Origin of the sequence: Nonomuraea sp. NPDC049129, from assembly GCF_040648495.1 — a bacterium.
In the GTDB taxonomy this organism is placed as follows: Bacteria; Actinomycetota; Actinomycetes; order Streptosporangiales; family Streptosporangiaceae; genus Nonomuraea.
Genome location: NZ_JBEZDU010000002.1, coordinates 1 through 112,559, shown reverse-complemented (window position 1 = coordinate 112,559; position 112,559 = coordinate 1). Strand labels below are relative to the sequence as shown.

Sequence of the window (112,559 nt, the reverse complement as noted above, 5' to 3'; positions counted from 1 at the left end):
AAGTGTGTGGTGTTCGGACATGCGAGCCTCTGGATTCTGTTGCCCGTGGGACGGACGGTATGTGTCCGGGCGGGTCGGAGCGGCCGACTCAGCCGAACATGCCCGGTGTGTAGTCGCCGGCGGGCTGCCGGTTGATGACGTTGATGCGGTTGTAGGCGTTGATGACGGCGATCAGCGAGATGAGAGCGGCGAGCTGGTCATCGTCGTAGTGCTTCGCGGCGTTCGCCCATGCCTTGTCCGACACGCCGCCCGCGCCGTCCGCGATGCGCGTGCCCTGCTCGGTCAGCTCCAGCGCCGCGCGCTCCGCGTCAGTGAAGATCGTGGCCTCGCGCCACACGGCCACCAGGTTCAGACGCTGCTGTTCCTCACCCGCGGCGAGGGCGTCCTTGGTGTGCATGTCGGTGCAGAAACCGCAGCCGTTGATCTGGCTGGCACGGATCTTCACCAGCTCCTGAGTAGCGACCGGGAGGGCCGTCCGCACCGCCGCGCCGGTCGAGCTGAGGTGCTTCATGACCTTGCCGGCGAGGGCGTTGCCGAAGTAGTCGATACGCGCTTCCATGACGGATCTCCCTGGGTACGGAATAGTTACCACCTAATGACCGGGAGCCTCCCGAATCTGTGACAACCCGCGCGTACGCCGGCACGGAACACGTGTGAAGACAACCTGTGTTTGCGGCCCCGACCTCGAGAACCACCGACGTGTGCAGCTGCTGGCATCGAACGCGTGGGCGAAGGCCCTCGGCCCGGCGACCGCGGCCGTCCAGGTCGATAAGCAGCCGCCCTCAGCAGCGCCGATGCTTCATCGTGCTGGTCTTGCCCCACCGCGGCCAGCGCGGTTCTTCCCGTGTCGTGGGGCACGCGCGCTGGATCGTTCTGGACTTCCACTTACGATTGGTGATCATTTCAACACTTGGAGTGATGCTCTGGCCTCCTCGGCGGAGTGGCTGGCGTCACTCCGTCAGGGCTGGTGCGGGGTGGTTTCCTACTGGAAGTCGCACCCCGGGTTCGGCGCGTCCACCGAGAGCGGCGCGCCGTGCGGGATCACGTACAGCACTTCCATGACGACGGGCTTGTCGCCCCGGTTCTGGCCGATGTGGACGTGGTCGGAGCCGCTGGGCTCGACGATGGTCTGCCCGGCCTGGTACACGCCGTCGGACTCGCAGGTGGAGTCGAAGTGGCTGAGCGTTCCCTTGCGGATGACGCCGTAGAGGGTGCCGTCGTGGTAGTGCCAGCCGGTGCTGCCGCCCGGCTCGACCGTGATCTCGCGCAGGATGTAGTCCTGCTCACCCCCTGTCTTCTGGAAGAGGACCGTGGCGCTGACGCCGCTGCTCGGGGTGGCGTTCGCCGTACCGGGAAGCAGGGCGAGGCTCGTGGCGGCGGCGGTCGCCGCGAGTCCCATGCGATGGAGCTTGTTCATCTCGTCCCTTCTGGGGCGTGGCCGCCGTGCGCTTGGGGGGCGACCGCCGGTTCGTCCCTGTAGACAGGGCAGCTCCCGATCTTGTGACACGGCTCCGCGACGTTACCCGGGGGCGACCACGCGCGGGGAGGGACGGGTGCCGGTCAGCGCGGGATGGTGTCGCGGTGGGCGGCCAGCCACGTGTCGATCGACTGCAGCCTCGGGTTGAGCTTGCGCAGCAGCTCGAAGTCGATGAGCTCGGCGATGTCCGGGGCGGCCGCGATCAGGTACTGGAGCATGTTGCCGACCTCGCCCGCGCCCGGGAACCCCGCGGCCCGGATCATGTCGGGGCTGACCGCCTGGTAGGTGACGGGCTCGCCGAGCGCCAGGCTCAGCGCGGCGGCGTACTGCTCGCCGGTGAGCACGGACCCGGCGACGCTCACCCGCCTGCCGGCCATCCCGATCCCGTGGCGGAAGATCCCCAGCGCGGTCCTGCCGACGTCCTCCGCAGCTTGCGCGGCCACCCGCGCCTCGCCGAACCCGAGCGGCAGCACCAGCGCGCCCGTCTCGTCACGCCGGGGCGCGAACATGTCCCGGAACGCCTCGTAGTAGACGTTCGCCTGCAGGAAGGTGGTGGGCACGCCCGACTCCAGGAAGAACCGGTCGGCCTCGGCCTTGCCGTCGGCGTGTGGCACCTTGTACGAGCCCTCGAAGCTCGGCGTCCCGTCGCCCGGCCGGAAGTAGCCGCGGGTGTCGGACAGCGTGGACCAGACGAAATGCCGTACGCCGGTCTCCTGCCCCGCCCGCGCCGCGTTGCCGGCTTGCTCCCGCTCCTTGATGGTCGCGGGCCGCGCCCGCTCCTCCTCGGGCGTGCGAGGCTCCCAGAAGTTGGTCACCACGAAGGCGCCGTGGGCGCCGTCGAACGCCTTGCGCAGGCTGCCCGCGTCGTCGAGATCGGCCCCGACGACCTCGGCCCCGAGCGCGGCCAGCTCCCTGGCCCGCGCCGAACCCGGGTCCCGGGTCAGGGCTCGCGCGGCGAACCGCCCACTGCGGTCGTCGAGGATCGCGCGGACCAGCCCGCCCCCTTGCGCTCCGGTCGCGCCCACCACGGCGATGATCTGCTGCTCGCTCATAGAGACAAACCCTCACGTGTTCAGGTTGATGTATCAACCCGGCCACCATACAGCGCCAGGTTGATACGTCAAGCAACGGGTAGAGTGGGCGTCATGGGATGGGAGCAGGAACTCGGCGAGACCGACCGGATGTGGCGCACGTACATCGAAATGGCCAAGCACCTCGGCTCGCACCTGCAGCAGCACCTGCAGCGCGAGTGCGACCTGTCCGCGGCCGACTTCGAGGTCCTGGTCCGGCTCACGGAGTCGGAGCGGCGGGAGATGCCCGTCGCGGAGGTGGCCGCCGCGACCCAGTGGGAGAAGAGCCGTCTGTCCCACCAGCTCACCCGGATGGCGCAACGCGGGCTGGTCGAGCGAGTGGACTCCAACGACCGCCGCTACCCCGACGTGCGGCTCACCGACAAGGGCTACACAGCGATCAACAAGGCAGTCCCCGAGCACACCGAGATGGTTCACGCCCTGGTCGTCGACGTGCTGGGGCCCGAACGGCTGGCCGGCTTCGCGCAGGCCTGCGCCGACGTGCTCCGCGCACTCGACGAGCACCGGGAGCGGGACTGCTCGTTGTGATCACGAAGTAGCCGTCGGCGTTGGGCACGGGCCCGCCCGACGCGGAAGGGACCGGCGCGTAGTCCGGAAGGCCGGGCGAGTCGGTCGCGGCAGCGGTGCCCGAGAACCGCCGAGCAGCGAGGCGGCGGTGGGAACTGCGGCGGCGACCGACGTGCGCCTCAAGAACGTGCGGCGGTTGGTTGTGCTCGTCTCTTCAGGAGGGGTGAAGTTCGACAACGACGCGATAGCTGGCAGGTTCTGAGGTGATGTGAAGGCCCGGATCGTCGAACATGCGCTGCAGCGAGGCATGCCACTCGGGATTGCCGGTGGCTTTGTCGAGCGCGGTGCCCGAGGTCCACTCGGCGATGTGGACGAACCGCGCCTCAGGGGCGTCGGCGAGTGGCCTGTGCAGGCGGGAGCGGAGGAAGCCGGGCTGGGTCGACATGATTCGGGCGTTCTCCTGGTACACCTCAACGAAATAGTCGGCTTCGTCCGCCGGCACGGTGTAGCTCTTGATCACAGTTACTGGCCCGTCAACGCCGGTCTTCGATTCCAGGGATTGACTCATACCCATGGAGACCGGCGACGCCTCGAATTTGTGACACCAGCCGGCTGTTGACCTCGATGCCTCAGCCATCAAGCCGACTCGGGTGAGGGCCTCCGCTTGGCGGTGGTTTTCGCCTGACCATCCGTTTTGTGTTTCCGTACGGCGTGTCGTGGACGCCCGAGGCGCTTGGGTGGGCGTCGGCTTCCATGGGCCCAGGGCGGTGTGGTCACTCCTTCCGTGCTCGGCGGGGTGTCTTTGCGCTGGTCAGCCGGGTGCTGGGAGCGCACAAAGGCTTTTCGGGCAGGTGAGGAACGCGCTCTTCCAGGGCCAGATGGCGCTGATCTTCAAGATCCTGGGGCGGGCGTGGGTACGCGGCCAAGTCTCCACGGCTTGGTGGCATCCCGGTTGCGCCGCATGGCCTCTCCTTCTAATAGGGGGAGCGCGCACGTACGCCCTCACGTGCGTGATCGCTGGAGTGACCGCGTCACACCCGCCGCCTCGCGGGGGACGACGGGAGCGGCCATGGACCGTCCCTGCGTGCGCGGGGGGCACGGGCACGTAATGCGTGCCAATGAGCCGGTCGAGGGACCATCCCCGCGGCTGAGGTTGAAGCCATCCGCGCCTCCGCCGCCCAGCAGCGCATGCGTACAGCCCTGGCCGAGTGGGAGGAGGCGGACGCCGTCGCCTGGGAAGCACTCGCTCGCGCGGACGACGGCGACCGCCCGCGCTGAGCAATCCGAGCAGACCGCCGAGGGCCGGTGTCACTCCCCTATTGGATCTGGTCGGTCGGGCGGATGAGGATCTCGTTGACCGCGACGTGCTCCGGCTGGGTGACCGCGTACACGACGGCGTTGGCGATGTCCTCGGGCTGCAGGGTGCGCATGGAGGCGGCCATGTTCTGTGCGGCGGCCCGCATCGTGGGGTCCGTGTTGTGGCCGGTCAGCTCGGTGGCGACGAAGCCGGGCTCGATGGCCACGACACGCACACCCCGGGTGGTGACCTCCTGCCGCAGCGACTCGGAGAAGGCGGTGATGCCGAACTTCGTCGCGGCATACACACCGGCGTAGGCCGACGCGATCCGGCCCGAGGTCGAGGAGACCTGCACGATCGTGCCCCTGCGCTCCAACAGGTGGGGCAGACGCGCATGGACCATCTACATCGAGCCGAGCAGGTTGGTCTCGACCATGCGGGTCCATTGCGTGATGTCCGCACCCACGATCGGGCCGTTGAGCATCACCCCGGCGTTGTTCACCAGGACGTCCAGGGCGCCGAAGCGCTCGACGGTCGCCGCGACCGCGGCCCGCACCGACTCTTGGTCGGTCACGTCCAGTTCGAGGGCCAGCACCTCACCGGGCGCCTTGCGCGCCAGCGACTCCAACCGGTCGGCACGCCGGGCCCCGACCGCGACACGTGCCCCTTCCGCTGAGAGGGCCAGCGCAGTGGCCTCGCCGATGCCCGACGACGCTCCAGTGACGAGGACGACCAGTCCATTCAACGTGTTGCTCATGGCTTCCTTTCCGGAGGGGTTCACAGGTTTCGTCATGCCGCAATAGCTCGGCCGTGCTCAGGACGGGCGAGGAGCGCGGCGGTACTTGCATTGAGCGAGCTCTTCGTCGTCCACCAGGACGAGCACCGGCTTGCCGGGGCCACACAGCATGGTGGCCGTGAAACGGACCGGGAGTCCTCGCGGTTGTCGCCGTCTTGATAACGGCTCACGTCACTACCAGGAGTGCGGGTGCGGCGGCGCCGATCTTCATCGGGATCCCTTTCATCCGCCGGGCCACCTGATTGCGCCCGGTCGCCAGCTAAGACCGGACAGCCTCCAGGCCTGTGACAGCTGCCCTTCCGGCACCGCAGCGCGACGCCCTCGAGACGGTCTTTGGGATACGAGGGGGAACGCCGCCCGAACGCTTCCTGGTCGCGCTGGCCGTACTGAGCCTGCTGTCTGACGCCTCGGAGAAGGGTCCCCTGCTCTGCGTGGTCGACGACGCGCAGTGGATGGACCGGGCCTCGAGGCAGGTCCTCGGCTTCGTCGCCCGGCGGCTCCTCGCGGAGTCTGTCGCCCTCGTCTTCGGCTCTCGCGAGCGGTCCCAGGACCTGCTCGGACTGCCGGAGCTCGAGGTCACAGGCCTGACAGCGGAAGACGCGCACGCCCTGCTGACCTCGGTGACGCACGTCCAGATCGATCAGTACGTCCGCGACCGGTTCGTGGCCGAGACCAGGGGAACCCCGCTGGCCCTGCTGGAGCTGCCGCGTGATCTGGCGGGCGGGTTCGGCCTCCTGGATGCCGAGACGCTGCCTGGCCGGATCGAGCAGAGCTTCCTGGACAGGATCGACGGCCTGCCCGCGCAGACCCGGCTGCTCCTGCTGGTCGCGGCGGCCGAGCCGGTCGGCGACCCCTCGCCGGGAGAGCATCCCGCCGATTCCCGCCGAGATCGCGGCGCTCATGCGCGAGGTCTCGACCGTGGGAAAGCTCGTCCAGTAGCCGGATCTTGTCACAAATGCCGGGGCTGTCCTGTCTTAGCTGGCGATCGGGCCACATCACTGAACGGGGGAAGTTGTTGTGACCGCGTTGGCGATGGTCGCCGAGTTCGACGATGTCGCGGGCTGGACCGCCGACGCCGTCGAGCTGCTCGGGAAGCGGCATGCCGTACCGGCTGCCTGCCGTGGCAGCGCGAGCCCCGCGGCGCTGGCATGGCTGGCCGAGGCGTGCGAGCTGGCGCCCGGGATGCGGCTGCTCGATGTGGGCGCGGGAGTCGGCGGGCCGGCGGCCTGGGCGGCCGAGCGGTTCGGGGTCCGGCCAATCCTGATCGAGCCGATGCCGACCGCCCCGCAGGTTCTCCAGGCCCCCGACGGCAACCACTTTCCCACCTGCCGGGAGCTCGACGCGCTGCTCGAAGGCGCCGGGTTCGAGGTTCTCGAGCAACTCGACCAGCCCGGCCGGGCGCCTCTGTCGTGGTCGCGGCGCGCCGACCAGGTCGCCGCGGTAGTCGCCCGCCGCCACCAGGCTGATCCCGCCTACGCGCTCGCTGCCCGCCAGGGCGAGCGCTTCGCCCGCCTGTTCGCCACCGGCCAGATCGCCGTCCGGCTGATCCACGCGGTCAGCAGGCCGGCCGTACAACCCATGGAGGAGACATGTGCACCCCGAACGGTGAGAACGAGGTCCTGTACGAGCTCCACGTCGAGATCGAGGAGGAGCTGATCATCGCCGAGGCCAGCCACCCGGAGGAGGAGATGGAGCGGCCGGTCACCGAGTGGCTGTACGACCCGGCGGACGTCGAGCGCGAGGAGATCGCTCTGCGGGTGCTGCGCGACGCGGTCGTGGTGCTGGAGGACGGCTCGCGGCCGGGTGGCGACGTTGCCTGAGCCACGGATCGACACGCTCGACAGCCTCCGCGAGCACCTGCAGTGGGCGATCGAGCTGGAGCACGCGACGCTGCCGCCGTACCTGACGGCGCTGTACTCCCTCGACCCGGAGCGCAACCCGGCGGCCGTCGAGGTGCTGAGCAGCGTCTTCGTGGAGGAGATGCTGCACCTGGCGCTGGCGGCGAACCTGCTCAACGCCGTCGGCGGCGCCCCGCGGCTCGACACGCCCGAGATGCTGCCGCCTCACCCCCGCAAGCTGCCCCACGGCGACCTCGAGCTGTCGCTGGTGCCGTTCGGCCCGGAAGCGCTGGAGATGTTCCTGCGCCTGGAACAGCCCGCACCGCCCGGAGCCCCGCCGGAAGACGATAACTACGAGTCCATCGGGCAGTTCTACGCGGCGATCGAGCAGGGGTTGCGCTACTTGTGCGACACGCTCGGCGAGAAGGAGGTCTTCTCCGGCGACCCGGACCGGCAGGTGAGCGGCGGCCACTTCCGCCACACCGGCGGCAGGCTGGTCGCCGTCACCGACCTCGCCTCCGCGCTGGACGCGCTTGAGGAGATCGTCGAGCAGGGAGAGGGCACCGCCCGCAGCGAGGTCTGGGACGGTGACCAGGACGAGGTCGCCCACTACTACCGCTTCATGGAGCTGAAGCTCGGCCGCCGCTACCGGCGCGGGGACACCCCTGAGTCCGGGCCCACCGGTGAGATGCTCTCGGTGGATCTCACCGGGGTGTTCCCCATGACGCCCAACCCTGCGGACCGCGCCGCGCAGGAGGAGTTCAACCACACCTACTGCGCGATCCTCCATCTGCTGGAGCTCGCCTTCAACGGAAGCCCGAGGATGCTCGCCGTCGCCACCGGTGAGATGTACGCGCTCAAGGCCCAGGCGCAGGAGCTGATGCGGCGGGGCGGCCCGACCTTCGAGTACGTCCCGCCCGAGCTGCGCCGCTGGAGCGCGGGCGACCACCAGCGGATCGTCGTGCTCCGCAACGGGCCGTACGTCGTGTACGGCCGCATCCCCCTGCGGCGCAAGCGGAAGATCGTCTCCGCCGAGCAGAAGAACGCGCTCACCTGGAAGACCAGCGAGCCGCTGGAGACCGAGGAGACCTATGCGCTGTGCCGCTGCGGCCATTCGGGCGCCAAGCCGTTCTGCGACGGCACCCACGCCGCGATCGGCTTCGACGGCACCGAGGCCGCGCCGATGCGGCCCTACCAGGAGCTGCAGCACGTACACGACGGCGTCGGCATCTCCGCGCAGCGGGTCGGCGAGCTGTGCGTCCACGCCGCCTTCTGCATCGGCCGCGCCAGGCCCATCGCCAAGATGCTCGACGACACCGCCGACAGCGACGTGCGCTCCGACGTCATGGGCCGCATCGATCACTGTCCCTCCGGCTCCTACAGCTACGCACTCGAACGCGGCGGAGAAACGATCGAAGCCGACCTCCCGCGCGCCATCTCGGTGCTGAAGGAGGAGGACGGCCTGGCCAGCGCGCTGTGGGTGACCGGCGGCATACCCATTACCCGGTCAGACGGCCGGCCCGTGGAGACCAGGAACCGGATGACGCTGTGCCGTTGCGGCCACTCCGGCAACAAACCGCTGTGCGACGGCACCCACCGCGAGATCGGCTTCCACGAGTGAACAACCAGAAAGGCAATCCTATGAACCAACCCGTCGTCCTCCTCGTCCACGGCGCCTTCGCCGAGTCGGCCAGCTGGAACCGCGTCATCCAGCGCGTGCGCAGCAACCAGCTCACCACGGTCGCCGTGGCCAACCCGCTGCGCAGCGTGGAGGGCGACGCCGCCTACCTGCGCGACGTGATCAACGGCATCGGCGGCCCTGTCGTCCTGGCCGGTCATTCCTACGGCGGCATGGTGATCAGCCAGGCGGCGGCGGGCAACCCAGCCGTGCGCGCCCTGGTCTACGTCGCCGCCTTCGCTCCCGAGCCCGGCGAGAGCGCGCTGCTGCTGTCGAGCAAGTTCGAGGGCAGCACGCTCGGCCAGGCGCTGCAGGCCTACCCGGTGGCCTCCGGCGGCAACGAGCTCCGCATCGACCCCGCGAAGTTCCACCGCCAGTTCTGCGCCGACCTCGACACCGAGGAGGCCGCGCTGATGGCCGCGACCCAGCGGCCGGTGACCGAGCGCGCCCTGTCCGACGGGCTCGCCGTCGACGAGGCGCCCTGGCGCACCATCCCGTCCTGGTTCGTCCACGGCGACGAGGACCTCAACATCCCGGCCGCCGCACTGCGCTTCATGGCCGAGCGTGCGGACTCTCGCGGCACCCGCGAGGTCGCCGGCGCCTCCCACGCGCTCGCGGCCTCCCAGCCCGACGCCGTGACAGCGACCATCCTCGACGCTGCCGCCCACGCGCGAGGCTGACGAACCCCTGCCCAGGCCAACGGGCGAATCGATGTGGGGCACATGAACGCGGAATCCCCGGAACAGGCGAACGCTCTCGATCGAGCGGCGTCCGCCTTCGTCGAGCTGCGCCCGCGGCTGTTCGGCATCGCCTACCGGATGCTGGGCAGCGCGGCCGAGGCCGAGGACATCGTCCAGGAGGTGTGGCTGCGCTGGCAGGGCACCGACCGCGAGACAGTCGAGAACCCGCCGGCCTTCCTCGCGCTGGTCACCACCCGGCTGGCCATCAACCTGGCCCGGTCCGCGCGCGTGCGGCGCGAGTCCTACATCGGCCCCTGGCTGCCGGAACCCGTGGACACCAGTCTGGACCCCACCGTCGGCGCCGAACGCGGCGAAGCGCTGGAGCTGGCCTTCCTGCTGCTGATGGAGAGGCTCAATCCCACCGAGCGCGCCGCTTACGTCCTGCGCGAGGCCTTCGACTACCCCTATCCGCAGATAGCGGAGATCCTGCGGCTCACCCCGGTCAATGTCAGGCAGATCGTGAGCCGTGCCCGCAGGCGCATGACCGCCGTACGCCACAAGCCCATCGACAGGCTCCAGCACCGGCGCATTCTGGAGACGTTCCTCGACGCCGCCCAGACGGGAAATGTCGGCGCCTTGGAGGAGCTCTTCGCCGCCGACGTCGTCAGCTCCTCCGACGGCGACGGCATCAGGGGATCGGCCAAGTTCCCCGTGCTGGGCAATGAGCGGGTGGCCAGGTTCGTGGCCGCGTTCTCACCGCGGTTCTGGCCGGGCACCGCCATCACGTGGGTTGAGATGAACGGGCTGCCAGGCGTGCTCGTCACCCGGGGCGGCAGCGGCGTCGCCCTGCTCGCCATCGAGGCCTCCAGGGAGGGGATCCACCACCTGTTGTGGATCCTCAACCCGGCCAAGATCGAGGCCTTCGAGCGGTCTCGTAGCCGCTTTGTCACAACGTAAGGGGGCCATCCGGTCTTATCTGCCAACAACGAAGGAGGCGGCAGACCATGACCGAGGCGGGCCCGAGTCGCTGGCGGAGATGCTTGACGAACGGCAGCACCTGCTCGAGATCGCCCTGTGGATGTTCGGCTCGGACACCACGGCCGACCACGTCGTCCAGGAGACCTATCGCCGCTGGTACGCCCTTGACCAGGAGGAGCGCGCCGCCATCGCGGTGCCACGCGCCTGGCTGACGCGGACAGCGGGCAGCATCTGCCTGGAGCTCCTCGCCGACCCCGACCACGTGCCCGGCGGCCCGGTGACTCCGGCCCAGCCCGTGCCCGGTCCGACCTCGCACCAGGCCGGATACGGCCAGGCGATGCTCGCCAGGCACGAGCGGGTGGCCCGCAGGTTCGCCGCGGCCTGCCAGGCAGGCGATACCGAGGCGCTGCGGGAAGTCCTGGCCGCCGACGCGATCGTCGTCAGCGATGGCGGCGGCAAGGTGTGCGTCGCCGTACGGCCGACTTACGGCGCGGAGGCGGTCACGCGGGTCGTCACGGCGTTGCTGATCGACCAGCCAGAAACCGAGCCGGCCATCGGGTCGGTGAACGGCAGGACGGGGCTCGTCCTGCGGCGGGCGGGCAGGGCCGTGGCGGTGGTCAGCGTGAGCGTGGCCGGAGCCGAGGTCACGGCGGTATGGATCATCCTCAACCCCGACAAACTCCAGCGTTGGCGCTGAAGGGCATACCAGATCCTCTCCACTGACCACGACTACAACGGGGCGGAATTCAAGCCGCTCTACTCCACGCCCGTCGCCGTGACCGGCGGCGGTTCCTTACACGGATGGGCGAGCGGCCAGGCCAGATCCGCTGACGGCGGCTGGGCGAGCGCCGCTCGCGCGCGGTGTCCGGCAGGCCGACCACGGGCTGGGACAGCCTGACCGCCTCCGAGCTGCACATCGTCAGGCTCGTCGCGGGCTGCGCCACCAACAAGCAGGTCGCCGATCGGCTCTACCTGTCGCCGCACACGGTCAACACCCACCTGCGGCACGCCTTAACCAAGCTCGAGATCAGCTCGCGCGTCGCGCTCACCAGGCTCGTCCTCGAACAGGAGGCAGCCTGTCACAACTGAGAGGGGCTGCCTTGTCTTAGCTGACGACGGGGGGCGCACCACAGCGCCCCGAAAGCCAGAAGGGTGCCCACAATGAAAATCGTGGTGATCGGCGGGACCGGGCTCATCGGGTCGAAGCTGGTGAAGAAGCTGGGCGAGCACGGCCACGAGGCCGTGGCCGCGTCGCCGAACACCGGCGTCAACACGCTGACCGGCGAGGGCCTGGCCGAGGTGCTGAAGGGCGCCCAGGTCGTGATCGACGTGTCGAACTCGCCCTCGTTCGAGCGCGAGGCCGTCATGAAATTCTTCCAGACCTCCACCGGCAACCTGCTGGCGGCCGAGGCGGCCGCGGGCGTGGGCCACCACGTGGCGGTGTCGATCGTGGGGACCGAGCGGATGCCGGAAAACGGCTACTTCGCGGCGAAGATCGCCCAGGAGAAGCTGATCGAGAAGTCGGGCATCCCGTTCTCGCTGGTGCACTCCACCCAGTTCTTCGAGTTCGCCCGCGGCATCGCCGACGAGAGCACGGTCGACGGCAAGGTGCACATCGCGCCGGTGCTGTTCCAGCCGATCGCGGGCGACGACGTGGCCCAGGCGGTCGGCAGGACCGCGGTGGGGACGCCGCTGAACGGCCGGATCGAGATCGCCGGACCGACCCAGTACAAGATGGACGAGTTCTTCCGCAAGGCGCTGGCCGCCTGGGGCGACACCCGCGAGGTTCTCGCCGACCCGCAGGCGCGCTACTTCGGCAGTGTGCTCGGCGAGCGGTCGCTGGTGCCCGGTGAGGGCGCGCAGCTCGGCACCATCACCTACAAAGACTGGCTCGACCAGTCCACCGCGAAGTAGGGCCGGGCGATGGACAAGCCGCGATCGACCGCGTGGCAGACGGCGCTGACCGTGCTGCAGGAGGCACAGCCTCCGTTCATCCCCGAGGGCGCGCACGCGATGACCGTGGTCATCGAGTACCCGCCCGGAGACCCGGGCGCACCGCCGCATCGCCACCCGGGTCCCGCCTTCGGCGTCGTCCTCGAGGGCGAGAACACGGTCACCATGCTGTGCGAGCCGGGCAAGCCGATGTTCACGCTGGTGGAAGAGGCCGAGCCGGCCCAGCGCAAGGACCGCCGCGCGCCACGCCCGTCCTGAACCCCGGCGAAGTACCCGCAGCGTGACGGCACCGGCTGCCGTCATCGCTGCCTGATCCCTGGATCGAACCAGGCAGCCGGCCTATCGGCCGGCGGTCCGATCCGCCATGCCAACAACCCGAGGTATGACACGAATGAACCACGAACGACCGGTTCGGATCGACACGCTCGGCAGCCTCCGCGAGCACCTGCAGTGGGCGATCGAGCTGGAGCACGCGACGCTGCCGCCGTACCTGACGGCGCTGTACTCGCTGGATCCGGAGCGTAACCCGGCGGCCGTCGAGGTGGTGAGCGGCGTCTTCGTGGAGGAGATGCTGCACCTGGCGCTGGCGGCGAACCTGCTCAACGCCGTCGGCGGCACGCCGCGCCTGGACATGCCGGGGATGCTGCCGCCGCACCCGCGCAAGCTGCCGCACAGCGATCTGGAGGTGTCGCTGGTGCCGTTCGGCGCGGAGGCGCTGGAGATGTTCCTGCGCCTGGAGCAGCCGGCGGCACCTAGCGCGCCGCCGGAGGACGAGGGCTACGAGACGATCGGGCAGTTCTACGCGGCGATCGAGCAGGGGGTGCGCTACTTGTGCGACACGCTTGGCGAGAGGGTGGTCTTCTGCGGCGACCCGGCCCGGCAGGTGAGCGGCGCCCGCTTCCGTCACACTGCCGGATCGCTGTTCGCCGTCGAGGATCTGGAGTCCGCGCTCGGCGCGCTCAAGGAGATCGTCGAGCAGGGGGAAGGCAACGCCCGCAGCGAGGTCTGGGACGGTGACCAGGACGTCCTCCGCCCCGAGCGGGACGAGGTCGCCCACTACTACCGCTTCCAGGAGCTCAAGCTCGGCCGCCGTTACCAGCGGGGCGACACCCCGAACACCGGCCCGACCGGCGAGGAGGTCGGCGTCGATCCGGACGGCGTGCTCCCGATGACACCCAACCCGCGGCCCGCCGCGCAGGGCAGTGCCGTACGGGCGGCGCAGGATCTGTTCGACACCACCTACAGCACCCTGTTGTCCCTGCTGGAGCAGGCATTCAACGGCGACCCGAAGCGGCTCACGGACGCCACCCGCACCATGTTCACGCTCAAGGCCCAGGCGCAGGCGCTGATGGCGCTGCCCGGCGGCGCCGGTCCCACCTTCGCCTACGTGCCGCGCGAAGCACGTAGCTGATCCATACCGAAAGAAGGCACATCATGAACAAGCACATCCTCGAGCCCGCCGCCTGGGAGGTGGCGCAGGCCACCTCGAAGCCGCCGTTCCTGTACGAGCTCGGCCCCGAGGGCGCCCGCAAGATCCTCGACGACCTGCAGGCCGCCCCGATCGCCAAGCCGGACGTGGACGAAAAGTGGATCGTCGTCCCCGCCGGGGTCGGCAACGTGCGGGTGCGGATCGTCAAGCCGGCCGGCTCGACGGGCACGCTCCCCGTCGTCCTGTACGTGCACGGCGGCGGCTGGGTCATCGGCAACGCGAGCACCCACGACCGGCTCGTGCGCGAGCTCGCCGTCGGCGCGAGCGCGGCCGTCGTCTTCGTCGAGTACGACCGCTCGCCCGAGGCCCGCTACCCGGTGGCCATCGAGCAGGCTTACGCCACCGCCCAGTGGATCGTGAAGTTCGGCGCCGAGGAGGGGCTGGACCCCTCCCGGCTGGCCGTCGCGGGCGACTCGGTCGGAGGCAACATGACCGCGGCGCTGACCATCCTGGCCAAGCAGCGCGGTGACGTGCACTTCGTGCACCAGTCGTTGTACTACCCGGTCACCGACGCCGGCCAGGACACCAACAGCTACCGCGAGTTCGCCGACGGGCCGTACCTGACGGCCAAGGCGATGGCCTGGTTCTGGGACGCCTACACCAGCGACCCCGCCCAGCGCGCCGAGATCACCGCCTCGCCGCTGCGCGCCTCCCTAGCCGACCTCGAGGGCCTGCCGCCCGCGTTCGTCATCGTCGACGAGAACGACGTGCTGCGTGACGAGGGCGAGGCCTACGCCCGCAAGCTGATCGCGGCCGGGGTGCCCACCTCCAGCGTCCGCTACAACGGCACGCTGCACGACTTCATGATGCTCAACCCCCTCCGCGCCACCGAGGCCACCAGCGCCGCCATGGCCCAGGCCATCGACGTCCTCAAGACCGCCTTGAAAGCCGGAGAATCTCGGCGAGAATCGGCGCCGGTGTTGTCGACCACGCGCTGATCTTGGTCTACTTCGCGATGGTCCTGCTGGTCGGGGTGGCCGCGCGAAGGAGAGTCTCCAGCAGCCTCGACTTCCTGCTCTCCGGGAGGTCGTTGCCCCCCTGGATCACCGGGCTCGCCTTCATCTCGGCCAACGGCGCGCGCTCGCCCATGTGCTCCCGGGTGGTGGCCGCGAGCCTCATCGGGTCGGTGTTGTCTCTGCTGCCCGGCCCTGTCGGCCAGCCCTCCAGTGACGCGACCGCGGCCACCTACAGGCTGGCCACCGATCACAGCAATGACGGTGTCCGCGCGATGGTGGCTCACCTGGAAGGACTGGATCGTGCGGTGCTGGCCGATGTGCTGGAAGACGTGCTCGATTTCGTGCCAGTCCTCATCGACACCCTGCGAGAAATGCGCGCAGGCTCCGAGACCGAATCCGGTGATGCGCCGGCAGGAGAGCCGGGCCCAGAAACCGCCTCAACCGTGAGCGCGGAACTGGCGATCCACCATGTGGCCGCCGGCATAGACGTGCTGCTAAGCCAGGAGAACGTCAGCGAGTTGCTCGCACAGGCCGAAGGCATCGCGAGCGGCGAGTGGCCGCTGCGTTGTGCGCTGTGTGACAAGCCGATCGGCGTCGCCGTGACGGCCGAGGTCAACCTGGGACTGGTGATCTCGACAACCGGCGGGCCGCAGTCTCCCGATCTGGTGATCCCGGCTTGGACGCATCCGTCCTGTGGGCGGGCGCGCGTCTGGGCGCAGGCCGCGTTGAACGCGGCTCCCCGCGATGCCGGGCTGCCCATCTGGGGGGACGATCCGGCGCCGCAGGGACTGGACGCCGGGCGGGAGCCGGACTGGTTCACCTCCAGCCGTGTCCGCCACCACAACGTGATCTATCCGCTGCTGGTCGTCCAGCCCGGCCAGCCTCACCCCTACGGCGCCCCCGGGCACGTGGCCGACATGCTGACGATGGGCCTGCGCCCGGTCGAACTGACACGCGAGCGGATCGACGAGGTCGCGGGCTGGCAAGTGCGGGTGGCCGCCGGCCAGCTGCTGGGCGCGGTCTACGACCGTTACCTGCACGGCACCGCCTTCCATGACGAGCTCAGCCCCGGCCACCCCGCATGAGCGAGCCATTCGAGATCGTCCCGCACGCGGTCCTGCCAGCGGATAGCGCACCGCTCTTGTCCTCCTACAGGGGCGGCCGGAGGGAGGCGGAGGGGAGTGACCTCCCCCGCGAAGGCGGTCGTGACTGTTTGTGTTCTCAGAAATGACTCATTTCTGAGAACGCCAGGCGGCTCAGCCGCGCGGCGCGTACATGATCACCAGGACGCCGGCCAGGCAGACCAGCGCGCCCATGACATCCCAGCGATCGGGCCGGAAGCCGTCGACGACCATGCCCCAGGCCAGCGATCCGGCGACGAAGACGCCGCCGTAGGCGGCCAGGATGCGGCCGAAGTTCGCATCCGGCTGCAGCGTGGCGACGAACCCGTACAACCCCAGGGTGATGACGCCGGCGCCGACCCAAGCCAGGCCGCGCTGCTCGCGGACGCCTTGCCAGATCAGCCAGGCCCCGCCGATTTCGGCGAGTGCGGCCAGGGCGAACAACACCAGGGAACGGACGATCGTCATGACAGGCAGTACAACGCATCCCAGCGGCCAGCCCCTCACCGGTCTGCCGGGGCTGGTGCAGCGTGGCGGGTGTTCAGCATCCGCAGCCGTTCCCGCTGCATCCGCAGCTTCCGACCGCGGCGGACCCGCCGACCGGGTCTCGGCCAGGTGGATCCGGCTACGGGCTGAGGTGTGCGGTCAACGCCGGTTGCCGCTGTCCGTACCGTCACAGCGAGCGTTTCAGGAAGGCCACGGCCGGCGATGCGCCGTAACGGCGCCGAGCCCCGTACGGGTCAGAGGCCGTCTCCCTGGAGGCCACCGGCCCGGTACGGCGGGTGGCGCCGGCCCGGCGGTGCCGTAAAAGAAGGGACAAAAGCATCGGGACGGAGGTCACGTGGCCACGTGGACGAAGTGGCCGCGGCGGGTGGGGAGGACGGCGGGACACGCGTCGGGCTCGTCGAGCCCGGCCAGCAGGATTTCGGCGAGTTGGCGGCGCTGAGAGCTGGTCAAGGTCATGGGCAGCACGATGGGCATCAGCTCGATGGCGTCGCCGGGTAGCTCGCGGACATGGCAGGGCAGGAGGAGAGAGGAGTGAAGCACGACCCCACTATCGCAGCCGCCACCGACAGATCGCGGCGACTTGGTCTCACCGAGACCTGAGTGACGCCTGGCCGACGCCGAAGGCGCGTGATTACCCCTCCTGACCTTGGGTAACAGGACCAGAACAAAGGGGGAATCATGATCAAAATGCTCCACAAAATGGGCATCCGGTCCAGTTACATGTACGCGGCCGGGGTCGCGTCGATCGGTGCGTCCATCGCGTCCTGGATGATGTCGAGGAACCTGGAGAAGGCCAGCCTCGCCCGGGCGGATCGCTGGGGGATCTTCGTCGGCCAGTGGGCGCCCACGTTCCTCGCCCTGGGTGTCGCGCTCCGCATCGAGGAGACGCACATGGAGATCGACGAGGAAGCGAAGGTGGAGATGTTCGACCGCTCGTCCGGCGGTGTGCGCCCACGGACGCACGCGGGCACGTAACGCGGGCTGGACACACGGAGCGAACCGACCGCAGGCCGCCTCTCACCGAAGCGGCCTGCGGTCCGATGTCGAGAGAAAGGCCGGCGCACGTGAGAAGGCCGGCCCCCGAGAGAAGCGCAGCGACAGAGAGATCTAGCGCGGTTCGTCTGCGTACGCGGCCAGCTGCTTGAGCGGTTCGTCGGTCAGTCTGAACATCGTCCACTCGTCGAGCGGTACGGCGCCCAGCTTCCTGTAGAACCCGATGGCCGGTTCGTTCCAGTCGAGTACCGACCATTCGAGCCGGTGGTAGCCGCGTTCGGCGCAGATCCGGGCCAGCTCGGCCAGCAGTGCCTTGCCGTAGCCGGACCCGCGCATCCCGGGACGGACGTACAGATCCTCCAGATAGATCCCGTGCGTCCCCCGCCAGGTCGAGAAGCTGAGGAACCACACCGCGAACCCGGCCACCTCACCGTCGTGTTCGACGACATGCGCGAACACGGCGGGCTCAGCGCCGAAGAGCACCTCGCGCAGCTGCTCCTCTGTCGCCCGCACCTCATGCGCGGCCTTCTCGTACGTGGCCAGTTCGTGCACGAGCTGGAGCATCGCGGGGACGTCGTCAACAGTGGCGCGGCGAATCATGGGCCTCAGAGTAGTAGGGGGAGGCAAACGCCAGAACACCGGAACCGGTTGCAGTGATTTCGGCGCTTATAGACCCGATGTTTTATGTCCGATAACCCCTCGATCTGGATGTTTCCAAATCCTATCCCTTGTCACATCCGACCTTTGAGCCTAGCTTGAGCGTCAGGTCTGCAACCGACTGTCAGGCAGGAGCACACACCCCCATGAGCGAATCCGCCTTACCAAGAGCAGCCGCATGGGTTGCCGCCGTCGTTCTGGCGATGTTCCCGATCGTCATCCCCGCTCAGCCCGCGGGGGCGCTGGCGGTGTTCAACGTCAAGGACTACGGAGCCACCGGCAACGGCTCCACGAACGACACCTCCGCCATCAACTCGGCCATCACGGCGGCCAACAGCGCCGGCGGCGGGACCGTACAGTTCCCGTCGGGCACGTACAAGTCCGCCAACACCATCCACATGAAGAGCAACGTCACCCTCCAGCTCGACGCCGGCTCCACCATCATGGGCGCCTCCAACGACGACTATGACGCACCGGAGTCGAACCCGAACGACAACTACCAGGACTACGGGCACAGCCACTTCCACAACGCGATGATCTATGGCGACCGCCTCACCAACATCGGGTTCGTCGGGACGGGCACCATCGACGGCGGCGGCAACCTCATCACCGGCAACCCCAACTCCGGCGAGGCGGACAAGATCATCTCGCTCACCCGGTGCGACGGGCTGACGGTCAGCGGCATCCGCCTGCGGCGCGGCGGCCACTTCGCGATGCTCACCAACGCCTGCAACAACATCACCTCGGACGACCTGCGGATCGACACCGCCAGCGACCGTGACGGCTGGAACGTCATCAGCGCGCAGAACGTCACGATCCGCCGCCCGAACATCGCGGCCAACGACGACGCCCTCGTCTTCAAGAGCGACTGGGCACTCGGCCAGACCTACGCCAACGGGAACGTCACCGTCACCGACGCCCAGCTCTCGGCCGTGTGCTGCAACGCGCTGATGTTCGGCTCGGAGACCTGCGGCAACTTCACCGGCTACCACTTCGAGCGCATCTCCATCAACGGCTCGAACAAGTCAGGGCTCGGCATGGTGTCGATGGACGGCACGGTCATCTCCGACGTCCACTACAAGGACATCACGATGACCAACGTACGGGCGGCGATCACCGAGAAGATCGGCACCCGCAGACGATGCGGCGGCAGCCCCGGCGTCGGCCGCATCGAGAACATCACCTACGAGAACGTCACCTCCTCCGGCCAGAGTGGCAACAACTTCACCGCCACCCTGTGGGGCGAGTCGAACACCAGCAACCGGATCCGCAACGTCACGTTCACCAACGTCGACCTGACCGTCCCCGGCGGCAACGGCTGCATGGGCACCGGCGTGCCGAGCAACGACGCGACCAACTACAACCCGAACAGCATCGGCACCCGGCCGGCGTACGGGTGGTACATCCACAACGCGCACGACATCAAGTTCGTCGACAGCTCGGTCCAGTTCAACTCCAACGACTGCCGGCCCGCGGTGATCGCCAACACGGGCAGCACGGTGACCTTCGACCGGTTCACGGCCGAGCGGGGCAGCAACAGCCCGAATGACATGGTCTTCCAGACGATCACCGGCTATTGCGTCCAGAACAGCCAGAACACCGCCGGCGGGGCCCTGCGGGTCAGCGCCACCGGCTCTTCCGACAACTGTACGCCGGGCAACCCCGGCACCGAGTTCCTGGAGGCGGAGGACGCCACGATCTCCCAGGGCGTCGTGGAGTCCAACCACGCGGGCTTCAGCGGCACCGGCTTCGTCAACGGTGACAACCTGGTCGGCAGCTACGTGGAGTGGAGCGCGCCGGCGACGCAGGCGGGCAACACCACGCTGACGTTCCGCTACGCCAACGGCACCACGACCAACCGGCCGATGGACATCACGGTCAACGGTGTGCTGGTCGCCGACGAGTTCCCGTTCCCGCCGACCGGGGACTGGACCACCTGGCAGTCCGTGACGGTGACCGCGCCGTTCAACGCGGGGGCGAACGCCGTACGCGCCACCTCCACCACGGCCGGCGGCGGCCCGAACCTCGACTACCTCGACACCGAGGTGGCCGGGCCCGCGCCCACGGAGTACCAGGCGGAGAACGCGACGATCTCCCAGGGCGTGGTCGAGTCCAACCACGCGGGCTTCACCGGCACCGGGTTCGTGAACTATGACAACCTGGTCGGCAGCTACGTCGAGTTCGCGGTGACGGCCGCCCAGGCGGGCAACGCCACGGTGGTGCTGCGCTTCGCGAACGGCACCACGTCCAACCGGCCGATGGACATCACGGTCAACGGTGTCCTGACCTCCGACGAGCTGGCCTTCCCCGCCACCGGCGCCTGGACGACCTGGAGCACCGCCACGGTGACCGTCCCGCTCAACGCGGGTGCCAACGTGATCCGGGCGACCTCGACCACGGCCGGCGGCGGCCCGAACCTGGACAAGATCTCGGTCGCCTGAGCGAACCTTCCCCCTTCCGCCTTCCTGCGGGCGGAACGGACCGCCGCCCCGCCTCCACCGGCGGGGCGGCGGCTTCGTGAAGAGGTACCGGGAGCCCGGCGGCTCGGCGGCAACGGCGCGCGATATAAAGATCACCAAGCAAGGCGCGCCGCTTGGGAGCGCTCCCAAAAGACCAAAAGGACCTCTCTTTTGTTCCACAACCGCATCGCCGCGGTGTTCACCGGTATGGCACTCGTGCTCTGCACCGCCGCCACACCCAGCTCGGCGACCCCGCCCACCACGACCAACCCCGCAGAACCCACCAAGCCCAGCACCGTCACCCTGATCACCGGCGACGTCGTCGACTTCACGCCGGGCGAGAACGGCGAGCCGCCGAAATTAGCCACCCGGGCCGCGCCCCGGCCCGACGGCTCGACGGTGACGTTCGCCACGCTGCCCCACCGCGACGGAGGCACCCTGGTCATGCCGTCCGACGCCGCCGACCTGGTGGCCGCGGGCACGCTCGACGAGGAGCTGTTCGACGTCGAGACACTCGTACGGGAGAACCGCGCCAAGGCGATCCCCCTGATCATCACGTACAGCGGCAACCCCGGCGCGAAGGCCGCCGAAGCCCTGCCCGGCACCGAGCGCACCCGGACGCTCGACATCATCCACGGCGCGGCCGTGACGGTGCGGACCACCGAGTCCGGCAAGCTGTGGTCAGCGCTCCAACCAGGAGCCACGCTCAAGAGCGGCATCTCCAAGATCTGGCTGGACCGCCGCGTCAAGGCGTCCCTCGACCAGAGCGTCCCGCTCATCGGCGCCCCCACCGCGTGGCAGAAGGGCTTCGACGGCGCCGGCACCAAGGTGGCGGTCCTCGACACCGGCATCGACGCCGGGCACCCCGACTTCGCCGGCCGCATCCTCGCCACCGAGAACTTCTCCACCACCCCGGACACCACCGACGTGGTCGGCCACGGCACCCACGTCGCCTCCACCATCGCCGGCTCCGGCGCGGCCTCCAACGGCAAGTACCGGGGAGTCGCGCCCGCCGCGTCGCTGCTCGTCGGCAAGGTGCTCGACGACGACGGCTACGGCGAGCTGTCCTGGCTGATCGCGGGCATGGAATGGGCCTCGGCCCAGGGCGCCGACGTGGTGAACATGAGTCTCGGCGTGTGCTGCGGAGACGGCACGGACCCGACGAGCCAGGCGGTCAACGAGCTGACGAAGAAGTACGGCACGCTGTTCGTCGCCGCCGCGGGCAACGAGGGCGAGCCCCAGACGGTGAGCGTCCCCGCCGCCGCCGACAAGGCGCTCGCGGTCGGCGCGGTGGACAAGGTCACCGGTACGACCCTGGCCCCCTTCTCCAGCATCGGGCCCCGCCTCGATGACGCCGCGGTCAAGCCGAACATCGTGGCTCCCGGCGTCAACATCGTCGCCGCCCGCTCCGGCACCTCCGGCCAGCCGTCCATTCCGGGCAACGACCGCTACACCTCCTTCAGCGGCACCTCGATGGCCACCCCGCACGTCGCGGGCGCCGCGGCGGTGCTGGCCCAGCAGCATCCCGACTGGGACGCCGACGAGCTGAGCGCCGCCCTCGTCTCCACCTCGGCGCGCAACGCGGAGCACAACTGGTTCGAGGAGGGCGGCGGACGGCTGGACCTCGGGCGCGCGGTCACCCAGAGCGTCTTCGCCGACCCGGTCGTCGACTTCCTCCGCCTCGAACGGGACAAGGGCAGCGTCACCAAGAAGGTCACGTACCGCAACACCGGCGCCGCGCCCGTCACGCTCGCGCTGAAGGCCGACACCCGCGCCTGGAGCGGCGGCCCCACCCCGGCGGGCGCGATCCGCCTGGGCGCGGAGACCGTCACCGTCCCCACGAACGGCACCGCCACCGTCGACCTCACCGTGAACCCGGCCCTCGGCCCCGAGGGCGCCTACGGCGGCTGGGTCACCGCGACCGCGGGCGACGCCCGGCTGGCCACGCCCTTCAGCTACTACACCGGCCCGGACACGCACCTGCTGAAGATCTCCCTGACCAACTCGTACGGCGCCAAGGAGTTCTCCTCCCGTCCCGGCCAGGGCGGGCGGCTCGGGCCGCTGGTCTACATCGTCCCGCTGCGGCGGAGCAACAGCCCGGATGACCCCTTCCATCCGTACGCGTACTACTACGGCCGCCTCGACCTGACCGGGAACGGCGAGCAGTACCTCCCGGACGGCGACTACGAGGTGATCGCCGTCGCGAACGAGACCTACATGAGGACCCGCACCTCCCTGGTCATCCGCGACGTGACTCTGAAGGACGACCAGACCCTCGAGCTGGACGCCCGCGACACCGTCCCGCTCAAGCCGACCTCGCGCACCCCCATGGACGCCGAGGGTAAGGTCCAGTACGTCCGGACCTTCACCGACCGCCCCTCCCCCGTCACGATCACGGCGAGCACGGAGAACGGCAGGCACGTGGACCTGTACGCCACGCCGGTGTCGTCGGTCAAGGCGGGCACGATGAGCCTGTCGCACATGTGGCAGATGGAGCCCGGCGTGCTGGCCGGCGCCACGGCGGGCCGGCTCACCCTCGACCCGTCCTACGAGGTCGACACGGTCCGCTCGCTCATCACCAAGCCCACCGCCTATCCCCTGGTCTACGCCGGTCAGGGCAGGCCGGCGGACTTCGAGGGCCTGGACCTCACCGGCAAGCTGGCCCTGGTGGGGGTGCCACTGGGCACCGGCCCGACGCCGTACAGCGACGCGACCCCGCGGATGGACGAGGCGTCCGCGCTGGCCAAACAGGGCGGCGCCGCCGGTTTCATCGGCTTCTACGACGCCGACGGGGCCGGGACGCGGCTGCCGGGCTTCGCCGACACCAGGTTCCTGCGGTTCGGGCTGGACGCGGCGCAGGGTCGCGCGCTGCGGGCCGTCGTCCAGCGTGGGGCGACCTCGCTGCGGCTCACGCCGTACTCCGGGGAGCCCTCTTTCTACCGGCTGCGGTACGACTCGAAGGGGAAGATCCCCCGCAAGCCGGAGAAGCTGGACCGGGACCGCCTGGCCCGCGTCGAGACCCGCTACCACGCCGACCAGCCGAACGCCCAGGGACACCTGCTGGTGACGACGTCCGCCGGTGCCGCCGAGCTGTCGTTCGGCCAGTGGGTGACGATGCCCTTCGAACGTACCGAGTACTACGGCCCGGTCCGCGACGACGTGCGCTGGTCACGCGCGATCGGCAACCAGGGCCTGGAGCTCAGGTCGCAGGACACGTTCGGGAGGGCGGGCCGTACGGACGAGGACTGGTTCAAGGCCCCGCTGGTGCCCGGCGCCGCCGTCGGGCCGGCGCCCTGCGCGCTGTGCCGGGACGGAGACCGGTTCGTACCCGCCGAGCAGTGGCTGGACTCGGACCCGCGCCACTACAGCGACCTGAGCACGGTCTCCTCCGCTCCCCGTCTGGTGGCGGGCGGCACCGAGATCCCGGTGCAAGGCTGGGGCCCCCGCTCGTTCACCGTGCCCGCTGGACCGTCGGCGTACCGGCTGGACACGGTGGACACCACCTACCGGACCTTGTCCCCCAAGGTGACCTCCGGCTGGCGGTTCACCTCGACGGGAGCGCCGTCCGGCAAGCCGCGCGACCATACGTGCAGCTTCGGTCCCGCCTGCGCGTTCCAGCCTGCTCTGGTACTCAGGTACGACCTGCCGGTGGACCTGCTCAACCGGGCCTCTTCCGGGCGGCCTTTCACCTTCGAGCTGACCGCCCGCCCGGCGGCGCGTTCGGCTTCGGAGGCACGCTCGGCCCGGGTGGAGTACTCCGTCGACGACGGCACCACCTGGCGCCAGGCCGAGAACGTGCGCAAGCTCGGCGACGGCCGTTTCCGAGTGCGCATCCTCCACCCAGCACTGGCCGCCACCAGCGGCTTCGTATCACTGCGGGTGAACGCTGAAGACAAGACTGGCGGCACGGTCACCCAGACCGTCGACCGCGCGTACGGCCTGAAGTAACCTCTTCGGCTTCGGCGGCCACGGGATGCTCGCGTTCCGTGGCCGCCTACCCGCATGTCCAGTGCCAGCCGTTCCGGCACAATGGCAGCGAATTTGAGCCCGAGAACGGCGCGACGGTCGACGTTCGCGAGCATGACGACCTTGTCATGTCCCGCGCTGCACGTCGCGACACGCATGCTGGACTTCAGCAGCCCAAGGACACCCTGGCCTCGCCGGCTCCGGGACGTCAGCTCTTTCTTCACCCTGGAGGAGCTCCACTGGCCGGCACCTGGGTCGACCGCCGGGTGCTCTCCCAGTCGGCGGTCGACTGGCAACGGCATGCGGTCGAGCGTCTGTTCGGCGATGATCGAGCGCTCGGTTCAAAGGCTTTCCGTCGAGAGCTCCAGGACTGCCTACGCGCTACCCTGACCATCGCCAGTGACAGTCGCCGGAAGCTGCGCCACCTCATCGACCTGGGCCGGCCCGGATACCCCGAAAATTCCGCCGGGGGACCCGCCATACATACGCCGAAGTCGTGGTGTCACTGGTAGAGCCACGACTGAAGTACCCGCACTACATGCTCAAGAAGAAGGACCGTCGATCACGGTGAGCTTCGGGAGTACTCGACGGCGCTCAGCAGCCGCGATGACGGCCACGTCGAGCAGACGGAGCGAAAGGCCCTCAAGGGGTGCTTTCTATGGCCTATCACGCCGATGTGAAGCGGGGGTGGCGTCCTTGATCTACAGTGACAGTTCGGCAGAACGCCCAATTGGGTGGAACTACTCCGCCCTCGCAACCAGTTCTTCAGGAAGGCCCCGGCGGATGACCTGGAATGCATGGATGGGCGTACTTCACTGGGCAGCGTTCGTCATGGCCTGCGCGGTCGGGGCGTTCGGTTTGCTGGCGCTGAACACTAAGCTGCTGCATGCACGATGGCAGCGTCACCGGGGTGGAATCAGAGCGGGCCAACTGATTGCCAAGGCCGCCTGCTTGCTAGCGGTGTTTCTGATGGCCATGGCTAGCATTGCCTTCTTCGACTTTCCTCGCTGGCTGGTGCTGGCTCTGATCCCGCTTCAACTGGTATGCCTCGGCGGCTATATATGGTTGTGGTTGGTGGCACAGAGGATTAGATCGGAGAATGCGCCTCAATGAGGCACACCCCATCATGCTGGCGGAAACGGCCTGCACATTGGCCGCCGCCTCCGCCTCGGTCACCCAGACCACCGTCGCCTCGTCCTCATGAGCCACGGACAGACTCTAGAACCCCAAACCCATCCCGATCAGGTGATTTCGGGAAGTTTCCGCCGCACCGAGGCCAGGATCTCGCGAACCCCTGGTGACTAGCTGCTGATCCAGTGAAAGGGTCTCGTTCATGGACGAGCTTAGAGAATTGATCGAATCCTTCTTCAAGGCGGTCTCGTTCGACAAGGGTGGCCGGCCGTCCTACGCCGCGATCCACGATCTCTTCATCATGGACGGCAGGCTGATCAGGAGCGGTCCCGGCGACCCGGAAATCCTCACCGTCGCCCAATTCGCGACTTCTCGCGGCAAGCTGTTCGAGGCGGGCGAGCTCACGGCCTTCCGCGAAACCGAGTCGGCGGCGACAACGGAGACATTCGGCAACGTGGCTCATCGTTTCAGCACCTACCGGAAAGAGGGCGTCTTGAACGGGGCGCGGTTCACCGTAGAAGGCCTCATCTCAACTCAGTTCGTCCGGTTGGCGGGCGAGTGGAAGATGAGTTCCATGGCCTGGGACGATGAACGCCCCGGCCTGGTCATCCCCCAGCGATACAGATGACCAGGCAATACCGGCGACTGATCCGCAGCCGCCGGATCAACCCACCACGCCGGGCACGGCGTACTTACCTTCCGCGTGGAGCGGGAAGAGCTCACGGGCCTTCCCCGTCCGCACATTCACCGCGTAGGCCACCTCTGACGCACCGCTCGTGGACGACTGCTCGACGGCGATCAGCGTGATCTCGTCGGCCGTCAACCAACCGCCCAGCTTGTCCGGCAGCATGTTCTCCGGAAGGCCGGACACCGCCACCCGCTTCTGGGTGGCCCCGGTGAGGGCGTCGAAGATGACGATCGTTCCGTCTCTCCGCACCATGGGCGCCGTACGGCGCAGGACCTGCCCCACTCGAACGAGCGTGCGGCCATCGAGGTTCAAGGCGCTGAAAGCGTAGGTGAAGTCGGGGATGGTGACCGGCTTATGGCCACGCACCCAGACCTGGGTGGTGTTGTCGTACGGCTTGGCCAGCACCACCGGGCCGTCACCATCTGCCACGCTCACCGGCCACCAGCCCTTGTCCAGTTCCTCCACTGTCCCCTGCTCGACGTCCACGAGCATTTTCGGCTGACGCCGGCCACCCCAACCGGAGACGATGAAACGCAACCCGTTGGGTGACATCCGAAGGGCGTACTCGTCGGCGAAGTCCTCCTTCGGCTGCTTCAGCGGTGACTTCCAGATCCGGCCACTGGCCAGGTCGCGCACCACGATGCCGCGGCTCTGCACGCTGTAGTAGGCGATCCGGCGACCGTCAGCCGTGGCCGTCACCGGCCCCGGTCCGGCGGGTAGCTGGTAGATTTCGCCGCTTTGGGTGACGATGCGCCACCCGTCCTGCTTACACCCTTCTGCGCAGGACGGCCGATAAGCCTGCTGTACCGGCGCGACCCCCTTCTCGGGCAGCGGGAGCGCCTTGGTCTCCGGTGGTGTGAGTACGACCGGCGGCACCCGCCGTACCTCTTGCTGGAGCAGTATGACGGAGCCGCCGGCGATCCCGACGACCACCGCGGCTGCGGCGGCCAGCGACAGGCGGACCACACGGCTGCGGCGGCGCGCTCCCCTGATCGCCAGGTCGGCCAGGTCGACGTCGGGAACGTGGGCGGCCAGCTCGTGCAGATCATCACGGAGCGTGTTCATCTGTCCACCTCCTGCGGGGTGAGCGCGCGCAGCTTCGACAGCGCGTAATGCGTCTGACTCTTGACCGTGCCCAGCGAGACGCCCATGAGCTGGGCGGTCTCGTGTTCGGTGCGATCTTCGTAGTAACGCAGCACGATCACCGTCCGCTGTTTCGGGGTGAGCTGGGCGAGCGCCTGAAGCAAGGCGAGCCGCCGCACGGTCGCCTCGTCGTGCGACTGGCCGACCTCCGGCAACTCGCTTCCCGGCAGCTCGACCCGCTTGCGTCTGCGCCAGGAGATGTTCTGGTTGACCAGGGCCTTACGGGCGTACGCCTCGGGATTACCGCCCTTGGTGAGCTTGGGCCAGTGTGAGGCGACACGGGTGAGGACCGTCTGCAACAGATCCTCGGCGAGATGGGTGTCTCCAGTGAGCAGGTACGCCGTCCGCATCAGCGATTGCTGACGGGCACGCACGAACTCCTGGAACCCCTCAAAACGGTCCATGCTCTTAAGAACTCCGGGGAAGACTCCGAAGTTGGAATGCTCGCTTACATAGGGCCACCAGCACTACTGGGCGTGCCCCTGAAGGAGCCGTTCCCACAGCCGCTTCGCGTCGGCGACCCGAAGCCAAGGACTCTCACTGAGACGGATGCCCTCCGACGACCTCTCCGTACGGCGGATGTGGCCGAGTCCGCCCGCCACGCAGAACTCGTACACCGTGATCAAGCATTCGCACGTGTGGCTTCGGACCCTGACGGAGTTGCTTCTGGCCACCGAGTCGGACCAGTCAATCGCGGTGTACCCCTTTCGTAGGGGCTTCAGGTGCGGGCCATGGAATTCCTCCATGATCATGCTGATCTCCAAGGAGGATCGCGTCATCAAGTTCCGGACACGGGATGGACTTACTCAGGCGCTCCCGTACTGGCCGAGGCCTTCGAGCCATGCAGAGCTCCGGCGTCCTCTATGTCAGGAATCGAGACGATCACAACACAACTCTCGCCCTCCTCCTCGCCCTGATCGCCACCGCGCATCCCGCCGAACGACACCTCCCCGAGATAACCGCCATACAGCTCCATCGCCTGAACTCCTTTCGCCTGCCTCCGTTGTGGCACAACCTTAGGCTCACCTATACCCACCTGTCTAGGACTAGCCTGGACGCGACCTGTACTGCTTGGTCTATGTATGTAAGTAGGTGACGGTCTAGGGTCCGCCTGTGATGTTGCCTGACACGCCCTGGACTTCCGACGACTGGAACCCCGAGTTCTACCGATACGAGCAGATAGCCGACTGGGTTGGAGAGCGCATCCAAGCCGGCGACTACCCGCCGCGTACTGTGCTGTCCGAGGTACAACTCCAGGGCTACTTCGCCGTCGGCCGTGACACCATCCGCAAAGCGTTCGCCATCCTTCGCGAACGTCAGCTGATCATCACCAAGCCCGGCAGGGGATCCGTCGTCGTACGCCGCGATGACAACGAATCCTGAGACAGCCAGCTTCTTGGAGTTCGAATAGACCACCACTTAGTTTTGTGGTCGAAAGCCCTTAGCGGCTAGGCGCCTTATGGCCTGCACGTAGCGGGCCGATTGCCGAAACCATCTCTCACGCTTGATCGTCTAACGGTGCGTTCCGTTTCTTCGCGATCTGAGGACACACCGATGCGGCAACTTCGCCCAGCACTCCCCGCCCTCTTCGTCATCATTTGCCTCACCGCGTGTGGGCCCATCAACTTGCCCGCACCGGGCAAGACGGTCGCCGGGTCAGATCAAGCACCCACCGCCACCGCAACCAAGGCCACCAAAGCGAAAAAGCCCAGCCCGACCACAGAGGCGAAGGCGTCGAAGAAGAAGCTGCCGAATGTCGTCGGCATGAACCTCCAAGCAGGCCAAGACAGGTTGCAAGCAGCGGGCTTCTACATCCTCAACGACAAGGACGCCACCGGCCAGAACCGTTTCCAGGTGTACGACCGCAACTGGGTCGTCACCCGGCAATCCCCTGCCGGCGGCAGCCGGGTCAGCACCTCCACGCTGATAACCCTCTATGCGAAGAAGTACGGCGAATAACGCACCATAGTTGCATCAGCCCAGGCGCCAGAAAAAGCGCCGCCACCCATGAAAGGGCGGCGGCGCGCATGGCTCAAACGTCAGGTGCGGTGCACGTCAGGTGCAGTGTTCGAAGGGGCTGTTGTAGGTGGACGCACCGGCCTTGCCGCCCCACTTGACGCACTTGTCCGCCGCGCTGGCGACTACCGGGCCCGCGTAGTAGGTGAAATTGCCCGTGTCGGTGGCCCGCGTCTTGCCCTTCACCTCCAGGTAGGCGCTGGTGGCGGTGGCCTTGCCGAGGGAGGTCGACTTGATGGTGGCCACGCAGTTCTTGCCGTTGGCCGAGTTGAACAGCAGGTAGACCTTGCCCGCCGTGCCCAGGGCAGCCGAGTCGATCACCTTGTAACCGCTGCCGCACACCGACTCGGCAGTGTTGGGGTTGCCGCCGCCTCCGCAGTTCTTGGAGGTGAGGGTCTGGTTCGGGTAGCCGAACGTGGCCCCGTTGAAGACGGCCTTCTGGATGTTCGAGGGGTAGCTGCTGCCCTTGCGCACCTCGAAGTGCAGGTGCGGCGAGATGCCGTTGCCCGGCTTGCTGGTGTTGCCGACCGCGCCGATCTTCTGGCCCTGGGTGACCTTGGCGCCCGCGGCGACGGCGCGCGAGTTCAGGTGCGCGTAGAAGGCCGTGTAGCCGCCGCCGTGGTCGATCTTGACCAGGTTCCCGTAGCCGTTGGTCGAGCCCTGGTGGGCCGAGATGACCACGGTGCCCGCCGCGGCGGCGACCACGGTGTCGCCGAGGTCGGCGTTCGCCGTGCTGCCCCGGTTGAAGTCGATCTCATACGACCGGTGCGCGCTGCTGCCGCTGGAGTTGCCGGTCCACTTCTGGCCACAGGGGAAGGGGAGCTGGAAGCGCGGGGCGGCCAGGGTCGACACCTGCGGCCCCTCCACCTGGTTCGGCGGGTCGTTGTTGTCCGGCCCAGAGGTCGGCGTGGGGGTGGGGGTGGCGGTCGGCGTAGCGGACGGCGTCGGAGTGGCCTCGGCCCCCATCGTGCTCGCTAACGCGCCCTGGCCGGACGCGAGACAGATGAACAGGGCGAACCCCGCCGTGAGCACAGCTTTGGGTCTCATACCAATCCTTTCAACGCGTGCCGGAGCCGCGCATGGGTCTATGGGGTCGTTCCAAGCGCTCTTGCTGGAGATCAAGAGTGCGGATGAGCCATACAGAGAACATCCAGAAGCCGCATAGAGCGCCATCCGCGCCGAGCACACGCCGGCCGGGAAGCGTAGTTCGACCTGCGACAGTGCAGCATTTCAGCCCGCGGGTTCCTCTCCTTCGATCAGGACCCCCTTCGGCCGTGCGGGCAGGAGCGAGACCGTGCCCAGCAGCCAGTCCGCCAGGCGATCGCGTTCGACCAGGATCAGCGGCTCCCGGGCGCCGAGCGCCTCCAGCCGGGCCTGACGGGTCAGCTGCCCCGAGGTGACCAGGACGCCGATGTGCCCGGCGAAGGTGTTGGCGAGCGCGCCCAGGAAGTTGCGGACGTCGGGCGCGCCGACGGTCTTGCTGTAGCGCTTGCACTGGATGGCGTACTTCCCGTGTCCGGGAGCGACGGCGGTGATGTCCACCCCACCGTCGCCGCTACGGCCGCGTTCGTGGACCTGCCGGAAGCCATCGGCGATCATCCGCTGCGCGACCAGGTGCTCGAACTGCGATCCGGACATCCGGTCGATCTTCTCCAACTCGACGTTGGCCGCCAGGAACTGCCGTCTGCGTGCCTCGATGGCCTGGTAGCGCAGGAGCAGCCCGTCGCCGAGCACCGCCAGGACCAGGCAGACGATCGCCGCCGCCCAGACCGGATGGTCGCGGACGAACGAGACCACGACCGCCCCGGCGATGGCCACACCCGCGATCCCCAGGACCCATATGTCCTGTCTGCTCCGTGACTTTCTTCTACCCTGTCTGGATCCCCTCGCCATGGGTGCCCCTCCTCGATGGGTGGTGTCCCTGGCGAGTGTGAGCCACCGGTCCGACAAAAAACATCGTGCTGAGAGGATCAGTAGCCCGCCGGTGCCGGCCAGTGGCGCTCGACCCCGGTCCTGTCCAGCTCCCCGGTGAACTCCTCCAGCAAGGTCTCCTTCTCCCTGACCTCCTGCGGCTCCACCCCCCGGCGCAGGCAGTACGCGGCCAGCCGGCCCGCCGCCTCGCCCACGTTCCACTCCACCGGATGCAGGCGGAAACACCCGTTGGAGATGTGCGTGGTGCCGATGTTCTTGCCCGCAGGCAGCAGGTTGCGCATCCTGACCGGCAGCAACGCGCCGAGCGGGATCTCGAAGGGCACGCTGGCGATGTCGATGTAGTTGTCCCCGCCGGTCGACGGGTGCAGGTCGATGCGGTACGCGCCGACTCCGACGGAGTCATGGTGCCGCAGCGTGCCCCGGCCGCCGAGGATGGCCCTGGAGACGTGGTGCTCGGTGACGGTGGTGACCGCGCGGATCCGCCTCGATTCCCTGACATAGGCGGACTTCGCCAGCCCGTCGGCGGTGCCGACCACGTCGTGGCGGAGCCGGAGCCCGGGAAAACCGGTGCCGCCGTCAGGGCGGGGCGCTTCGGTCTGGAGCCAGTACAGCACCGACAACGACAGCTGCTTGGCCTCCTTGTGCGCCAGCGCCGCCGTGCCGGCGTCCACCTCGATGATCGGGCGCAGCCAGTAGTCGTTCAGCGGCCAGTTGACCAACGTGATGTCGGAAGCGGCGAAGCCGGGCTCGAACAGGTCCCGGGCGAGGATCCTGCGGAACATCCACAGGTCCTTGTCCCCTGATTGGGCGCTCTGGTCGGCCAGCACCGCGCGGGGGTCACCGGTCGGGTTGGGGTCGAACCAGCGGGCCTCGGGCTCCAGGGTGCGGGGGTCCGGCGCGCTGAAGCCGAGCAGTGGGCCAGGCCAGAAGTCGGGCCGGTAATCGCGCCAGAATCCATAGTCCGCGGGCCGGTCGATGACGTGGTTCTCGCCCTCGTGGTGGGAGACGGCGAAGCAGTAGGTGATGCCCTGCATGTTCAGCGGCTGGTATTCGTCCGGCGCGTGCGGCTCGTCGTGCTCGCCGCGGGCCTCCGCGCCTGTGACGTACTCCGTTTTCGCCAGCGGCAGCAACTCACCGGTCTCCGTCGCGTCGAGGACGTAGGCGGCGGCGATGGTGCGCGAGTCGCCGGAGCGGAGGTCCAGCAGCGTGACCGCGCTGACGCGGTCACGGTCCACCTCGACCTCGACGGGGCGGTGTTCGAGGAGGACGCGCAGGCGCCCGGCGGCCACGTGGGGAGCCAGCATGGCCTGCAGAACCGCCAGGGAGACGCGTGGTTCGTGGCACAACTTGCTGACATATCCGGCACCAGGGTTCAGCTCGCGCCAGCGCTGCGCGCCGCCGGTCATGGGATACCAGCGGCGGTAGTAGTCGCGGATGGAGCCGCGCACCTCACGATAGGTGGCGGTGGCGCCGTAGCTCTCGATCCACGGGTGCTCGTCAGGAGGTACGGCCTGCGCGGTGAGCTGGCCGCCGATCCAGTCCGTCTCCTCGGTGAGGACGACGTCGTGGCCCGCGCGGCAGGCGGCCAGGGCCGCGGCGACGCCGCCGAGCCCACCGCCGACGATGAGGATGTCGGTCATGGGTGCTGCCTTTCGAGAGGGCTAATGGGGAGGTGCCGCGGTCTCGCCCGGCTCCAGCTCGCAGGTCATGAGCTGGTGCCTGGGGACCGTACGGTCTCCCGCGATGAGTTTCGTGAGCAGCCGGACGGCCGCGGCCCCCATCTCGCGACGGGGCACGGCGAAGCCGGTCAGACCCGCCGGGCGGTCGGCGGGGTCGCCGAGCGTGGCCAGGGAGAGGTCGTCGGGGAAGCGAAGCCCCGCGCCCTCGGCGGCCGCCAGGAGGGCGCGGTGGGCGGCGTCGGTGTCGGTGGCCTCGGTGACCAGCGCGGTGACGCCCTGATCGCGCCAGGCGCGCAGCCGGTCGGGGGTCAGGTCGGCGCCGTCGGTGCGCACCACCTCGGCGGCCAGCCCGCATTCGTCCATGCCGCGTCGGAAGCCCGCCTCCCTGTCAACAGAGGTGATCGCCTCGTCGGCTTCGCGTACGTACAGGATGCGCCCATGCCCCAGCCCGGCCAGGTGCCGCACCACGGCGGCGCCGGCGGAGACGTAGTCGGCGCCGATGTAGGGCAGGCGGTCGCCGAACTCGTCGTGCCGCCCTATATAGACGACGGGCAGATCGGTGGCCAGCAGGCGGTCCATCTCCGGCACGGGCAGGTGCCTGCCCAGGAACAGGCAGCCGTCGGCCAGGCGTACCCGGTTGAGCACCTGAGCGTGCGGGCGCTCCCCCGTGACGCTGGAGGCGATGAACATCAGCAGGTCGTAGCCCTGCGCCGCCGACTCCTCCTCGATGCCCACCAGGAACGGGTAGTAGGCGTGCGACATCTCCGTGGGGAAGGTCGAGGTGAAGGTGTAGAGGCCGAGCAGGTTGTTCTGACCGGCCGCCAGGCGGGTGGCGATCGGGTCGGGCACGTAGCCGAGCTGCTCGGCGGCCGCCATGACCTTGCGCTGGGTCTCCTCGGCGATGCCCATGGCGGCGGCGCCGCCACCGAGGATCAGCGACACGGTCGGCTGTGAGACGCCGGCCAGGCGAGCGATGTCCGCCTGACGAGGACGACCGCTGGGTCTCATGGCATATCCCCCAAGAAGTAGTAGATCACGGAGCTTCGAGCCCGCCGTCGGGCCTGCGCACCCGCGCGGCCCACCGCTCGTGCAGGTGCGTCTCCGGCGGGTACCGCCTGGCGGCGCTCTCATCGAGGTCGATGCCCCAGCCGGGCCGGTCGGAGGGGGCGATGTAGCCGTTCACCGTACGCAACGTGCCCGGGAACACCTCGTGCACGGTCTCCGGGTAGACGTGCGCCTCCTGGATCCCGAACGCGGGGCTGGTGACGTCGAGCGTGACGTTGGCCGCCGCGCCCACCGGCGACACGTCCGGCGGCCCGTGCCAGGCCGTCCGCACGCCGGTCAGCTCGCACAGCGCGGCGAGCTTGCGCACGGGCGTCAGCCCGCCGACGGCCGAGACGTGCAGGCGCAGGTAGTCGACGCCACCGGAGGTGATGAGCCGCGCCGCGTCGGTCACCGAGGAGACCAGCTCGCCGGAGGCGATCGGCATCGGCGCCGCGGCCCGCACCTCGGGCAGCCGGTCGAAGTGCTCGGGCGCGAGCGGGTCCTCCAGGAAGAACAGCCGGTACGGCTCCAGCGACCGCGCGAGCACGACGGCCTCCTTCGGCGTGAGCCGGTTGTGCGCGTCGTGCAGCAGGCCGAGTTCGTCACCGAGGACCTCGCGGGCGCGCTCGAACAACTTCGGCGTGCTCCGCAGGTAGTGGCCGACGTCCCAGCCGTCGGGGTGGGGGCTGTCCGGATATCCGCCGGGCGTGCCGACGCCGCCGTACGTGCCGAGCCCCGGCCCGCCCGCCTGCAGCCGTACGTAGCGGTAGCCCTGCTCGGCGAGCGCGGCGGCCCGCTCGATCGACTCCTCGACCTCGCCACCGCGGGCCCCGGTGTAGACGGCGGCGGCCGCCCTGACCCGCCCGCCCAGCAGCTCGTACACCGGCACGCCGAAACGTTTGCCGGCGATGTCCCACAATGCCTGGTCGATGCCGGACAGCGCGTTGTTGTGCACCGGCCCGCCTCGCCAGTACGAGGAGTAGTGCAGCATCCGGCCGATGTCCTCGATGTCGGCGGGATGCCGGCCGATGACCATGGGCGCGATGTGGTGCTCAATCGCGGCGACCACGGCGTGGAAGCGCTGGGTGAAGGTGGCGCAGCCCAGGCCGTACAGGCCGGGTTCTGAGGTGTCGATCCGCACGACGACGAGCGGGACGCCGCCCGGCGCGGTGACGATCGTGCGTACACCGGTGATGCGCAGCCCGTCCCTGGCCTGCCACGGCGCCTGCGTCTCCGGCATGATCATTATTGTCGCTCCTCTGGAAACGGATGCACAGCGGTGAACCCGAGCAGCCGCCTGGCCGGTTCGAGATCGATGGCCACCGCCCTGCCGGGCAACGCCGTACGGCACGGCACGCCGGGGTGGTGCGCCGCGAGCAGTTCCTCGGTGGGCGTCGTCATGAGCGTGTCGGACGCGGCGACGAAGATGACCGGCGCGCCGGACAGCGGGGCCGTCAGCCCGAGCAGGCAGGCCCGCGCGGCGTCGCGCAGGTCGAGGTAGCTCCACATCTCCGTGGCCCCGGCCGCGGGATCGCCGGCCAGCCGCTCCGCGCGCGCGGCGAGCCTGGCCTGGTCGCCGAGGAAGGGGAAGCGCAACGCGGCGACGGTCATGCCGTGCCGCCGGTGCATCATCGCCGCCGTGGCCTCGTCCACCTGCTTGGACAGCGCGTACGGGTCCTCGATCAGCAACGGCACGTGCTCGTCCAGCGGCAGATACGGCGGGCTGGGGCGCGACCTGGCGAAGGGCAGGCCGGTGATCGACAGGCTGCTGGCGATCACCGCCCGCCGTACCCCTTGCTCTCCCGCCTCGTTCAGCACCACGAACGTCGCCTGCGTGTTGGCCGCGAACACCACCTCGGGCGCCGCCACCTCGGGCGAGGCCAGCGCCGCCGTGTGCACGACGGCGTCGGCCCCGTCGAGGGCCGCGTGGACGGCGGCCGGGTCGCGGGCGTCGCCCACGACGACCCGCTCCGCCGCCGGCGGGCCGGGATCTCGCTCGACGAGCGCGGTCACGGCGATATCGCGTGAGGCGAGTTCTGCCAGTACGGCGGAGCCGAGGCGGCCGGCCGCGCCGGTGACCAGGACCCTCATCCCTTCAGCCCCGTGAAGGCGATGCCCCGGATGATCTGCCGCTGGAACAGCAGGAACACCAGGACCGGCGGGATGATCGCGATCAGCATCCCGGCGATGAGCAGGGCCTGGTCCGAGGTGTCGGCCAGCCGGGGCAGGGCCACCGCCAGGGGCTGGCTCTCGGTGTCGGTGATGGCGATCATGGGCCAGAGGAAGTCCTTCCACGCATTCATGACAGCCAGCAGTGATACCACGGCCAAGATCGGCCGCGACATGGGCAGCACCACCCGGGTGAAGATCCGCCACGGCCCGGCGCCGTCGAGGCGCGCCGCCTCGAACAGCTCCTTGGGTATGCCGTCGAAGAACTGCTTGACCAGCAGGACGTTGAAGGCGTGCGCCCCTGCGGGCAGCCACACCGCCAGCGAGGTGTTGGCGATGGACAGGTCCAGGACGGTCAGGTACAGCGAGACCATCGAGACCGTGCCGGGCAGGAACAGCGTCGCCAGGACCGCGCCGTAGACATACTTGCCGTAGGAGGGCCGCAGGACCGACAGCGCGTAGGCGCCGGTCGTCGCGACGAACAGCTGGGTGAACCAGGAACCGGCGACGAGGACGACGGTGTTCGTCAGGTAGTGGCCGACCTCCAGGGTCGTCCACGCCTCCGCCAGGTTCGACCAGCGAACGTCCGCCGGCCACAGGGCCAGCGGGCTGCGCAGCGACTCCTGGGTGGAGGAGATCGCGCCCTTGAAGATCCAGTAGATCGGCCCGGCGCCCTCCAGGAGCAGGGCCACGATGAGCAGCACCTGGGTGGTGCCCAGTCCGAGGCGCATCCCGCGCCGTTCGGTCTCGGAGATCACTCCCCTCACTTCGTCCCCCAAGTTCTGGTGAGCCGCAGGTACACGGCCGACAGCGCCGCCAGCACCACGGCCAGGCTCACGCTCAACGCCGCCGCCGTGCCGTAGTCGCCGTTGACGAACGCGTACCTGTAGATCAGCAGCAGCACCGTGACCGTCGAGTCCTCCGGCCCGCCGTCGGTCAGCACGAACGGCTCGGTGAACACCTGGAAGGTGTTGATCACCTGGAGCAGCAGCATGATCAACAGGATGGGCCGCAGCTGCGGCAGTGTCACGTGCCACAGCCTGCGCGAGATGGACGCGCCGTCCAGCTCGGCCGCCTCGTACAACTCGGTGGGCACGCTGGACAGCGCGGCCAGGTAGATGAGCACGGCGCCACCGGCGCCCGCCCAGGTCGCCTCCAGGACCAGGCTCGGCATCGCCATGCCCGTGGACTGCAACCAGGGGTACGGTCCCAGCCCGACCAATCCGAGCAGCTGGTTGAACAGGCCGGAGTCGGGGTCGTAGAACCACTTCCACATCAGCACGGCCACCACCGGCGGCACCACCACCGGCAGGTAGACCAGCACCCGCATCAGCCCGGAGCCGCGCCGCAGCTCCGACATGAGCACCGCCAGGAAGATCGGCAGCGGAAAGCCGATCACCAGGGCCAGGCCGGTGAACAGCAACGTGTTGCGCGCCGCCAGGCCCAGCAGGGGGTCGGCGAGCAGGGTGCGGAAGTTGTCCAGGCCCGCGAACGTCGCCGCCTCGACCAGGTTGGTCCGCTGGAAGCCGAGCACCACGCTGCGGATGATCGGCCACCACGAGAACAGGCCGAAGACCAGCACCGTCGGGATGAGGAACAGCGCGGCCGCGACGCCTTTGCCCCGGGTCACTGTGCTTTCTCAAGCAGCGGGGCGACTCGGGCCGCCGCCTTGGTCAGCTCGTCGCGCGGGTCGGCGTCCTTGCGGGTCAGCACGGCCTGTACGGCGGTGTCGAGGGCGCCGTACAGGTCCTGGGCGGCGACCGGGGGCTCGACGACGTACTCCAGCTTGTCGGTGTCCTTCACGTAGGGCGCGAAGTTCGCCACCGGGATGTTGGCGTGCTTGGCGATCGCGGTGTTCACCGGACCCGCCACCGATGTGCCGTAGAACGGCAGCGTGGGCAGGCCGACGGCCAGCTTGTCCGCCGCGTTGGCCACGGCCAGCTGCTCGGCGGCGGCCGGGTCGTAGTTGGGCTTGAGGTAGTAGAAGTCGATCCACTTCACCGCGGCGGCCCGCTGCGCGGCCGTGGCCTTGGCGTTGACGGCCGCCACCAGCCCGCCCAGCAGCGTCGCCTTGCCCGCGCCCTGCTGCGGCAGCGCCGCGATGCCGAAGTCGTCCGGCTTGCCGGAGTAGAGGGTGATGTAGCGGTTGTAGCTGTTGACGGTGCCGATCAGCATGCCGATCTTGCCGGCCGCGAAGTCGCGCTCCGCGTCCTGCTGGGTACGCAGCTGGTTGGCGCCCATGGAGTCGTCCTGCCAGCGCATCGCGGACAGGTGCCGCAGCGCCTGCTCCGCCGGGCCATCCAGGAGCGCGGACACGTACTTGTCGCCCTCTTGCTTGACGCCCTCCTGCTTCTCCATCCGCCCGCCGAAGGAGTAGGTCATCGCGGTCAGGATCCAGCCGCCGGTGTTCTTGACCGTCATCTGCGTGTAGCCGGCCACGCCCGTGCCGGCGATCTTCTTGGCGGCCGCCCTGACCTCGTCCCACGTGGCCGGCGGCTGGTCGGGGTCGAGCCCTGCCTTGGTGAACAGGGCGCGGTTGTAGACCAGGCCCAGCGCGTACTCGGTGACGGGCAGGCCGTAGACCTTGCCGTCCGCGCCGGTCGCGGGGGCCAGCGCGCGGGGGTCGAAGTCTCCGGCGTGCGGCAGGCTCTTGATCTCGGCGCTGAGGTCGGCGACCTGGCGCCGGGCGATGAGCCCCGGCGGCTCGGTGAGCGGCACGGTCAGCACCGTCTCCGCGTTTCCGCCGGCCAGCCTGGTCGCGAACGTCCTGGCGTCCCACTGCGTGTCGGTCGGTTTGATCTTGATGGCAGGGTTGGCCTTCTCGAACGCGGCGACCGCGTCGAGGAACTGCTTGCGGGTCTTGGCGGCGGTGGTGGGAGGCATGCCCGCCACGGTGATGGTGGTCGTGCCCGAGTCCTCACCCGACGAGCCGGACGCGCAGCCCGCCGTCGCGGCGGCGAGCACGAGCGCCCCCGCCATCCACTTCCTGGAGGCTGATACATCCATGGCCACTCCTCTACCTAATGCGGATTAGGTGGCATCTAATCCGCATTAGGAGGGGGTGTCAAGGCGTTACCGCCAGATTACGTGATGCGCACAGATCACCCTTGACACTCTCGTTCGGGCCGTACTACACATCTCCCTAATCCGCATTAGGTCGACAGGGAAGAGATCTTCATGTCCGACATCCCCCGACGCCGCTTCCTCGGCGGAGCCGTGGCCGCCGGGCTCGCGGGAGCGTTGCTCCCCACGGCACAAGCCCGGGCCGACACCCCTTCGATCTCCGCCGACGGCATCACACTGACCGCCGGCACCGACGGCGGCATCACCGTCCGCGACGGCGGCGGCGTCGAGCGTATCAGGCTCACCGGGTTCATGACCAAGGACTCCGTCACCGGCATCCAGCGCACCACCGGCGGAACGCCGTCGCTCGTCACGCTCCCGGACGGCACGCAGGCCATCCAGGTCGACTACACACTCCCCGCCGCGGCCGGAGGAATCACCGTCCGCGGCGTCTTCCGCGTCGCGGCGCACCGGGCGAAGCTCCGCTGGGAGGTCGGCGGCTCGACCACGCTGATCCCGGCCGGTTTCATGCTCGGCCGCGCCGTCGTCTCCCCCTCGGCCCCCGAGTCCTTCGCCGCGCTGACGACGTGGAACCGCGACGCCGGGGGCGGAGTGCCGTACGAAACCAATGCCGGGGTCATCTACCAGGAGACCTGGGCCGACACCCGCGCCTACTTCCGGCTGGCCACCACCACCCCGTCCTGGACCAACGCCACCTGGATCCACGCCCCCGGCACCGGAACCACGAGCGCGGCCGTGACGGAGGCCGACCTCGTGCTCGGCTCGATGCGGCCGGCCGCGGGCGGCACCATGGGCGCGGGCCTGCCCCTCGGCGTGGAGGTCTGGACCGACCAGCCCTTCTCCCTCTGGGACGCCGGCGGCCAGGCCATGGCCCTGCACGCGGAGGTGGCCAACGGCGGAAGCGCCGCCCGCAGCGTGAAGCTGACGTGGTGGGCGCGCGACTTCGACGGCAAGACGCTGGCCGGCGGCAGCGTGACCGGCACGGTCGCGGCGGGAGCCGCCTGGAGACAGACCTTCACCGTCACCTCGCCACCCCGCGGGATCGTGTTCACCGAGGTACGCGCCACCGCGGGCACCGACAGCGCGTTCGCCCGCACCAACCTCGCCGTCCTGCCGCCGCACACCTATCAGGCCGGCGCCGACAGCATGTTCGGCATCGCCAACTACCCCTGGCTGCTCAAGCCCGACACCGCCGCCGTCGTGGGACTGATGCGGCGCATAGGCATCCAGCGCGTCCGCATCTCCTACGACGGCGGGCCGGGCCTGCCGCCCGCCGCCCTCGACGCGGCGGGGATCAGCCACAACATCGAACTCGCCGGAATCCCCCTGGGCGGAACGGCCGCCGAGGTCGCCGCCTGGGCCGACACGAACACGCAAAAGGCGATCGGGTCGGGTGCCTACTACTTCGAGGTCGCCAACGAGGTGAACAAGCCATGGATGAGCGGCGAGACCGCCGCCGCGTACGTACGGGACGGCTTACGCCCGGTACGCGACCGGCTGACCGCCGCGGGAGCGCCCACCAAGGTGCTCAACGCCGGCCTGGCCGGCATGGATCACGTGTGGACCAAGAACTTCCACGACGCCGGCGGCTGGGACCTCATCGACGGGTTCGCCTTCCACCCGGGCCGGGGCAACTTCACCCCGGACTACGCGCCGCCTCCGGAGGAGTGGACGCAGGGCACCAACGGCTCCTACTGGAACTTCCTCGGCGGCCTGCGCAAGGCCCGCGAGACGATCGCGGAGTACGGGCACAAAGAGTTGTGGCTGACCGAGGCCTACGCCTGCACGAAGCCGAACAGCTGGTGGCACGACACCTACCGGCAGGCCGCGGAGAACGTCCTGCTCACCCTGGCGCTGGCCATGGCCGAGGGGGTGAACTGCGTGAACTGGTACCAGCTGCACGACAGTGTCCTGGGCAAGCCGCAGATGGCCGACCCGGCCAACCCCGAGTACCACTACGGGCTCATGAACCGCGACCTCAGCGCCAAGCCGTCCATGCTCGCCTACGCCACGGCCGCGCAGGTGCTGGACCGGGCGACGTTCGTCCGCTGGCTGAAGCCGGCCGACCCCGACCTGAAGGGACTGCTGTTCGACACGCCGGAAGGACCCGTCTCGATCCTGTGGAGCAGGAAGGACGGGTACCTGCTCAACACCGATCACGCGCCGGGCGCCACGTGGTTCGCCGCGCCGGAACCGTGGGTGGACGACTGGCCGACCAAGACGGAGCTGAAGGTGGCCGCCGCCGGGCGCTCGGTGCGGGAGCTCGACTGCCTCGGCAGGGAACGGCTGCTCACCGCCCGCGACGGCAAGGTCAAGGTCTGGCTGGACGGCGCCCCACGCATCTACTACGGCCTCACGGCAGCCCCTGACCAACTGCCCTGAGGCCTTCAGCGGCGGTCCCGGCTCCCGCCAAGGAACCGGGACCGCCTCTGACCACCTAGGCGAGATGCGGGAAGATCAGCTTCAGGTCGTGCTCGAGCTTGCTCATCAGGGTGGCGTCGTTGATCTGATCGCCGGCGTAGTGGGCCTTGGCGCTCTTCTGCTTGCCGTCACCGTCGAGCACCGTCTGGGTCGCGGTGCGCGATCCGAGCAGGGAAATGCACCAGAAATCGGCGTAACGGCCGCCATGGCGGCCGGCCCGCTAGATCCCGAGGACCATACGGATGACGTCGCGATCCTTCTCCTTTTCGGCTTCGGAGAGCAGTTCGTAGGGGCGGCGCTGCTCTTCGGGGGCCCAGTCCCGGTTGCGGACGAGCCACTTGTCGTGCACCACCGAGCTCGCCTCCTCCATGAACCGCTCGCTTCTGACGTCCACGCCGCTCGTCCGCGCCTCATCGACGAGCTGTACCCCGATGCGCGCGGACTCCTGGTTCTCGCGCTTCCAGTCGGCTGGCAGGTCGCGATAGCGCGTGTTAGCTATGTCGACCTGGTCGGTGTCGTGCTTCTTGATCCAGGCCGGGTCGCTGGTGGTCTTCACCCTCGGCTCATACGTGCCGTCGGGCAGCTTGCGCGGAGCGCGCCACGCGTCGTGGAAGCGGCCGGCGACTTTGTCGACCCTGCGGTTGGTCAGGGTCGTGGACATGCCGCGCATCAACGCCCCGAGGCGGGCGGTGATCTCGCGCAGCCTGCCAGAGACTCTGGCGGCGATGGCTCTCAGCCGGGGCAGCAGGTGGGGCGCGTACGCGACGGCCGCCACAGCGAGGGCGGCCAGCCCGGCCAGCAGACCGCCCACCCAGACCAGCGTTTCCCTGGTGACTCGCAACATGCCGGCCACGTTGGAGAGGCGGTCGGCGAGGTCGCCCGCAGTGAGGGCAATGCCGTCACGGCCGTTCACATGGTCATCCACCGCGTCGGCGGCCGGCCCGCTGTTCGCCCCGGCCAGCCGGTGGGCGCGTCCGCTCTCCGCGGCGAGTTCCCGGTGATGGGCGGCCGCCGCGTCCAGATCGGCGATGTGCCTGTCGACGCCGTCCAGGTCGGGCAGTGGCGGGACGCCGAGCAGCGCCAGCCCGGCCGCCAATGCCTGTTCCGTCACACGTCCCGCCCACGCGAGTTGGCGAGTTCTGTGCTCGTATTGATGGCGGCCATGGCGACCTGTCCCGTTCCGGCCTGGTCGAGCAAGCCGGACAGCCCTTCACAAGCGGCGCGGAGGCCGACCGTGAGCTCGTGGTAGCCGACCGAGAACTCCTCGTACGGCAGCGGCGTCTCGCCTCGGCCCCACCCTCCGGCGAGCCTGGAGTACTCGTCGGCCAGCGCGCCGAACGCCCGGCCCGAGGAGGCCCGCCCGCTGGCGTCGATCGTGATCCCGGTCGAGATCTCGGTCATTCCGTGATCCTCCTGAGAGTGTCGTCAAGCCTGCTGTTCACGTAATCGAAGTCCCTGTCCGCCTGAGCCTCCAACTCGTCCAGCCGCTGGAGGAGTGCGTCGAGGCCGGAGGAGTCCCGGGGCGGCTGCTCGTGCCCACGCTGCGCGGCGCGCACGACCTCCACAACCCGTCTGGCCAGCTCCGTCGAGCCGAGCCGCATGGCCCGCGGGTCGATGTGGAGGGCGGCCAGCAGCCCGTCCTCGCCCACCTCCGCCGTCACCGGCTCGTCCACCTGCACCTCCGCAAATTATGATCTTCGAGAGTCTATCCACCCGCACCACCGCCGAAGCCGACCCCGTCCAGCGTCGCCGTACCCGCTGATCCCCACGCCACCAGGGAGACCACCGGGTCACGAGCTATTCCACACCAGCAGCACCTGATCATCGTTGGGTCGGGCTCGACTCGTTATTTGGCCTTCACCAGATCGACCCGATACCGCGTGAGCTCCGGCGCGAAACCTTCGGCCTCCTCGGTGCAGGCGATCAGGAACGGCGCCGCATCGTCCCCGCCCTCGACGACGAACCCGTCATGGCGTTCGCTGAACTCCCGCCGTCCCGCTTTGCGCAGCACCGTCCGGATAACCTCAGCGCCCCGATCTCGCACGTCCACAGGGGCCGACGGCCCGCACGCCGTACCTGACCTCCGGTTTGTCGTCGCTCACGGACCGGACGTCAGCGAACCGAGACCTCGATCACAGAGTCTCTCTTTCACCACAGGCCGGCGCTATATCAGTGGGGAATTTCTTCATTGCTACCGGGACCCCTTGGCTGGGGAGAGGCACGTTGGTGGAGGTCTGCACACTCTGGGTGTCCATCACGTACGCGGTTGGTTCGGCTTTGTTTGACACGGGCCAGGCCGGTCAGCTCGTAGTTGAGCTGGGCGAAGATTTGCTCGTCCAGCCAGGCTGCGTAGTAGGCGTAGACGGTGCTGTACGACGGACAGGTATTTCCAGGCGATTCCCGTTTGGTTGATATACAGGATCGCGTTGAAGACGTCCCACAATTCACCCGAGGCGGGCCGGCCAGTCGATGCTTGGCGCCAGGCGGTTAAGTTCGATCAACGCCCAGCGGGCGTCGGACAGGTCGCTCGGGTACGGCTTCGCTCGCTCATGGCGGAGCTGCTACCCGAGTGGTCTTCGCCTGGTTGGGAGCCTCATGCGCCAATCGAAGGCGAGCATGACGATGACGATCGTCAGGGGGATTACACAGGCGGAGATGGACGGTGCCAGCAGATGCGCCGCCACGCTCATCACCTGCAGGAGACCGCGGCCGGCCATGAAGAACACCTCGCCGACCCGGTCGGCGCTGTACCGGCCAAGGGGCAAATGGGCCAGATGATCGCCGAGCCGGAGCGGGGTCGATCAGGCCGGGCGACAGCAACGTACGGCCCAGTTCGACGACAGCCGGCAGCGGCGCCAGGCCCGCGAGGGCGCCGATGAGCTGCAGGATGACAGCAGCGGCGAAGCGCTACGCCTCCTGGGCTTCCCCGCCGACCTGCCGGTCCGCGTCGCCGCCGTACACGCGCGGCTTCCGCTCGACCAGGTCGGCGGCCTGATCTGCCCGGACCGCCTCGTCAAGGCGGCACCGCTCGCCGACGTGGGCGTCATCCTGGCCACCACCCTGGACCCGGCCCGCTTTCCCGCGGGCGTACGCGCGGGCATCGGCGCCGCCGATAGCCCCAGCCGATCCTGGCGCCAAGCCCGCACCGCCCTCCGCTTCACCACCCTGCGCCAGCCGGTCGTCCACTACGACGACCTGGGCGCGCTGGCGCTCCTGGCCGAGATACCTCAGAACGCCTCGCGCGACAACACCGTCGTGACCACGATCGCCGCGCTGGCCTCCGGCCATCCGGAAGATCTGGAGACGCTGGACGCCTACTGCGCCACCGGCTCCCTGCGCCGGTCCGCCGACCTTCTCCACCTGCACCACAGCAGCGTCGCCCGCCGACTCGAACAGCTCGGCAAGACCCTGGACATCGAACTCACCGAGCCCACCGGCCTGATCCGGGCCAGACTCGCCCTCACCGCATGGCGGCTGCTCGACGACTGATGCCGTGGAAACATTCAGGACGTCAGGCGACCTGCGTACTGGCCGCAACCCTCGCCTTCCAGACCTCGCCTTTCAGGCTGACGTCGCGATCACCGCTGCCCGCCACCCAGAAACCAGCCGTCACCGGAGGGTTGACCGTCACCCGGGCGATTGACCATCGTCCGGCGGTTGACCATCACCGAAAAACTAGCCGCTACCCAGAAATTGCCGGGCGCCGCGCAGCTTGGTGTGCAGCCGCTGCTGAGTCATGGCACAGTCCAAGCGCACGTCTAGAGGACCGGGCAACTTGGTGTCCGCCCGCCGACCCGAAGGCAACTGGTCCGCGTCCAGGCCATCGCGGCGAGCGATGAGCACCCCAAGCTCGTACCGGCTCACCGCATCGGCTCCAGCGACATGATGGACACCGCGATACTCAGACGCGGCAAGTTCCAAGAGCGCCGCCGCAAGGTCAGCCACATGCACGGGACATCGCACATCATCGGTGAACAGCACTCCCCTCGACCTGCCGGTGGCCAGCGCATGCACCAGGACCTCGTGCGGGGAGTCACCGTCGCCAATGATCAAGGATGTCCGGGCTATCATCGCGGCCGCCACGATCGCGCTCACCGCCGTCTCCGCGGCGGCTTTGGCCGCGCCGTACGGACTGATCGGGTCTGGGAGGCACGTCTCGTCATAACGAATCGCCGCGCCGGAGAAGACCGCGTCGCTGGACACATGGACGAGGCGCCCACCCACCGTGGAGACGGCCAGAGCCACATTCACGGCACCGATCGCCGTGGTGGTCCAATCCGCCTGCCGGTACGCGGCGTTGATGACCACCTCAGGCCGGAAGGCGCCGATCAGCACCTCGACGTCCTCTCGTCGGCGCACATCGAGCGGCACCCACTCAACGCCGAGGATCTCCCCGGACCGGGTCAGATACGTCGCGGCAACCTCGTGCCCCGCCAGCGAACACTGCCGAGCCAGCTCACGCCCGAGAAGCCCACTACCACCGACGATGAGGATCCTCACGGCCGGTCACCCTAGCCGATCAGCCACTCCCAGACGCCCACCGGACGCACAAGAGCCCGTACCCCCAAAGGGAAAATTGTCTAGCGTTGCTTGAGGCGGAGTGCTTCTTTGCGAGCCTCGGCCTGGACGGACCGCTCGCGCTCCAGCCACGCGGGGTTCTCCGCCTTCAGCGCATCGATCTCAGCGGTGGTGAGCGGCTCGGTGATCCCGCCTCTGGTCAGGCCGGAAATGGAGACCCCGAGCTTCGCGGCGACGACCTGCTTGGGGTGCGGGCCGTTGCGGCGCAGGTCAGCGAGCCAGGCGGGTGGCGTCGACTGCAACTCGTTCAGCTCGTCCCTGGAGACGACACCCGCCTGGAACTCGGCGGGAGTGGCCGAAAGGAGGACACCCAGCTTCTTGGCCGCGGTCTCGGGCTTCATCGTCTGGATGCTCTTCGATTTGGACGAGGTCATGGCGCCAAGCGTAGTCAGTCGGAACGGGTTCCCCTGACATCGGTAGTCTGTGGAAGTGACTGATGGGGAGACCGGCAGGGTGTTCCGGCTGGCGTACGTGCCCGGGGTGACACCCGCGAAGTGGGTCAACGTCTGGACCGAGAGGATGCCCGACGTCCCGATCACCCTCGTCGCGGTTCCCGCCGCCGAGGTGGTGGCACTCCTGCGGGATGGCGGCGCCGACGCCGGATTCGTCAGGCTGCCGGTCGACCGTGACGGGCTCAGCGTGATCCCTCTCTACGTGGAGACCACAGTGGTCGTGGTACCCAAGGACCACGCGGTGACCGCCGCCGACGAGGTGGCCCTCGCCGACCTGACCGACGACGAGGTGTTGCACCCTCTGGACGACGCCATCGAGTGGGCGGTCCGGCCCGGGCAACCCGCGTTCACCCGCCCACCCACAACGGCGAACGCGGTTGAGCTGGTAGCGGCAGGCACCGGACTGCTCCTGGTTCCGCAGTCACTGGCACGCCTCCACCACCGCAGGGACGTCACGTACCGGCCGGTGCCGGACGCGCCGCAGTCCCAGGTCGCACTGGCCTGGCCCAAGGACGCGACCACTGACCTGGTGGAAGATTTCATCGGCATCGTCCGCGGCCGCACAGTGAACAGCTCACGAGGCCGTACGCCCGCCTCCCCCGCGGAGAAACCGGCACAGCGGCAGGGGCAGAAATCCGCCAAGAATGGCTCCGGCCGCCGGGCCGTACCGGCCGGCCGCAAAAGGAAAGGCAACCGACCTCGGTGACCTGCGTCCCCGTGACCTGGTGAGAGGCCCGGCCGCCCGGCGCTCTCCTCCAGGCTCATGCCGACACGCTGCCCCTCGCCGTCATCGATCTCGTGGACGCGTACTCGTTCTGCCACTAGGACAGTCTGGTACACCTGCGATACGGCGAGTCTGCGTTCACCAGCGGTGCCTGCGGCCTAGGCTCCATGCGCAGCCCGGCTCGGGCGGCAGATCACTCCGGCCTTGGCTGCACGGGTCGCCTCGCCGCTCCACACGACACTCACCGCGGGAGAGATGAATGGGGTGGTTGGTCTCGCTGCTCGGGGCCACGCTCATCATGGCCGCCCTACGAGATCTTTTCCACACGCTCTGGCACCCCACCCGCCATGGAGGTCTGAGCCGGCTCGTCATGGCCGCGTTGTGGAAGCTGGCCCGGCATCTCCGAGCGCGCAAGCGTGTGGTGGGTCTCGTCGGGCCGCTCGCCATGGTCACGGTGGTCGGCATGTGGGCCGTCACCATCATCCTGGGCTGGGCCATCGTCTACTGGCCCCACATGCCGGAGGCGTTCGCCTTCGCGCCCGGTTCCGCACTGTCGCAGGAGCCGGAACTGCTCAACTCCGTCTATCTGTCGCTCGTCATGGTGGCCACCCTCGGGCTCGGAGACATCGTGCCCGCCGAAGGCTGGCTCCGCGTGGCCTCGCCCCTGGAAGCCGTCATCGGCTTCGTCCTCCTGACGGCCACCGTCTCCTGGGTGCTGGAGATCTATCCGACGCTGACCCGCCGACGGGTGCTCGCGATCCGGTTGGCGCTGCTGTACCGCTCGGACCCATCCATGCAGCAGCTCGACTGCGCTGCAGGTGCGTCATTGCTGGCAAGCCTGGCCACCGAGGTGGTACGCGTCCGCATCGACTTCACCCAGTACGCCGAGGCGTACTACTTCCATGACGGTGAGGACCACTCGTCTCTGGCGGCCACGATCGGCTATGCCACTCACCTCGCCCAGCGCGGGCAGGCAGCCCGACGGGCAGATGTGCGTCTGATGGCCACCCTGCTCGCTGGTGCGCTGGAAGACCTTGCCACCATCCTTGACCAGCGTTTCCTCCACACGGATGGAACACCCGCTGAGGTATTCGCCGCGTACGCGGCCGACCACGGTCGCGCCCTCACCGGGGCCTGAGCGCCCTGCCCGGTGAGCTCGCGACCGTCGGTGCTTACGCACGACATCGCTCTTTGTCAGAGCTGTCGGCAAGTTCCAGCACGGGGCGCGACAGCGCATCCCGCGAGAAGTCCGCTTCCCATCGGGCGACCCCTGTCGAGCAGTTTCTGTTTTTCGGCCACGAGTCGGCGGACGACAATGTCGGCACAGCGGGCGAGATGTCTCTTGCGATCAACTGACCGAAGATCTCTCCTGCCACGGAGGTCTTGCCGACCCCAACAGGTTCACCGTCCTCGCACAGGCGGAACAGAGCGGCGACCGCATGCGGGCTGGCAGCAAGACGACTTCGCGGTCTACGTCTGGCGATCCATCCGGCGAAAGGGCGGCACCAAGACAGTCAAGCCTCGTAGGTCACTCACGTTCCCCCGGCGTTGCGTGGACGCGCCGCGCCTGCCACTTGCCCAAAATCAGATCAGCGACGCGGCCCGACGATCAGCGGCCGCCACCGAAGTTCTGCGGAACGCAGGACATGCTCGCGTCTACGGGGGAAGTACTTTGCTCAACACGACAGCGCGTCTACAGGTCAGGCGACCTGCCAAACGTCCGCTACGGGTGAGTCTGGTGATGGGGCTCACCAGCGTGGCGATGGCGGGCACCGGGTCACCGGTCTGGGCCGGACCGCCAGTTGCCGCCGGATTCTCGACCCGGCAAGCCGCACAGCCATCCACACCATGCGGCCCATCTCCGGAGGTGGAGTTCTACCAGGATGAGGTCCCGCAGCCGAAGGTGGCGACGCCTGACAACACTCGGTATGGCCATGACCATTACACCCTCACCGCCCACGTGGGTAGGCATTCGTTCTCTCCAGCGAACGACTGGCCTGAAGTAACCACACTGGGTTACAGCGCTTCCGGTGGCAGCGGCAGTGGCAGAGGCGGCAGTAGCAGCAGCGCCAGTAGTAGTAGCAGCAGCAGCAGCGCCAGTAGTAGTGTCAGCAGCAGCGCCGACGGCGGCAGCGGTGACGGTGGCGGTGGCGGTGACGTCGAGATGGACTTCCTCGGCCCGACGATCGTCACGCGAGAGAACCGGCCGGTCGACGTGAAGGTGATCAACGCCTTGCCAGCGGCGGGAACCCAGATATTCCCGTTCGACCAGCCGAACAACGACAACAGGCTCACTTTGCACCGTCACGGCGGCCTGCAGCGGGCAGAAAGCGACGGAGCACCCGCCCCCATCGGAGTGGAAGTCCCACCCGGCGGCTCGCAGACCCAGCACTATCCGAACAACCAGGCCGCAGCACCCCTGTGGTACCACGATCACATTGACGCGCAGACCTCGTACCACGCGTACGAGGGGCTGGCAGGGTTCATCCCCAACACCGACCGGCGGGAGCGCCAATTCGGCCTGCCCACCGGCGCCTTCGCCAAGGCTTACGTGCTGCAGGACAAGTCCTTCAACGCCGACAAGACGCTGTGCTACAGCCACGCCGATCCCGAATTCTTCGGCGACCTCCCCGTGGTCAACGGTATCGTCGCGCCGAAGCAGACGGTGGAACCGCGGCGGTACACCTTTACCTTCATCAATGGGTCAGATTCCCGCTTCTACCGCCTGAGCCTGAGGCAAACCAGCGGCTCGACGGCCTCTGCTCCCAAGATGACCGTGGTGGCCGGTGACTCGGGCTACCTACTTCACCCCGCTGTGGTCACCGAGCTGCTTGTCGCCCCAGGCGAACGGTACAAGGTGGTCATCGACTTCACGGGCCACCGTTCACAGAACTGGGTGCTGGCCAACAACGCTCCGGCGCCCTTCGGCGCGCTGGATGGCGTGGATCCCACCGGGGCTGGGATTCCACAGCTCATGCGGTTCGACGTCGGCCCTTCGACCCGCTGGCCAGACCGCTCCCGAGTTCCGCGTACGCTGCCGGAGACCAACAACCAGCTCCCACCCGCCGCCCTCCTCGCCAAAGCCAGACTGCGGACCGTGCAGGCCGGCGAGGTCATCCCCGGCGCCCCGCAGCTCGGGGACAAGGTCCAGTTGCTGAACTACGGTCCGGCCGACACGGCCACCGAGACACCGCAGCTGAACTCAACGGAGGCATGGGCCATGCGCAACCACAGCCCAGACGCTCATCCGATCCATCTGCATCTCGTCGAAATGCGGCTGATCGGCCGTTGGCCCGTCACCAAGTGGAGCGACCCCGACCCTGACACCGGCAACCAGATACCGTTGGAGATCGGACAGTTCGTGCCACCGGCTCCTTACGAAAGCGGCCCGAAGGAAACGTTCGTGTCCCCGCCCGACTTCATCACCGTCTGGGCGAGCAAGTTCACTGTCGGTGGGCCATCCGTCTGGCATTGCCACATCATGTCCCACGAGGACGGAGCGAGCACGGGCGGCGCAATCGAGATGATGCGGCCGCTGGTGATCGGCAACAAGCCGCAAACCCAACTGCCGCTGGTCCACGACCAGGTCCAACTCGACGAGTTGATACGCCGGCCATAGAAAGAAACCCGGTGGCCCTCCAGCCTGGAGGCCACCGGGTTCTCCCAGTCTCACGACGCGCTACAAGGTGAGGTGCCCAGAAAATTCCGGACATTCGGCTACATAAGATGAGAGAAGTCTGGAAGAGGTAGGTGCGTGACGAGGCGTCGTAGACAGTTCTCGCCGGAGTTCGAGGAAGAAGCCGCCCCCATGGTGCTGGAGGGTGAGCGGACGGTCGCGTCGGTTGCGCACGAGCTCGGGATCAACGCGAGCACTCTGGGCAGCTGGGTCAGTCGGCATCGGATCGCGACTGATCACTGACTATGAGATTCCCGACGATCTGATCGCTGCCCAGCGCGCCTGTTGATCAGGGGATGTACACCTCGTAGTAGAAGCCCGCCGGATAAGGGCCACCTCCGCGGAACCAGTGGCAGTAGGCGAGCCCGGTGTATTGACCGTTCTGCGCAGCGTCCTGGAAGGCGAGGTCGCAGTCAGCCATGGTCTGGTACGGGCCCTGCAGGTACCAGTCCGGGGTCGGCCAGCCCGCGGCGGCCACGGCCGCGCTGGTCTGGGTGGCGGCGAGGGCGGGTGCGGTACTGGCCAGGAAACTGGCGCCCAGCGCCACGGCGAGTACAGCGGAATGTAATCGGCGGATCTTCATTGTTGGTGACTCCTCACATTCGGGAAGGAGAACACCTTCAGGTGATCACCGGCTACGAGCAATCGTCAAGAGCAATAGTCAATACCTGTGGATCGGTTTGGGTGCTGCTGAGTCAGTGAAGTTGTCCGGTCCGGAGCAACTTCCGGCGTGCGGCCAGGTGGGACAGCTCCACCAGGAAGGTCGGCTTTCCTGGTCTGCACTTCCATGATCTACGGAATACCGGAAACACCATCGCTGCCAGCTCCGGCGCGAGCCCCAAAGATCTCATGCAGCACATGGGACATGACTCGGTCCGGGCCGCGCTGGTCTACCCGCACAGCACGGCGGAGGCCGACCGGAAGATTGCCGACGCGATAAATTCCAAGATCGCCCGGGACGCCGATGGACCCTCCGGCGCCGACTAATGACACGAAGCCCCGTTTTCATGATCGAAAACAGGGTGTTCACACAGGTGGGCGGTAGTGGGTTCGAACCAGTGACCACTCGCGTGTAGGGAGCCATGATCTCTTGGCTGTACGTCTGGACCTGCACCCCCATACCTGGGGGGCGCTTGATACGCCATGATCGGTTCAGTCGAATGGCACGCAAATGGCACAGCGATCATGCCTCTGATGTGGGGCTCGCTTGCGAGATCTGGCACGGCATGGCACGGCCTTGCGGCATGCAGATGGCACGAAAGCGAACCTGGCACCCCTACGGGCGATCCACCCGCATGGGGCGAACTGCCGACGGTTTTACAGGGCGTCACCAGATCCGGCTATGCACAGCTTCTGAACCTGCGGTGCAGTCGAATGGCGAATCACTAGCCTCGAAGATCGTTCCGTGCATGTTCCGGATCATGATTCAACGGCGGACTCTACCGGTAGTCCTCATGTGTGCCGGCCGCAGCTGGCCCGATGTCGGTTGGCAGGTGGCTGACGGCCAGCGATACTGCATCCTGTGCTGTCGTGGTTTCCCCCAGCACTGCTCCTCGCCACAACGCTTTTACGACGTAACCTCCGCCCCTGTGGGCTTCCAGGCACAACACGTCGGCCGAGAACCGGAAGCCAGCGATCGTTGAGAGCCGCAACGACCAGTGGCTCGTATAGGGAAAGAGCTGCCGTAGCTGGGGCTCGGCATAGGCGGCTTCGATCAGTGCGCGGTATTCGGGCCATGGCGCTTCTTCCGCGTCCTGCCGCATCCACTGCCACTGCGCCGACGCTGTTTGAGCCGGGCCCTGCTCGGCCGCCTCGGCCAACCGGCACAGTTCGACGAAGGGCACAGAACGTTGGATTACGCGTAGCGGTGTCTTATCCCGCCACTCCTTTGCCGCCTTGGCGATCTCGGACAGTTCTTGCGCGGTGCCTGAGACCAGCTCAATGCCTTGTCCCCAGCCGTTGATCGACCAATACCGCTCAACGTGTCCGGCACGGACTTCAAGGGCGTCGCGAAGCGGTGTCGTGCTAGGGACACTGGCGTAGAGCAGGGGCTGCCGCTCGTGGGCTGTCACGGTGCCGAGTTCGAACCCTTGCTCTGTGGCCGCTTTCAGCAGGGCCGCAGCCAGACTCCCCAGAGCCGCCACATTGGGATAGAGATCAGCCGGGTCTGGGAACGTCGTCACGGTCCGAGTCTGCCAGCGACCGTCCGCCTTTGGGTGGCACAGAGAGATCCCACGCAATCCGGTGGGCCAGGGCTGAGGAACGAAGCCCTGGACCGTCAATCGCCCCCAACCACGACGGCGGCCAGCCACGCGTGGCGATCGTAAGGGCCCCATCTGTGCGGCGGCGCGGCAACCCCGGCCGAAGCGTTCGGCCAGTACGGCCCGATCCTGGAGCCGGAGATAGCCTAGAAGGCCTGCACTAGAACAACTGACCGATACTCCTGAGCTACGATTAATCGAGCAGTTCCGGACGTCGACTGGTGAGAGCTCCACGAGCTGTGACAAACCGTTCGTGAAACTCCTCTGCGAGCGCTGCGCGGCGGTAGCGCTGCCGTAGAACGCGGTCCAGGTCTCCTGCGCGGTTGACCAAGTCCGTAAGGGAGCGTCGGTCGATGTCGAACGCGGCCAGACCCTCAGCAACCGCCATGTCGAGATCGCCACGCCGGGCGTGAACTATGCCGAGGTCTATATGGGCGTCTGCCACACGCATGGGAGCGTTGGAGGTACCGTCCGGTCGAGTGTGCATCTGAATGGTTTCGCGGGCGTGTTCTTCAGCCCGATCGTTGTCAGCGAGCCAGGTGTAGCAGGTAGCGGCGTAGAAGACCCACTTGGCGTGGTCGAAGACAAAGTGGTGGTCTGACCGGTCGGGTATGGACAGATTGCCGAGCACCTCAGCTCCCCGAGTCAGGGCACGGTCGGCTTCGCGGCGGTCACCGACGCGGGCCAGGCCGCGAGCCTCTTGCAGGGTGAGTTGGACCATGGCGCTGCTCGTGCCGGCCACGGCTTGGCCCATGCGGGCGGCGGTGACGGCGTCTTCGTAGCGGCCTTCGACGAGGGCGAACCACGCTGACATCTCATATGCCCAGCCCATGAGTTCGCCGTGTCCGACCTGGCGGCCCATCTCGAAGGCGGCGCGTCGGGCCGTTTCGGCCTCTTCCCTCTCCCCCAGGTCGTAGTGGACACAGCCCAACAGGGCAGTAAGCCAGCCGGTAGTCACGAGCAGTTCGCGGTGCTGGTCCAGGGTGAGGCGTCCGGCAAGCAGGTGGTTAATCTGCGCCAGCCGCTTTTGGGTGCGATCTCGTAGGGTGCCTGCGGGTACGACAGGGTAGGCGCGACACAGCAGATCGACGGCTTCGGCGAGTGCCTCCAAGGTGCCCGTTCCGACGTCTGATGCCTGGAGTTGCTGAGCAAGCTGCATCGTCCCGTACAGGTCGGCTTCGGCGCGTAGTGCGTCAACGGGCATGACCTGGGCTTCGATGAGACGGCTCTCGTTCTGCCTCCCCCCTGCGAGAACCCGAGCTCTTCCGGTGCCTTCCCGGTCAGTTGGGTCAGCGCGATCCGGTATTCGGTGCGCGGCCACCGGACTTCGCCTGCTTCCCAGCGCCGGATCCGCTCCTCGTCGCAGGCCAACCCCTGTGCGACACCAATGGGCGTGGCATTGAGCTTTTCGGCCATCTGCGCGCGGCTGAGCTGCTCCTGGTTGCGCCAGGCGCGAAGGCGAACGTTCGGGATGTAGTCGGGCATCTGCGGGCCTTCCTCCCGGCTGGAGGCTCGAAAGGGGAGAACAAGGGGGCCGTTCAGGGGTCCTGCTCAGACGCGGTTGCCGGTGGACCTGTCATCAATCAACCACGGTACGTCACGCGCCTCCCGCCACAGGGAACGCCGGATGAACGAGGAGATGGCGACGGTGATCCGGCCAGACGAGACAAGCAAGACGTCGCCCCACCCTGCTTGCCGGGGGCGCGGGATCAAGCTGCGCGACTCGCGCCGTGCGCTCCTCATCGGCGACACCGACAGAGATCAGATCTCGAGTGAGGAGCGGGAGTGTCTCGACTGCCTCGGAGACGGCCGGGCCGAAGGGAGCGAAAGATGAACTCGATCATTCAAGCAGCGGTGACCGGCTTCTTGCAGGGCCAGGAAGAGGGCGACATGCTCGTCCGGCTGCGTGACCAGCTCACGAACCTCGACGTCAACGCCGAGCTGCGGGACAACAACAGTGCACAAACGTGAGCCGGGGATGCCGGTGTGGGTGTTCGTCGGGTACGGCGGGGCCTACTACTCGTGGCAGAACGCCGAAAGGCGGCACCCAACCAGTGATGTGGAGGGTGCGGCGAACGTCCTGGCTGAGTACATCGCCAGGTGATGACGGGCGCGGCGCGGCGAGCTTGGTCCCTTCCGGAGGGGGTGGGGGCCGTGGCCTGGTCTCGTCGCGCCTCCCCCGGCAGGCAGATGCAGTGGCGCCCCCGTGGCAACCTTCCCGCCCCGGTCACTGCACTGCCTGCCGGACTTCTCGCGTTCGGCTCCCGCTGTCGGCAACTACGTGGACAGTCGGCGACGAGCCGGATACGCTCAAACTTAGTAAAACAACCTGTCGGCTGTTGGACGGTCAAGATGTCGCTAGAGTCCGTGCCGCCTAAGTATGCGCAGCTTGTGCACACTCTTCAGAGGCGCATTGAGGCGGGAGACTACCCACCGGGCACGATGCTCCCCAGCGAGAACCAGCTCATCCAAGAGTTCAGCGTCTCCCGTCCCACCGTGGTCGCCGCCCTTCGCGTTCTGCGTGAGCAGGGCTGGATCGAGTCTCAGCAGGGCAAGGGCCGCTTCGTGCGCGGTCGTCCGGCGATGGCTTCTGTTGAGCAGAAGCGTCCAGGACAGGCGTACCTGACCAAGCCGGAGACCGAATCCGCGGGCGAGGTCGTCGAAGTCGGCGCGGTCGCCGTACCGAATCGGGTCGGCGTGCTGCTCGATGTGCGGCCCAAGAGTAAGGCGTTCGTTCGGCGACGATTGATCACGCGAGAAGGCGAGCCGACTGAGCTGGTGTCGCTCTGGCTGCCGTTGGAACTGTCCGAGGGGACGGATCTAACCAGCGGCGAGCCGTTGCGGCAGGGCTTCCGCGAGCATCTCCAGGCGCGCAAGGGCGTGCGTTTCGATCACATCGTGGAGCAGATCACCGCTCGCATGCCCTCTGCTGACGAGGTCAAGCAGCTTGCCATGCCGAAGAACCAGCCACTTTTGGCCGTCTTCGGTGCGGTTCGCGATGCCTCCGGCCGGCCTCTGGCAGTCGTAGAGGTTCTATTGCCCGCCGACCGGCACGAGTTGGAAGACGCCTACCCGATCGCCTGAGGCCACGCTCATCCGCCGGGACAGTCACTGTCTCCGCCGCTGTACTCGGCGCAGTAGCCGGATGGCGGAGGCGGCGGAGGGCGTCGCAGCTCCACCTGGCGTGCGTTCATGTACACGCTCCCCTGGACGAAAACTACGCACGCTACTGCGATGAGACCGAAGATCCAAGCGCCCGTCACTCTGCGGGTGAAGACACAGATGCCGGTGGACAGGACGGGCGCGGCGATGAAGATCACCGCTGCTGCGGTCGTCCACGCGTTCACTTTCTCACTGTCGACTTCGGGGAACTCCAGGCTTGCTTCAAGCGAGCGCCAGAAACACAGCGGTACTCCGATGAACCAGATGAGTGCCAGGAGGCAGAGAACTACACCGCTGACCTTCACTGGCTCCGTATCTGCCTCCACGATTAAGACTATTTCGTCCAGTTCTGCGGTGAATGAAGCACGAGAGATTCACGATTCCGCACCAAAAATTCTCTTAGACACTTGACCTAGCAAGTTTGAGCTGCCTAACCTCAGGATAACTTGATAGGTTAAGTGCCTGTCAGTCAACAGAGGAAAAGCCTTATGCTCTGCAAGGCCCCATCCCCGTCACCTTCGCCATGGTCTTCCCGCACGGCTGCTACATCGTCGGCGAGGTCGAGCCCGTCAAGGACTTCGACGCCTCCGTCAACGGCCGGTTCGTGCAGGCCCGCGACAAGCAGACCGCAGAGCTGGTCTGGCAGGTCGCGGTCATGGACGGTGACCCGACCCTAAATCCGCCCAGAAGACGGTGGCGGTCAAGATCCTCGCGTCGGTTCAGCCGGTGCCGCCGTCCCCGATGCCGGGGCTGCCGTTCACGCCCGTCGAGTTCGACGCCATCTCGGTCACGCCGTACGTCAACGGCAACGGCCGCCTCGCCTGCTCCATCAAGGTCCGCGACATGCACGGTCCCCGCCAGACCGCCCAGCCCACCCAGACCAAGGCCGGAAAGGACGCCGCCTGATGACCTGCCGCCGTACCCCACGCAACAGCGTGATCCGGCTGACCACGGAAACGCCGCCCGCACGCTCAACCACCCGTTCACCCGCCGTGAGCCCGTCCTGGCGCTCGACTTCGGCGCCACCTCCGTCCTGGTCACCACAAACGGTCCCGTGACGGCGGAGGACCTGGAGTTCGCCCGCGAGGCCCACCGCTTCGCCCGCTCCATGGAACGCAGCTTCTACGGCCTGCCCGGCGGTCAGGGGGTGGCGGCGTGAGCGAGCACCGGCCCTACACCTACGTCACCTTGTCCATGCGACCCGACTCCGACCCGCACGTCGGTGCCTCCTTCCACACGCCGCGCCTGCAGATCCGCGCGGGACTGCTGGTCAGCAATCCGCGCCCGTACCTGGAGTTCGCCTCTCACGAGGCCAACGTCCACATCTCCACCACCGGGTCCGGGCCGGTCACCGACGCCGACCTGAGCATCGCCCGCGAGATCTTCAACGCCGCCGCTCGCTACCTGGCCGACTGCGAGTTGCTGCACGCCGAAGAGCCGGCCGAGGACGCCACCGACACGGCGGCCTGACACACGAAGCGGGACCGCTGGAAGCGGCAACTTCCGGCGGCCCCTCGGTTCTCCCCTGACTGCACATCACTAGAGACTCGGTCCGGGCCGCGCTGATCTACCAGCACAGCACGGCCGAGGCTGACCGGAAGATCGCCGACGCGATGAATGACAAGATCACCAAAGACGCCAACGGATCTTCGAAAGAGAGCCACGGCGCTGGCTAATGGCACGAAGCCCCGTTTCCATGATCGGAGACGGGGCTTTCCACAGGTGGGCGGTACTGGGTTCGAACCAGTGACCCCTCGCTTGTAAGGCGAGTGCTCTACCGCTGAGCTAACCGCCCCTGATCGGCACTACACCTTACGACACCAACGGCTCCGATCGCACATCCACCACCCACCCGGCCCCCAGCTCTTCTCTGCCGGCCGCGCGCCAGCCCAGCAAGGCCGCTCCCAGCATGCCGGCGTCCACGCCCAAAGCGGCGGGCAGCAGGGGTGGGGCGTCTCGGAAGGCGAGGCGTTTGACGAGGCGGGTGCGGACGGGGTCGAAGAGGGCCGGGCCCGCCTCGGCCAGGCCGCCGCCCAGGACGATCATCGAGGGGTCCAGGAGCAGCGTGTACGTGGCCAGGGCCAGCGAGAGGGCCTCTACCGCCTCGTCCCACACCTCTACGGCCAAGGGGTCGTCCGAGGAGACCACCTGTTCGGCGCGGATGTCCTCCAGGCCGGAGCGGAGGCTGTAGCGCCGGCCGACCGAGGCCGCCGACGCGTACGTCTCCAGGCAGCCGAACTGGCCGCACGCGCACTGCTCGCCGTCCGGGAAGACCGGGATGTGGCCGATCTCGCCGCCCCAGCCGGAGGAGCCGCCGTACGGCTCGCCGTGGACGATCATGGCGCCGGCGATGCCCGTGCCGATGGGCAGGAAGAGGAAGTCGGATACGCCGCGCCCCGCGCCGAGGACGCTTTCCGCCAGGCCCCCGGTTCGTACGTCGTGACCGAGCATGACCGGCACGTCGAGTGCGGTGAAGTCGGAGGCCTGGACGTCACGCCAGCCGAGGTTCGCCGCGTAGACGGCCACGTCCTCGGACACCAGCCCAGGCACGGCCAGGCCGACGCCTGCCGGAATGCCGTCACCGGAGGCGGCCAGGTGGCCGATGAACTCGCGGATGGCGGCCACGACGGCCTCCGGGCCCTCCGAGCGGGGGGTCGGGCAACGCTCGCTCAGCAGCACCGCGCCGGACTCGCTGACCAGGCCGCCCTTCATGGACGTGCCACCGACGTCGAGCGCCACCACGAACGAACTCATTGCAGACACGCAGGAGACGATAGCGCAGCTCAGCAAATGTCTGGATAAAGGCGGCCTGCGTCCCGGCCCACCCAGCACTGCACCCCCGACCCACCCAGCACGGCGCCCCCGCCGCCCCAGGTCAGGCCCGGCCGAGTACCCGGTTCAGCGCCGCCTCGACCTCGGCCGACAGGCCCGGCGGGGCGCCCGAGCCCGCCATCGCGTCCGACCCCACGAACGCGTCCGCCCGCGCCTGTCGCACGGCCCCGCAGCCCCTGCACTCCACCTCGCCCAGCCGGCAGATCAGCGCCGTGGACCCGCATGTGCCGCACGCGTCGAGATCGAGGTCGTGCAGCAGTTGACAGTCCGGGCAGATGAGCACCTGCGTCTCACGGCGTACCCCCCGCTTCCACGGGCTGGCGCCACGGACGGGGTCCGTCTGCCGGGCCCCGCAGCGATAGCAGGGCATCGTTTCCTCCGTTAAGAAATGTCGGCGAGTGCCTTGACGTAATCGGCGACGTCACGTGCCTGGCTGGTCGGATTGACCACCGACCACCGGATCACGCCCTCGCCGTCGATGATGAAGGTCCCCCGCAGAGAAACCCCCTTCTCGTCGTCGAACACACCGTACGCCCGCGCGACCTGTCCATGTGGCCAGAAATCGGAGAGCAACGGGAACGCGTAACCCTCCACGTCCGCCCAGGCGCGATGGGTGAACATGGAGTCGACCGAGACGGTGAGGAGCTCCGCGTCAGCCAGGGAATCCTGGGCATCGCGCAGCGCCGACAGCTCCCGATGGCACACGCCGCTGAAGGCAAGCGGATAGAAGACCAGCACGACCTTCCTCCCCCGGAAGCCCGACAGCTTCACCGGAGTGCCGTGCTGGTCCCGCAGTTCGAAGTCTGGAGCAAGCGCGCCGACCTCGGCAGGACGTTCGTTCACACACGCCATCCTGCCGTATGGCAGGCGCTCAGACTCCCTAGCGTCGGCCCTTCGGTGAGGCCAGTCTGGTCCCTGACCAGTCAGGCGCGGCGGAGATGCTGCTGGTCTGCGAGAGACCCGCCGTAGTGGCATCCTCCCCGATGTCGCTCGGCTCCACGTGGCCGTCGCGCCCGGCCTTGGGAGTCAGCAGCCAGATCTGGCCGGCGTCGGCGAGTGATCGCATGGCGTTGGTGAGGACGTCGAAGAGATCGCCGTCGCCGTCGCGCCACCACAGCAGCACCACGTCGACTACGTCGTCGGTCTCCTCGTCCAGCAACTCGTTACCGGTCAGGTCCTCGATGGAGTCGCGAAGCTCGTCGTCGACGTCCTCGTCCCAACCGATCTCCTGCACCACCTGACCCGGCTTGAGGCCGAGCCGTTCGGCCAGGCCGCGCTCACTTTGCGCCTGACCCGCGGTCGCGCTCACGTTTATCCCTCCTGCTTGAGTGGCCCCGCATATGCGGTTTATCGCTTCGGGACAGTCCACACGCTGTGACCCTTAGTCGTCAACGGTCGCCACGGGTACGGCCGCAGACGGGCCGCATCAATCCGACAAAAACGACAGGCGTACCTGGCGTTGCGGGTTGTCGACGTTGAGGTCGACGATTGCGATGGACTGCCAGGTGCCCAGCGCCAGACGCCCGCCAAGTACGGGGATGGTCGCGTACGGCGGAATGAGCGCGGGCATGACGTGTGACCTGCCATGGCCGTGCGACCCGTGGGCGTGACGCCACCTGTCGTCGGCCGGAAGCAGATCGCGCAAGGCGGCGACGAGATCGTCATCACTGCCCGACCCCAGCTCGATCAGTGCCACCCCGGCCGTGGCGTGCGGTACGAAGACGTGCAGCAGCCCGTCCTCCCCCAGCGTCCGCACGAAGTCCGCGCAGTCCGAGGTGATGTCGTGCACCGTCTCCCGTGAACCCGTGGCCACGGAGATGATCTGAGATCTCACACACGAATTCTACTTAGGTACGACGACCGCATCAGGGCCGGGAAACACCAGCCCGGTGTGCCCGTCGTCGAACTGCACGATGTACGGGGGCCCACCGTCGGTGCCGTGGATCTCGATGATGATGCCACCGTGATCCCGCTCGCCGACCGTGTTGCCGTGCACCAGCAGCCGGTCGCCTATCGTCGCGTTCATATCTCCAGACTCGTACGGTGAGCTCCGTTCGGAAAGAGGGACACACTCCCCCCTCCGCAGGGAGAGGGAGAATCCTGACCGAAACGTTACGCTGCCCGGATGTGACACATCGCGCCAATCGGGCGGCCGACTCTGTCACACCGACACCGCATCCACGCTGGTCAAGGCCATGATCGGCGGCCTTTGCCCACCGCCGACCAGAGTGGTCAGAGGCTTGCGGCTAGACTCGCGCGGCGCATCGCGCCCTTGGTGACCCCTTTGGGAGACCCCTACGCCACGCCCGGCGAAATTTCGTAGCTTTTCCGGTCTTGTTAAATTGACGGGCCAAGGTAACCTTGGCCGGGATTCGTCCTACCATCGGTGGTCTAGGCCACCGATCGTGACCCTGCCAGCAGGGACACACTGGTTACCGGCCAGTAGAGATGCACTTTCTACGGTAAGCGACCAGGATGGAAGGCGACCCAGACCAGACATCAGTCATCCTCGGAAGGCGAGACCCAGTGGCTTCCGGACGCCAGCGATTCTCGATCATCAGCGACGGCCTACCCAGCCAACTGCCTGATGTCGACCCCAGTGAGACCAACGAGTGGCTCGAGTCCCTCGACAACGTCGTCAAGACGGAGGGCCGCAGCAGAGCTCGCTACTTGATGCTCCGCATGCTGGAGCGCGCCCGCGAGCACCAGGTCGGCGTGCCGGGCCTGCGCAGCACCGACTACATCAACACGATCCCGCCGGAGCGCGAGCCCTGGTTCCCCGGCGACGAGCACGTCGAGCGGCGGATCCGCGCCTACATCCGCTGGAACGCCGCGATCATGGTGTCCCGCGCCAACGCGCGCACCAACGTGGGCGGCCACATCGCCACCTACGCCTCGGCCGCCTCGCTCTATGAGGTGGGCTTCAACCACTTCTTCCGCGGCAAGGACCACGGCGAGTCGGGCGACCAGGTCTTCTTCCAGGGCCACGCCGCGCCGGGCATCTACGCCCGCGCCTACCTGGAGGGCCGCCTCAACGAGGCGCAGCTGGACGCGTTCCGGCAGGAGCTCTCGCACGGCTTCCACGGCCTGCCCTCTTATCCGCACCCGCGGCTCATGCCCGACTTCTGGGAGTTCCCCACCGTCTCCATGGGCCTGGGACCGATCGGGGCGATCTACCAGGCGCGGTTCAACCGCTACCTGCTCAACCGCCAGATCAAGGACACCAGCCGCAGTCACGTATGGGCCTTCCTGGGCGACGGCGAGATGGACGAGCCCGAGTCGCTCGGCGCGATCGGCCTGGCGGCCCGTGAGGAGCTCGACAACCTCACCTTCGTCATCAACTGCAACCTGCAGCGGCTCGACGGCCCAGTACGCGGCAACGGCAAGATCATCCAGGAGCTGGAGTCCTACTTCCGCGGCGCCGGCTGGAACGTCATCAAGGTCGTCTGGGGCCGCGACTGGGACCCGCTGCTCGCGGCCGACGTCGACGGCGTGCTGGTCAACCAGATGAACACCACGCCCGACGGCCAGTTCCAGACCTACTCCGTAGAGTCCGGCGGCTACATCCGCGACAACTTCTTCGGCGGCGACCCGCGCCTGCGCAAGATGGTCGAGCACATGTCCGACGACGACATCCGCAAGCTGTCGCGCGGCGGCCACGACTACCGCAAGGTCTACGCGGCGTTCAAGGCGGCCCGTGAGCACGTCGGCCAGCCGACGGTCATCCTGGCCCAGACCATCAAGGGCTGGACGCTCGGCAAGGACTTCGAGGCGCGCAACGCCACGCACCAGATGAAGAAGCTCACCAAGGCCGAGCTCAAGGAGTTCCGCGACCGGCTCTACCTGCCGATCCCCGACTCCGCGCTCGAGGGCGAGCTGCCCCCCTACTTCCATCCGGGCGAGAACGACCCCGAGATCGAGTACATGCGCGAGCGCCGCGCGGCCATGGGCGGCGTGCTGCCCAAGCGCGTCATGCGCGCCAAACCGGTCAAGCTGCCCGCCGACAACGTCTACGAGCAGTTCGGCAAGGGTTCGGGCAAGCAGCAGGTGGCCACCACGATGGCCTTCGTGCGGCTGCTGAAGGATCTGATGCGCGACAAGGAGATCGGCCACCGGTTCGTGCCGATCATCCCCGACGAGGCTCGCACGTTCGGCCTCGACGCGATGTTCCCGACGGCGAAGATCTACTCCCCGCACGGCCAGACGTACGAGGCCGTCGACAGGGAGCTGCTGCTGTCGTACAAGGAGGCCGTCCAGGGCCAGATCCTGCACGAGGGCATCAGCGAGTCGGGTTCGATGGCGTCGGCGATCGCGGCGGGCACGGCCTACGCCACGCACGGCGAGCACATGATCCCGATCTACATCTTCTATTCGATGTTCGGCTGGCAGCGCACCGGCGACCAGATGTGGCAGATGGCCGACCAGATGGGCCGCGGCTTCCTGCTCGGCGCCACGGCCGGCCGCACCACGCTCAACGGCGAGGGCCTGCAGCACGAGGACGGCCACACGCCGCTGATCGCCTCGACGAACCCGGGCGCCCTCTCCTACGACCCCTCGTGGGCGTTCGAGGTCGCGCACATCGTCAAGGACGGCCTGCGCCGGATGTACGGCGAGCAGCCCGAGAACGTCTTCTACTACCTGACCGTCTACAACGAGCCCTACACGCAGCCTCCGCAGCCCGCGGACCTCGACGTGCAGGGCCTGCTCAAGGGCCTCTACCGGTTCGCCGCGGGGCCACAGACGCAGGGACCGAAGGCCAACATCCTGTCGTCGGGCGTAGCGGGGCCGTGGGCCGTCGAGGCCCAGCGGCTGCTGGCCGAGGATTGGGGCGTGTCGGCCGATCTGTGGTCGGCGACCTCCTGGACCGAGCTGCGCCGCGACGCGCTGGCCTGCGAGGAGCACAACCTGCTCAACCCCGAGGCCGAGCCGCGCGTGCCGTACGTCACCCAGGCCCTCTCCCAGGCCACGGGCCCGTTCGTGGGCGTCAGCGACTACATGAAGGCCGTGCAGGACCAGATCGCGCAGTGGGTGCCGGGTGACTGGTCCTCGCTGGGCACCGACGGGTTCGGCCTGTCCGACACCCGCTCGGCGCTGCGCCGCCACTTCCACGTCGACGCCGCCTCGATCACGCTGGCCGTGCTGACCAGCCTGGTCAAGCGTGGCGAGCTCGACGGCGAGGTGCTGCGCGAGGCGATCGCCCGCTATCACCTCAAGAACGGCGTCACCGAGGCCGGTGGCGCGGAGAGCAACGACACCCAGTCGATGGGCGTCTGAGCGCACAATCTGATGGCGCCCCCGCGGAAGGTCTTCCGCGGGGGCGCCATCGACTTTCAGGAGTGGTACGTGCCGCCTCGCTCCCTTGATACGCACTCGCGTATTGTGGGGAAAACTTCCCCCTGAGATATCGAGGGGGAGATGGACATGCGACGCGTCCTTGCCGTTGTCACACTGGCCGTATCGGCCGCATCCTGCATGAGTGCGCCGACGAAACCGGCCGTGGATGGGGGCACCGGCGCCGCCCAGCAGATCGCCTGGGGTCCGTGCACGGACCTCAAGCGGCCCGACGGGCAGCGGCCGGCCAGGCAGGACACCTCGGTGCGGTGCGCCAAGCTGGCGGTGCCCCTCGACTACGCCGATCCCAGCGGCGACAAGATCGACATAGCGCTCATCAAGGTCCCCGCCACCGACCAGAGCAAGCGGCTGGGCTCACTGGTGTTCAACTTCGGCGGCCCGGGAGGCTCCGGCGTCGACACTCTTGACCAGGCCGCCAAGTCGCTCACCGGCCTGCGCTCCCGCTACGACCTGGTCAGCTTCGACCCGCGCGGCGTGGAGCGGAGCTCGGGGGTGCGCTGCGGCGACAGCGCCGCGCTGGACAAGTACATGGCCCTCGACACGCTGCCCGACAACGAGCAGACCCGCGCGGAGGGCGACGCGGCCAACAAGCAGCTGGCCCAGCACTGCGAGAAGGACTCCGGCAAGATCCTGCCGTACGTCGGCACGGTCAACGCCGCCCGCGACATGGACCGGCTGCGCGCCGCGCTGGGCGACGAGAAGCTCAACTTCGTCGGCATGTCGTACGGCACGCAGCTCGGCGCCGTCTATGCCACCAAGTTCCCCCAGAACGTGGGCCGGATGGTGCTCGACGCCCCGCTCGACCCCACGGTCACCTTCGAGCAGCGCACCGTGGCCCAGACCCGCGGCTTCCAGCACGCGTACCAGAGCTTCCTGAAGTCCTGTGTCAAGGACCGCTGCGAGGTCGGCAAGGACGTGCCGACCGCCGCCGCGAACGTCGACCGGCTGATGAACCAGCTCGCCGCCAAGCCGCTCAAGGTCGGCCGGCGCGACCTGACCCAGGGGCTGGCCTCCACCGGCGTCGCCGCCGCGCTCTACTCCGAGTTCGCCTGGCCGTTCCTGGGCAACGCGCTCGGCGCGGCGCTCAAGGGACAGGGGCAGGCGCTGATGTACCTGGCCGACTCCTACACCGGCAGGGCGCAGGACGGCACGTACTCCACGCAGATGACCAGCTTCCCGGCCATCACCTGCGCCGACACCTCCGAACGGCCCGACCTGGCCACGCTGCGGCACACCGAGGACGCGGCCGTGAAGATCTCGCCGCTGTTCGGCAGTGAGGGCGCCGGCGGGCTGTGCTCCGTCTGGCCGGTCAAGGGCAACGACGAGGCCAAGCACGTCAACGCGACCGGCTCGGCGCCGATCGTGGTGGTGGGCGGCACGGGCGACCCCGCCACGCCGTACGAGTGGGCGCCCAAGCTGACCGCGCAGCTCAAGACGGCCACGCTGGTCACGTTCGAGGGCGAGGGGCACGGCGCGTACCTGTCGGGCAACAAGTGCGTCAAGCGGTTCGTCGACTCCTACCTGCTGGCCGGGAAGATGCCCGAGCGGGGTGCCACCTGCAAGTCGGTCTGATCTAGTCTCGGTCATGTGACGGACTATCCCCGGCTGGTGGAGAGCGAGAGCGCGCGGCTGGCCGAGCTGGCCATCGGCGCCGATCCCGGCATCCCGGTGCCACATTGTCCCGGCTGGACCCTGGCGGACCTGATCACGCACGTCGGCACGCTGCACCGGTGGGTGGTGCACATCGTGGAGACGGGCCGGCAGGAGCCGATCTGGTCGCGCCAGGTGCCCAACGGCCTGGCCGAGGGGCAGCGCGGCGATGCGGCCTGGCTGGGCGCGGGCGCTCGGGAGCTGGTCGCCACGCTGCGCGCGACCGACCCGGACACGCCCGTCTGGACCTGGGGCGGCGACCAGCGTGTGAGCTGGTGGGCCCGCCGGATGCTGTTCGAGCTGGTCGTCCACCGCTGCGACGCCGAGCTCGCGGTGGGCGTGGCGCCCGTCGTGGAGGCACCCGTCGCGATCGACGGGATCGAGGAGTTCCTGGAGGCCCTGCCGCACGCGTTCTGGGTGGCCAAGCGCCTGGCGGCGCTCGACGCGGAGGGGGCCACGATCCACCTCCACGCGAGCGACGCCGACGGCGAATGGACCCTCACCCAGGGCCCGGCGGGCCGGATCAGCTGGGCGCGCGGCCACGCCAAGGGCGACGCCGCCGTCCAGGGCTCGGTGAGCGACCTGCTGCTGATGTTGTACGGCAGGCGCTCCCCCGACGCGCTGACCGTCCACGGCGACCGCGCCTTCCTGGACCGCTGGCTCGCGACCGCCGCGCTGTGATCAACCCGCCGCATCAAGCCGCGGTGATCAGTCCACTGTTTCAAGCCGCGTTCGCGGTGATCAACGGTGAGGCCCTGGACGCGCCGCCACTCGGCGGTCGGCGGCGTGTCCAGGGCGGGTGACCGCTCGCCGGAGCGGCTCGCGCGCGTGCCCCGATCGGCGGGGAAGGTGCCTTCCCGGGTGCACGCCCGCCCAGGTCACCTGCGGTGGAAGACCCCGAAGAGGTTGCCCGAACCATCCTGGAGATAGGCGAAGTCGGTGCCCACGCCGTCGTCGATGACCTTCGTGACGACCTTGCCGCCGAGCGACTCGGTCTCGCGGCACTTCTGCTCCACGTCGGCCACCTCTACATGGAAGATCGCGTGGGCGGGGAACTCGCCCTTGGTGTTGTAGAGGCCACCTCCGGGCTGCTCACGACCCGGATAGCCGATCGTCCGGTAGTCGATCGGGCCGCCGTCGGAAGCCCCGAACGTCCAGCCGAACAGCCCGCCATAGAACCGCTGGGCACCTTCGGGGTCGTCGGTCGCGACCTCGAACCAGGTAACCGTGTTGTCCATCGTTGTCTCCCTAATTTCTCGAACAAGTCAACGATCTAACGGGTGGGCGACAACCTTATGTCGGTGTTTTCGAATGATTAATCGAGCACCGTGCCGTGTACGAACATGTCCGGGATATCAGTGGAGAACCTCTCCAGCGGCCGGTCGGGGCAGCGCTCGGCGATCACCGAGGCCGAGGCGATCCGGTCGAGGCGGAAGACCCGTACGTCATCGCGCAGGCGGCACCACGCCACGAGATACCAGAAACCACCACGACCGCCCAGGAACACACCGGGCTCGACGTCGCGCGAGGTCAGCGCCCCCTTGGCGTCGGCGTAGTCGATCCTGAGCACGCGCCGGCGCTGCAGGGCCTCCTCGATCGCCCGGGAGATGCCCTCGCCGCCCAGCGGCTGGATCTCGGCGCCCGGCTCGGAGGCCGGGGTGACCATCCGCACCCGGCGCGCCAGCTCCCTGGCCAGCTCGCCCTCCCGTCCCGGCATGGCCGCGACCACCTTGCGCAGCGCGCTGCGCGCCTGCCTGCCGAACGGCTGGTCGCCCGCCCGGCTCAGCGCCACGGCGATGGCGACCGCCTCGGCGGGGGTGAAGTTGAGCGGGGGTAACGACATCTTCTTGTCGATCGCGTAGCCGCCCTTGCGCCCCGGATGGGCGTAGATCGGCACCCCTGACTCCTGCAGCGCGATGATGTCGCGCTCGATCGTGCGGGCACTGACCTCGAACCGCTTGGCCAGCTCGCGGGCGGAACGACAGCGTGGCGAGATCGCGCGCAGGTCCTCGACGAGCGCGTAGAGCCGGTCGGTACGGTTCACACTCGTGACGTTACGCCGCGCCACCGACAATCGCGGGTCGCAAATCCCTTACCAGGCAGGCGATCCCGGTTCAAGCGTGACACGCCAGCACATGACACGCCGGCAGAGGTCCAAGCGTGACGCGCCGGCCTGGGTTCAAGCGTGACGCGCCAGCAGATCGGCGAGCGGCCAGGTGTTGACGATCCGCGCCGCCCCGATGCCGCACTGGGCCGCGCGCTCGCAGCCATGGCGCTGCCAGTCGAGCTGGCCGGGCGCATGCGCGTCGGAGTCGATCGCGAAGTCGCAGCCCATCTCATAGGCCAGCCGCAGCAGCCGTTTCGGCGGATCGAGCCGGTCGGGCCGCGAGTTGATCTCGACCGCGACCCCGAACCGGCGGCACGCCTCGAAGACCAGCTCGGCGTCGAAGTCCGACTCCGGCCGCACCCGGCCCCGCCGGCCGCCCGCCTGCACGACCCGCCCGGTGCAGTGGCCGAGCACGTCCACGTGCGGGTTCGAGATCGCCGTCACCATCCTGCGCGTCATCTCGTGGCCGCTCATCCGCAGCTTGGAGTGCACGCTGGCCACCACCACGTCGAGCCGTTCCAGCAGCTCGGGGTCCTGGTCCAGGGTGCCGTCCAGGTTGATGTCGACCTCGACACCGGTCAGGATCCTGAACGGCGCCAACCGCTCGTTGAGCCGTTCGACCTGGTCGAGCTGCCTCTTGAGCCGGTCGGCCGACAGTCCGTTGGCCACGGTCAGGCGGGGCGAGTGGTCGGTCAGCGCCCAGTACGCGTGGCCGAGCGCCTCGGCCGCCTCGGCCATCTCCTCGATCGGCGAGCCGCCGTCGGACCAGTCCGAGTGGCTGTGCAGGTCGCCCTTGAGCGCCGCCCTGAGCGCCGCGGTCTCGTCGTCGAGGTCGGCGCCCTCGGTGGCGCGCATCCTGCGCAGGTACGTGGGCACGTCGCCGTCCAGCGCCTCGGTGATCGCCAACGCGGTGACCTTGCCGATGCCCGGCAGATCGGTCAGGCCGCCGACCCGTGCCAGCCGTACCAGCTCGTCGGGGGGCAGGTCGGCGACCACGGCGGCGGCGTTGCGGAAGGCCCGCACGCGGTAGGTGGGCTCGCCGGCCCGTTCGAGCAGGTAGGCGATCTCGCGCAGCGCCTCGACGGGTGTCATGTGCTGATACGTACCCAAGCCGATGCCAAGGGGCCATTGAAGCCTTACGACGTGCGCCGATAGGCTGTTCGGCCAACGAAAGCAGGAGCTTGATGGGTTACTCGCCGCCCGCGCCGCCTCCGATGCCGGAGGCCCCCAAGCGGTCGAAGGCGTCGAAGGTGGTCACGCTGTCCGTCCTCGGCATCGTGTCCGTTCTCTTGGTGGGCTACTGCTCGGCCCAGAACGACGACGACGTGACGGCCGACTGCGTCGACATGAACAACCAGCTGAGCGACGGCTCGTACGAGGTCGTCGACGAGTCCCTCTGCGACGATGACGACGACGGCACCTCCCACTTCTACGGCGGCTCACGCGGCGCCTACCACTGGTACTACGGCGGCACCAGGATCGGCACGCGCGTCCGCGCCGGCACCAGCTACCGCCCCTCCGACGTGAACATCTCCAGCCGCAAAGGCCGCGACATCCAGCGCGGCGGCTTCGGCAGCCACTGGAGCGGCGGCGGCTGACGGTGCGGCGCGAACACGGCACTCCCCGGGACGGCTGGGAGAAGACGATCGAGAGCCATGGGCTGGCCTACCACCGGGCCGCCCATCCGGAAGGGCTCACCCGGCCCTACTGGGACGAGTCCATCCACTATGTCTTCTCCATGGAGGAAGTGGAGGGGCTGGAGGAGCAGGTCGAGGAGCTCCACGAGATGTGCCTGCACGCCGTCGAGCATGTCGTCTCGACCGCCCGCTACGCCGACTTCGCCATCCCCGACTGGGCGCACGAGGACGTGGCGCGCTCCTGGGAGCGGCGTGACCCGCACCTGTACGCCCGCTTCGACCTGCGCTACGACGGCACGGGCCCGGCCAAGCTGCTGGAGTACAACGCCGACACGCCCACCTCGCTGGTCGAGTCGTCGGTGGCGCAGTGGTTCTGGCTCAAGGACGTCCACCCCGCGGACGACCAGTGGAACTCCATCCACGAGCGGCTCGTGGACCGCTGGCGGGAGCTGACCCTGCCCGCTGGGCCCGTCCACTTCGCCTGGACGAACATGGACGAGACCGGCGAGGAGGCGATGACCCTGGCCTACCTCCAGGAGACCGCCGAGCAGGCCGGGCTGGGCACGGTCGCCGTCGCCATGGAGGACATCGGCTGGGACGCGCTCAACCGCCGCTTCGTCGACGTCGAGGAGCGGATGATCCGCTCGGCGTTCAAGCTCTACCCGTGGGAGTGGATGCTGGCCGACCCGTTCGGGCGGCACGCCGTCCGGCACGCGACCTGGATCGAGCCGCTGTGGAAGACGCTGCTGTCGAACAAGGCGCTGCTGGCCGTCCTCTGGGAGCTCTATCCGGACCATCCCAACCTGCTGCCCGCCTACCTCGACGGCCCCCGTGACCTGGACTCCTACATCGCCAAGCCGCTCCTGGGCAGGGAGGGCGCGTCGATGCGCGTCGTCACGCCGGACGGCACCCAGGAGACGCCCGGCTCCTACGGCCAGGAGGGCTACGTCTACCAGGGGTTCGACGCCCTGCCCGACTTCGAAGGCGAGCGGCCGGTGCTCGGCGCCTGGGTGATCGCCGACGAGGCCGCCGGAATGGGTATCAGGGAGACTACTGGCCTGATCACCGACGACACCTCTTCCTTCGTCCCTCACCGAATCGAGCACCCATGACCCTGCTGGAAACCCTCGCCCGCGGCGCGGGCGCCATCGCCGCCTACGCCGCCGTGGGCGTCGTGCTGCTCATCGTCGGCTTCTACGTGATCGACCTCGCCACGCCGGGCAAGCTGAGCTCGGTCATCCGTACCGAGCGCAACCCCAACGCCACGCTGCTGGCCACCTCGGCGCTGGCCGCGGTGGGCCTGATCGTCGCGGCCTCCATCTGGTCCTCGGGCGGCCGGCTCACCGAGGGCCTGGCGGGCACGGTGGTCTTCGGGCTGGTCGGCATCGTGGTGCAGACCGTCGCCATGCTTGTCTTCGACAAGCTGGTCGGCATCTCGGTACGCGATCTGGTCAAGGAGCCCGAGCTGCAGCCCGGCGCGCGCCTGCTCGCCGTCACCCACGTCGCCATCGGGCTCATCACCGCCGTCGCGGTCATCTGACCCAGACCCTGCCATGACCTCGGCCGTGCTCGCGTCGCGGTCATCTGACTCCACCTGGCACTCTAGGAGGCGTGACAGATCGGACCCGGGAGGACACCACGCGCAGGCTGGAGCGGGCCATGGGCTCGCTCGGCACTGCGGCCATGGCGCGCATGGACGATCAGCTGCCGTGGTTCCGCGCCCTCAGCGCAGAGGACCGCTCCTGGGTGGGACTCGTGGCGCAGGCCGGCATCGCCGCGTTCGTGGAGTGGTTCCAGCACGCGGGCGAGAACCGGCCCACGCCCAGCATCGAGTTCTTCGGCACCGCGCCACGTGAGCTGAAGCGGTCGATCTCCCTGCAGCAGACCGTCGACATCGTCAGGGTCGTCGTGGAGGTGGTCGAGGCGCAGACCGACGAGCTGGCCGCGCCGGGCGGCGAGGACCAGCTGGAGCAGGCCATGCTCCGCTACACCCGCGACGTGGCCTTCGCCGCCGCCCACGTCTACGCCCGCGAAGCGGAGGCCAGGGGCTCGTGGGACGCCCGGCTGGAGGCGCTGATCGTCGACGCGCTGGTGCGCGGCGAGGTGGACGACGGGCTGCACTCCTGGGCCGCCGCGCTGGGCTGGACCTCCTCCCCCGTCGTCGTGATCGCGGGCCGCGCCCCTGAGGGCGACCCGCGCGCGGTGATCGACGGGCTGCGCGAGAAGGGCCGCCGCATCGGCATGGACCTGCTCGCCGGTGTGCAGGCCGACCGGCTGATCGTGATCGTGGGCGGCGCCGACAGCGTGGACGCCGCCGCCAAGCAGGTCGTGGCCCGTTTCGGGGAGGGGTCGATCGTCATCGGGCCTGAGGTGCCCGACCTGCACGCCGCCGCCAGATCGGCCAAGGCGGCGCTGGCCGGGCTGAAGGCGTCCTCCGGCTGGCCCGACGCGCCCCGCCCGGTGCACGCCGACGACCTGCTCGCCGAGCGGGCGCTCGACGGCGACGACGACGCCAGGGAGCAGCTCATCGAGAGCGTCTACCTCCCGCTGGCCGGCACCCCGCTGCTCGATACGCTGGCCACGTACCTGGAGCAGGGCACCTCGCTGGAGGCCACCGCCCGGCTGCTGTTCGTCCACCCCAACACCGTGCGCTACCGGCTCAAGAAGATCACCGAGCTGACCGGCTACCAGCCGACCGAAGGCAGGTCGGCCTTCACCTTGCAGGTGGGGCTGATTCTCGGCAGGCTTTCGGAGAGCGCTGTCACCTGGCGCGCCCTAACGTAATAACCCCGAAACCCCCACTGTAGGGTTCCTACAAAACCCCTGGGACGAAGTTCGTACGGATCCTTATCCGCGTGTCGAACCTCTACAGGGCAGTGTGGATTTCGTGCTTGTACTCGTCGCCCCGGGCCAAGGTGCCCAGACTCCAGGCTTCCTGACACCCTGGCTCGAACTCCCCGGCTTCGCGGATCGGCTGTCCGCGTGGTCCGAGGTCGTGGGCCTCGATCTGATCACCTATGGGACCAAGGCCGACGCCGACGAGATCCGCGACACCGCGGTCGCCCAGCCGCTGCTCGTAGCCGCCGCGATGGCCTCCGCCGAGGCGCTCGGCGTGGCGCCCGACCTGCTGGCCGGCCACAGCGTCGGCGAGTTCGCCACGGCGGCGCTGGCCGGCGTGCTGACCCCCGAGCAGGCGCTGTCGCTGGTGCGCGAGCGCGCCCAGGCCATGGCCAAGGCCGCCGCCGTCACCGAGACCGGCATGACCGCGGTGCTCGGCGGCGTGGAGGAAGAGGTGCTGGCCGCCATCGACAAGCACGGCCTGACCCCCGCCAACGTCAACGGCGCCGGCCAGATCGTCGCGGGCGGCACGCTGGAGCAGCTGGCCGCCTTCAAGGAGGACGGCCCGGCCCGTGCCAGGCAGATCGCGCTCTCCGTCGCGGGCGCCTTCCACACCGTGCACATGGCCCCGGCCGTCGACCACCTGCGCGTCGCCGCCGAGGGCATCGCCCCCGCCGACCCGCGGGTCAAGCTGCTGTCCAACGCCGACGGCGCGGTCGTCACCGACGGCACCGTGCTGATGCGGCGCCTGATCGACCAGGTCAGCAGCCCCGTCCGCTGGGACCGCTGCATGGCCACGATGGCCGACCTGGGCGTCACCGGGATGATCGAGCTGCTGCCGGGCGGCACGCTGACCGGCCTGGCCAAGCGCGCGCTGCGGGGCGTACGAACCGTGGCGCTGAAGACCCCCGACGATCTCGACGCGGCCAGGGAGCTGACCAAGTGAGGATTCCCGACATCGCCCCGGGCGCCAAGGTGCTGGCCCTCGGCCACTACCAGCCGTCCAACGTCGTCACCAACGACGACCTGGCCAAGACCATGGACACCAACGACGAGTGGATCCAGTCCCGCGTCGGCATCAAGGAACGCCGGGTGGCCGGCGCCGAAGAGTCCGTCGAGGACATGGCCGTGCAGGCCGGCGGCAAGGCACTGGCCGCCAGCGGCCTGTCGGCCGGTGACATCGACCTGGTCATCGTCGCCACCTGCACGCTGGAGAGCCAGATCCCCAACGCCGCGGCCGTCGTGGCCCACCGCCTGGGCATCAAGTCGCCCGGCGCGTTCGACGTGAACGCCGCCTGCGCCGGCTTCTGCTTCGCGCTCGGCGTGGCCAGCTCCGCGATCCGCGCCGGCTCGGCCCGGCACGTGCTGGTCATCGGGGCCGAGAAGCTGTCCCAGTGGATCGACTGGACCGACAGGTCCACTGCCGTGATCTTCGCCGACGGCGCGGGCGCCGCGGTGGTGGGGCCCTCCGACGCGCCCGGCATCGGGCCGGTCGTCTGGGGCAGCTCGGGCGACAAGTCCGACGCGATCATCATCAACGACCGTCATGACTCCCTCCACCAGGAGGGTCAGACCGTGTTCCGCTGGGCCACCACCGCGCTGCACCCGGTGGCCAAGGAGGCCTGCGAGCGCGCCGGGGTCGACCCCTCGGAGCTGGCGGCCTTCGTACCTCACCAAGCCAACCTGCGCATCATCGAGGCCATCGCCCGTAAGATCGGCGCCGACCAGGCCGTCATCGGGCGCGACATCGTGACCGCCGGCAACACCTCCGCCGCGTCCATCCCGCTCGCGCTCTCGCGCATGCTGGAACGCGGCGAGGTGCGCTCGGGTCAGCTCGCGCTCATCCTCGGCTTCGGCGCCGGCCTGACCTATGCGGGTCAGGTCATCGAGATTCCGTAGGATCCGGTACGGCTCATGCCGTACCCATCAGTGCTTGTACGGCCTGAGCCGTACAGAACCAGAAAACACCAAAGGAGAAATAGCGACATGGCTGCCACCGAGCAGGAGATCCTCGAGGGCCTCGGCAAGATCATCAACGAGATCACCGGCATTCCGGTGAGCGACGTCACCCCCGAGAAGAACTTCGTGGACGACCTCGACATCGACTCCCTGTCCATGGTCGAGATCGCCGTGGCCGCCCAGGACGAGTTCGGCGTCGAGATTCCCGACGACCAGCTCAAGAACCTGAAGACGGTCAAGGACGTCCTTACCTTCATCCAGAACTGATCTCACACCCAACCTGATCGACAAGGAGCGCGAAACGTGAGTGCAAACCGGGTACGTGTCGTGGTCACCGGGCTCGGCGCGACGACGCCCGTCGGTGGAGACGTCACCTCGACCTGGTCGGCGCTCCTCGCCGGTCAGTCGGGCGTCGAGACCATCAACGCGGACTGGATCGACACCGTCCCCGTGAAGTTCGCGGGGACGGCCGCCGTCGATCCGACCGAGGTGCTGCCCAGGCCCGAGGCCCGTCGCCTCGACCGCAGCGAGCAGCTGGCCATGGTCGCCGCTCGCGAGGCCTGGCAGGACGCGGGCGCCCCCGAGGTGGCGCCCGAGCGGCTCGGCGTCGTGGTGTCCTCCGGCATCGGCGGCATCACCACCACGCTGTCCGCCTACGACACCTACAAGGAGCGGGGCTGGAACCGGCTCTCGCCCTTCACCGTGCCGATGCTGATGCCCAATGGCCCGGCCGCCTGGATCGGTCTCGATCGCGGCGCCCAGGCCGGCGTGCACGCGACCGTGTCGGCGTGCGCGTCCGGCGCGGAGGCCATCGGCTACGCGATGGACATGATCAGGTCCGGCCGCGCCGACGTGGTGATCGCGGGCGGCACCGAGGCGGCGATCCACGGTCTCAACGTGGCCGCCTTCGCCGCCGCGCGCGCCATGTCCACCCGCAACGACGACCCCGCGGGCGCCTCGCGGCCGTGGGACCGCGATCGTGACGGGTTCGTGCTCGGCGAGGGCGCGGGCATCATCGTGCTCGAGTCCGAGGAGTACGCCCGTGCGCGCGGCGCGCGGATCTACGCCTACGCCTCGGGCGTCGGCTACTCCGCCGACTCCCACCACATCACCCAGCCCGAGCCGGAGGGCCGGGGCATCAGCATGGCGATGACCCAGGCGCTCACCGACGCGGGCATCACCGGCCAGGACGTCAAGCACGTCAACGCGCACGCCACCTCCACCCCGGCGGGCGACGTCATCGAGGTGCAGGCGGTGGCCAAGGCCATCGGCACGCACCCGCTGGTCACCTCGACCAAGTCCATGACCGGCCATCTGCTGGGCGGCGCGGGCGGCATCGAGTCGGTCTTCACGATCAAGGCGCTCCAGGAGCGCATCGTGCCGGCCACCATCAACCTGGACAACCTCGACGACGGCATCGAGGTGGACCTCGTCTACGGCGAGAACCGCCCGCTGCCGCAAGGCGACATCGCCGCGGTCAACAACTCGTTCGGATTCGGTGGTCACAACGTGGCAGTCGTGTTCAAGGGGGCTTAGATGACTGTGCTCGACAATCGAGTGGCGCCGCAGGAGTCCGATCAGGAGCCCGCCGATCCCCGCGATCCGGTCGTCAGGCTGACCGCGCTGCTCGACGAGGGCACGCTGCGGTTAATCACTCCTGAAGACAAGAGCGGCGTACTCGCCGCCATGGGCCGCGTCGAAGGTGTGCCCGTCGTCGCTTTCTGCAGTGACGCCCGCTTCCAGGGCGGCGCGATGGGCGGCGAGGGCTGCGAGCACATCGTGCACGCCTACGACGTGGCCGTCCGCGAACGGGTGCCGGTCATCGGGATCTGGCACTCCGGCGGTGCGCGACTCGCCGAAGGCGTCGAGTCGCTGCACGCCGTCGGCCGGGTCTTCGCCGCGATGACCAAGGCCTCGGGCGTGGTGCCGCAGATCTCCGTGGTCGTCGGGCCCGCCGCCGGTGGCGCCGCCTACGGCCCGGCGCTGACCGACCTGGTGATCCTGGCCGACTCCGGCCGCATCTTCGTCACCGGCCCCGACGTGGTCCGCAGCGTCACCGGTGAGGACGTCACCAGCGCCGCGCTGGGCGGCCCCGAGCCGCACAGCAAGCGCAGCGGCGTCGTGCACGTCGTCACCAAGTCCGAGACCGACGCGCTGCTGCGCGCCCGGCAGTTGGCCGTGCTCCTCGGCCACCAGGGCCGGGTGCGCACGACGGGCATCGACGAGGTCGACTTCTCCACGCTGCTGCCGGAGTCGGCGCGGCGGGCATACGACGTCAAGCCGCTGGTCAACGGCCTGCTCGACGAGCCGGGCATCGAGCTGCACCCCAAGTGGGCACCGAACATCGTCACGTCGCTGGGCCGCCTCGGTGGCCGGACGGTCGGCGTGATCGCCAACAACCCGATGCGGCTGGGTGGCTGCCTCGACGCCACGTCCGCCGAGAAAGCTGCCCGCTTCGTTCGTATGTGTGACGCTTTCGGCGTCCCATTGGTTGTCCTCGTCGACGTGCCCGGTTATCTCCCTGGTGTCGGGCAGGAGCACGACGGCGTGGTCCGCCGCGGCGCCAAGCTGCTGCACGCCTTCGCCGAGGCGTCGGTGCCGCGCGTCACGCTGGTCACGCGCAAGGCGTACGGCGGCGCGTACATCGCCATGAACTCCCGCGCGCTGGGCGCCACCAAGGTGTTCGCCTGGCCGACGACCGAGGTCGCGGTCATGGGCGCGGTCGCGGCGGTGCGCATCCTGAAGCGGCGCGAGCTGGCCGCGGCTCCCGAAGAAGAGCGGGCCGAGCTGGAGCAGCGGCTGGCCGAGGAGCACGAGAAGCTGGCCGGCGGGCTCGAGCGGGCGCGACAGCTGGGCGTGATCGACGAGGTCATCAAGCCGGAGGAGACCCGGGGGGCGATCGCCAAGGTCCTCGCCCAGGCCACCCCGGCCAGGGGCGCCCACGGGAACATCCCGCTGTAGCTGCCCCCGCGGTCACCTGAGTAGGGCCCCGCACCTCCTGGGTGCGGGGCCCTTTCACGTTCAGGCGGATGTGCCTCGGACGTTCTGGCGGGTGTCCCTCAGACGGGCGCTGGCGTGTGTGTGCCTCAGACGGGCGCTGGCGTGTGTGTGCCACAGGCGTTGTGGCGGTTGTGTGTGCTTCAGGCGGCCTCGTGCGGGTCTCAGACGGCGGCGTGCAGCCAGCGGACGGGCGCGCCGTCGCCGGCGTACCTGAACGGCTCCAGCTCCTCGTCCCACGGCCGGCCGAGCAGCTTGTCCAGCTCGTCCTCCAGCACCGCGCGCCCCTGGGCGGCCATCATCATCGCGGTGCGGAGCCGGTCCTCGGGGATCATGATGTCGCCCGCGGCCCCGACGACCGCGCTGAAGGCGCCGAGCGTCGGCGTATAGGCATGCCGGGACCCGTCGACACCCGGTGAGGCGTCCTCGGTGATCTCGAAGCGGATCCGCTGCCAGCCCATGAGGGAGGAGGTGATGGCCGCCGCGATGCCCGGACGACCCTCCCACTCCGCCTGCGCCCGCACGACATTGGGCGCAGCGGGTTGCGGCGTCCACGTCAGGTCCACGGGTACGCCAAGAACACCCGCGACCGCCCATTCGATATGAGGGCACAGCGCGGGCTGAGCTGAGTGGACGTAGAGCACGCCACAAGCAGACACCGGACCTCCCGATTCGGTACGAGGTGCGCCTTCCCCAACGGCCTCGCCCCGGGATGATCACAAGTGACTAGGGAGAGACTACCGTCGGTCGCTACTGCGCACCAGAGGGGGGCCATACCAACTTGGTGCCGCAGTGGCGTGTGACACGCGGGTGAGCGCGGAAAGATACCCGCTCATGGACATCCAATCTGTCGGCGAGTCGCTCATCCGGCCAGGTCAGATACTGACCGACCGGGGCGCGCTGTCCGCCGCGGCTCGCTGGACTCAGGCCGTCGCCGACGCCGACGGCGTCTGCGTGATCCACCTGTCACCCGGCGTCGACCCCATCGAGATCACCATGGATCTGCGGGAGCGCGGCTTCAGAGCCTCCCCCAACCATCTGCTCACGGGGCAGCCGCTGTTCTGGGGCGGGCCGGCGTCCCGGCCGTTCCCCACCTCGGCCGTGCCGTACAGACCGGGCAGAGCGCGCTCGGACGTCGTCGTGGGCCTGCTCGACACCGGGATCGCCCCGCACCCGTGGTGGGCCGACAGCGATTGGTACAAGGAGCAGCCCGGAGACGACGCCGAGATGCTCGAAGGCCCCCAGGCGGGCCACGGGACCTTCCTCGCCGGGCTGCTGCTGCGGCAGGCGCCGGGCGTGTCGCTGCGGGCGTGGCGGGTGCTCGACGGGCAGGGCGTCGGCGACGAGGCGGGCGTGGTCCGCGCCCTCAACCGGCTGCGCGAGCGCCCGCCGCAGGTCCTGAACCTGTCCTTCGGCTGCCACACCTTCGACGACCGGCCGCCGCCCCTCCTGGCCGACGCGCTGCGGAGCCTGACCGACACCGTCGCGGTGGCCTGCGCGGGCAACACCGCGAGCGAACGGCCGTTCTGGCCGGCCGCGCTGTCGGAGGTCGTCGGCGTGGGCGCGGTCGACGCGGCACAGGAGCACCGGGCGCCGTTCTCGGCCTACGGCTCCTGGGTCGACGCGTGCGCCCGTGGCGAGTGGCTGGCCAGCAGTTTCCTGGAGCGCGACGACTTCTCCGGCTACGCCGTCTGGAGCGGCACCTCCTTCGCCACGGCCCTGGTCGCGGGCGCCATCGCGAGCGCCGCCAAGGATCTGCCCGTCAAGGAGGCGGCCGGGCGAGTCCTTGACCCTGAGACGACCCGGCAAATTCCCGATCTGGGAGTTCTCATCAGGTCGAGTCTGTAGAGTTTACGCTCAGTCCTCGGCCAATCACGAGGAGGCAGGGTGGCCTCCTCGTCCGTCACGGCGAAGGAGGCCGCATGCACGAGCCACGCGATCCTGCGGAGCTGCTCAAGGCTGCGGCCGAAGACGACCACACGGCCTGGGATCAGCTTGAGTCCAGGTTCGGCTCGCGCATGTGGGCTGTCGCCCGCGCGTGCGGGCTGAACGAAGCCGACGCGGCGGACGCGGTCCAGGGTGCCTGGCTGCGGCTGCTCGAAAACCTCCACACCATCAGGGAACCATCAGGCGTCGGCGCGTGGCTGGCGACGACCACGCGTCGCGAGGCGCTTCTGATCATCAGGAAGGAACCACCCGGATTTCCCTCCTTCGACGTCGTACACGACCCTGATCCGGCGTCTGCCGTCCTGGAGGCCGACGGCAGGCACCTGCTTTGGAAGTCGGTCTCCGCCATGCACGAGCCTTGCCGTACCCTCCTCCAGCTGGTGGCGACGGATATGGGGAGCCAGCAGGTGGCGATGCGGCTCGGCATGCCCGTGGGCACCGTGGGTCCAACCAGGATCCGGTGCCTGGAAAAACTGCGCACCCTGCTCTCACTACAGGAGACGGTGCAATGATCAACGATGAGTATTTCCTGGCGGCTCTCCGGCTCGCCGCCGGGAGCGATCCGATCCCTGGGCATGTTTCCGCCGCCGCACGCGATGCCTTCGGACTCCGGGTCTCTCAAGCCGTTACCGCTCCGCCCGCCGACTGCGCCGCGCCCCGTGGCGTACGAGGCGGCGACGGTCCCGGCATGATCCGTTTCGTCGCGGCCGGCCTCACCTTCGATCTGGAGGTGACGGTGGGCGACGGACTCATCGACGTCGCGGGACAAGTGTTCCCGCATCCCGGCGAGGGCAGCCACGTCGATGTGAGGACCCCGCATCTGACGCTCACCAGGCGTCTTGCGCGTTCGGGCCAGTTCGCGGTCACCGGCCTGCCTCCGGGCTGGCTCAGCGTGGTCTGCCACCGGCCCGGCTTCGCACCCGTCCAGACCAGGTGGGTGCGGATCCGCCCATGACCAGCCGGGAGCCAGGCACCGCGTCCCACCCCCTGGCTCCCAACCCCTCCTCTACGAAGCTCAAGGCGCCATGATCGCAACGTCGGACGACCGTTCCGCCCCCGACACCATCGGGCCGCTGGTGGTGGCGGCCGAGACGGCGGTGCTGCGTTCGGTGGTCGATCCCCAGCAGGCGCTGCACGCCGGGCGCACCGTCCTGGCCGCCGCCCGGGCGGCGGACTGCGCCGAAGCCGCGGTGGTCGCCCACAGAGCGATGGCCCTGGCCGCCCGCGAGCTCGGCGATCTCGAGGCCGCGGAAGACCACCTCCGGCTGGCCATCGGCACTCCCGGCGCCACGCGACAGCGTCTGGCCCAGGCCCGGCTGTCCTTGGTGACGGTACGCACCGAACGCGGCCATCCCCTGCAGGCGCTCCGGGTCGCCGCCCTGGCCTGGGCCTACCTCTCCCCGCTCGACCGGGCCAAGCTCGACACCCAGCGCGCCGTCGCGCTCGCCCACCTGGGCCGCTACCAGGAGGCCATCGCCTCGTGCGACCGCGCGCTCCAGGCGCTCGTGGCCGCGCCGGGCACCATCGACGACCGCCGCTTCCTGGCCGGCGGTTTGCTCAACCGCGGCCTCGTCCACGCTTACCGGAGCGACTGGGACGCCGCGACCCGCGACATCACCGCCTGCCTGGAGATCTCCCGTCACGCCAGGCTCGACCACCTGGCCCGCCTGGCCGCCGCCAACCTGCCCTTCCTCGCGGTCCGTCAGGGCGACATCACCGGAGCCTTCGCCCACTACCGGGCGGCCGAGAACACCCTGTTCGGCTTCCCCGAGCGGCTGGCCACGATGCGGGCCGACTTCGCCGGGGCCCTGCTCGCCGCGCACCTCCCCGGCGAGGCCAGAGCGCTGCTCAGCCTGGCCGTACCCGATCTGGAATCGTCGGCCGCACTGGTGGCGCTGGCCGAGGCGCGGCTGAAGCTGGCCCAGGTGGAGCTGCTCACCGGCGACGCGCGCCGCGCGCTGGCCGTGGCCGAGCAGGCGGCGGTCGAGCTGGCCGAGCAGGACCGCCTCTCCTGGCTGCCGCTGGCCACGGAGGTGGTGCTGCGGGCCCGCCTCACGCTGGAGGGGTCCTCCCCAGACCTGCTCGACCAGCTGATCGCGTGCGCCGACGACCTCGAGAACGGTCCCGCCTTCCTGGCCGGCGCCGCCGCGCTGCGCCTGGTGGCCGCGGAGGCGGCGCTGGCGCTCGACGACCACCCGACGGCGTCGGCGCAGCTGGCCCGCCTCACGGTGCACGCCCAGCGCGTCGAACGCTGGGTTCCCGCCGGGACCCGCCTCACGTCACTGGCCTCGGAGTTGCAGGCCAAGCACCTCGAGCAGGTGTCACAGATCCCGGTGCTGGTGCGTCAGCACGCCCTCGCGCTGGAGGCGGCGCTGCGGGAGGACGTCGCCCAGGCGTTCCGCGCGGTCCACGACGGGCTGGCCGACATGGGCGGCAGCATGGACTCCTTCGAGGATCCTTCGCTGCGGGCCCACGCGGCGCGGGCGGGTGAGCGGCTGGCGGCGTTCGGGCTGACGATGGCGGTGCGTGACGGGTGCCCCCGGGAGGTGTTCGACTGGGCCGAACGCTGGCGGGCGGTGGCCGCTCCCGCGCACGCCTGCGGGCTGGCCGATCCCGACGCCGTGCGGGCCGGGCTGGGCGGCGCGGCGCTGGTCGAGTTCGTCGTCGAAGGCTCCTCGCTGCTGGCCGTGCTGATCACCGGCGAACGGCTCACGCTGCGGCGGCTGGGCGATGTGCGGTCGATTCGCGAGGCGCTCGTCCGCCTGCGCTACGCACTGCGCCGGGCCGCGCTCGGCGACGGCGGCGCCGCCGCCGCGGCCCGGGTCGAGCCGGCCGCGGCGGAGCTCGAACGCCTGCTGCTCCGGCCCCTGCACACCGAGCTCGCCGACCGGCCACTGGTCCTGGTGCCCGCCGGCCCGCTGCACACGGTGCCGTGGGGGGCGCTGCCGAGCCTGCGTGATCGGCCGGTGTCCGTGGCCGCGAGCGCGTCCGCCTGGCTGGCGGCCGGGCGGCGCGCCACCGTACCCGCCGAACGGCCCGTGATGATCGCCGCGGCCGGGCCGGGGCTGGCGCACGCGCGCGCTGAGGTCGCACAGGTGCTCGCCTGTCATCCCGGGGGACGCGAGGTGCCCGCCCGATCCGGGGCCGTGCTGGCGGCGCTGACCAGCGCCGACGTGCTGCATCTGGCGGCGCACGGGGTGTTCCACGCGCGTAGCCCGCTGCTGTCGGGCATCACGCTCTCCGACGGGCAGCTCATGGCGTACGACCTGCTCGGGCTGTCCCGGACGGCCGGGCTCGTGGTGCTGTCGGCGTGCGACTCGGGGATGGCGCACACGCCCACGGACGGAGCACCGCTCGGGCTGGCCGGAACGTTCCTGGCCAGGGGTACGTCCTGCGTCGTCGCGGGAATGGTGCCGGTGCGCGACGAGGAGGCGTTGGCGGTGATGTCCGCCTTCCACAGGCTCCTCGCCGAGGGCCAGGCTCCCGCCTCGGCCCTGGCATCGGCCTCGGCCAAGACGGGAGTGCTCGGCTTCGTGTGCTTCGGCGCGGGAAACCGGCGGTTCACCAGGGGCCGGGCAGGGGCTCAGCGCGCCGGGGACCGGGCGGGAGCTCAGCCGGTGACGACCGACGCCGGCGCTCAGCCGATGGCGATCGGCGCTCAGCCGGTGGCGGCGGAGGCTCAGCCGGTGGCGGAGGCTCAGCCGGTGGCGATCGGCCGGGTGGGGTCGGCGACCCACTCCGACCATGAGCCCACGTAGAGCGCCGCGGGCAGGCCCGCCACCTCCATGGCCAGCAGCTCGTGCGCGGCCGTGACGCCGGAGCCGCAGTAGGCTCCGGCCGGCACCCCCGCACCCACCCCGAGGGCGGCGAACCGCTCGCGCAGGTCGGCCGCGGGACGGAACCGGCCGTCGGGGCCGATGTTCTCCGTGGTCGGCGCGCTGACGGCACCGGGCACGTGCCCGGCAACGGGGTCGATCGGCTCCACCTCACCTCGATAACGCTCACCCGCCCGCGCGTCCAGCAGCACTCCCGATGTCGCGAGCGCCCCGGCCTCGGCGGCGCTCAGCAGTGGCATCCCGCCCGGCCTGGCGACGAAGTCACCGGGCGCCACCTCGGGCGTCTCCTTGACGACCGGCAAACCCGCGTCGGCCCAGGCGGACAGGCCGCCGTCCAGCACCCGGACGTCCGGGTGACCGAAGTAACGCAGCGTCCACCAGGCCCGCGCGGCGGCCATCGAACCCGTGTCGTCGTAGACGACCACCGGCCGTTCGCCGGACACCCCCAGCCGCCGCATCGCGCTCTCGAAGTCGTCCGGCTCCGGCAGCGGATGCCGCCCGGCCGTTCCGGCCGGCGCGGCGAGGTCGGCGTCGAGGGCGCAGAAGACGGCGCCCGGCAGGTGCCCCTCGGCATACATCTCGATCCCCGGCGGGCCGCCGAGCCGCCACCGCACGTCGAGCAGGGTCACGCCGTCCCGCGCGGCGAGCTCCTCGGGCGTGATCAACGGGCTCATCGGGTGCTCACCTCAGTTGCCATGAATGACCTCATCGGCTGCTTACCTCCAAGAGTGGTACGTGCTGTTCGGCCGTCGTCATCGAACCGTGGTAGCCGGTGAACAGCGCCTCGATCGGATGCGCGGTCGGCGCGGTGAGCGCCAGGTCAGCGTACGGGACGGCCACGACGTCGCCGATGCGCTCCAGCCATTCGGACCGCACGCGCGGCCCGAACCAGCCGGACTCGACCGCCTCCTGCCTCGACACCACCCATGCCCTGCCCGCCAGGGTCTCACGCCACGCGTCGAGCACCTCGGAGGCGGCGCCCGGCTCGGCGTACACGTGCCTGGCCCGCGCCTCCCCGCCGAGCATCGCCACGCCCCGGCTCAGCGCCGGGTCGGCCTCGGCGTCGACCTTGTCGGTCACGTTGACCATGCCGTGGTCGGCGGTGATGTAGAGGGCGGAGCCGGCAGGCAGGTCCGCGGCCATGCGCTCGGCCATCCGGTCGACGATTTCCAGCTGGTCGAGCCACTCCTCGCTGCCCCAGCCGGTCATGTGGCCCATCGCGTCGAGGTCGCCGTAGTAGACGGTGACGTGGGCTCTCGGCTCGGCCATCGCCGCGCGTACCCTGGCCACGCGCTCGTCGACGCTGTCGGCGGCCAGGTAGCGCACACCGCGGTAGACGGCCTCGGTCAGGCCGCTCCCCTCGAACTGGGCCGGAGCCACATAACTCGGCACGATCCCCGCGGCGGCGGCGCGCTGGAAGACGGTCTCGGCGGGCTGCCATCGGCTCGGCTCCATGAAGGCGCCGCCGGGCAGCGTCCAGCGCAGGCAGTTGAACAGGTGCCCGGCGCCCGGCACGGCCAGCATCAGACCCAGCATGCCGTGCTCACCGGGCGACACACCGGTGCCCAGCGAGCACAGGCTGGTGACGGTGGTGGCGGGGAACCCGGCGGTGAGCGTGGTCCGGGTGGCGGCGGCGAGGAAGGGCGCCCGGTCGGCGTGCGCTTGGAGCAGCTCGTCACCGAGCCCGTCCACGAGGAACAGGCAGACGCGGTCGGCGGGGGCGAGCTGGAGGGTGTTCGGCTCGGCCATGCCCAGCGCCGCGAGCAGCGCCCCGGGCAGCTCGGCCAGCGACGCGGTGCCGTAGCTGGGAATCAGTGGCGCGTATCCGCCCATGACGCTCCATTCCGTTCGTCCGACAACTCGATCACATGATCGCCGCCAAACCCGCTTGGTCGCCGCAAACCCAAAAGCGGATCTTGTTGTACGGCACCGCCAAGTAGGCGCAACCCGCCACACGTGGCTGAGGGCCTCCAGGAAAACGGCCGCTGAGCCCGGCGGGCGGTCTCTCCAACAGACCCCCTCCATCCGTTACGGCAAGCCGCACCCACCGCCACCCACCACACATGGCTAGGGGCCTCCAGGGAAACGGCCGCTGAGCCCGCACATGGCTGGGCGACGTTACGTGCGTATTCTTGGCCGTCTTCTTCGCTTGATCGGCTGGGCGCCGTACATATGGTGCGGGACTGTTCGTGAGGAATGTCCGGCTGGAGCGGCGCGCTCAAGCGCGGCCGCATGGGCACCGCGGATCCGGTAGATCCGGTGGTCGCGGCAGATTTGGTGAACGCGGCAGATCCGGTGGATCCGGTGGATCCGGTGGACGCGGTGGACGCGGTGGATCCCGTAGATGGTGTGGGCCAGTTGGGGCAGCCACCATCGCAGGCGCACGGCCGCCGTGGGCCGGACGCCGCCGCCGGGACGCTAGTAGCTGGGCGTGGCTCATCGACCCCGCCCGAGAGCGCCGTGCGCTGTCGCCGAGGTTCCCTCCTGGGCGTGGTCCCATGGACCGGAGTGCGCGTTGTCTGCATGCCTCTTGCCCTGGTGGCGCCGAGAGGGTGGGCGCCTGGGAGTGGTTTGTCAGGTCGTGGCGCGGGCGGTGGCCTCGGAGAGGGACTTGGAGAAGGCGAGGACGTGGTTGACCGCGTCGGGGCCGTCGGCCGCCTCGCTCACCCGGAGCGAGAGGTCGTCCGCGGTGATGGCGCCCGTGTAGCCGTGGTCGGCCTCGCAGTTCTCGTCGCCGCAGGTGGCCGGCTCAAGATCGACGTGGGAGATGGCGCCCCAGCCGATCGTGAGCGTGACCTCCGTGGGAGGGACGCCGGGCACGTAGGAGGCGGGGTCGGGGACGACACGGGTGACCGCCACCGACTGGACGCGGCTCAGGCGCACCGCCTCCGTCGTCGTGGAGGCGTGTGAGGTCGAGACGCCTTCCACCGCCGGGTGTTCGTCGGTGTGGCAGACCAGCAGCCTCGTCGTCGACAGCACCAGGACGGTGACGTGCCTGCGCACTTCCATCGCGGGATCGAAGGTGGCCTCATGATGGACCACGAAAGCGGTCACAGCCTCCTTGCCCAGCGCGGATTCGACCGCATCGGTGACGAGGTCGGGGTAGTAGCCGCTGCGCTCGATCGCTTCACGCAGGCCCGCGGCTGAGACTCGGGTTTCCCTCATGGGTCCATCCTGCCAGGACCGCGCAGTGCACTCACCCACCAGACATAACGCTCTATAACGTCTTTTATCCGTTATCTACGCGTACGGCCATGCGCAATTACCGGACGTGCCATTGCGCCTCATCACTGTCGCCGTGCCGACCACTCGAGTGACAAATGGTGAAATTTCATAGAAATGAGGTTTGGCGGCCCTCCGAGAACCACCGTCCAGCCGAACGCCTGGGGGTCCCAAGTTCGCGAACAGTGAAACGATCACAAGCTCTCAGAAGCGGCCAGTTACGGTCAAGACCCAAATTTTCCCGCAACGAGTCATCTCCATAGCAGAGCACGCTGGGTCCTATTGACGAGGCCTGCGCCAAAAGTTACGGTCAGGGCCGAAACCGAGCATAATCGAACACGCTCGCTGGAGGTACGGACATGACGCGATCCCCTCTGGTAACCCTGGCCGGGTTCATCCCACGCTTGTCATCACCGCCACTGCCTGAGGTCGACGGCCGGAACCCGGCCGGACTCAGGCCCGATGAGCGCCGTCTCGCCGCGAAGGGGACGTTATGAGGCGCCTGCTGGCAGGGGCGCTGTCGGCGGCTCTGCTGGCGGCGCTGCTCACCGTCCCGCTCGCGCCGGCGCAGGCCGCCGATCTGCGGATCGTCAACGGCGGTTTCGACGACGGACTGACCGGGTGGAGTGGATCGCACAGCCCGGGCGGTGTCACGGCCGTGACCTGGGACGGCCGCAGCACGGCGCGCGTCGCCGACGCCGAGCCGGGCAACGCGTACGGCAGGGAGAGCCTGCCGGGCCTGCCCGCCACCGCAGGTACGCGCTACACCGCCTACGCCCAGGTCTGGGCCGACAGCGGTAGCGCCGAGCTGTACCTGCGCTTCAGGGGAACCTCGGGCCAGCTCCTCGGCAGCGCGAACGCCTCGGTCACGGGCAAGCGGTGGAACGACGTCACGGCCTCCGGCGTCGCGCCCGCCGGCACGGCCTCGGTCTCGGCGCTCATCTACTCGGGCGTCGCCAATGTGGGCACCGCCTACTGGGACGAGGTGCTGATCACCAAGGACACGACCGATCTCGGCGTGCAGCTCGAGAGCAGCGTGCCCAACGCCACCACGTTCGCGGGCGGCGACGCGTACGCGATCTACACCGGCACCGCGGACGCCAACCCGCAGCTCGCGGAGATCGACCTGGCCACCGAGAAGGTGACCAAGAAGATCACGATCCCGGACAGCGCCGCCACGCCCACGGTCGGCGGCTGGGCGGCGACCACGGCCACCGACGGCAGCGTCTACCTCGGCACCTACCCCAACTCCAAGCTCTACCGGCACATCCCCGGCCAGACGACGGTGACCGACCTCGGCAGGGCGGAGGGCGGCTACTCCTTCATCTGGGACCTGGAGGCGGGAGCGGGCGGGAAGGTCTACGGCGGCACCTACAACGACGGCCGCTACTTCAAGTACGACAACGGCGCCTTCACCACGATCGGCAGCGTGCCCATCGTGGCCGGTGCGCAGTACGTGCGCAGCCTCGCCCACGACCCGGTCGCCAACGCCACCTACCTGGGCACGGGGACGAACGCCGCGCTGGTCAGGTTCGACAACGTCACAGGGCGGACCGACAGCCTCCTGCCCGCCGCCTACGCGGACAACTCCATGGTGGGCGGCCTCACCTGGACAGGGGGCAGGCTGTTCGCCTGGATCGACCGTACGCTGCTCGTCCTGCAGATCATCAAGAACGCCGACGGCTCCTACCGGGCCGTCACCGACGCCACGATCACCGATGTGGACCTGCACCACTCACCGGCCGCCGACGGCAAGGTCTGGCTGGTCAAGGACGGCCTGCTGCAGTCCTACGATCTGGCTGCCAAAACCGTGCGGGCGACGACCGTACAGCCCGGCTTGGACGTCACCGGCTACACCTGGGCGGACGGCACGCTCATCGGTCTCGGCGCGGCCGGCGACGGCACCAGGATCTTCAAGTACGCGCCCGCGACCGGTCAGTGGAGCAGCCGGGTCGTCGGCGGCACCCCGGTCCTGCCCGCCGCGATCAACGCGCTCGGCGCCGGACCCGACGGGAAGATCTACACCGGCGGCTACCTGACGGGTGGCACCGGCGTGTACGACCCGCTGCGCGGCGACGCCGACGACGGCAGCCCGGACACGCCCACCCGTACCGGACTCAGCCAGACCGACAGCCTGCTGGCCCACGACGGGCGGCTCTACATCGGCGCCTATCCCTCGGCCAAGCTCTACAGCTACGACCCGGCGGGGCCGTGGCCGCCCACGCTCAGGTACACCGGCGGCGCGGTGGGCGACAAGGCCGACGACTGCGAGCCCGGTAACGGGCCGCCGCCGCAGGACCGCCCGTACGCGCTGGCCGGCGGCCCCGACGGCACGGTGTACATGGGCACGGTGCCCAAGTACGGCAAACGCAGCGGCGCGCTCACCATCTGGAAGGACGGCACGGCGGGCCGGACCGTGTGCGTGGTGCGGGACCAGGCCGTCGTCTCGCTGGCCTACGCGGGCGGCAAGGTGTTCGGCGGCACCTCCACGCGCGGGGCGCTGGGCATCGACCCCGTCTACGCCCCGGGAGCCTCGGCCACCCTGTTCTCCTACGATCCCGCGACCGGCGCCGTACGCACCCACCCGCTGCCGCTGACCGCGCCCAAGGCCGTGACAGCCCTCACCGAGGTGGACGGCGGGCTCTGGGGCCTGGCCGGTGGATCGCTGTTCACGCTCGACCCGGCCAGCCCCGACGCGATCACCGTGAAAAGGCTGTTCGCCGACCCCGACTACACCGCCAAACCCAGCCTGGCCTGGCGCGATGGGGTTTTGCTGACCGTGGACAAGGATCCGGGCGGTGTGTACGGCACCTCAGGCGACCAGCTCTTCCGGATCGACAAGTCGACCAAGGCCATGACGGTGCTGCTGACCGACCCGGGGATGGAGGGACTGACGGCTGACAGGTTCGGCAACCTCTATTACAAGATCAACGAACGGCTGCACAGGCTCACGGTGACGGCGCCATAACCGATCTCCCCCAGCACCACGTCCCAGAGAAGGACTTGAGCCCGTGAAAAGACTGCTTTCGGCGTTACTCTCGCTGCTGGCAGGCGTGGCACTCGCGGTGGTCGCCGTGCCCGCCCTCCCCGCCCAGGCCGGAATCTGGCATGAGTATCCGTCCGCGGCCAACAGAACCTGCAATGACACCCAGACGTACAACGGGACCGCCTACCAGGTGTGCCTGGAGTTCAACGCCCCCCGTACGCAGGTACGCGCGGTGGCCTTCATCAACCCCGGCGCGTACACCAACTTCCAGGTCAACCTGACCCTGAAGTTCGGCGGGGGCGGCCCGACCATCGCCGATTCGTGCCCGACGATGACCACGAACGCCAGCCGGGCCTGCTACACGGCGTTCACCGATCTCAGACGTCCCTACGCCGTCGCCGATGCCACCTTCGGCATCGCCGGAACCTGGCGGCCGACCGTCCGGGCCCTGGATATGAGGCTTTCGCTCAAGCAACAGGAGAAGTCGAACTGGTGCGGGCCCGCCGCCGTGCAGATGACGCTCGCCACGATGGGCTACTCGGCTCCGCCGCAGTCCGAACTGGCCGACAAGCTGGGCACCGACGAGGCGATCTACGGCATCACCTGGCCGGGACGGATCCCGGGCGTCATCAACCAATACCTGTCGGCCTCTGACTGGCAGTACTCGTTCGAAGGGCTGGACGTCAGCATCGACCAGACCCGCAAGATCGTCTTCGACCGGATCATCACCTCCCTGTCCCGCGGCAATCCAGTGATGATCATCGTGAAACCCGGCGCGTTGCCGTGGAACAACCAGGCCTCTCTGTTGCGGCACTACCTCGTCATTCACGGATACGGCGGCTTTTACACCGACGGGTCCTTCTATCCCACGACGTTCAAGGTCGCCGACCCGGCGGACGCGAGCGAACACTCCATCGACGCGCTGAACCTCGTCCTGGACAACGCGGGCACGGCGTGGAACTGGATCGACAACGTCGCGATCGTGCACGGCTGACCGAGCCCTTGGCCGCCCTCGGGCTCTCCGAGGGCGGCGGACGGTTTCGGGGAGGTGGACGGCCCGTCCGCCTCCCCGAAGGCCGAGCAGGGACGATCAGGCCAGCCTGCGGGGGCCGCCGTCCGGGCGGGGGCCCGGTGGGGTGCGGATCGTGGCGCGGGCGCCCAGGATGATGACGCCCTCCCGGCCCACCAGCACCTGGTCGAGCTCGAGACGGGCCACCTCCGGCAGGTCGTTGGCCAGGCGGCCCACCCTGACCAGGAGGTCCTCCAGGGCGTCGACCGCGACAGGCGGGTAGCCGTACTCGCCGAACAGGAGCGGGGCCCCGCGGACCGAACGCACCAGCCCGGCGGCGTCCTCGCCCGTCAGTGGTGCGAGCCGGAAGCCCTGGTCGAGGAGGAGTCGCGCCGTCACCTCGCCCAGCCCGAACGACACGACGGGGCCGAACGCCGGGTTCTCGGTGACACTCACCACGGTCGGTACGGCGGGCTGCGGCGCCATCCGCTGGACCGCCAGCTCCACGTCCTCGCCGAACTGGGCGACGAACTCGGCGTGGGCATGCCGCACGCTGTCAGGCCCCGCGAGCCCGAGGCGTACGGTCCCGGCCCGGCGGGCGGCCTCGGCGCCGGCCACCTTGAGCACCACCGGCCAGCCCAGCCGTTCGGCGGCCACCACCGCCTCGTCCGGGGATCGCACCACCTCGGCCGGCCAGACGCTCAGCCCGTAGCAGGCGAGCAGCTCGGCGACGTCGGCGGCGTCGGCCTCGACCGGCGGGCCGGGCTCGGCGAAGAAGCTCCGCGCGGCCGCGGAAGACGCGGAAGCAGAAGCAACGGAGGCGGAAGACGCGGAGGCGGACGCCGCAGAAGCGGGTGCCGTGGATACGGAAGCCGCGTCATCGGCCGGGGCAGTGGTGGTGGTGGCCTGGTGGAGGGCGTGGTGGATCAAAGTGCGGGCGCGCTGAGAGTCGATGTCCGGGAGTTCGGGGGGTGGTAGTGACGGCTGGGCGCGCCATCTCGCGTAGCGGACCACGTACTCCAGTGCCCTGACCGCCTCCTCCGGCGCCGCGTACGACGGGATGGACCCCCGCGAGGGCACCGAGCCCACCAGCAGGTCGGGGTGCATGCCGAGATGCCCCTGGAAGGTGGCGAGCACCGGCTTGGCCGAGTCCCGCGACACCCGCAGCAGCTCGGCCGCGACCGCCGAGTCCTCGCCGGGGATCGGCGGCATGTAGATCACCACCACCGCGTCCACCGACGGCGAGTCGAGCCGGTCCGCGAGGGCCGTACCGAAGGCGACGGCCCCGGCGCCCGCCCCCAGGTTGACCGGCGGCAGGGGCTCCAGGCCCGCGGCGACGCAGGCGTCGGCGGCGAGCAGGCCCAGGGCGTCGGAGTTGGTGACCAGCCCGACCCGAGGACCGGCGGGCAGCGGCTGATAGGCCAGGAGCTGGCCCACGTCGAACAGCTGGATGAGGTCGTCCACCCGGATCAGCCCCGCCTGCGAGAACAGCGAGCTGACCGCCGAGTCGGGCAGCCCGAGCGCCTCGGCGGAGTGACCGGCGGGCGTGCCGCCGCTCTTGACGACCACGATCGGCTTGCTGCGGGCCAGGCGCCTGGCAAGGCGGGTGAACTTGCGTGGATTGCCCAGTGACTCCAGGTAGAGCAGGATCACCTCGGTCGAGGCGTCCTCCTCCCAGTATTGGAGCAGGTCGTTGCCCGACACGTCGGCCCGGTTACCCGCCGAGACGAACGACGAGATGCCCATCCCCCGCTGCGCCACCCGCTGGAGCAGGGCGGTGCCGAGCGCGCCCGACTGGCTGAAGAAGCCGACCCGGCCCCGGCCCGGCACGGTCGCGGCGAGCGTGGCGTTGAGCTTGACGGCCGGGTCGGTGTTGGCGATGCCGAGGCAGTTGGGCCCGACCACGCGCAGGCCGTACGCGCGCGCGATGCGGGCCAGCTCGTCCTGCCGCTCACGGCCCTCGGCGCCCGTCTCGCCGAACCCGGAGGAGACCACGACCAGCCCGTGCACGCCCTTCTCCGCGCATTCCTTGACCACCTCGATGACGCCGGAGGCGGGCACTGCCACCACGGCCAGGTCCACCTGGTCGTCGATGGCGCCCACGCTCGGATAGGCGCGTACGCCCGCCATGGCGCGTACCTCACGGTGAACCGGATAGACGGGACCGCTGAAGTCGGCGGCGAGCAGGTTGCGCAGCACGGTGTGACCGACTCCCCCCGGCTCGCGCGAGGCGCCGATGACCGCCACCGAGCCGGGCGCGAGCAGGCGAGCGATGGACCTGGCCTCGGCGCGGTGTTCGCGGGCGGTCGTCACCTCGGTCGAGGTCTGCGTGGGGGTGAGGTCGAGCGTCATGCGGACGACACCGTCGGCGAAGGAGCTCTCGGCCGTGTATCCGGCCTGGCGCAGGACGCCCATCATCTTCATGTTGGCCGGGAGCACGTCGGCGACGAAGCGCTCGATGCCGCGTTCGCGGGCCGTGGCGGCCAGGTGCTCCAGCAGCACCGAGGCCACTCCCCTGCCCTGGTGGGCGTCCTCGACGAGGAAGGCCACCTCGCCCTCACCGGGCCCCGTCTTGTCGTAGCGGATCACGGCCACCATCTCGGTGCCGATGGTGGCGATCAGCGCGACCCTGTCGACGTAGTCGACGGTGGTGAACCACGAGACCTCCTTGTCGGAGAGCCGTGGCCTGGGGCCGAAGAAGCGGAAATAGATGGATTCGTCGGAGAGGCGGGAGTAGAAGGCGCGCAGTCTGTCGGCGTCGGCGGGCTTGATGGGACGCACATGGGCGGTGCCGCCGTCCGCCAGGACGACGTCGGCCTCCCAGTGAGCCGGGTACGGAGCCTCCACAGTCCCGAGCGTAGACCCGTGTCCCGAATGCCACGCCCGGCAGGGCCTATTGGGCAACGCTTGTGCATCGACTGCCCCCCTGTGTCCGGGGTCCGCCCCACGGGTAGGCCGGAAGCTGTTAGTTTTGCCGTGGCCAGGCTCGTTCTGAAGGCAGCAAGGTGGTGGCATCATGACGCGGGTCGTCGTGGTGGGCGATCTCATGACCGACGCGGTCGCTCGCGCCCGTTATGCGCTCGCCAGGGCGAGCGACACTCCGGCGATCGTGACGATGCACGGCGGTGGATCAGGGGCGAACATCGCTTCCTGGCTGGCCGTCGAGGGTGCCGAGGTGGCCTTCATCGGCCGCCGGGGCGCCGACATCACCGGTCGCAACCGTGACATGGAGCTGATGGGTTACGGGGTCGACGCCCGGCTTGTCATGGATCCTGAGCGGCCGACCGGCACCTGCGTGGTGCTCGTCACGCACAAGGGTGAGCGGACCATGCTCTCCGACCCGGGCGCCAACGCGGCGCTCTCGCCGGAGGATCTGCCGCGCGACCTGTTCGGCGGCGGTCATCTGCATCTGTCCGGCTACACCCTGATCAACGAGGGGTCCCGCGACGCGGGGCTGGCCGCGCTCGATATGGCTCGCCGGTCCGGGATGTCCATCTCGGTCGACTGCTCGTCGTCCGCGCCGTTGGAGCGTACGGGGGCGGAGCCGTTCCTCGAGTGGACCAACGGGGTCAAGCTGCTGTTCGCCAACGTCGATCAGGCGAAGGTGCTGACCGGCCGCGACGATCCCGAGGCCGCGGCCAAGGTGCTCACCGCCTGGTTCCCGCAGGTCGTGATCAAAATGAACGACGAGGGAGCGCTCTGGTTCGGCAACAGCCGAGCCGAGCCGGTCCGGGTCGACGCCGAGCCGGTCGAGCGGATCGTCGACGGCACGGGAGCGGGCGACGCGTTCTGCGCCGGGTTCCTGCCGCCGTGGCTGGAGGGCAAGCCGCCGTCCGAGGCGCTGACGGCCGGCTGCCACCTGGCGGCACAGGCGATTGTTCATCTGGGAGCGCGCCCGCGCCTCTAGTGCGATCTTTCCGGTGCCCTTTATCGTAAGAATCCTTATCGTAAGTTTTATCGCAAGAGCCCTCGATAAGGACGATAAGGAGCCGGATGCTGGGCGTGCGTCCGTTACGGCCAGGCGACCCCGTGTCGGTTGGCTCCTATCAGGTCACCGGGTTCCTCGGCGAGGGCGGCCAGGGCAGCGTCTATCTGGGGACCTCCCCGAGCGGCGAGCGGGTGGCGATCAAGCTGCTGCACGCCAGGTTCGCCGATGATGAGCAGGCCGTACGACGCTTCCGGCGCGAGGCTGAGGCCGCCCGGCGGGTGGCGGAGTTCTGTACGGCTCGGGTGCTCGAGGTGGGTGCCGTCAACGACCAGCCGTACATCGTCGGCGAGTACGTGGACGGCCCGTCGCTGCAGCGCCAGGTGTCCGGGGACGGCCCGCTGCGGGGCCAGGCACTGGTACGGCTGGCCATCGCGACCGCCACCGCGCTGGCCGCGATCCACCGGGCCGGGGTGATGCACCGCGACTTCAAGCCGAGCAACGTGCTGCTGGCTCCCGACGGGCCCCGGGTGATCGACTTCGGCATCGCGCGGGCGCTGGACGTGAGCCAGAGCCTGACGACCAGCGTGGTGGGCACGCCCGCGTACATGGCGCCGGAGCAGTTCCACGGCGAGCCGTCACCGGCCAGCGACGTGTTCGCGTGGGCCGGGACGATGGTGTACGCGGCCACGGGGCACAGCGCGTTCGGGTTCGGGGCGCTGCCGGTGGTGATGCACCGGATCCTGAGCATGGATCCGGACCTTTCGGGAGTGCCAGAGCCGCTCGGAGCGCTGCTGTGGACGGCGCTGGGCAAGGATCCCCGGCGGCGGCCGACGGCGGAGCAGGTGCTGGGAGAACTCATCCGGACGAGCGCCCCTCCTCCTCCGCCACCGGCCACCGCCTCCCCACAGGCCGCACCACCTGCGGCGGCGTACCCAGGGGCCGCACCCACGGCCGGGCCGCACGGGAGTTCCGGGCCACAGGCGCCTGGTGGGCTTCGCTGGGAATCCGGGCCTCAGGTGCCTGGGCCGTACCCGCGACCCACGGATCCCGGTGGTGTCACGCCCGTGACCGCGCCCGGCGTCCGGCGGCGTGGTGTGCTGGTGTCGGTGGGGGCGGTGGCCACGGCGCTCGTGGTGGGCCTCGCGGCGTGGATCTTCATCCGCAACCTCCCCGGGACGGGACCGAATGGCGGGCCGACGACCCCGGCCACGACGGCGCCCACCGGCTTCGACGCGGCCGTCGCGGCAGTCGCCAACCCGTCCGCCAAGACCGGCGGCACGCTCCACCTGGCCTCGGCCTACAGCCTGGACTCCTCCGATCCGGGCAACACCTACTACCCCGACGCCATGAACGCCATCCGCCTCTACGGCCGGTCGCTGACGATGTTCAAGCCCGTCCCCGGTCAGGCCGGCACCCAGCTCGTTCCCGACCTGGCCGAGTCCCTGGGGCAGGCGAGCGACGGCGGGAAGACGTGGACCTACCGGCTGCGCGACGGCGTGAAGTTCCAGGACGGCACGCCGATCACCGCGGCGGACGTGAAGTACGCGGTGCTGCGGAGCATGGACAAGGTCACCTTGAGCAATGGCCCCACCTACTTCGACACCATGCTCGACCTGCCCGCCGGTTACCAGGGACCGTACAAGTCGCCCGACGCGAACACGGACTCGGCCATCCAGACGCCGGACGACCGCACGATCGTGTTCCATCTCAAGCAGCCGTACGGGGCCTTCGACAACCTCGCCCAGCTGCCCGAGACCGTCCCCGTACCCAAGGCCAAGGACACCGCCGCCAAGTATCGGTACGCGGTGATCTCGTCGGGACCGTACAAGTTCGAGAGCGCGACGGACAACAAGATCGTCCTGGTCCGCAACCCGAACTGGGACCCCGCGACCGACCCGAACCGCAAGGCCCTCCCGGACCGGTACGAGCTCCAATTCGAACTGGCCGCAGCCGACGCGAGCGCCAAACTGCTGATCGGCCAGGCGGAGGTCAGCTCGCCGATCGCGACCTTGGACTCGACCAAGATCTACGACAATCCCGCGTACAAGAGCCGCGCCGACGCCCCCGTCGGCTCCCGGATCCGCTATCTGGCGATCGATCCGCAGGTACCGCCGTTCGACAAGGTCGACTGCCGCCGCGCGGTGATCCGCGCCCTGGACCTGTCGACGATCAACCGGGCCGTCGTCGGCGGGCTGAACCAGGGCGGCCAGATACCGACCTCGCTCGTGCCGCCGCTGATCCCCGGCACGCACGCGCCCCTGCCGGGCCTCACCGCCTCGGGCGACACGACCGCCGCCAAGGAGTCACTCGCCGCCTGCGGCAAGCCCACCGGGTTCAGCACCACCTACATCTACCGTGACACCTTCGGGGAATCCGCCGCCGCGCAGGCCGTGCAGGCGTCACTGGCCAAGATCGGCATCAAGGTGCAGCTGCGGGGCTACCCGATCACGGACTTCCACGCGAAGTACGGGGGCAATCCCGAATATCTCAAGAAGGCGGGTGTCGGCCTGATCGCCAGGGCGTGGGCGCCTGACTGGCCGGATGTGGAGACGTTCGTCTCCCCGCTGGCCGACAGCAGGGAGATCCTGGAGAAGGGTAACTCGATCAACGTGAACGTCCGCCTGCCCGCGCTCGACGCCCTCATCGACACGGCCAAGCGCGAACTCGACGCCACCACGCGCGCCCGGCGCTGGACCGAGGTCGAGCAGAAGATCGCCGACGAGGCCGTGCTGGTGCCGCTCTCCTGGGAGCGGTCACTACTCGTACGCGGCCTGAAGGCGACCAACGTGCACGTCAGCCCGGTCTACGGCGGCTATGACCTGGTGACAATGGGCGTCAGCTGACCGTCGCCAGGGCCAGCGGCAGCACGGCCGGGGCGCCCGCGTGGCGGACGAGCGCGGCGGCGAGCGTCATCGTCCAGCCGGTGTCGATGCGGTCGTCGATCAGCAGGACCGGACCGCCGCACGCCGCCACGGCGGCGCCGACCTCCTTCGGCATGGCCAGCGTCGCCCTCACCGCCTGAACCCGCTTGGCGCTGTTGAACTGCTTGCCCGGCGAGCCGTCGCGATAGCCGAGCTCGCCCAGGTAGGTCAGCCGCCCGACCTGCGCCAGCCGCTCGGCGAAGCCGCGCACGAGCAGGGGCCGCGACGTGGACGGCACGTTGACCACGGCGACGGGCCGCTCCCGCCAGTCCCACGCGGACAGTACCTGGATCACGGCCTTGAACATGTCGTCGGCCATCGGCCCGTCGGCGCCGTTGAACAGCTCGCGCAGCCGGTTGCCCCAGCCGATGTCGGTGAGCCGCCCGAGCGCCCGGCCCGGCTCGGCGCCGAGCTCAGGCTTGATGCGGCCGGACAGGTCGGCCAGGCCGGTCGGCCACTGCCTGCGCGCGTCGATCTCGACGCCGGGCCTGGTCAGCCGCTCGCGGGCGCCCGCCACGGCCTGCTCGGCGATCTGCGGCGAGCGGTGCTCCCCGGTGCAGTTGTCGCATCTGCCGCACGGGCCGGCCGTCTCGTCGTCGAGGTGGCCGCGCAGGTAGCGTTCGCGGCATTCGGTCGTGGTCAGGTAGCCGAGCATGGCCTCCTGCTCGGCCTTGCGCTCGCCGGCGATGCGGGCGTAGCGCTCGGCGTCGTAGTCCCACGGCTCACCGGTCGCCTCCCAGCCACCCTTGACCCTGCGGACGGCACCGTCGACGTCGAGAACCTTGAGCATCATCTCCAGCCGACTCCGGCTGAGATCGACGGCCGACTCCAGCGCGGGGGTGGAGAGCACGCCTCGCTCTTCGAGCGCCTGGAGCGTGGCTCGCACCACCGGCTCGGGCGGGAACGCCAGCGAGGTGAAATAGGCCCAGATGTCGCGGTCTTCGGTGCCGGGCAGCAGGATCACCTCGGCGCGTTCGACACCGCGTCCGGCCCGGCCGACCTGCTGGTAGTAGGCGACGGGCGACTGCGGCGCGCCCACGTGGACGACGAACCCGAGATCGGGCTTGTCGAAGCCCATCCCGAGCGCGCTCGTCGCCACCAGCGCCTTGATCTTGTTGTTGAGCAGCGCCTCCTCGGCGGCCAGCCGCTCGGCGGGATCGGTCTGCCCGGAGTAGGAGGCCACCTCATATCCCTGGTCACGCAGGTATCCGGCGATCTCGTGGGCCGCGGCAACGGTCAGCGTGTAGACGATCCCGGAGCCGGGCAGCTCGCGCAGCGCCTGGGACAACCACGCCAGCCGCTGCTCGGCGGTCGGCAGCCGCACCACGCTCAGGTGCAGGCTCTCCCGCTCCAGCGGCCCCCGCAGGACCAGCGTGCCCTCACCCATCTGCTCGGCCACGTCCCGTGTGACCCGCGCGTTGGCGGTGGCGGTGGTGGCGAGCACCGGGATGCCCGGCGGCAGCTCGTTGAAGAGCGTGGCCAGTCTGCGGTAGTCGGGCCGGAAGTCGTGGCCCCAGTCGGAGATGCAGTGCGCCTCGTCGACCACGACCAGGCCGGCGCTCTCGGCCAGCTCGGGCAGCACGTTGTCGCGGAAGTCGGGGTTGTTGAGCCGCTCGGGGCTGACGAGCAGCACGTCGATCTCCCCGTCGGCCACCTGCCCGTAGATCTCCTCCCACGCCTCGGGGTTGGCCGAGTTGATGGTGACGGCCCGGATCCCGGCCCGCTCGGCGGCGGCGATCTGGTTGCGCATCAGGGCGAGCAGCGGCGAGACGATGACGGTGGGCCCGTCGCCGAGCTCGCGCAGCAGGGCGGTGGCCACGAAGTAGACGGCCGACTTGCCCCAGCCGGTGCGCTGGACGACGAGGCACCGCCGCCGGTCGATGACCAGCGCCTCGATGGCGGCCCACTGGTCATCGCGCAGCCGAGCGTGCTCACCGGCGAGCGCTCGCAACCGGGTCTCGGCCTCTTCACGCAGCATCTCGGCGTCTGGGGCGTCAATCATGAAGTCCTTGTTACCAGCTCCCACCGACCATTGGCGCCCATTGGTACGGTCCGGACAACCCCTTTCCATCCGTTACGGCAAGCCACACCCACCGCCACCCGCCGCACATGGCTGAGGGCCTCCAGGAAAACGCCCGCTGACCCCGCACAGGGCCGGGCGCCGTTACGTGCGCATTCTTGGCCGGTGGCGGCCAGTGGTTCAGCCGGTGGTTCCCCCAGCGGCTCGGCCGGTGGGGCGGCTTGCCGTAACGAAAGGCGACGGTTTATTGGTGTTCTGGGAAGGCGTTGATGGTCACGCGGTGCATGCGGCGGCGCTCCGTGTAGTCGGCGACCGCATAGTGCTGCGTCGGGCGGTTGTCCCAGAAGGCCAGTGTGCCCGGACGCCAGCGAAGCCTGAGCTGATACTCCGGCGACCGTATGTGGTCGATCAGCATAGGCAGCAGCGCCTCGTTCTCCCGGTCGGACAGCCCCACCAGCCGGGTCGTGGACGCCCGGTTGACGAACAGCGCCTTGCGGCCGGTCTCGGGGTGTACCCGTACCACGGGGCGTTCGAGCGGCGGCCACTTCGCCTGGACCTCCGCCAGGTCGAACGGATGCCCCTTGGAGATGGCCTTCTTCATCGACATCGTGATGTCGTGCACCGCCGTGAGCTCGTCGCAGAGCCGCTGCAGCGGCGGGGACAGCGTCTCATAGGCCAGGTACGTGTTGGCCCAGCACGTGTCGCCGCCCACGCTCGGCAGCTGGACGCAGCGCAGCAGCGACCCCATCGGCGGCGTCGGCTCGAAGGTGTTGTCGCTGTGCCATTCGTCGCCACCCTCCCCCTTGGGGTCGGTCTGGTCGAGTACGTGGATCGGGCTGGCGCTGTCCTTCTTGAAGGCCGGATGGTTGAGCGTGCCGAAGTTCAGGGCGAACTGCAGGTGCTGCTCGTCGTCGATTTCCGCGTCCCGGAAGAACAGCACGAGGTACTTGAGCCAACCGGCCCGCAGGGTCTCCACCTGTTCCTGGGACAGCGGCTTGCGCAGGTCCACGCCTGTCACCTCGGCGCCGATGTGCTTGGTCACGGGATGGAATTCGATCATGACGCCTCCGGAAGCGAGTCTGCCGCCTTCATTTCCGAACGTAAGCCCCAAGCAATTGCTTGGTCAAGCGCACTATTACGGACCGGCGCGGCCGATGCGTCGCGGGCACTCAACTTTCTTCGGCACAATGTTCGACATGGCCCGACGTACGACTGCACCCCCACCCGAGGACTTCGAGGAGCGGATCGTCGACATCGACGTCTCCTCGGAAATGCGCGCAAGCTATCTCGAGTACGCCTACTCGGTGATCTATCAGCGCGCGCTGCCCGACGCGCGCGACGGTCTCAAGCCCGTGCAGCGGCGCATCCTCTATTCGATGAGCGAGATGGGCCTGCGTCCCGAACGCGGCCACGTCAAGTGCTCGCGGGTGGTCGGCGACGTGATGGGCAAGCTCCACCCGCACGGCGACGGCGCGATCTACGACGCCCTCGTCCGGCTGGCGCAGCCGTTCTCGATGCGCCTGCCCCTGGCCGACGGCCACGGCAACTTCGGCTCCCCCGACGACTCGCCGGCCGCCATGCGTTACACCGAGGCCAGGCTGGCCCCGGCGGCCATGCTGATGGTCGAGTCGCTCGACGAGGACACCGTCGACTTCAAGCCCAACTACGACGGGCAGGAGACCGAGCCCACGGTCATGCCGTCGGCGTTCCCCAACCTGCTGGTCAACGGCACGACCGGCATCGCGGTCGGCATGGCCACCAACATGGCGCCGCACAACCTCGCCGAGATCGTGGCCGCCGCCCGTCACCTGATCAAGAAGCCCGACGCGGGGCTCGACGAGCTCATGCGCTTCGTGCCCGGCCCCGACCTGCCCACGGGCGCCTCGATCATCGGTTTGCAGGGCATCCGCGACGCCTACGAGAGCGGCCGCGGCACCTTCCGCATGCGGGCCAAGTGCAGGGTCGACCAGATCACGCCGCGCCGCAAGGGCCTCGTCGTCACCGAGCTGCCCTACAACGTCGGCCCCGAGCGCGTCGTCGCCAAGATCAAAGAGCTGGTCACCAGCAAGAAGCTGCAGGGCATCGCCGACCTCAAGGACCTCACCGACCGGCACAAGGGCCTGCACCTGGTCATCGAGATCAAGAACGGCTTCATCCCCGAGGCCGTGCTGGAGGAGCTCTACCGGCTGACGCCGATGGAGGAGACCTTCGGCATCAACAACGTGGCGCTAGTCGACGGCGAGCCGCGCACGCTGGGCCTGCGTGAGCTGCTGCGCGTCTACGTGGAGCACCGGCTCGAGGTCGTGCGCCGCCGCTCGGAGTTCCGCCGCCGCAAGCGCGAGGAGCGCCTGCACCTGGTCGACGGCCTCATCATCGCGCTGCTCAACATCGACGAGGTCATCCAGGTCATCCGCACCTCCGACGACTCGGCGCAGGCGCGCGCCCGGTTGATGGAGGTCTTCGACCTGAGCGACATCCAGGCCGCCTACATCCTCGACACGCCGCTGCGCCGCCTGACCCGCTTCGACAAGCTGGAGCTCGACCGCGAGAAGCAGACGCTCTCCGACGAGATCGCCGAGCTGACCGGGATCCTGTCCTCGGACGCCCGCCTGCGCCAGGTGGTCTCGGGCGAGCTGGCCGACGTGGCCAAGAAATACGGCACGCCGCGCCGTACGGTCCTGCTGGAGGCGTCGGGCGTGACCCGCACGGCGGCGGTGGACCTGCAGGTGGCCGACGACCCGTGCCTGGCGATGCTCTCCTCCACCGGGCTGCTGGCCCGCACCTCCGACGCCTCGCCGCTGTCGGGCGGCGACGAGCGATCCGCGCACGACGTGCTGGTCTCCGTGGTCCGCACCTCCGCCAGAGGCGAGGTCGGCGTGGTGACGTCGGCGGGCCGGTTGATCCGCGTCGCGGTGGTCGATCTGCCCACGCTGCCGCCCTCCGCCAACCCGCCGTCGCTGTCGGGCGGCCATCCCGTCTCCGAGTTCGTCGCGCTCGAACCGGACGAGACGGTCGTCGGGCTCGGTTCGCTCGACCCCGACGGTCCCGGCCTGGCGGTGGGCACCGCGCAGGGCGTGGTCAAGCGGGTGGTCCCCGACTATCCGGCCAACCGCGACGACTTCGAGGTGATCACCCTCAAGGAGGGCGACACCGTGGTGGGCGCCGTGGAGCTCGAATCCGAGGAGCACGACCTGGTGTTCGTCTCCTCCGACGCGCAACTGCTACGTTTCCCGGCCTCGCAGGTACGCCCGCAGGGACGTCCGGCGGGCGGCATGGCGGGCATCCGGCTCGACGACGCGGCCCGGGTCATCTGGTTCGGCGTGGTCGATCCGTCGCGTCCGTCCCAGGTGGTGACGGTGGCGGGCTCGTCCACCGCCCTGCCGGGGACCCAGGTCGGGGGCGGCAAGGTGTCGGACTACGCGGAGTTCCCCGCCAAGGGGCGGGCCACCGGCGGAGTCCGGGCCCAGCGCTTCCTCAAGGGCGAAGACGTGCTGCTGCTGGCCTGGGCGGGGCCCGCGCCGGCCAAGGCGGTGTCCTCGGTGGGCAAGCCGGTGCCGCTGCCGGACGAGATCGGGCGCCGCGACGGCTCGGGCGTCCGCCTCACCAACACCATCGGGGCCGTCGGCGGCGCCCTGGCGGCAGGCCCGGCCGACGACTCGGCCGAACCCGCTCAGCCGGAAGACGACTAACGTGCGGGCCGCCCGGCCTAGGACAGCCGGGCGGCATCACACAGGTTGACGGGGGTTGTTATAAATCGCTCCCGTGACACGATCCTCTCTAGGAGAGAGCGCTCTCTCTGCTCTTGGGAGGATCCATGTTCCGATTAAGGACCCCGCTGTGGGCGGCGGTGGCCCTGGTGGCCGCGCTGGTCACCGCACCCCCGGCTCAGGCCGCCGCGGAGCCGCTGACCGTCACCGACTTCGAGGCCACGACCCTGCCCGCGGGCGTCTCCGCCTGGGGCAACGACGCCGCCTCGACCCCGGCCCTGACCGTCGAGCCCGACGCGACCCGGCCCGGCGCCCCCGCGACCAACCGGGTGCTCAAAGCGGTCTACAACGTGAGCCAGTGGGGCGGCTGGTCCCACGACCTGACGACCGCCCAGGACTGGTCCGCCTACGAAGGGTTCTCCTTCTGGGTCAAGGGCACCGGATCCGGGCAGAAGGTGTTCTTCGAGATCAAGGACGGCGGCGGCGGAGCGGGCAGCTCTGAGCTGTTCGAGTCGTCCTTCACCGATGACACGGCCGGATGGCGGCAGGTGCAGGTGCCGTTCTCCGGCTTCACCCGCCGCGGCGACTACCAGCCGGGCGGCGCCCCCACCGACGGACAGCTCGACCTGGTCGCCATGTGGGGCTACTCGATGCGGCTCCCGGCCGCCTCCGGCACGCTGCTCTGGGACGATGTGCAGGTCTACGGCACGGCCCCGCCCCGGCCCGTACGCCTGGCCACGGACAAGCCGGTCTATCCGGTGAACGAGAAGGGCACGGCCGAGGTACGCGTCTCGGTCACCACCGCCACCGGCGGCCCGCTCCCCGCCGACCTGGCCGTCGGCTACCGCACCGGCACCGGCACGGCCACCCCCGGCCAGGACTACACGCCGGTCGAGGGCACGCTGACCTTCCCCGCGGGCACCGCCTCGGGCTCGGCCAAGGCGTTCACGGTCAAGACGCTGGCCGACGGCGCGGCCGAGGTCGCCGAGACCATCCCGATCGAGCTGTCCGGCACGGGCACCCGGCCCCCGGCCGAGGCTCCGGCCATCGTGATCAACGCGCACGGCCTGCCGTACCTCGACGCTCGTAGGCCCGTAAAGCAGCGGGTCGCCGACCTGCTCGGCCGGATGAGTACCGAGGAGAAGGTCGGCCAGATGACGCAGGCCGAACGCGGCGCGCTCGGCTCGCAGAACGACATCGCCACCTACCTGCTCGGCTCGCTGCTGTCGGGCGGCGGCTCCACCCCGGCGACCAACACGCCGAAGGCGTGGGCCGACATGATCGACGGCTTCCAGCTGCGCGCCCAGCAGACGCGGCTGCAGATCCCGCTGATCTACGGCGTCGACGCGGTTCACGGGCACAACAACGTGGTCGGTGCGACGATCTTCCCGCACAACGTCGGCCTCGGCTCCACGCGCGACGCCGACCTGGTCGAGCAGGCGGGCAAGGTCACGGCGAAGGAGGTCAAGGCCACGGGCATTCCGTGGGACTTCGCGCCGTGCCTGTGCGTATCACGGGACGACCGGTGGGGACGCGCCTACGAGTCGTTCGGCGAGGACCCGGCACTGGTCTCGCGGCTGACCACGATCATCGACGGTCTTCAGGACAACGGGGTGCTGGCCACGGCCAAGCACTACGTCGGCGACGGCGGCACCACGTACGGCTCCTCGACCGGCGACTACAAGATCGACCAGGGCGTCACCCAGCTCACCAGGGAACAGCTGGCGGCCATCCACCTGGCGCCCTTCGCCGAAGCGGTCAAGCGGGGCGTGGGCAGCGTCATGCCGTCGTTCTCCAGCGTCGACTTCGGCCAGGGGCCGCTCAAGATGCACGCGCACAAGGAGCTGATCACCGACGTGCTCAAGGGCCGGCTCGGCTTCAAGGGCTTCGTGATCAGCGACTGGCAGGCCATCGACCAGATCCCCGGCGACTACCCGAGCGACGTGCGTACCTCGATCAACGCCGGGCTCGACATGATCATGGTGCCGTACGCGTATCCGCTGTTCACGAGCACGCTCAAGGCCGAGATCGCGGCCGGAGGGGTGCCCATGGCGCGGATCGACGACGCGGTCTCCAGGATCCTGACGCAGAAGTTCCGGCTCGGCCTGTTCGAGCACCCGTACGCCGACCGTTCCGGCATCGGCGACGTCGGCTCGGCCGCCCACCGCGCGGTGGCCCGCACGGCCGCCGCGAAGTCGCAGGTGCTGCTGAAGAACGAGGACCGGCTGCTGCCGCTGCGCCGCGACGCCAAGGTGTACGTCGCCGGATCCAACGCCGACGACCTCGGCAACCAGAGCGGCGGCTGGACGATCACCTGGCAGGGCTCGTCCGGGCCCATCACGCAGGGCACCACGATCCTGTCGGCGATCCGTGGCCGGGCGGCCTCCGTCACCTACTCGGCCGACGCCTCCGCGCCGCTGACCGGGCATGACGTGGGTGTCGTGGTGGTGGGAGAGAAACCGTACGCCGAGGGCCAGGGCGACGTGGGCGTCAACGGGCACACGCTCGACCTGTCGGCCGGCGACCGGGCCGCGATCGACCGGGTGTGCGGGGCGATGAAGTGCGCCGTGCTGGTCGTCTCCGGCCGCCCGCTGCTGCTGGGCGACCTGTCCAAGGTCAAGGCGCTGGTGGCGTCGTGGCTGCCGGGCACCGAGGGCGCCGGCGTGGCCGACCCACTGTTCGGGGCCGTGCCGTACACGGGGCGGCTGCCCTTCACCTGGTTCCGTACGGCGGAGCAGGTGCCGATCAACGTGGGCGACGCGACCTACGACCCGCTTTACCCGTACGGCTGGGGGCTGCGCACCGACCGGGCCCGCGACCGGCTCAAGGCGGCCTACGACCGGCTCTCCGGCGGTGACGGAGCCTCCAGGGCGGCTTCGGCGGCGCTGCTGGTGGCGCTGCTGGGCAACAACTGGCACGCCGACGGCTCCGTGCGGCAGACCCGCGTCGTGCTGGGGGCGATCGGCACGGCGGCGGCGCTGCTCGACCGTTCGAAGACGGACGCGTACGCGCAGGACGACGCCGTCGTCTCGGTGGCCAGGGACATCGCCCAGGCCACCGGCGGACGGCCCGACCTGCAGGCGTCGGCCGACCATGAGCTGGCGGCCGGCAACGTACACAAGGCGGTGGAACTGCTGACACAGGCGGCCCGCTGACATAAGGCGGTGGGCTGCTGACGCAAGGACCGGCTTCTGGCGCCAGCACGCCAGAAGCCGGTCCACTCGTCTGTCAGACGTCCCTGCAGAGGCAGAACGTGTGGCCTGCCGGGTCGAGGAAGACGCGGAAGGAGTCGTCATCGCTCGGCTGGTGCTCGTGCTTGGTGGCGCCGATCTCCAGCACCTGGGCCTCGGCCTTGTCCATGTCGCTGACCGTCACGTCGATGTGCATCTGCTGGGGATGCTCCGCACTGGGCCAGACCGGCGGCCGGTAGTCGTCGACGGCCTGGAAGGCCACCCGCGCGGGCGGGCCTCCATTGGTGACAACGGCCCACTCCTCGTCGGACCCCTCCAGGATGGGCCAGCCGAGCAACCGCGAATAGAACTGGGCCAGCTCCATCGGATGGGCACAATCGAGGACCGTGGTCCGGAACTCCGCGATGCCGTTCATTACTTACCTCCGAGACTCTCATACCGATGACCACCGACGGTTTCGTCGGGGCCAACAGCGACAATGGATGCCATGGCTGCCAACTCGTTCATGGTCCCACTCGGTTCTCCAGCGCCCGATTTCCATCTGACCGCGATCCACGGCGGCAGCGTCTCGCTCGCGGATCTCAAGGATTCGCCCGCCATCCTCGTGGCGTTCCTGTCGAACCACTGCCCCTACGTACGGCACATCGAGCGCGGCCTCAGCACCCTGGCCACCGACTACGGCCCCAGACTGTCGATGGTCGCCATCTGCAGCAACGACAGCGTGAACTACCCCGATGACGACCCGACACACCTGGCCGAGCAGGCGGCGCGGGCGGGCTTCCCGTTCCCCTATCTGCTCGACGAGACGCAGGAGACGGCCAAGGCGTATCGGGCGGCGTGCACGCCTGACTTCTTCCTGTACGACGCGTCGTTCCGGCTGGCGTACCGCGGCGAGTTCGACGATGCCCGGCCCGGTAATTCCGTACCGGTGACGGGGGCCTCGTTGCGCGCGGCGATCGACGCCCTGTTGGCGGGCGACCCGGTGAGCGAGGAGCAGAACCCGTCACTCGGCTGCGGCATCAAGTGGAAGCCAGGCAACGCGCCCGCCTGACCCCTGCCAGATGTCAGGCGCGGGTGGCGGTGGAAGCCAGGTGAGCACGCCGGCCTGACCCCTGCCGGACGTCGGCGGAAGTGGTGATGGGACGTCAGGCGGAGGTCGCGATGGCGGCCGGCAGGGCGAGCAGGAGTTCGTGGGGCTCGCCCTGCCAGCCCCGGATCAGCCGGAAGCCGGCCTCTCCGGGGTCGAAGTCGTCACAACCCAGCGGCCCGAAGCAGCCTGCCTGGTCGAGCAGCACGATGAGCGGGTCGTCGTCGGGCAGGCCGCCCGCGTAGGCGGCCGCGTCGAGGAGCGCCAGCGCGCACCTCGCGTTGAGGCCGTCGTCTCGGGTCTCCACACGGTCGAGGCGGCGCCAGGCATGGGTACGCAGGTACGCGGCGAGCGATTCGGACCTACTCACGACAACCTTCTTCGATCACACATGGGGCTGTTCATACGTTGGGCTACGACATCATCACGCAAAGTGAGTGTCGCGCGTGGGACCTTGGGCAACTTCCGCCGTGTCGCCACCCCGGGAACCGCTACGAAACGGACGTGAGGAATCATCTGTCACATGAGCCAGTTCGATGACCTGATTTCCGCCAATGCGAAATATGCTGCTAAATTCCGGAATTCCGAACTGACCGGCCGGGCCGCTCGCGGACTCGGCGTCGTGACCTGCATGGACTCCCGCATCGACCCCCTTGGCCTGCTGGGCCTGAAGGCGGGCGACGCCAAGATCCTGCGGAACGCGGGCGCGCGCGTGACGGACGACGTCCTGCGCACCCTCGTCCTGGCCGTCTACCTGCTCGGCGTAGAACGCGTCCTGGTGATGCCCCACACCGACTGCGGCATGTCCAAGGTCACCGACACCGATGTGTACGAGCTCACCCAGCGGCACGGGGTCGACACCCGCAGTCTGGAGTTCCACACCGTCCCCGACCAGGACGCGGCCCTGCGCCATGACCTGACGCGGATCCGCTCCTCGCCCTTCCTGCCGCCGGGCCTGCCGGTGAGCGGCGCGATCTATGACGTGCACACGGGCAAACTGCTGCCGGTCGACCTGGTATGACTCTCCGCCTAACCCGATAACTCTACGTTTTGTGAGAAATATCGCACCAAAGCGATCCCCCACTTTGCCGTGCTGTTACCTGTGATATCCCTGTGACCCGTCGGCGATCTTGTCGCCGCGACAGAAACGGGGATGTCATGTCAACGATCAATCCGGCACCGCCTAACGATCGGTGATCGTCGCCGGGGGCCAGTCCCCCGCCCGACGCCCTGAAGTCAGCGCATTTCGTGCGCTACTCCACACCCATCGATCGTTAGGACATTGATTTTGCGTAAGTCTCTCAACCGTTCCATGGGCCGCCTGGCCCTCGGGCTCAGCGCCGTGACCGTGCTCACCGCCGCCACGGCCATCCCGGCTTCGGCCGCTCTGGCCGCCACCGGCCAGAGCGCGGAGGACGTCGCGTCGGCCCAGGCCGCCGCCGACGGCAAGCCCGTACCCGTGCCGAGCCTGTCGGACGAGTCCAGCACCACCGTCGCCAACCCCGACGGCAGCTTCACCGCGACCATCACCTCGGGCCCGTCCCAGGTGCAGCAGAACGGCCAGTGGGTGCCCATCGACACCTCACTCGTCGCCGACGGCGCGGTACTGAAGCCGCGTGCCTCACGTGCCCAGGTCGAGGTCTCCAACGGCGGCGAGGGCACGCTGGCGAAGATGACCGACGACAACGGCCGCGTGTTCTCGCTCAAGTGGCCAACCGCGCTGCCCAAGCCGGTCGTCAAGGCGAACGTCGCCACCTTCACCGACGCGGCGGGCCCGGGGGCCGACCTCGTCGTCACTGTCCTGCCGACGGGATTCCGTCACGACGTCGTTCTGCGCGAGAAGCCCTCCGGTCCGCTGGAGCTCCGCATTCCCGTACAGACCGAAGGCGTCGATCTGTCCGAGTCGGCCGACGGCCGCCTTCTCCTCACCAGTACGGCCGGCGACAAGGTGATCGCCGCCGGGCCGCAGCCGGTCATGTGGGACTCGAAGGGTCACGGCAAGCCCCGCGGCGACTCGCTCTCGAAGATCGACACCACGGTCGAGACGCAGAACGGCACCAAGGTCCTCGTGCTCAAGCCGGACGCCAAGTTCCTGGCGGACCCGGCGCGCGTCTACCCGGTGACCGTCGACCCGGTGATCACGCTGCCGAGCGTGACGGACACCGACGTCGCCACCTCCTGGGCCTCGCACCCCGGTGACCCGATGATCATCGCGGGCACGATGCCCTGGGAGAACGGCCAGGGCGGCGACGTCATGCGCAGCCTGGTCAAGTTCGACACCCACAAGCTGACCGGCAAGCGGGTCATCTTCGCCAACATGGCGATGTGGAACCTGGAGACGAACGCCTGCGGCCTCCGCGTAGGTTCCGGCCTCACCGCCCAGCGGATCACCAGCTCGTGGGACGAGACCGACCTGAACTGGGACAACAAGCCCACCACCACCACAGAGGGCCAGGCGACGAACCGCGCGGGCCGCGGCCGCACCTGGACCGCACCGTGCGCCGGGGGCGCCGGCTACCTGTCGTGGCCGGTGACCACCATGGCCAAGGCGTGGGCCTCGGGCGCCGCCAACTACGGCGTACAGCTGAAGGGCGCCGACGAGACGGAGGCCACCAACTGGCGCGCCTTCGCCGCGTCGGAGAACAAGGACGAGGGCGTCAAGCCCCCGACCCTGACGGTCATCTACTGGCGCTGACCATCACCTGAAACCCCGAAGGGGGCCGGGCTCCCCCCGGCCCCCTTCGGCATGTCCGAACGAACTCGGCGCGTGGGGACACGCTCGGCCTCCGGACGGGCTCAGCGTGCCTGGAGGAGTCGAGGGCGGGGGTGTCAGCTCGTCGGGCCGGAGCGCATCTGCTCGACCTCGTCCTGGAACACGGCCTGCGTCTTGTTCATGAAGTCGGTGATCACCTCAAGCTGCTCATCGCTGTAATCACTCAACGAAGCCCGCCACGCCTTGATCAGCGGTGTGAACACCGGCGCCACATCCACCGCCGCCCGCTCCAGCACGAGCGTCACCACGACCTTCCGCCGATCGGCGTCGTCCCGCTCCCGCCGCACATATCCCACTGCTTCGAGCCGATCGATGACCCCGGTGACGGACGCGGTGGTGATCCCGGCCCGCCGCGCCAGTTCGCTGGCCGTCAGGGCTCCTTCACTCAACAGGTTGAGGCAGTGGAGATCGGTGGTGTTGATGCCGATGCGCCCCGCAGCCGCCTGACTCATCGAGACCGAAAGCACGTTGGTCTTGCGCAGCGCTTCGAGCAACGCGGTCACCAAGGTCGCACGTCTTGACATCGCCCACCAAATTCTCTAGCTTTTCAAATATCTAGGAAAACTAGAGATAAGCATCTCTAGCAACTAGCCAATCGGAAGGATATCCCGATGAAGGACGTCGTCATGCGCCTGTACGACGAGGTACTCAACCAGGGCAAGTTGGAGGTAGCCGACGAGATCATCGCCAGCACCCTCTCCACCGCCCCCAACGACCCACCCGGCCCGGAACGCGTCAAGCAGATCTCCACCCACATCCGCTCAGCCCTCCCAGACATGCACTTCGACATCCAGGACATGATCGCAGAAGACAACAAAGTTGCCACCAGGTGGATCTTGAGCGGCACCCACACCGGCACGTTCTTCGGCGTCCCACCAACAAACCAGCCCGTGGAGATCAGGGCCTGCGTCATCTTCGAACTCAAGGACAACCAGATCACCAACCTGTGGCCAGTCCTGGACACCAGCACCTTGCGCCCCACCTGACAACAGACCGAACCCCTCCCCGGTCCCCGCCCGAATCCCGGGCCCCGGGTCTCGCCTGTGTTCCAGCCCCGACACCGGACTGGCCCCCGCCCCGCACCCCGGGCCCCGCCTGCGCCCCAGCCCTGCCCCGGCCTGGTCCTCAGCCCCGGCCTCCGCCCCGGTCCAGCTCCCGGCGCCACCCCTGCCTGCGCCCCCAGCCTGACCTCGGCCCCGGCCCCGGCCTTGGTCCCGGCCTCGGTCCCGGTCTCGGTCGGTCCCGGTCTCATCCCAATCCGGCCCCGCCCCGTCCCAAATCCCATCCGATCCCGATCCCGATCCCGGCCCCGGCCCCGGCCCGGCCCCGATCCCGATTCCGATCCGTGACGTCAGCGGGCACCACCCACGAGGACATCTCCCAGCCGACGTGATGTGGTCGAAACGACCGGACCTGGACGGACCGGATGGGAGCGACCGAGCCTAGACGGAGCAGACCCGGGCTGCGGGGCGCGGGCTAGGCCGGGCGCGCTGAGCGGCCCAGGCTGGGGCGCGATGGGACCGGGCGCGCTGGAACCGGGCGCGCTGGCCGGACCGGGGCCGAGAGGCGCGATCGCTCGGCGTGCCTCGACGCTGACCGACTTGTCAGACCTGGGCCTCAGTCCGCTGTGCACGATCAACGGAATGCCGCCAACGCCACCGGCTGCCACTTCCGCCACGTGGCAAGTCGTTCCTCGTACTCGGCCGCGACCGGCTCCAACGACTTGCCGAAGAAGATCCGCGCCGGCGGGTCGTCGGTGTCGGCCAACTCCAGGATCGGCCCGCGGGTCGCCCTGGGGTCACCGAGGTCCCACGCGATTTCGGCGCCGGCGCGGACCTCGGCGTAGTCCGGGTGCTCGGCACTAGGGCCTGTATGGAGTTCGGATCTTTAGATCGGTTGAAGGCTTCGGATCCACAAGATGGCTCCGCGTAGGTGGAGCCCGGCGAGATAGCTTTCG

Annotated in this window: 111 protein-coding genes, 1 tRNA gene and 2 pseudogenes (1 of these 114 running past the window's edge); 59 read left to right on the top strand and 55 right to left on the bottom strand. The window is 69.1% G+C overall.

Going from position 1 to position 112,559, the window contains the following annotated elements:
• From AB0B64_RS05610 to AB0B64_RS05595, 4 genes are all read right to left on the bottom strand, one after another.
• On the bottom strand, positions 1-21 hold the beginning of the coding sequence (locus tag AB0B64_RS05610; RefSeq protein ID WP_357940518.1) for an alpha/beta fold hydrolase. 456 nt of this gene lie to the left of the window's left edge; 21 of the gene's 477 nt are visible here — the first part of the coding sequence; its start codon is at positions 19-21; its stop codon lies off the left edge, out of view.
• Between the two features lie 67 nt (positions 22-88).
• Positions 89-559, bottom strand: coding sequence for a carboxymuconolactone decarboxylase family protein (locus tag AB0B64_RS05605; protein WP_358174934.1), 471 nt, complete (start codon positions 557-559; stop codon positions 89-91).
• A gap of 423 nt (positions 560-982) precedes the next feature.
• Positions 983-1,417 (bottom strand): cupin domain-containing protein, encoded by a 435-nt coding sequence (locus tag AB0B64_RS05600; RefSeq protein WP_357940514.1) that lies wholly within the window; start codon positions 1,415-1,417, stop codon positions 983-985.
• A 143-nt stretch (positions 1,418-1,560) separates the two neighbouring features.
• Positions 1,561-2,529, bottom strand: coding sequence for an NmrA/HSCARG family protein (locus AB0B64_RS05595; RefSeq protein WP_357940512.1), 969 nt, complete (start codon positions 2,527-2,529; stop codon positions 1,561-1,563).
• A 93-nt stretch (positions 2,530-2,622) separates the two neighbouring features.
• Between AB0B64_RS05595 and AB0B64_RS05590 the strand changes: the two genes are divergently transcribed.
• Positions 2,623-3,096, top strand: a complete 474-nt coding sequence (locus AB0B64_RS05590) for a MarR family transcriptional regulator (protein ID WP_357940510.1) — start codon at positions 2,623-2,625, stop codon at positions 3,094-3,096.
• A gap of 193 nt (positions 3,097-3,289) precedes the next feature.
• On the opposite strand, the gene AB0B64_RS05585 is transcribed toward AB0B64_RS05590, so the two are convergent.
• The 3 genes and pseudogenes from AB0B64_RS05585 to AB0B64_RS05575 form a co-directional block, all read right to left on the bottom strand.
• Complete coding sequence (locus AB0B64_RS05585; protein ID WP_225289055.1) at positions 3,290-3,712, bottom strand: antibiotic biosynthesis monooxygenase family protein; 423 nt, start codon at positions 3,710-3,712, stop codon at positions 3,290-3,292.
• A gap of 679 nt (positions 3,713-4,391) precedes the next feature.
• Positions 4,392-5,129, bottom strand: a pseudogene (locus AB0B64_RS05580) (SDR family NAD(P)-dependent oxidoreductase).
• 32 nt (positions 5,130-5,161) lie between these two features.
• Positions 5,162-6,070 (bottom strand): hypothetical protein, encoded by a 909-nt coding sequence (locus AB0B64_RS05575; RefSeq protein WP_358174932.1) that lies wholly within the window; start codon positions 6,068-6,070, stop codon positions 5,162-5,164.
• A 115-nt stretch (positions 6,071-6,185) separates the two neighbouring features.
• Here AB0B64_RS05575 and AB0B64_RS05570 point away from each other — a divergent pair, with 115 nt between their 5' ends.
• From AB0B64_RS05570 to AB0B64_RS05515, 12 genes are all read left to right on the top strand, one after another.
• Positions 6,186-6,824, top strand: coding sequence for a hypothetical protein (locus tag AB0B64_RS05570; RefSeq protein ID WP_357940506.1), 639 nt, complete (start codon positions 6,186-6,188; stop codon positions 6,822-6,824).
• Positions 6,758-6,988 carry a hypothetical protein gene (locus AB0B64_RS05565; protein ID WP_358174929.1) on the top strand — a complete coding sequence of 77 codons (231 nt, stop codon included), beginning with the start codon at positions 6,758-6,760 and terminating at the stop codon, positions 6,986-6,988. Before AB0B64_RS05570 ends, AB0B64_RS05565 begins: the two co-directional genes overlap by 67 nt.
• A complete protein-coding gene (locus tag AB0B64_RS05560) occupies positions 6,981-8,627 on the top strand; it encodes a ferritin-like domain-containing protein (RefSeq protein WP_357940502.1) in 1,647 nt (548 codons plus the stop codon). The genes AB0B64_RS05565 and AB0B64_RS05560 overlap by 8 nt, the downstream gene beginning before the upstream one ends.
• A 20-nt stretch (positions 8,628-8,647) precedes the next feature.
• On the top strand, positions 8,648-9,364 hold the full coding sequence (locus tag AB0B64_RS05555; protein WP_357940500.1) for an alpha/beta hydrolase: 717 nt from the start codon (positions 8,648-8,650) through the stop codon (positions 9,362-9,364).
• Positions 9,365-9,406: 42 nt separating this feature from the next.
• The gene (locus tag AB0B64_RS05550) at positions 9,407-10,321 is read left to right on the top strand and encodes an RNA polymerase sigma-70 factor (RefSeq protein ID WP_358174926.1); all 915 of its coding nucleotides are present in this window, start codon (positions 9,407-9,409) and stop codon (positions 10,319-10,321) included.
• Positions 10,322-10,400: 79 nt separating this feature from the next.
• Positions 10,401-11,039 (top strand): hypothetical protein, encoded by a 639-nt coding sequence (locus AB0B64_RS05545; RefSeq protein ID WP_357940495.1) that lies wholly within the window; start codon positions 10,401-10,403, stop codon positions 11,037-11,039.
• Positions 11,040-11,203: 164 nt separating this feature from the next.
• On the top strand, positions 11,204-11,431 hold the full coding sequence (locus AB0B64_RS05540) for a helix-turn-helix transcriptional regulator (RefSeq protein WP_357940493.1): 228 nt from the start codon (positions 11,204-11,206) through the stop codon (positions 11,429-11,431).
• Positions 11,432-11,503: 72 nt separating this feature from the next.
• The gene (locus AB0B64_RS05535; protein WP_357940491.1) at positions 11,504-12,256 is read left to right on the top strand and encodes an SDR family oxidoreductase; all 753 of its coding nucleotides are present in this window, start codon (positions 11,504-11,506) and stop codon (positions 12,254-12,256) included.
• A 9-nt stretch (positions 12,257-12,265) separates the two neighbouring features.
• Positions 12,266-12,553 (top strand): cupin domain-containing protein, encoded by a 288-nt coding sequence (locus AB0B64_RS05530; protein WP_357940489.1) that lies wholly within the window; start codon positions 12,266-12,268, stop codon positions 12,551-12,553.
• Between the two features lie 133 nt (positions 12,554-12,686).
• Positions 12,687-13,706: a ferritin-like protein gene (locus AB0B64_RS05525; RefSeq protein ID WP_358174923.1), complete on the top strand. Its 1,020-nt coding sequence runs from the start codon at positions 12,687-12,689 to the stop codon at positions 13,704-13,706.
• 23 nt (positions 13,707-13,729) lie between these two features.
• Positions 13,730-14,722, top strand: a complete 993-nt coding sequence (locus tag AB0B64_RS05520) for an alpha/beta hydrolase (protein WP_357940485.1) — start codon at positions 13,730-13,732, stop codon at positions 14,720-14,722.
• Positions 14,723-14,724: 2 nt separating this feature from the next.
• A complete protein-coding gene (locus AB0B64_RS05515; protein ID WP_357940483.1) occupies positions 14,725-15,825 on the top strand; it encodes a hypothetical protein in 1,101 nt (366 codons plus the stop codon).
• A gap of 171 nt (positions 15,826-15,996) precedes the next feature.
• Here AB0B64_RS05515 and AB0B64_RS05510 read toward each other — a convergent pair whose 3' ends face one another.
• On the bottom strand, positions 15,997-16,329 hold the full coding sequence (locus AB0B64_RS05510; RefSeq protein WP_357940481.1) for a YnfA family protein: 333 nt from the start codon (positions 16,327-16,329) through the stop codon (positions 15,997-15,999).
• 369 nt (positions 16,330-16,698) lie between these two features.
• Positions 16,699-16,908 (bottom strand): hypothetical protein, encoded by a 210-nt coding sequence (locus tag AB0B64_RS05505; RefSeq protein ID WP_357940479.1) that lies wholly within the window; start codon positions 16,906-16,908, stop codon positions 16,699-16,701.
• Between the two features lie 138 nt (positions 16,909-17,046).
• Between AB0B64_RS05505 and AB0B64_RS05500 the strand changes: the two genes are divergently transcribed.
• Entirely contained in the window at positions 17,047-17,343 is a 297-nt protein-coding gene (locus AB0B64_RS05500) for a hypothetical protein (protein WP_358174920.1), read from the top strand.
• 132 nt (positions 17,344-17,475) lie between these two features.
• Here AB0B64_RS05500 and AB0B64_RS05495 read toward each other — a convergent pair whose 3' ends face one another.
• Entirely contained in the window at positions 17,476-17,961 is a 486-nt protein-coding gene (locus AB0B64_RS05495; RefSeq protein WP_357940475.1) for a GNAT family N-acetyltransferase, read from the bottom strand.
• A gap of 203 nt (positions 17,962-18,164) precedes the next feature.
• Here AB0B64_RS05495 and AB0B64_RS05490 point away from each other — a divergent pair, with 203 nt between their 5' ends.
• The 5 genes from AB0B64_RS05490 (at position 18,165) to AB0B64_RS05470 (ending at position 26,202) form a co-directional block, all read left to right on the top strand.
• Positions 18,165-20,459 (top strand): glycosyl hydrolase family 28 protein, encoded by a 2,295-nt coding sequence (locus AB0B64_RS05490; protein ID WP_358174918.1) that lies wholly within the window; start codon positions 18,165-18,167, stop codon positions 20,457-20,459.
• A gap of 189 nt (positions 20,460-20,648) precedes the next feature.
• Positions 20,649-24,425: a S8 family serine peptidase gene (locus tag AB0B64_RS05485; protein ID WP_358174915.1), complete on the top strand. Its 3,777-nt coding sequence runs from the start codon at positions 20,649-20,651 to the stop codon at positions 24,423-24,425.
• A gap of 38 nt (positions 24,426-24,463) precedes the next feature.
• A complete protein-coding gene (locus AB0B64_RS05480) occupies positions 24,464-24,955 on the top strand; it encodes a hypothetical protein (protein ID WP_358174912.1) in 492 nt (163 codons plus the stop codon).
• Positions 24,956-25,244: 289 nt separating this feature from the next.
• Positions 25,245-25,556 carry a hypothetical protein gene (locus AB0B64_RS05475; protein WP_357940468.1) on the top strand — a complete coding sequence of 104 codons (312 nt, stop codon included), beginning with the start codon at positions 25,245-25,247 and terminating at the stop codon, positions 25,554-25,556.
• 238 nt (positions 25,557-25,794) lie between these two features.
• Positions 25,795-26,202 (top strand): DUF4440 domain-containing protein, encoded by a 408-nt coding sequence (locus AB0B64_RS05470; RefSeq protein ID WP_358174910.1) that lies wholly within the window; start codon positions 25,795-25,797, stop codon positions 26,200-26,202.
• A gap of 36 nt (positions 26,203-26,238) precedes the next feature.
• On the opposite strand, the gene AB0B64_RS05465 is transcribed toward AB0B64_RS05470, so the two are convergent.
• The 3 genes from AB0B64_RS05465 to AB0B64_RS05455 form a co-directional block, all read right to left on the bottom strand.
• Entirely contained in the window at positions 26,239-27,327 is a 1,089-nt protein-coding gene (locus tag AB0B64_RS05465; RefSeq protein ID WP_358174907.1) for a hypothetical protein, read from the bottom strand.
• Positions 27,324-27,809 carry a SigE family RNA polymerase sigma factor gene (locus AB0B64_RS05460; RefSeq protein WP_357940462.1) on the bottom strand — a complete coding sequence of 162 codons (486 nt, stop codon included), beginning with the start codon at positions 27,807-27,809 and terminating at the stop codon, positions 27,324-27,326. The genes AB0B64_RS05465 and AB0B64_RS05460 overlap by 4 nt, the downstream gene beginning before the upstream one ends.
• 398 nt (positions 27,810-28,207) lie before the next feature.
• On the bottom strand, positions 28,208-28,381 hold the full coding sequence (locus tag AB0B64_RS05455; RefSeq protein WP_358174904.1) for a hypothetical protein: 174 nt from the start codon (positions 28,379-28,381) through the stop codon (positions 28,208-28,210).
• Positions 28,382-28,521: 140 nt separating this feature from the next.
• Between AB0B64_RS05455 and AB0B64_RS05450 the strand changes: the two genes are divergently transcribed.
• Together AB0B64_RS05450 and AB0B64_RS05445 are read left to right on the top strand one after the other, a co-directional pair.
• Positions 28,522-28,788 (top strand): winged helix-turn-helix domain-containing protein, encoded by a 267-nt coding sequence (locus AB0B64_RS05450; RefSeq protein WP_357941471.1) that lies wholly within the window; start codon positions 28,522-28,524, stop codon positions 28,786-28,788.
• Positions 28,789-28,959: 171 nt separating this feature from the next.
• Complete coding sequence (locus AB0B64_RS05445) at positions 28,960-29,364, top strand: PASTA domain-containing protein (RefSeq protein WP_357940456.1); 405 nt, start codon at positions 28,960-28,962, stop codon at positions 29,362-29,364.
• A gap of 96 nt (positions 29,365-29,460) precedes the next feature.
• On the opposite strand, the gene AB0B64_RS05440 is transcribed toward AB0B64_RS05445, so the two are convergent.
• From AB0B64_RS05440 to AB0B64_RS05400, 9 genes are all read right to left on the bottom strand, one after another.
• Positions 29,461-30,468, bottom strand: a complete 1,008-nt coding sequence (locus tag AB0B64_RS05440) for a M23 family metallopeptidase (RefSeq protein WP_358174901.1) — start codon at positions 30,466-30,468, stop codon at positions 29,461-29,463.
• A 183-nt stretch (positions 30,469-30,651) separates the two neighbouring features.
• Positions 30,652-31,239, bottom strand: coding sequence for a restriction endonuclease (locus AB0B64_RS05435; RefSeq protein ID WP_358174898.1), 588 nt, complete (start codon positions 31,237-31,239; stop codon positions 30,652-30,654).
• 152 nt (positions 31,240-31,391) lie between these two features.
• Positions 31,392-32,993: an FAD-dependent oxidoreductase gene (locus tag AB0B64_RS05430; protein ID WP_358174895.1), complete on the bottom strand. Its 1,602-nt coding sequence runs from the start codon at positions 32,991-32,993 to the stop codon at positions 31,392-31,394.
• A gap of 21 nt (positions 32,994-33,014) precedes the next feature.
• Complete coding sequence (locus tag AB0B64_RS05425) at positions 33,015-34,040, bottom strand: LacI family DNA-binding transcriptional regulator (protein ID WP_358174892.1); 1,026 nt, start codon at positions 34,038-34,040, stop codon at positions 33,015-33,017.
• A 25-nt stretch (positions 34,041-34,065) separates the two neighbouring features.
• Positions 34,066-35,316, bottom strand: coding sequence for an enolase C-terminal domain-like protein (locus tag AB0B64_RS05420; RefSeq protein WP_358174889.1), 1,251 nt, complete (start codon positions 35,314-35,316; stop codon positions 34,066-34,068).
• A 5-nt stretch (positions 35,317-35,321) separates the two neighbouring features.
• Entirely contained in the window at positions 35,322-36,167 is an 846-nt protein-coding gene (locus tag AB0B64_RS05415; RefSeq protein WP_358174886.1) for an NAD(P)-dependent oxidoreductase, read from the bottom strand.
• Positions 36,164-37,003, bottom strand: coding sequence for a carbohydrate ABC transporter permease (locus tag AB0B64_RS05410; protein WP_358174883.1), 840 nt, complete (start codon positions 37,001-37,003; stop codon positions 36,164-36,166). Before AB0B64_RS05410 ends, AB0B64_RS05415 begins: the two co-directional genes overlap by 4 nt.
• A gap of 5 nt (positions 37,004-37,008) precedes the next feature.
• Positions 37,009-37,875, bottom strand: coding sequence for a sugar ABC transporter permease (locus AB0B64_RS05405; RefSeq protein WP_358174880.1), 867 nt, complete (start codon positions 37,873-37,875; stop codon positions 37,009-37,011).
• Complete coding sequence (locus tag AB0B64_RS05400) at positions 37,872-39,251, bottom strand: extracellular solute-binding protein (RefSeq protein ID WP_357940438.1); 1,380 nt, start codon at positions 39,249-39,251, stop codon at positions 37,872-37,874. Before AB0B64_RS05400 ends, AB0B64_RS05405 begins: the two co-directional genes overlap by 4 nt.
• A gap of 171 nt (positions 39,252-39,422) precedes the next feature.
• On the opposite strand from AB0B64_RS05400, the gene AB0B64_RS05395 reads away from it, so the two are divergent.
• Positions 39,423-41,711, top strand: a complete 2,289-nt coding sequence (locus tag AB0B64_RS05395) for a hypothetical protein (RefSeq protein ID WP_358174878.1) — start codon at positions 39,423-39,425, stop codon at positions 41,709-41,711.
• 55 nt (positions 41,712-41,766) lie between these two features.
• On the opposite strand, the gene AB0B64_RS05390 is transcribed toward AB0B64_RS05395, so the two are convergent.
• The 6 genes and pseudogenes from AB0B64_RS05390 to AB0B64_RS05365 form a co-directional block, all read right to left on the bottom strand.
• A complete protein-coding gene (locus tag AB0B64_RS05390) occupies positions 41,767-41,892 on the bottom strand; it encodes a hypothetical protein (protein ID WP_357940434.1) in 126 nt (41 codons plus the stop codon).
• 78 nt (positions 41,893-41,970) lie between these two features.
• Positions 41,971-42,861 carry a hypothetical protein gene (locus tag AB0B64_RS05385; RefSeq protein WP_357940432.1) on the bottom strand — a complete coding sequence of 297 codons (891 nt, stop codon included), beginning with the start codon at positions 42,859-42,861 and terminating at the stop codon, positions 41,971-41,973.
• Positions 42,858-43,151, bottom strand: a complete 294-nt coding sequence (locus AB0B64_RS05380) for a hypothetical protein (protein ID WP_358174875.1) — start codon at positions 43,149-43,151, stop codon at positions 42,858-42,860. Before AB0B64_RS05380 ends, AB0B64_RS05385 begins: the two co-directional genes overlap by 4 nt.
• A complete protein-coding gene (locus tag AB0B64_RS05375) occupies positions 43,148-43,429 on the bottom strand; it encodes a hypothetical protein (RefSeq protein WP_357940428.1) in 282 nt (93 codons plus the stop codon). Before AB0B64_RS05375 ends, AB0B64_RS05380 begins: the two co-directional genes overlap by 4 nt.
• A 167-nt stretch (positions 43,430-43,596) precedes the next feature.
• Positions 43,597-43,761 (bottom strand): hypothetical protein, encoded by a 165-nt coding sequence (locus AB0B64_RS05370; protein WP_358174872.1) that lies wholly within the window; start codon positions 43,759-43,761, stop codon positions 43,597-43,599.
• A gap of 190 nt (positions 43,762-43,951) precedes the next feature.
• Positions 43,952-44,272 (bottom strand): annotated as a pseudogene (locus AB0B64_RS05365) (transposase); the annotation flags it as partial.
• A gap of 514 nt (positions 44,273-44,786) precedes the next feature.
• Here AB0B64_RS05365 and AB0B64_RS05360 point away from each other — a divergent pair.
• Positions 44,787-45,239, top strand: a complete 453-nt coding sequence (locus tag AB0B64_RS05360; RefSeq protein ID WP_358174869.1) for a helix-turn-helix domain-containing protein — start codon at positions 44,787-44,789, stop codon at positions 45,237-45,239.
• Between the two features lie 186 nt (positions 45,240-45,425).
• Here the strand turns inward: AB0B64_RS05360 and AB0B64_RS05355 are convergent, their stop codons facing one another.
• Positions 45,426-46,250: a sugar nucleotide-binding protein gene (locus AB0B64_RS05355; RefSeq protein ID WP_358174866.1), complete on the bottom strand. Its 825-nt coding sequence runs from the start codon at positions 46,248-46,250 to the stop codon at positions 45,426-45,428.
• Positions 46,251-46,330: 80 nt separating this feature from the next.
• The gene (locus tag AB0B64_RS05350) at positions 46,331-46,702 is read right to left on the bottom strand and encodes a DUF5997 family protein (RefSeq protein WP_357940420.1); all 372 of its coding nucleotides are present in this window, start codon (positions 46,700-46,702) and stop codon (positions 46,331-46,333) included.
• Between the two features lie 55 nt (positions 46,703-46,757).
• On the opposite strand from AB0B64_RS05350, the gene AB0B64_RS05345 reads away from it, so the two are divergent.
• From AB0B64_RS05345 to AB0B64_RS05330, 4 genes are all read left to right on the top strand, one after another.
• Positions 46,758-47,486 (top strand): LysR family substrate-binding domain-containing protein, encoded by a 729-nt coding sequence (locus AB0B64_RS05345; protein WP_357940418.1) that lies wholly within the window; start codon positions 46,758-46,760, stop codon positions 47,484-47,486.
• 277 nt (positions 47,487-47,763) lie between these two features.
• Positions 47,764-48,642, top strand: a complete 879-nt coding sequence (locus AB0B64_RS05340) for a potassium channel family protein (RefSeq protein ID WP_357940416.1) — start codon at positions 47,764-47,766, stop codon at positions 48,640-48,642.
• Positions 48,643-49,371: 729 nt separating this feature from the next.
• Complete coding sequence (locus AB0B64_RS05335; RefSeq protein ID WP_358174863.1) at positions 49,372-51,123, top strand: multicopper oxidase domain-containing protein; 1,752 nt, start codon at positions 49,372-49,374, stop codon at positions 51,121-51,123.
• A gap of 135 nt (positions 51,124-51,258) precedes the next feature.
• Positions 51,259-51,423, top strand: a complete 165-nt coding sequence (locus AB0B64_RS05330) for a transposase (RefSeq protein WP_357940412.1) — start codon at positions 51,259-51,261, stop codon at positions 51,421-51,423.
• A gap of 46 nt (positions 51,424-51,469) precedes the next feature.
• Here the strand turns inward: AB0B64_RS05330 and AB0B64_RS05325 are convergent, their stop codons facing one another.
• Positions 51,470-51,763 (bottom strand): hypothetical protein, encoded by a 294-nt coding sequence (locus AB0B64_RS05325; protein WP_357940410.1) that lies wholly within the window; start codon positions 51,761-51,763, stop codon positions 51,470-51,472.
• A 275-nt stretch (positions 51,764-52,038) separates the two neighbouring features.
• On the opposite strand from AB0B64_RS05325, the gene AB0B64_RS05320 reads away from it, so the two are divergent.
• The gene (locus tag AB0B64_RS05320) at positions 52,039-52,167 is read left to right on the top strand and encodes a hypothetical protein (protein ID WP_357940408.1); all 129 of its coding nucleotides are present in this window, start codon (positions 52,039-52,041) and stop codon (positions 52,165-52,167) included.
• A 452-nt stretch (positions 52,168-52,619) separates the two neighbouring features.
• Here AB0B64_RS05320 and AB0B64_RS05315 read toward each other — a convergent pair whose 3' ends face one another.
• Both AB0B64_RS05315 and AB0B64_RS05310 read right to left on the bottom strand, forming a co-directional pair.
• Positions 52,620-53,363, bottom strand: coding sequence for a DUF6193 family natural product biosynthesis protein (locus tag AB0B64_RS05315; protein ID WP_357940406.1), 744 nt, complete (start codon positions 53,361-53,363; stop codon positions 52,620-52,622).
• A 271-nt stretch (positions 53,364-53,634) separates the two neighbouring features.
• On the bottom strand, positions 53,635-54,645 hold the full coding sequence (locus tag AB0B64_RS05310; RefSeq protein ID WP_358174860.1) for an XRE family transcriptional regulator: 1,011 nt from the start codon (positions 54,643-54,645) through the stop codon (positions 53,635-53,637).
• 626 nt (positions 54,646-55,271) lie between these two features.
• Between AB0B64_RS05310 and AB0B64_RS05305 the strand changes: the two genes are divergently transcribed.
• From AB0B64_RS05305 to AB0B64_RS05295, 3 genes are read left to right on the top strand one after another with little or no spacing between them, the layout of a single operon-like run.
• Complete coding sequence (locus tag AB0B64_RS05305; RefSeq protein WP_358174857.1) at positions 55,272-55,412, top strand: hypothetical protein; 141 nt, start codon at positions 55,272-55,274, stop codon at positions 55,410-55,412.
• Complete coding sequence (locus tag AB0B64_RS05300) at positions 55,399-55,545, top strand: hypothetical protein (RefSeq protein ID WP_357940400.1); 147 nt, start codon at positions 55,399-55,401, stop codon at positions 55,543-55,545. The genes AB0B64_RS05305 and AB0B64_RS05300 overlap by 14 nt, the downstream gene beginning before the upstream one ends.
• Positions 55,545-56,525 (top strand): GntR family transcriptional regulator, encoded by a 981-nt coding sequence (locus AB0B64_RS05295; RefSeq protein WP_357940398.1) that lies wholly within the window; start codon positions 55,545-55,547, stop codon positions 56,523-56,525. Before AB0B64_RS05300 ends, AB0B64_RS05295 begins: the two co-directional genes overlap by 1 nt.
• An 8-nt stretch (positions 56,526-56,533) precedes the next feature.
• On the opposite strand, the gene AB0B64_RS05290 is transcribed toward AB0B64_RS05295, so the two are convergent.
• A complete protein-coding gene (locus AB0B64_RS05290) occupies positions 56,534-56,929 on the bottom strand; it encodes a hypothetical protein (RefSeq protein ID WP_358174854.1) in 396 nt (131 codons plus the stop codon).
• Positions 56,930-57,296: 367 nt separating this feature from the next.
• On the opposite strand from AB0B64_RS05290, the gene AB0B64_RS05285 reads away from it, so the two are divergent.
• Both AB0B64_RS05285 and AB0B64_RS05280 read left to right on the top strand, forming a co-directional pair.
• The gene (locus tag AB0B64_RS05285; protein WP_358174851.1) at positions 57,297-57,509 is read left to right on the top strand and encodes a hypothetical protein; all 213 of its coding nucleotides are present in this window, start codon (positions 57,297-57,299) and stop codon (positions 57,507-57,509) included.
• A 249-nt stretch (positions 57,510-57,758) separates the two neighbouring features.
• Entirely contained in the window at positions 57,759-58,073 is a 315-nt protein-coding gene (locus AB0B64_RS05280; protein ID WP_357940390.1) for a hypothetical protein, read from the top strand.
• 253 nt (positions 58,074-58,326) lie between these two features.
• On the opposite strand, the gene AB0B64_RS05275 is transcribed toward AB0B64_RS05280, so the two are convergent.
• From AB0B64_RS05275 to AB0B64_RS05245, 7 genes are all read right to left on the bottom strand, one after another.
• A tRNA-Val gene (locus AB0B64_RS05275) sits at positions 58,327-58,398 on the bottom strand.
• Positions 58,399-58,415: 17 nt separating this feature from the next.
• A complete protein-coding gene (locus tag AB0B64_RS05270; RefSeq protein WP_357941469.1) occupies positions 58,416-59,357 on the bottom strand; it encodes an ROK family protein in 942 nt (313 codons plus the stop codon).
• A 121-nt stretch (positions 59,358-59,478) separates the two neighbouring features.
• On the bottom strand, positions 59,479-59,805 hold the full coding sequence (locus AB0B64_RS05265; RefSeq protein WP_357940388.1) for a hypothetical protein: 327 nt from the start codon (positions 59,803-59,805) through the stop codon (positions 59,479-59,481).
• Positions 59,806-59,816: 11 nt separating this feature from the next.
• Positions 59,817-60,278, bottom strand: a complete 462-nt coding sequence (locus AB0B64_RS05260) for a peroxiredoxin (RefSeq protein WP_357940386.1) — start codon at positions 60,276-60,278, stop codon at positions 59,817-59,819.
• Positions 60,279-60,315: 37 nt separating this feature from the next.
• Positions 60,316-60,744: a DUF3052 domain-containing protein gene (locus AB0B64_RS05255; RefSeq protein WP_357940384.1), complete on the bottom strand. Its 429-nt coding sequence runs from the start codon at positions 60,742-60,744 to the stop codon at positions 60,316-60,318.
• Between the two features lie 117 nt (positions 60,745-60,861).
• Entirely contained in the window at positions 60,862-61,269 is a 408-nt protein-coding gene (locus AB0B64_RS05250; protein WP_357940382.1) for a secondary thiamine-phosphate synthase enzyme YjbQ, read from the bottom strand.
• Positions 61,270-61,278: 9 nt separating this feature from the next.
• On the bottom strand, positions 61,279-61,461 hold the full coding sequence (locus AB0B64_RS05245) for a DUF1918 domain-containing protein (RefSeq protein WP_357940380.1): 183 nt from the start codon (positions 61,459-61,461) through the stop codon (positions 61,279-61,281).
• Positions 61,462-61,961: 500 nt separating this feature from the next.
• Between AB0B64_RS05245 and aceE the strand changes: the two genes are divergently transcribed.
• The 3 genes from aceE (at position 61,962) to AB0B64_RS05230 (ending at position 67,118) form a co-directional block, all read left to right on the top strand.
• On the top strand, positions 61,962-64,709 hold the full coding sequence (gene aceE, locus AB0B64_RS05240; RefSeq protein WP_357940378.1) for a pyruvate dehydrogenase (acetyl-transferring), homodimeric type: 2,748 nt from the start codon (positions 61,962-61,964) through the stop codon (positions 64,707-64,709).
• A 147-nt stretch (positions 64,710-64,856) separates the two neighbouring features.
• Positions 64,857-66,359, top strand: a complete 1,503-nt coding sequence (locus tag AB0B64_RS05235; RefSeq protein ID WP_357940376.1) for an alpha/beta hydrolase — start codon at positions 64,857-64,859, stop codon at positions 66,357-66,359.
• A 15-nt stretch (positions 66,360-66,374) separates the two neighbouring features.
• Entirely contained in the window at positions 66,375-67,118 is a 744-nt protein-coding gene (locus tag AB0B64_RS05230) for a maleylpyruvate isomerase family mycothiol-dependent enzyme (protein ID WP_358174848.1), read from the top strand.
• A 197-nt stretch (positions 67,119-67,315) separates the two neighbouring features.
• On the opposite strand, the gene AB0B64_RS05225 is transcribed toward AB0B64_RS05230, so the two are convergent.
• From AB0B64_RS05225 to AB0B64_RS05215, 3 genes are all read right to left on the bottom strand, one after another.
• Positions 67,316-67,675, bottom strand: coding sequence for a VOC family protein (locus AB0B64_RS05225; protein WP_357940372.1), 360 nt, complete (start codon positions 67,673-67,675; stop codon positions 67,316-67,318).
• Between the two features lie 77 nt (positions 67,676-67,752).
• Positions 67,753-68,481 carry a YafY family protein gene (locus AB0B64_RS05220; RefSeq protein ID WP_357940369.1) on the bottom strand — a complete coding sequence of 243 codons (729 nt, stop codon included), beginning with the start codon at positions 68,479-68,481 and terminating at the stop codon, positions 67,753-67,755.
• A 135-nt stretch (positions 68,482-68,616) separates the two neighbouring features.
• Complete coding sequence (locus tag AB0B64_RS05215) at positions 68,617-69,636, bottom strand: PHP domain-containing protein (RefSeq protein WP_357940367.1); 1,020 nt, start codon at positions 69,634-69,636, stop codon at positions 68,617-68,619.
• Positions 69,637-69,728: 92 nt separating this feature from the next.
• Here AB0B64_RS05215 and AB0B64_RS05210 point away from each other — a divergent pair, with 92 nt between their 5' ends.
• The 9 genes from AB0B64_RS05210 (at position 69,729) to AB0B64_RS05170 (ending at position 77,939) form a co-directional block, all read left to right on the top strand.
• Entirely contained in the window at positions 69,729-70,142 is a 414-nt protein-coding gene (locus AB0B64_RS05210) for a hypothetical protein (RefSeq protein WP_357940365.1), read from the top strand.
• 2 nt (positions 70,143-70,144) lie between these two features.
• The gene (locus tag AB0B64_RS05205; protein WP_357940363.1) at positions 70,145-71,293 is read left to right on the top strand and encodes a glutathionylspermidine synthase family protein; all 1,149 of its coding nucleotides are present in this window, start codon (positions 70,145-70,147) and stop codon (positions 71,291-71,293) included.
• On the top strand, positions 71,290-71,721 hold the full coding sequence (locus tag AB0B64_RS05200) for a DUF350 domain-containing protein (protein WP_225289003.1): 432 nt from the start codon (positions 71,290-71,292) through the stop codon (positions 71,719-71,721). The genes AB0B64_RS05205 and AB0B64_RS05200 overlap by 4 nt, the downstream gene beginning before the upstream one ends.
• A 119-nt stretch (positions 71,722-71,840) precedes the next feature.
• Positions 71,841-72,965, top strand: coding sequence for a helix-turn-helix domain-containing protein (locus AB0B64_RS05195; protein WP_357941468.1), 1,125 nt, complete (start codon positions 71,841-71,843; stop codon positions 72,963-72,965).
• A 103-nt stretch (positions 72,966-73,068) separates the two neighbouring features.
• Positions 73,069-73,965, top strand: coding sequence for an ACP S-malonyltransferase (locus AB0B64_RS05190; RefSeq protein WP_357940361.1), 897 nt, complete (start codon positions 73,069-73,071; stop codon positions 73,963-73,965).
• Positions 73,962-74,918 carry a beta-ketoacyl-ACP synthase III gene (locus tag AB0B64_RS05185; protein ID WP_357940359.1) on the top strand — a complete coding sequence of 319 codons (957 nt, stop codon included), beginning with the start codon at positions 73,962-73,964 and terminating at the stop codon, positions 74,916-74,918. The genes AB0B64_RS05190 and AB0B64_RS05185 overlap by 4 nt, the downstream gene beginning before the upstream one ends.
• Before the next feature lie 87 nt (positions 74,919-75,005).
• The gene (locus tag AB0B64_RS05180; protein ID WP_357648573.1) at positions 75,006-75,245 is read left to right on the top strand and encodes an acyl carrier protein; all 240 of its coding nucleotides are present in this window, start codon (positions 75,006-75,008) and stop codon (positions 75,243-75,245) included.
• A gap of 36 nt (positions 75,246-75,281) precedes the next feature.
• On the top strand, positions 75,282-76,514 hold the full coding sequence (gene fabF, locus AB0B64_RS05175) for a beta-ketoacyl-ACP synthase II (protein ID WP_357940357.1): 1,233 nt from the start codon (positions 75,282-75,284) through the stop codon (positions 76,512-76,514).
• Positions 76,515-77,939, top strand: coding sequence for a carboxyl transferase domain-containing protein (locus tag AB0B64_RS05170; RefSeq protein WP_357940355.1), 1,425 nt, complete (start codon positions 76,515-76,517; stop codon positions 77,937-77,939).
• A gap of 200 nt (positions 77,940-78,139) precedes the next feature.
• Here the strand turns inward: AB0B64_RS05170 and AB0B64_RS05165 are convergent, their stop codons facing one another.
• Positions 78,140-78,634 (bottom strand): DUF3145 domain-containing protein, encoded by a 495-nt coding sequence (locus AB0B64_RS05165; protein ID WP_357940353.1) that lies wholly within the window; start codon positions 78,632-78,634, stop codon positions 78,140-78,142.
• A gap of 175 nt (positions 78,635-78,809) precedes the next feature.
• Here AB0B64_RS05165 and AB0B64_RS05160 point away from each other — a divergent pair, with 175 nt between their 5' ends.
• The 4 genes from AB0B64_RS05160 (at position 78,810) to AB0B64_RS05145 (ending at position 83,680) form a co-directional block, all read left to right on the top strand.
• Positions 78,810-79,823 carry a S8/S53 family peptidase gene (locus AB0B64_RS05160; RefSeq protein ID WP_358174845.1) on the top strand — a complete coding sequence of 338 codons (1,014 nt, stop codon included), beginning with the start codon at positions 78,810-78,812 and terminating at the stop codon, positions 79,821-79,823.
• A 74-nt stretch (positions 79,824-79,897) separates the two neighbouring features.
• A complete protein-coding gene (locus tag AB0B64_RS05155; RefSeq protein ID WP_357940349.1) occupies positions 79,898-80,434 on the top strand; it encodes a sigma-70 family RNA polymerase sigma factor in 537 nt (178 codons plus the stop codon).
• Positions 80,431-80,877 carry a hypothetical protein gene (locus AB0B64_RS05150; RefSeq protein WP_225288994.1) on the top strand — a complete coding sequence of 149 codons (447 nt, stop codon included), beginning with the start codon at positions 80,431-80,433 and terminating at the stop codon, positions 80,875-80,877. Before AB0B64_RS05155 ends, AB0B64_RS05150 begins: the two co-directional genes overlap by 4 nt.
• Positions 80,878-80,947: 70 nt before the next feature.
• Positions 80,948-83,680 carry a CHAT domain-containing tetratricopeptide repeat protein gene (locus AB0B64_RS05145; protein WP_358174842.1) on the top strand — a complete coding sequence of 911 codons (2,733 nt, stop codon included), beginning with the start codon at positions 80,948-80,950 and terminating at the stop codon, positions 83,678-83,680.
• Here the strand turns inward: AB0B64_RS05145 and AB0B64_RS05140 are convergent.
• The 3 genes from AB0B64_RS05140 to AB0B64_RS05130 all read right to left on the bottom strand — a co-directional run bounded on the left by AB0B64_RS05140 (position 83,620) and on the right by AB0B64_RS05130 (position 86,923).
• Positions 83,620-84,432 (bottom strand): sulfurtransferase, encoded by an 813-nt coding sequence (locus AB0B64_RS05140; protein WP_358174839.1) that lies wholly within the window; start codon positions 84,430-84,432, stop codon positions 83,620-83,622. The two genes, AB0B64_RS05145 and AB0B64_RS05140, sit on opposite strands and share 61 nt — an antisense overlap.
• Before the next feature lie 31 nt (positions 84,433-84,463).
• The gene (locus AB0B64_RS05135) at positions 84,464-85,591 is read right to left on the bottom strand and encodes an alkaline phosphatase family protein (protein WP_357940343.1); all 1,128 of its coding nucleotides are present in this window, start codon (positions 85,589-85,591) and stop codon (positions 84,464-84,466) included.
• A 741-nt stretch (positions 85,592-86,332) separates the two neighbouring features.
• On the bottom strand, positions 86,333-86,923 hold the full coding sequence (locus AB0B64_RS05130) for a DUF5998 family protein (protein ID WP_225288990.1): 591 nt from the start codon (positions 86,921-86,923) through the stop codon (positions 86,333-86,335).
• Between the two features lie 550 nt (positions 86,924-87,473).
• Between AB0B64_RS05130 and AB0B64_RS05125 the strand changes: the two genes are divergently transcribed.
• Together AB0B64_RS05125 and AB0B64_RS05120 are read left to right on the top strand one after the other, a co-directional pair.
• A complete protein-coding gene (locus tag AB0B64_RS05125) occupies positions 87,474-89,948 on the top strand; it encodes a hypothetical protein (protein ID WP_358174836.1) in 2,475 nt (824 codons plus the stop codon).
• 43 nt (positions 89,949-89,991) lie between these two features.
• Positions 89,992-90,960 carry a C39 family peptidase gene (locus tag AB0B64_RS05120; protein WP_357940339.1) on the top strand — a complete coding sequence of 323 codons (969 nt, stop codon included), beginning with the start codon at positions 89,992-89,994 and terminating at the stop codon, positions 90,958-90,960.
• A gap of 96 nt (positions 90,961-91,056) precedes the next feature.
• On the opposite strand, the gene AB0B64_RS05115 is transcribed toward AB0B64_RS05120, so the two are convergent.
• The gene (locus tag AB0B64_RS05115; protein ID WP_357940337.1) at positions 91,057-93,822 is read right to left on the bottom strand and encodes a GNAT family N-acetyltransferase; all 2,766 of its coding nucleotides are present in this window, start codon (positions 93,820-93,822) and stop codon (positions 91,057-91,059) included.
• Positions 93,823-93,991: 169 nt separating this feature from the next.
• On the opposite strand from AB0B64_RS05115, the gene AB0B64_RS05110 reads away from it, so the two are divergent.
• Both AB0B64_RS05110 and AB0B64_RS05105 read left to right on the top strand, forming a co-directional pair.
• Positions 93,992-94,882, top strand: a complete 891-nt coding sequence (locus tag AB0B64_RS05110) for a sugar kinase (RefSeq protein WP_358174833.1) — start codon at positions 93,992-93,994, stop codon at positions 94,880-94,882.
• Positions 94,883-94,968: 86 nt separating this feature from the next.
• Positions 94,969-97,746: an ABC transporter substrate-binding protein gene (locus AB0B64_RS05105; RefSeq protein ID WP_358174830.1), complete on the top strand. Its 2,778-nt coding sequence runs from the start codon at positions 94,969-94,971 to the stop codon at positions 97,744-97,746.
• Here AB0B64_RS05105 and AB0B64_RS05100 read toward each other — a convergent pair.
• On the bottom strand, positions 97,739-99,826 hold the full coding sequence (locus AB0B64_RS05100) for an ATP-dependent DNA helicase RecQ (protein WP_358174827.1): 2,088 nt from the start codon (positions 99,824-99,826) through the stop codon (positions 97,739-97,741). The genes AB0B64_RS05105 and AB0B64_RS05100 overlap by 8 nt on opposite strands.
• A 262-nt stretch (positions 99,827-100,088) precedes the next feature.
• Positions 100,089-100,904: a TauD/TfdA family dioxygenase gene (locus tag AB0B64_RS05095; RefSeq protein ID WP_357940329.1), complete on the bottom strand. Its 816-nt coding sequence runs from the start codon at positions 100,902-100,904 to the stop codon at positions 100,089-100,091.
• Between the two features lie 127 nt (positions 100,905-101,031).
• Here AB0B64_RS05095 and AB0B64_RS05090 point away from each other — a divergent pair, with 127 nt between their 5' ends.
• Positions 101,032-103,533, top strand: a complete 2,502-nt coding sequence (locus tag AB0B64_RS05090; protein WP_357940327.1) for a DNA topoisomerase IV subunit A — start codon at positions 101,032-101,034, stop codon at positions 103,531-103,533.
• Positions 103,534-103,658: 125 nt separating this feature from the next.
• The gene (locus tag AB0B64_RS05085) at positions 103,659-106,706 is read left to right on the top strand and encodes a glycoside hydrolase family 3 N-terminal domain-containing protein (protein WP_358174824.1); all 3,048 of its coding nucleotides are present in this window, start codon (positions 103,659-103,661) and stop codon (positions 106,704-106,706) included.
• A gap of 73 nt (positions 106,707-106,779) precedes the next feature.
• On the opposite strand, the gene AB0B64_RS05080 is transcribed toward AB0B64_RS05085, so the two are convergent.
• Positions 106,780-107,157, bottom strand: a complete 378-nt coding sequence (locus tag AB0B64_RS05080) for a VOC family protein (protein ID WP_357940323.1) — start codon at positions 107,155-107,157, stop codon at positions 106,780-106,782.
• Between the two features lie 72 nt (positions 107,158-107,229).
• Here AB0B64_RS05080 and AB0B64_RS05075 point away from each other — a divergent pair, with 72 nt between their 5' ends.
• Positions 107,230-107,793, top strand: coding sequence for a thioredoxin family protein (locus AB0B64_RS05075; protein WP_357940321.1), 564 nt, complete (start codon positions 107,230-107,232; stop codon positions 107,791-107,793).
• 94 nt (positions 107,794-107,887) lie between these two features.
• Here AB0B64_RS05075 and AB0B64_RS05070 read toward each other — a convergent pair whose 3' ends face one another.
• Positions 107,888-108,199: a hypothetical protein gene (locus AB0B64_RS05070; protein WP_357940319.1), complete on the bottom strand. Its 312-nt coding sequence runs from the start codon at positions 108,197-108,199 to the stop codon at positions 107,888-107,890.
• A 153-nt stretch (positions 108,200-108,352) separates the two neighbouring features.
• Here AB0B64_RS05070 and AB0B64_RS05065 point away from each other — a divergent pair, with 153 nt between their 5' ends.
• Together AB0B64_RS05065 and AB0B64_RS05060 are read left to right on the top strand one after the other, a co-directional pair.
• On the top strand, positions 108,353-108,850 hold the full coding sequence (locus AB0B64_RS05065; RefSeq protein ID WP_357940317.1) for a carbonic anhydrase: 498 nt from the start codon (positions 108,353-108,355) through the stop codon (positions 108,848-108,850).
• A gap of 267 nt (positions 108,851-109,117) precedes the next feature.
• On the top strand, positions 109,118-110,524 hold the full coding sequence (locus tag AB0B64_RS05060) for a DNRLRE domain-containing protein (protein ID WP_358174821.1): 1,407 nt from the start codon (positions 109,118-109,120) through the stop codon (positions 110,522-110,524).
• A 134-nt stretch (positions 110,525-110,658) separates the two neighbouring features.
• Here the strand turns inward: AB0B64_RS05060 and AB0B64_RS05055 are convergent, their stop codons facing one another.
• Entirely contained in the window at positions 110,659-111,105 is a 447-nt protein-coding gene (locus AB0B64_RS05055; protein ID WP_357940313.1) for a MarR family transcriptional regulator, read from the bottom strand.
• Positions 111,106-111,213: 108 nt separating this feature from the next.
• Between AB0B64_RS05055 and AB0B64_RS05050 the strand changes: the two genes are divergently transcribed.
• Positions 111,214-111,588 (top strand): ester cyclase, encoded by a 375-nt coding sequence (locus AB0B64_RS05050; protein ID WP_357940311.1) that lies wholly within the window; start codon positions 111,214-111,216, stop codon positions 111,586-111,588.
• 649 nt (positions 111,589-112,237) lie between these two features.
• Here AB0B64_RS05050 and AB0B64_RS05045 read toward each other — a convergent pair.
• Positions 112,238-112,369: a hypothetical protein gene (locus AB0B64_RS05045; RefSeq protein ID WP_358174818.1), complete on the bottom strand. Its 132-nt coding sequence runs from the start codon at positions 112,367-112,369 to the stop codon at positions 112,238-112,240.
• Between the last annotated feature and the right edge of the window lie 190 nt (positions 112,370-112,559).

Bases quoted from the DNA above. Each gene is read 5' to 3' on its own strand.
- AB0B64_RS05200 (WP_225289003.1), top strand. From the start codon at position 71,290: ATGACCCTGCTGGAAACCCTCGCCCGCGGCGCGGGCGCCATCGCCGCC.
- AB0B64_RS05310 (WP_358174860.1), bottom strand. From the start codon at position 54,645: ATGCCCGTTGACGCACTACGCGCCGAAGCCGACCTGTACGGGACGATG.
- AB0B64_RS05555 (WP_357940500.1), top strand. From the start codon at position 8,648: ATGAACCAACCCGTCGTCCTCCTCGTCCACGGCGCCTTCGCCGAGTCG.
- AB0B64_RS05500 (WP_358174920.1), top strand. From the start codon at position 17,047: ATGATCAAAATGCTCCACAAAATGGGCATCCGGTCCAGTTACATGTAC.
- AB0B64_RS05050 (WP_357940311.1), top strand. From the start codon at position 111,214: ATGAAGGACGTCGTCATGCGCCTGTACGACGAGGTACTCAACCAGGGC.
- AB0B64_RS05180 (WP_357648573.1), top strand. From the start codon at position 75,006: ATGGCTGCCACCGAGCAGGAGATCCTCGAGGGCCTCGGCAAGATCATC.
- AB0B64_RS05600 (WP_357940514.1), bottom strand. From the start codon at position 1,417: ATGAACAAGCTCCATCGCATGGGACTCGCGGCGACCGCCGCCGCCACG.
- AB0B64_RS05085 (WP_358174824.1), top strand. From the start codon at position 103,659: ATGTTCCGATTAAGGACCCCGCTGTGGGCGGCGGTGGCCCTGGTGGCC.
- AB0B64_RS05575 (WP_358174932.1), bottom strand. From the start codon at position 6,070: ATGAGCGCCGCGATCTCGGCGGGAATCGGCGGGATGCTCTCCCGGCGA.
- AB0B64_RS05590 (WP_357940510.1), top strand. From the start codon at position 2,623: ATGGGATGGGAGCAGGAACTCGGCGAGACCGACCGGATGTGGCGCACG.
- AB0B64_RS05270 (WP_357941469.1), bottom strand. From the start codon at position 59,357: ATGAGTTCGTTCGTGGTGGCGCTCGACGTCGGTGGCACGTCCATGAAG.
- AB0B64_RS05100 (WP_358174827.1), bottom strand. From the start codon at position 99,826: ATGATTGACGCCCCAGACGCCGAGATGCTGCGTGAAGAGGCCGAGACC.
- AB0B64_RS05545 (WP_357940495.1), top strand. From the start codon at position 10,401: ATGCTTGACGAACGGCAGCACCTGCTCGAGATCGCCCTGTGGATGTTC.
- AB0B64_RS05320 (WP_357940408.1), top strand. From the start codon at position 52,039: ATGGGACATGACTCGGTCCGGGCCGCGCTGGTCTACCCGCACAGCACG.
- AB0B64_RS05520 (WP_357940485.1), top strand. From the start codon at position 13,730: ATGAACAAGCACATCCTCGAGCCCGCCGCCTGGGAGGTGGCGCAGGCC.
- AB0B64_RS05130 (WP_225288990.1), bottom strand. From the start codon at position 86,923: ATGAGGGAAACCCGAGTCTCAGCCGCGGGCCTGCGTGAAGCGATCGAG.
- AB0B64_RS05585 (WP_225289055.1), bottom strand. From the start codon at position 3,712: ATGGCTGAGGCATCGAGGTCAACAGCCGGCTGGTGTCACAAATTCGAG.
- AB0B64_RS05565 (WP_358174929.1), top strand. From the start codon at position 6,758: ATGTGCACCCCGAACGGTGAGAACGAGGTCCTGTACGAGCTCCACGTC.
- AB0B64_RS05430 (WP_358174895.1), bottom strand. From the start codon at position 32,993: ATGACCGACATCCTCATCGTCGGCGGTGGGCTCGGCGGCGTCGCCGCG.
- AB0B64_RS05125 (WP_358174836.1), top strand. From the start codon at position 87,474: ATGAGGCGCCTGCTGGCAGGGGCGCTGTCGGCGGCTCTGCTGGCGGCG.
- AB0B64_RS05225 (WP_357940372.1), bottom strand. From the start codon at position 67,675: ATGGACAACACGGTTACCTGGTTCGAGGTCGCGACCGACGACCCCGAA.
- AB0B64_RS05140 (WP_358174839.1), bottom strand. From the start codon at position 84,432: ATGAGCCCGTTGATCACGCCCGAGGAGCTCGCCGCGCGGGACGGCGTG.
- AB0B64_RS05195 (WP_357941468.1), top strand. From the start codon at position 71,841: ATGGGCTCGCTCGGCACTGCGGCCATGGCGCGCATGGACGATCAGCTG.
- AB0B64_RS05400 (WP_357940438.1), bottom strand. From the start codon at position 39,251: ATGGATGTATCAGCCTCCAGGAAGTGGATGGCGGGGGCGCTCGTGCTC.
- AB0B64_RS05495 (WP_357940475.1), bottom strand. From the start codon at position 17,961: ATGATTCGCCGCGCCACTGTTGACGACGTCCCCGCGATGCTCCAGCTC.
- AB0B64_RS05265 (WP_357940388.1), bottom strand. From the start codon at position 59,805: ATGCCCTGCTATCGCTGCGGGGCCCGGCAGACGGACCCCGTCCGTGGC.
- AB0B64_RS05325 (WP_357940410.1), bottom strand. From the start codon at position 51,763: ATGAAGATCCGCCGATTACATTCCGCTGTACTCGCCGTGGCGCTGGGC.
- AB0B64_RS05170 (WP_357940355.1), top strand. From the start codon at position 76,515: ATGACTGTGCTCGACAATCGAGTGGCGCCGCAGGAGTCCGATCAGGAG.
- AB0B64_RS05110 (WP_358174833.1), top strand. From the start codon at position 93,992: ATGACGCGGGTCGTCGTGGTGGGCGATCTCATGACCGACGCGGTCGCT.
- AB0B64_RS05550 (WP_358174926.1), top strand. From the start codon at position 9,407: ATGAACGCGGAATCCCCGGAACAGGCGAACGCTCTCGATCGAGCGGCG.
- AB0B64_RS05595 (WP_357940512.1), bottom strand. From the start codon at position 2,529: ATGAGCGAGCAGCAGATCATCGCCGTGGTGGGCGCGACCGGAGCGCAA.
- AB0B64_RS05105 (WP_358174830.1), top strand. From the start codon at position 94,969: ATGCTGGGCGTGCGTCCGTTACGGCCAGGCGACCCCGTGTCGGTTGGC.
- AB0B64_RS05235 (WP_357940376.1), top strand. From the start codon at position 64,857: ATGCGACGCGTCCTTGCCGTTGTCACACTGGCCGTATCGGCCGCATCC.
- AB0B64_RS05490 (WP_358174918.1), top strand. From the start codon at position 18,165: ATGAGCGAATCCGCCTTACCAAGAGCAGCCGCATGGGTTGCCGCCGTC.
- AB0B64_RS05510 (WP_357940481.1), bottom strand. From the start codon at position 16,329: ATGACGATCGTCCGTTCCCTGGTGTTGTTCGCCCTGGCCGCACTCGCC.
- AB0B64_RS05535 (WP_357940491.1), top strand. From the start codon at position 11,504: ATGAAAATCGTGGTGATCGGCGGGACCGGGCTCATCGGGTCGAAGCTG.
- AB0B64_RS05425 (WP_358174892.1), bottom strand. From the start codon at position 34,040: ATGAGACCCAGCGGTCGTCCTCGTCAGGCGGACATCGCTCGCCTGGCC.
- AB0B64_RS05380 (WP_358174875.1), bottom strand. From the start codon at position 43,151: ATGACCGAGATCTCGACCGGGATCACGATCGACGCCAGCGGGCGGGCC.
- AB0B64_RS05445 (WP_357940456.1), top strand. From the start codon at position 28,960: ATGCGGCAACTTCGCCCAGCACTCCCCGCCCTCTTCGTCATCATTTGC.
- AB0B64_RS05135 (WP_357940343.1), bottom strand. From the start codon at position 85,591: ATGGGCGGATACGCGCCACTGATTCCCAGCTACGGCACCGCGTCGCTG.
- AB0B64_RS05075 (WP_357940321.1), top strand. From the start codon at position 107,230: ATGGCTGCCAACTCGTTCATGGTCCCACTCGGTTCTCCAGCGCCCGAT.
- AB0B64_RS05440 (WP_358174901.1), bottom strand. From the start codon at position 30,468: ATGAGACCCAAAGCTGTGCTCACGGCGGGGTTCGCCCTGTTCATCTGT.
- AB0B64_RS05095 (WP_357940329.1), bottom strand. From the start codon at position 100,904: ATGATCGAATTCCATCCCGTGACCAAGCACATCGGCGCCGAGGTGACA.
- AB0B64_RS05415 (WP_358174886.1), bottom strand. From the start codon at position 36,167: ATGAGGGTCCTGGTCACCGGCGCGGCCGGCCGCCTCGGCTCCGCCGTA.
- AB0B64_RS05065 (WP_357940317.1), top strand. From the start codon at position 108,353: ATGAGCCAGTTCGATGACCTGATTTCCGCCAATGCGAAATATGCTGCT.
- AB0B64_RS05525 (WP_358174923.1), top strand. From the start codon at position 12,687: ATGAACCACGAACGACCGGTTCGGATCGACACGCTCGGCAGCCTCCGC.
- AB0B64_RS05395 (WP_358174878.1), top strand. From the start codon at position 39,423: ATGTCCGACATCCCCCGACGCCGCTTCCTCGGCGGAGCCGTGGCCGCC.
- AB0B64_RS05155 (WP_357940349.1), top strand. From the start codon at position 79,898: ATGCACGAGCCACGCGATCCTGCGGAGCTGCTCAAGGCTGCGGCCGAA.
- AB0B64_RS05475 (WP_357940468.1), top strand. From the start codon at position 25,245: ATGGGCGTACTTCACTGGGCAGCGTTCGTCATGGCCTGCGCGGTCGGG.
- AB0B64_RS05455 (WP_358174904.1), bottom strand. From the start codon at position 28,381: ATGGAGCTGTATGGCGGTTATCTCGGGGAGGTGTCGTTCGGCGGGATG.
- AB0B64_RS05160 (WP_358174845.1), top strand. From the start codon at position 78,810: ATGGACATCCAATCTGTCGGCGAGTCGCTCATCCGGCCAGGTCAGATA.
- AB0B64_RS05350 (WP_357940420.1), bottom strand. From the start codon at position 46,702: ATGACCTCGTCCAAATCGAAGAGCATCCAGACGATGAAGCCCGAGACC.
- AB0B64_RS05090 (WP_357940327.1), top strand. From the start codon at position 101,032: ATGTTCGACATGGCCCGACGTACGACTGCACCCCCACCCGAGGACTTC.
- AB0B64_RS05145 (WP_358174842.1), top strand. From the start codon at position 80,948: ATGATCGCAACGTCGGACGACCGTTCCGCCCCCGACACCATCGGGCCG.
- AB0B64_RS05605 (WP_358174934.1), bottom strand. From the start codon at position 559: ATGGAAGCGCGTATCGACTACTTCGGCAACGCCCTCGCCGGCAAGGTC.
- AB0B64_RS05245 (WP_357940380.1), bottom strand. From the start codon at position 61,461: ATGAACGCGACGATAGGCGACCGGCTGCTGGTGCACGGCAACACGGTC.
- AB0B64_RS05295 (WP_357940398.1), top strand. From the start codon at position 55,545: ATGACGGGCGCGGCGCGGCGAGCTTGGTCCCTTCCGGAGGGGGTGGGG.
- AB0B64_RS05305 (WP_358174857.1), top strand. From the start codon at position 55,272: ATGAACTCGATCATTCAAGCAGCGGTGACCGGCTTCTTGCAGGGCCAG.
- AB0B64_RS05080 (WP_357940323.1), bottom strand. From the start codon at position 107,157: ATGAACGGCATCGCGGAGTTCCGGACCACGGTCCTCGATTGTGCCCAT.
- AB0B64_RS05530 (WP_357940489.1), top strand. From the start codon at position 12,266: ATGGACAAGCCGCGATCGACCGCGTGGCAGACGGCGCTGACCGTGCTG.
- AB0B64_RS05215 (WP_357940367.1), bottom strand. From the start codon at position 69,636: ATGACACCCGTCGAGGCGCTGCGCGAGATCGCCTACCTGCTCGAACGG.
- AB0B64_RS05465 (WP_358174907.1), bottom strand. From the start codon at position 27,327: ATGAACACGCTCCGTGATGATCTGCACGAGCTGGCCGCCCACGTTCCC.
- AB0B64_RS05460 (WP_357940462.1), bottom strand. From the start codon at position 27,809: ATGGACCGTTTTGAGGGGTTCCAGGAGTTCGTGCGTGCCCGTCAGCAA.
- AB0B64_RS05340 (WP_357940416.1), top strand. From the start codon at position 47,764: ATGGGGTGGTTGGTCTCGCTGCTCGGGGCCACGCTCATCATGGCCGCC.
- AB0B64_RS05210 (WP_357940365.1), top strand. From the start codon at position 69,729: ATGGGTTACTCGCCGCCCGCGCCGCCTCCGATGCCGGAGGCCCCCAAG.
- AB0B64_RS05420 (WP_358174889.1), bottom strand. From the start codon at position 35,316: ATGCCGGAGACGCAGGCGCCGTGGCAGGCCAGGGACGGGCTGCGCATC.
- AB0B64_RS05150 (WP_225288994.1), top strand. From the start codon at position 80,431: ATGATCAACGATGAGTATTTCCTGGCGGCTCTCCGGCTCGCCGCCGGG.
- AB0B64_RS05450 (WP_357941471.1), top strand. From the start codon at position 28,522: ATGTTGCCTGACACGCCCTGGACTTCCGACGACTGGAACCCCGAGTTC.